General features: G+C 63.3%; 120 protein-coding genes, 2 pseudogenes and 2 riboswitches (2 of these 124 only partly in view). Of the genes and pseudogenes, 49 read left to right on the top strand and 73 right to left on the bottom strand.

Translation table 11 applies throughout. The features are described 5' to 3' along the window. The 4 genes from IB262_RS03140 to hemN all read right to left on the bottom strand — a co-directional run. Positions 1-264, bottom strand: partial view of a beta-ketoacyl-ACP synthase gene (locus IB262_RS03140; protein ID WP_060520622.1) — the start only. The gene continues 939 nt to the left of window position 1, outside the view; only the first 264 of its 1,203 coding nucleotides appear in the window; its start codon is at positions 262-264; its stop codon lies beyond the left edge, outside the window. A gap of 1 nt (position 265) precedes the next feature. Beyond that, a complete protein-coding gene (locus tag IB262_RS03135; protein ID WP_034788315.1) occupies positions 266-751 on the bottom strand; it encodes a 3-hydroxyacyl-ACP dehydratase FabZ family protein in 486 nt (161 codons plus the stop codon). 115 nt (positions 752-866) lie between these two features. Further along, the gene (locus IB262_RS03130) at positions 867-1,151 is read right to left on the bottom strand and encodes an acyl carrier protein (RefSeq protein ID WP_089044188.1); all 285 of its coding nucleotides are present in this window, start codon (positions 1,149-1,151) and stop codon (positions 867-869) included. Positions 1,152-1,269: 118 nt separating this feature from the next. After that, positions 1,270-2,619: an oxygen-independent coproporphyrinogen III oxidase gene (hemN, locus tag IB262_RS03125; RefSeq protein ID WP_192493386.1), complete on the bottom strand. Its 1,350-nt coding sequence runs from the start codon at positions 2,617-2,619 to the stop codon at positions 1,270-1,272. A gap of 216 nt (positions 2,620-2,835) precedes the next feature. On the opposite strand from hemN, the gene IB262_RS03120 reads away from it, so the two are divergent. Next, entirely contained in the window at positions 2,836-3,573 is a 738-nt protein-coding gene (locus IB262_RS03120) for a Crp/Fnr family transcriptional regulator (RefSeq protein WP_051659129.1), read from the top strand. Between the two features lie 231 nt (positions 3,574-3,804). Here the strand turns inward: IB262_RS03120 and IB262_RS03115 are convergent, their stop codons facing one another. From IB262_RS03115 to IB262_RS03085, 7 genes are all read right to left on the bottom strand, one after another. After that, positions 3,805-4,233, bottom strand: coding sequence for a L,D-transpeptidase (locus tag IB262_RS03115; protein ID WP_034788308.1), 429 nt, complete (start codon positions 4,231-4,233; stop codon positions 3,805-3,807). A 129-nt stretch (positions 4,234-4,362) separates the two neighbouring features. Continuing rightward, complete coding sequence (gene cbiB / locus IB262_RS03110; protein WP_112976539.1) at positions 4,363-5,334, bottom strand: adenosylcobinamide-phosphate synthase CbiB; 972 nt, start codon at positions 5,332-5,334, stop codon at positions 4,363-4,365. Position 5,335: 1 nt separating this feature from the next. Continuing rightward, positions 5,336-6,337: a threonine-phosphate decarboxylase CobD gene (gene cobD, locus IB262_RS03105; RefSeq protein WP_112976538.1), complete on the bottom strand. Its 1,002-nt coding sequence runs from the start codon at positions 6,335-6,337 to the stop codon at positions 5,336-5,338. After that, complete coding sequence (locus tag IB262_RS03100; protein WP_112976537.1) at positions 6,334-7,638, bottom strand: cobyrinate a,c-diamide synthase; 1,305 nt, start codon at positions 7,636-7,638, stop codon at positions 6,334-6,336. The genes cobD and IB262_RS03100 overlap by 4 nt, the downstream gene beginning before the upstream one ends. Next, positions 7,635-8,474 (bottom strand): uroporphyrinogen-III C-methyltransferase, encoded by an 840-nt coding sequence (cobA, locus tag IB262_RS03095; protein ID WP_176960267.1) that lies wholly within the window; start codon positions 8,472-8,474, stop codon positions 7,635-7,637. The genes IB262_RS03100 and cobA overlap by 4 nt, the downstream gene beginning before the upstream one ends. 130 nt (positions 8,475-8,604) lie before the next feature. Continuing rightward, positions 8,605-9,069: a cobalamin biosynthesis protein gene (locus IB262_RS03090; protein ID WP_112976536.1), complete on the bottom strand. Its 465-nt coding sequence runs from the start codon at positions 9,067-9,069 to the stop codon at positions 8,605-8,607. Between the two features lie 122 nt (positions 9,070-9,191). Next, a complete protein-coding gene (locus IB262_RS03085; protein ID WP_192357179.1) occupies positions 9,192-9,548 on the bottom strand; it encodes a hypothetical protein in 357 nt (118 codons plus the stop codon). On the opposite strand from IB262_RS03085, the gene IB262_RS03080 reads away from it, so the two are divergent. Further along, positions 9,528-10,313, top strand: a complete 786-nt coding sequence (locus tag IB262_RS03080; RefSeq protein ID WP_060584895.1) for a TSUP family transporter — start codon at positions 9,528-9,530, stop codon at positions 10,311-10,313. The two genes, IB262_RS03085 and IB262_RS03080, sit on opposite strands and share 21 nt — an antisense overlap. 180 nt (positions 10,314-10,493) lie before the next feature. Here the strand turns inward: IB262_RS03080 and IB262_RS03075 are convergent, their stop codons facing one another. After that, the gene (locus tag IB262_RS03075) at positions 10,494-11,021 is read right to left on the bottom strand and encodes an HD domain-containing protein (protein ID WP_112976534.1); all 528 of its coding nucleotides are present in this window, start codon (positions 11,019-11,021) and stop codon (positions 10,494-10,496) included. Between the two features lie 116 nt (positions 11,022-11,137). Beyond that, positions 11,138-11,470, bottom strand: coding sequence for a hypothetical protein (locus IB262_RS03070; protein WP_162727427.1), 333 nt, complete (start codon positions 11,468-11,470; stop codon positions 11,138-11,140). A 312-nt stretch (positions 11,471-11,782) separates the two neighbouring features. On the opposite strand from IB262_RS03070, the gene IB262_RS03065 reads away from it, so the two are divergent. After that, positions 11,783-12,376: an isoprenylcysteine carboxylmethyltransferase family protein gene (locus IB262_RS03065; protein WP_060520613.1), complete on the top strand. Its 594-nt coding sequence runs from the start codon at positions 11,783-11,785 to the stop codon at positions 12,374-12,376. A 198-nt stretch (positions 12,377-12,574) separates the two neighbouring features. Here the strand turns inward: IB262_RS03065 and IB262_RS03060 are convergent, their stop codons facing one another. From IB262_RS03060 to cobU, 5 genes are all read right to left on the bottom strand, one after another. Continuing rightward, positions 12,575-13,000, bottom strand: coding sequence for an EamA family transporter (locus IB262_RS03060; RefSeq protein WP_060520612.1), 426 nt, complete (start codon positions 12,998-13,000; stop codon positions 12,575-12,577). Beyond that, positions 13,000-13,644: a cob(I)yrinic acid a,c-diamide adenosyltransferase gene (gene cobO, locus IB262_RS03055; RefSeq protein ID WP_043617391.1), complete on the bottom strand. Its 645-nt coding sequence runs from the start codon at positions 13,642-13,644 to the stop codon at positions 13,000-13,002. The genes IB262_RS03060 and cobO overlap by 1 nt, the downstream gene beginning before the upstream one ends. Before the next feature lie 146 nt (positions 13,645-13,790). Next, positions 13,791-17,621 (bottom strand): cobaltochelatase subunit CobN, encoded by a 3,831-nt coding sequence (cobN, locus tag IB262_RS03050; protein ID WP_112976532.1) that lies wholly within the window; start codon positions 17,619-17,621, stop codon positions 13,791-13,793. 103 nt (positions 17,622-17,724) lie between these two features. Further along, on the bottom strand, positions 17,725-18,789 hold the full coding sequence (gene cobW / locus IB262_RS03045; RefSeq protein ID WP_060520610.1) for a cobalamin biosynthesis protein CobW: 1,065 nt from the start codon (positions 18,787-18,789) through the stop codon (positions 17,725-17,727). Positions 18,790-18,792: 3 nt separating this feature from the next. Then, complete coding sequence (cobU, locus tag IB262_RS03040; protein WP_034788264.1) at positions 18,793-19,317, bottom strand: bifunctional adenosylcobinamide kinase/adenosylcobinamide-phosphate guanylyltransferase; 525 nt, start codon at positions 19,315-19,317, stop codon at positions 18,793-18,795. A gap of 134 nt (positions 19,318-19,451) precedes the next feature. Further along, positions 19,452-19,910, bottom strand: a riboswitch (cobalamin riboswitch). A gap of 202 nt (positions 19,911-20,112) precedes the next feature. Between cobU and IB262_RS03035 the strand changes: the two genes are divergently transcribed. Beyond that, on the top strand, positions 20,113-20,718 hold the full coding sequence (locus IB262_RS03035) for a cation diffusion facilitator family transporter (RefSeq protein ID WP_112976531.1): 606 nt from the start codon (positions 20,113-20,115) through the stop codon (positions 20,716-20,718). A 14-nt stretch (positions 20,719-20,732) separates the two neighbouring features. Here the strand turns inward: IB262_RS03035 and IB262_RS03030 are convergent, their stop codons facing one another. Then, entirely contained in the window at positions 20,733-22,190 is a 1,458-nt protein-coding gene (locus tag IB262_RS03030; protein WP_112976569.1) for a cobyric acid synthase, read from the bottom strand. Between the two features lie 250 nt (positions 22,191-22,440). On the opposite strand from IB262_RS03030, the gene IB262_RS03025 reads away from it, so the two are divergent. The 4 genes from IB262_RS03025 to IB262_RS03010 all read left to right on the top strand — a co-directional run bounded on the left by IB262_RS03025 (position 22,441) and on the right by IB262_RS03010 (position 26,609). Beyond that, positions 22,441-22,584, top strand: coding sequence for a hypothetical protein (locus tag IB262_RS03025; protein ID WP_089044242.1), 144 nt, complete (start codon positions 22,441-22,443; stop codon positions 22,582-22,584). Positions 22,585-23,367: 783 nt separating this feature from the next. Beyond that, on the top strand, positions 23,368-24,366 hold the full coding sequence (locus tag IB262_RS03020) for an ABC transporter substrate-binding protein (RefSeq protein ID WP_034788254.1): 999 nt from the start codon (positions 23,368-23,370) through the stop codon (positions 24,364-24,366). Between the two features lie 292 nt (positions 24,367-24,658). Beyond that, the gene (locus IB262_RS03015; protein WP_034788251.1) at positions 24,659-25,570 is read left to right on the top strand and encodes a proline/glycine betaine ABC transporter permease; all 912 of its coding nucleotides are present in this window, start codon (positions 24,659-24,661) and stop codon (positions 25,568-25,570) included. Further along, positions 25,563-26,609 (top strand): glycine betaine/L-proline ABC transporter ATP-binding protein, encoded by a 1,047-nt coding sequence (locus IB262_RS03010; protein WP_060520608.1) that lies wholly within the window; start codon positions 25,563-25,565, stop codon positions 26,607-26,609. The genes IB262_RS03015 and IB262_RS03010 overlap by 8 nt, the downstream gene beginning before the upstream one ends. 282 nt (positions 26,610-26,891) lie before the next feature. On the opposite strand, the gene IB262_RS03005 is transcribed toward IB262_RS03010, so the two are convergent. Further along, entirely contained in the window at positions 26,892-27,758 is an 867-nt protein-coding gene (locus IB262_RS03005; RefSeq protein WP_060601026.1) for a D-alanyl-D-alanine carboxypeptidase family protein, read from the bottom strand. A 365-nt stretch (positions 27,759-28,123) separates the two neighbouring features. Between IB262_RS03005 and IB262_RS03000 the strand changes: the two genes are divergently transcribed. After that, positions 28,124-29,482, top strand: a complete 1,359-nt coding sequence (locus tag IB262_RS03000) for an O-antigen ligase (protein ID WP_112976530.1) — start codon at positions 28,124-28,126, stop codon at positions 29,480-29,482. A 65-nt stretch (positions 29,483-29,547) separates the two neighbouring features. Then, positions 29,548-30,564: a betaine--homocysteine S-methyltransferase gene (bmt, locus tag IB262_RS02995; RefSeq protein ID WP_112976529.1), complete on the top strand. Its 1,017-nt coding sequence runs from the start codon at positions 29,548-29,550 to the stop codon at positions 30,562-30,564. Between the two features lie 89 nt (positions 30,565-30,653). Here bmt and IB262_RS02990 read toward each other — a convergent pair whose 3' ends face one another. The 3 genes from IB262_RS02990 to IB262_RS02980 all read right to left on the bottom strand — a co-directional run bounded on the left by IB262_RS02990 (position 30,654) and on the right by IB262_RS02980 (position 34,660). Continuing rightward, positions 30,654-32,621, bottom strand: a complete 1,968-nt coding sequence (locus IB262_RS02990) for an acyltransferase family protein (protein ID WP_192357175.1) — start codon at positions 32,619-32,621, stop codon at positions 30,654-30,656. A gap of 168 nt (positions 32,622-32,789) precedes the next feature. After that, a complete protein-coding gene (locus tag IB262_RS02985; RefSeq protein ID WP_112770937.1) occupies positions 32,790-33,920 on the bottom strand; it encodes a pyridoxal phosphate-dependent aminotransferase in 1,131 nt (376 codons plus the stop codon). Positions 33,921-34,024: 104 nt separating this feature from the next. Then, complete coding sequence (locus tag IB262_RS02980) at positions 34,025-34,660, bottom strand: PAS domain-containing protein (protein WP_112976528.1); 636 nt, start codon at positions 34,658-34,660, stop codon at positions 34,025-34,027. Between the two features lie 206 nt (positions 34,661-34,866). Here IB262_RS02980 and IB262_RS02975 point away from each other — a divergent pair, with 206 nt between their 5' ends. Then, positions 34,867-35,214 carry a hypothetical protein gene (locus IB262_RS02975; RefSeq protein WP_034788228.1) on the top strand — a complete coding sequence of 116 codons (348 nt, stop codon included), beginning with the start codon at positions 34,867-34,869 and terminating at the stop codon, positions 35,212-35,214. A 263-nt stretch (positions 35,215-35,477) separates the two neighbouring features. Here IB262_RS02975 and IB262_RS02970 read toward each other — a convergent pair whose 3' ends face one another. The 6 genes from IB262_RS02970 to IB262_RS02945 form a co-directional block, all read right to left on the bottom strand. Further along, a complete protein-coding gene (locus tag IB262_RS02970) occupies positions 35,478-37,526 on the bottom strand; it encodes a VWA domain-containing protein (protein ID WP_162728833.1) in 2,049 nt (682 codons plus the stop codon). Continuing rightward, a complete protein-coding gene (locus IB262_RS02965; RefSeq protein ID WP_112976526.1) occupies positions 37,523-38,050 on the bottom strand; it encodes an RNA polymerase sigma factor in 528 nt (175 codons plus the stop codon). The genes IB262_RS02970 and IB262_RS02965 overlap by 4 nt, the downstream gene beginning before the upstream one ends. 134 nt (positions 38,051-38,184) lie before the next feature. After that, positions 38,185-38,934, bottom strand: a complete 750-nt coding sequence (locus IB262_RS02960; protein ID WP_112976525.1) for a phosphodiester glycosidase family protein — start codon at positions 38,932-38,934, stop codon at positions 38,185-38,187. Positions 38,935-39,024: 90 nt separating this feature from the next. Further along, on the bottom strand, positions 39,025-39,576 hold the full coding sequence (locus IB262_RS02955) for a hypothetical protein (protein ID WP_134886575.1): 552 nt from the start codon (positions 39,574-39,576) through the stop codon (positions 39,025-39,027). Positions 39,577-39,705: 129 nt separating this feature from the next. Next, positions 39,706-40,410, bottom strand: coding sequence for a 4Fe-4S dicluster domain-containing protein (locus IB262_RS02950; protein WP_112976524.1), 705 nt, complete (start codon positions 40,408-40,410; stop codon positions 39,706-39,708). 107 nt (positions 40,411-40,517) lie between these two features. Next, positions 40,518-42,092, bottom strand: coding sequence for a trimethylamine methyltransferase family protein (locus IB262_RS02945; protein ID WP_034788211.1), 1,575 nt, complete (start codon positions 42,090-42,092; stop codon positions 40,518-40,520). A 334-nt stretch (positions 42,093-42,426) separates the two neighbouring features. Here IB262_RS02945 and IB262_RS02940 point away from each other — a divergent pair, with 334 nt between their 5' ends. After that, a complete protein-coding gene (locus tag IB262_RS02940) occupies positions 42,427-43,122 on the top strand; it encodes a B12-binding domain-containing protein (RefSeq protein WP_034788208.1) in 696 nt (231 codons plus the stop codon). 96 nt (positions 43,123-43,218) lie between these two features. On the opposite strand, the gene IB262_RS02935 is transcribed toward IB262_RS02940, so the two are convergent. Continuing rightward, entirely contained in the window at positions 43,219-43,377 is a 159-nt protein-coding gene (locus IB262_RS02935) for a hypothetical protein (protein ID WP_034788206.1), read from the bottom strand. Positions 43,378-43,416: 39 nt separating this feature from the next. Between IB262_RS02935 and IB262_RS02930 the strand changes: the two genes are divergently transcribed. The 5 genes from IB262_RS02930 to IB262_RS02910 all read left to right on the top strand — a co-directional run bounded on the left by IB262_RS02930 (position 43,417) and on the right by IB262_RS02910 (position 46,455). Then, positions 43,417-44,037 carry a DUF1638 domain-containing protein gene (locus IB262_RS02930; RefSeq protein ID WP_090294026.1) on the top strand — a complete coding sequence of 207 codons (621 nt, stop codon included), beginning with the start codon at positions 43,417-43,419 and terminating at the stop codon, positions 44,035-44,037. 99 nt (positions 44,038-44,136) lie between these two features. Continuing rightward, positions 44,137-45,114 (top strand): CDF family Co(II)/Ni(II) efflux transporter DmeF, encoded by a 978-nt coding sequence (dmeF, locus tag IB262_RS02925; RefSeq protein WP_112976522.1) that lies wholly within the window; start codon positions 44,137-44,139, stop codon positions 45,112-45,114. Between the two features lie 27 nt (positions 45,115-45,141). Then, a complete protein-coding gene (locus IB262_RS02920; protein WP_034788200.1) occupies positions 45,142-45,417 on the top strand; it encodes a metal/formaldehyde-sensitive transcriptional repressor in 276 nt (91 codons plus the stop codon). Between the two features lie 385 nt (positions 45,418-45,802). After that, entirely contained in the window at positions 45,803-46,036 is a 234-nt protein-coding gene (locus IB262_RS02915; protein ID WP_112976521.1) for a hypothetical protein, read from the top strand. Positions 46,037-46,152: 116 nt separating this feature from the next. Further along, the gene (locus tag IB262_RS02910; RefSeq protein WP_112976520.1) at positions 46,153-46,455 is read left to right on the top strand and encodes a hypothetical protein; all 303 of its coding nucleotides are present in this window, start codon (positions 46,153-46,155) and stop codon (positions 46,453-46,455) included. Between the two features lie 30 nt (positions 46,456-46,485). Here IB262_RS02910 and IB262_RS02905 read toward each other — a convergent pair whose 3' ends face one another. From IB262_RS02905 to IB262_RS02895, 3 genes are read right to left on the bottom strand one after another with little or no spacing between them, the layout of a single operon-like run. Next, positions 46,486-46,701 carry a hypothetical protein gene (locus IB262_RS02905; protein WP_034788194.1) on the bottom strand — a complete coding sequence of 72 codons (216 nt, stop codon included), beginning with the start codon at positions 46,699-46,701 and terminating at the stop codon, positions 46,486-46,488. Beyond that, positions 46,701-46,859: a hypothetical protein gene (locus tag IB262_RS02900; protein ID WP_156400735.1), complete on the bottom strand. Its 159-nt coding sequence runs from the start codon at positions 46,857-46,859 to the stop codon at positions 46,701-46,703. The genes IB262_RS02905 and IB262_RS02900 overlap by 1 nt, the downstream gene beginning before the upstream one ends. 44 nt (positions 46,860-46,903) lie before the next feature. Continuing rightward, a complete protein-coding gene (locus tag IB262_RS02895) occupies positions 46,904-47,077 on the bottom strand; it encodes a hypothetical protein (RefSeq protein WP_156552966.1) in 174 nt (57 codons plus the stop codon). Positions 47,078-47,491: 414 nt separating this feature from the next. Here IB262_RS02895 and IB262_RS02890 point away from each other — a divergent pair, with 414 nt between their 5' ends. From IB262_RS02890 to IB262_RS02825, 15 genes are all read left to right on the top strand, one after another. Then, positions 47,492-47,797: a hypothetical protein gene (locus IB262_RS02890; RefSeq protein WP_060520594.1), complete on the top strand. Its 306-nt coding sequence runs from the start codon at positions 47,492-47,494 to the stop codon at positions 47,795-47,797. A gap of 42 nt (positions 47,798-47,839) precedes the next feature. Then, complete coding sequence (locus IB262_RS36440; RefSeq protein WP_034788190.1) at positions 47,840-47,962, top strand: hypothetical protein; 123 nt, start codon at positions 47,840-47,842, stop codon at positions 47,960-47,962. Positions 47,963-48,009: 47 nt separating this feature from the next. Beyond that, on the top strand, positions 48,010-48,273 hold the full coding sequence (locus IB262_RS02885; protein WP_034788542.1) for a DUF1488 domain-containing protein: 264 nt from the start codon (positions 48,010-48,012) through the stop codon (positions 48,271-48,273). A gap of 274 nt (positions 48,274-48,547) precedes the next feature. Next, positions 48,548-49,321: a pyrroline-5-carboxylate reductase gene (locus tag IB262_RS02880; RefSeq protein ID WP_112976519.1), complete on the top strand. Its 774-nt coding sequence runs from the start codon at positions 48,548-48,550 to the stop codon at positions 49,319-49,321. A 363-nt stretch (positions 49,322-49,684) separates the two neighbouring features. Next, positions 49,685-49,864 carry a hypothetical protein gene (locus IB262_RS02875; RefSeq protein WP_060601062.1) on the top strand — a complete coding sequence of 60 codons (180 nt, stop codon included), beginning with the start codon at positions 49,685-49,687 and terminating at the stop codon, positions 49,862-49,864. 45 nt (positions 49,865-49,909) lie between these two features. Continuing rightward, positions 49,910-50,713, top strand: coding sequence for a formyl transferase (locus IB262_RS02870; RefSeq protein WP_089044214.1), 804 nt, complete (start codon positions 49,910-49,912; stop codon positions 50,711-50,713). Positions 50,714-50,950: 237 nt separating this feature from the next. Then, positions 50,951-51,253 carry a virulence factor gene (locus IB262_RS02865; RefSeq protein WP_112976518.1) on the top strand — a complete coding sequence of 101 codons (303 nt, stop codon included), beginning with the start codon at positions 50,951-50,953 and terminating at the stop codon, positions 51,251-51,253. Beyond that, the gene (locus tag IB262_RS02860) at positions 51,246-51,848 is read left to right on the top strand and encodes a methylenetetrahydrofolate reductase C-terminal domain-containing protein (protein WP_034788176.1); all 603 of its coding nucleotides are present in this window, start codon (positions 51,246-51,248) and stop codon (positions 51,846-51,848) included. Before IB262_RS02865 ends, IB262_RS02860 begins: the two co-directional genes overlap by 8 nt. After that, positions 51,845-52,936 carry a methylenetetrahydrofolate reductase gene (locus IB262_RS02855; protein ID WP_034788174.1) on the top strand — a complete coding sequence of 364 codons (1,092 nt, stop codon included), beginning with the start codon at positions 51,845-51,847 and terminating at the stop codon, positions 52,934-52,936. Before IB262_RS02860 ends, IB262_RS02855 begins: the two co-directional genes overlap by 4 nt. A gap of 89 nt (positions 52,937-53,025) precedes the next feature. Next, positions 53,026-53,991: a methyltetrahydrofolate cobalamin methyltransferase gene (locus IB262_RS02850; RefSeq protein ID WP_034788171.1), complete on the top strand. Its 966-nt coding sequence runs from the start codon at positions 53,026-53,028 to the stop codon at positions 53,989-53,991. Positions 53,992-54,030: 39 nt separating this feature from the next. Next, positions 54,031-54,333 carry a hypothetical protein gene (locus tag IB262_RS02845; RefSeq protein WP_192493385.1) on the top strand — a complete coding sequence of 101 codons (303 nt, stop codon included), beginning with the start codon at positions 54,031-54,033 and terminating at the stop codon, positions 54,331-54,333. A gap of 47 nt (positions 54,334-54,380) precedes the next feature. Next, on the top strand, positions 54,381-54,713 hold the full coding sequence (locus tag IB262_RS02840) for a hypothetical protein (RefSeq protein ID WP_112976566.1): 333 nt from the start codon (positions 54,381-54,383) through the stop codon (positions 54,711-54,713). Positions 54,714-54,870: 157 nt separating this feature from the next. Then, positions 54,871-56,943, top strand: coding sequence for an ASKHA domain-containing protein (locus IB262_RS02835; RefSeq protein ID WP_112976516.1), 2,073 nt, complete (start codon positions 54,871-54,873; stop codon positions 56,941-56,943). A gap of 136 nt (positions 56,944-57,079) precedes the next feature. Beyond that, the gene (locus IB262_RS02830) at positions 57,080-57,283 is read left to right on the top strand and encodes a hypothetical protein (RefSeq protein WP_060601072.1); all 204 of its coding nucleotides are present in this window, start codon (positions 57,080-57,082) and stop codon (positions 57,281-57,283) included. A 199-nt stretch (positions 57,284-57,482) separates the two neighbouring features. After that, positions 57,483-57,800 (top strand): hypothetical protein, encoded by a 318-nt coding sequence (locus IB262_RS02825; RefSeq protein ID WP_034788160.1) that lies wholly within the window; start codon positions 57,483-57,485, stop codon positions 57,798-57,800. A 74-nt stretch (positions 57,801-57,874) separates the two neighbouring features. On the opposite strand, the gene IB262_RS36435 is transcribed toward IB262_RS02825, so the two are convergent. Both IB262_RS36435 and IB262_RS36430 read right to left on the bottom strand, forming a co-directional pair. Continuing rightward, on the bottom strand, positions 57,875-58,000 hold the full coding sequence (locus IB262_RS36435; RefSeq protein ID WP_255380900.1) for a hypothetical protein: 126 nt from the start codon (positions 57,998-58,000) through the stop codon (positions 57,875-57,877). Continuing rightward, positions 57,990-58,118 carry a hypothetical protein gene (locus IB262_RS36430; protein WP_281435712.1) on the bottom strand — a complete coding sequence of 43 codons (129 nt, stop codon included), beginning with the start codon at positions 58,116-58,118 and terminating at the stop codon, positions 57,990-57,992. Before IB262_RS36430 ends, IB262_RS36435 begins: the two co-directional genes overlap by 11 nt. A gap of 127 nt (positions 58,119-58,245) precedes the next feature. Here IB262_RS36430 and IB262_RS02820 point away from each other — a divergent pair, with 127 nt between their 5' ends. After that, entirely contained in the window at positions 58,246-58,500 is a 255-nt protein-coding gene (locus tag IB262_RS02820; RefSeq protein ID WP_034788158.1) for an acyl carrier protein, read from the top strand. 336 nt (positions 58,501-58,836) lie between these two features. On the opposite strand, the gene IB262_RS02815 is transcribed toward IB262_RS02820, so the two are convergent. The 5 genes from IB262_RS02815 to IB262_RS02795 all read right to left on the bottom strand — a co-directional run bounded on the left by IB262_RS02815 (position 58,837) and on the right by IB262_RS02795 (position 63,437). Further along, positions 58,837-59,694 (bottom strand): transporter substrate-binding domain-containing protein, encoded by an 858-nt coding sequence (locus IB262_RS02815; RefSeq protein WP_112976514.1) that lies wholly within the window; start codon positions 59,692-59,694, stop codon positions 58,837-58,839. Between the two features lie 64 nt (positions 59,695-59,758). Next, positions 59,759-60,535 carry an ATP-binding cassette domain-containing protein gene (locus IB262_RS02810; protein WP_034788153.1) on the bottom strand — a complete coding sequence of 259 codons (777 nt, stop codon included), beginning with the start codon at positions 60,533-60,535 and terminating at the stop codon, positions 59,759-59,761. Between the two features lie 2 nt (positions 60,536-60,537). After that, the gene (locus tag IB262_RS02805; RefSeq protein WP_060520588.1) at positions 60,538-61,260 is read right to left on the bottom strand and encodes an ABC transporter permease; all 723 of its coding nucleotides are present in this window, start codon (positions 61,258-61,260) and stop codon (positions 60,538-60,540) included. Further along, positions 61,260-61,979 (bottom strand): ABC transporter permease subunit, encoded by a 720-nt coding sequence (locus IB262_RS02800; protein WP_192493384.1) that lies wholly within the window; start codon positions 61,977-61,979, stop codon positions 61,260-61,262. Before IB262_RS02800 ends, IB262_RS02805 begins: the two co-directional genes overlap by 1 nt. Positions 61,980-62,012: 33 nt before the next feature. Then, positions 62,013-63,437 carry a M20 family metallopeptidase gene (locus IB262_RS02795; protein WP_112976513.1) on the bottom strand — a complete coding sequence of 475 codons (1,425 nt, stop codon included), beginning with the start codon at positions 63,435-63,437 and terminating at the stop codon, positions 62,013-62,015. 292 nt (positions 63,438-63,729) lie between these two features. Between IB262_RS02795 and IB262_RS02790 the strand changes: the two genes are divergently transcribed. Next, positions 63,730-64,386 (top strand): GntR family transcriptional regulator, encoded by a 657-nt coding sequence (locus IB262_RS02790; RefSeq protein WP_034788143.1) that lies wholly within the window; start codon positions 63,730-63,732, stop codon positions 64,384-64,386. A 28-nt stretch (positions 64,387-64,414) separates the two neighbouring features. Here IB262_RS02790 and IB262_RS02785 read toward each other — a convergent pair whose 3' ends face one another. Together IB262_RS02785 and IB262_RS02780 are read right to left on the bottom strand one after the other, a co-directional pair. Continuing rightward, entirely contained in the window at positions 64,415-65,059 is a 645-nt protein-coding gene (locus IB262_RS02785) for a VIT1/CCC1 transporter family protein (RefSeq protein WP_060520584.1), read from the bottom strand. Positions 65,060-65,142: 83 nt separating this feature from the next. Next, positions 65,143-66,033, bottom strand: coding sequence for a LysR substrate-binding domain-containing protein (locus IB262_RS02780; RefSeq protein ID WP_034788138.1), 891 nt, complete (start codon positions 66,031-66,033; stop codon positions 65,143-65,145). A 112-nt stretch (positions 66,034-66,145) separates the two neighbouring features. Here IB262_RS02780 and IB262_RS02775 point away from each other — a divergent pair, with 112 nt between their 5' ends. From IB262_RS02775 to IB262_RS02760, 4 genes are all read left to right on the top strand, one after another. Then, positions 66,146-66,424 (top strand): hypothetical protein, encoded by a 279-nt coding sequence (locus IB262_RS02775; protein WP_051659126.1) that lies wholly within the window; start codon positions 66,146-66,148, stop codon positions 66,422-66,424. A 99-nt stretch (positions 66,425-66,523) separates the two neighbouring features. Further along, the gene (locus tag IB262_RS02770) at positions 66,524-66,727 is read left to right on the top strand and encodes a DUF1127 domain-containing protein (protein ID WP_034788135.1); all 204 of its coding nucleotides are present in this window, start codon (positions 66,524-66,526) and stop codon (positions 66,725-66,727) included. 794 nt (positions 66,728-67,521) lie between these two features. Continuing rightward, on the top strand, positions 67,522-68,526 hold the full coding sequence (locus IB262_RS02765; RefSeq protein ID WP_034788530.1) for a GlxA family transcriptional regulator: 1,005 nt from the start codon (positions 67,522-67,524) through the stop codon (positions 68,524-68,526). A gap of 150 nt (positions 68,527-68,676) precedes the next feature. Continuing rightward, the gene (locus tag IB262_RS02760; protein ID WP_090294043.1) at positions 68,677-69,276 is read left to right on the top strand and encodes a YdeI/OmpD-associated family protein; all 600 of its coding nucleotides are present in this window, start codon (positions 68,677-68,679) and stop codon (positions 69,274-69,276) included. A gap of 276 nt (positions 69,277-69,552) precedes the next feature. Here the strand turns inward: IB262_RS02760 and IB262_RS02755 are convergent, their stop codons facing one another. The 6 genes from IB262_RS02755 to IB262_RS02730 form a co-directional block, all read right to left on the bottom strand. Then, on the bottom strand, positions 69,553-70,026 hold the full coding sequence (locus IB262_RS02755; protein ID WP_162728831.1) for a DUF805 domain-containing protein: 474 nt from the start codon (positions 70,024-70,026) through the stop codon (positions 69,553-69,555). A 172-nt stretch (positions 70,027-70,198) separates the two neighbouring features. Continuing rightward, on the bottom strand, positions 70,199-70,675 hold the full coding sequence (locus IB262_RS02750; RefSeq protein ID WP_112976565.1) for a VOC family protein: 477 nt from the start codon (positions 70,673-70,675) through the stop codon (positions 70,199-70,201). Between the two features lie 123 nt (positions 70,676-70,798). Further along, positions 70,799-72,091 carry a diguanylate cyclase gene (locus tag IB262_RS02745; protein WP_226020692.1) on the bottom strand — a complete coding sequence of 431 codons (1,293 nt, stop codon included), beginning with the start codon at positions 72,089-72,091 and terminating at the stop codon, positions 70,799-70,801. 292 nt (positions 72,092-72,383) lie between these two features. After that, positions 72,384-73,217 (bottom strand): response regulator, encoded by an 834-nt coding sequence (locus tag IB262_RS02740; RefSeq protein ID WP_034788121.1) that lies wholly within the window; start codon positions 73,215-73,217, stop codon positions 72,384-72,386. Between the two features lie 185 nt (positions 73,218-73,402). Then, complete coding sequence (locus tag IB262_RS02735) at positions 73,403-74,476, bottom strand: cyclic nucleotide-gated ion channel (protein ID WP_112976510.1); 1,074 nt, start codon at positions 74,474-74,476, stop codon at positions 73,403-73,405. A 130-nt stretch (positions 74,477-74,606) separates the two neighbouring features. Next, positions 74,607-75,017: a GFA family protein gene (locus IB262_RS02730; RefSeq protein WP_112976509.1), complete on the bottom strand. Its 411-nt coding sequence runs from the start codon at positions 75,015-75,017 to the stop codon at positions 74,607-74,609. A gap of 179 nt (positions 75,018-75,196) precedes the next feature. On the opposite strand from IB262_RS02730, the gene IB262_RS02725 reads away from it, so the two are divergent. Both IB262_RS02725 and IB262_RS02720 read left to right on the top strand, forming a co-directional pair. After that, positions 75,197-75,613: a nuclear transport factor 2 family protein gene (locus IB262_RS02725; protein ID WP_112976508.1), complete on the top strand. Its 417-nt coding sequence runs from the start codon at positions 75,197-75,199 to the stop codon at positions 75,611-75,613. A 120-nt stretch (positions 75,614-75,733) separates the two neighbouring features. Then, positions 75,734-77,143 carry an adenylate/guanylate cyclase domain-containing protein gene (locus IB262_RS02720; RefSeq protein WP_112976507.1) on the top strand — a complete coding sequence of 470 codons (1,410 nt, stop codon included), beginning with the start codon at positions 75,734-75,736 and terminating at the stop codon, positions 77,141-77,143. Between the two features lie 41 nt (positions 77,144-77,184). Here the strand turns inward: IB262_RS02720 and IB262_RS02715 are convergent, their stop codons facing one another. The 11 genes from IB262_RS02715 to IB262_RS02665 form a co-directional block, all read right to left on the bottom strand. Continuing rightward, positions 77,185-78,942, bottom strand: coding sequence for an adenylate/guanylate cyclase domain-containing protein (locus IB262_RS02715; RefSeq protein WP_112976506.1), 1,758 nt, complete (start codon positions 78,940-78,942; stop codon positions 77,185-77,187). 170 nt (positions 78,943-79,112) lie between these two features. Then, positions 79,113-79,874, bottom strand: coding sequence for an MBL fold metallo-hydrolase (locus tag IB262_RS02710; RefSeq protein WP_034788518.1), 762 nt, complete (start codon positions 79,872-79,874; stop codon positions 79,113-79,115). Between the two features lie 156 nt (positions 79,875-80,030). After that, positions 80,031-81,587 carry a caspase domain-containing protein gene (locus tag IB262_RS02705; RefSeq protein WP_112976505.1) on the bottom strand — a complete coding sequence of 519 codons (1,557 nt, stop codon included), beginning with the start codon at positions 81,585-81,587 and terminating at the stop codon, positions 80,031-80,033. Between the two features lie 314 nt (positions 81,588-81,901). Next, positions 81,902-82,180 carry a hypothetical protein gene (locus IB262_RS02700; protein ID WP_034788099.1) on the bottom strand — a complete coding sequence of 93 codons (279 nt, stop codon included), beginning with the start codon at positions 82,178-82,180 and terminating at the stop codon, positions 81,902-81,904. 168 nt (positions 82,181-82,348) lie between these two features. Then, positions 82,349-85,156, bottom strand: a complete 2,808-nt coding sequence (locus tag IB262_RS02695; RefSeq protein ID WP_162728830.1) for a mechanosensitive ion channel family protein — start codon at positions 85,154-85,156, stop codon at positions 82,349-82,351. A 126-nt stretch (positions 85,157-85,282) separates the two neighbouring features. Beyond that, positions 85,283-85,843 carry a DUF924 family protein gene (locus IB262_RS02690; protein WP_112976504.1) on the bottom strand — a complete coding sequence of 187 codons (561 nt, stop codon included), beginning with the start codon at positions 85,841-85,843 and terminating at the stop codon, positions 85,283-85,285. Positions 85,844-85,934: 91 nt separating this feature from the next. Further along, entirely contained in the window at positions 85,935-86,918 is a 984-nt protein-coding gene (locus tag IB262_RS02685; RefSeq protein WP_060520775.1) for an iron ABC transporter permease, read from the bottom strand. A gap of 87 nt (positions 86,919-87,005) precedes the next feature. Further along, positions 87,006-87,959 (bottom strand): ABC transporter substrate-binding protein, encoded by a 954-nt coding sequence (locus tag IB262_RS02680; RefSeq protein ID WP_034788092.1) that lies wholly within the window; start codon positions 87,957-87,959, stop codon positions 87,006-87,008. Then, on the bottom strand, positions 87,956-88,759 hold the full coding sequence (locus IB262_RS02675; protein ID WP_034788088.1) for an ABC transporter ATP-binding protein: 804 nt from the start codon (positions 88,757-88,759) through the stop codon (positions 87,956-87,958). The genes IB262_RS02680 and IB262_RS02675 overlap by 4 nt, the downstream gene beginning before the upstream one ends. A 22-nt stretch (positions 88,760-88,781) precedes the next feature. Continuing rightward, positions 88,782-89,195: a DUF1636 domain-containing protein gene (locus tag IB262_RS02670; protein WP_034788085.1), complete on the bottom strand. Its 414-nt coding sequence runs from the start codon at positions 89,193-89,195 to the stop codon at positions 88,782-88,784. 104 nt (positions 89,196-89,299) lie between these two features. Further along, positions 89,300-89,516: riboswitch (cobalamin riboswitch) on the bottom strand. A gap of 177 nt (positions 89,517-89,693) precedes the next feature. Beyond that, positions 89,694-90,170 (bottom strand): RidA family protein, encoded by a 477-nt coding sequence (locus IB262_RS02665; protein ID WP_200949942.1) that lies wholly within the window; start codon positions 90,168-90,170, stop codon positions 89,694-89,696. A gap of 481 nt (positions 90,171-90,651) precedes the next feature. Between IB262_RS02665 and aspT the strand changes: the two genes are divergently transcribed. The 3 genes from aspT (at position 90,652) to IB262_RS02650 (ending at position 95,910) form a co-directional block, all read left to right on the top strand. Then, entirely contained in the window at positions 90,652-92,340 is a 1,689-nt protein-coding gene (gene aspT / locus IB262_RS02660; protein ID WP_348646585.1) for an aspartate-alanine antiporter, read from the top strand. A 58-nt stretch (positions 92,341-92,398) separates the two neighbouring features. After that, positions 92,399-94,051, top strand: coding sequence for a bifunctional aspartate transaminase/aspartate 4-decarboxylase (locus IB262_RS02655; RefSeq protein ID WP_051659121.1), 1,653 nt, complete (start codon positions 92,399-92,401; stop codon positions 94,049-94,051). 179 nt (positions 94,052-94,230) lie between these two features. Continuing rightward, a complete protein-coding gene (locus IB262_RS02650) occupies positions 94,231-95,910 on the top strand; it encodes a TrkA C-terminal domain-containing protein (RefSeq protein WP_051659120.1) in 1,680 nt (559 codons plus the stop codon). A 178-nt stretch (positions 95,911-96,088) separates the two neighbouring features. Here the strand turns inward: IB262_RS02650 and IB262_RS02645 are convergent, their stop codons facing one another. The 3 genes from IB262_RS02645 to IB262_RS02635 all read right to left on the bottom strand — a co-directional run bounded on the left by IB262_RS02645 (position 96,089) and on the right by IB262_RS02635 (position 98,836). Then, positions 96,089-96,568 carry an SRPBCC family protein gene (locus tag IB262_RS02645; RefSeq protein ID WP_060584836.1) on the bottom strand — a complete coding sequence of 160 codons (480 nt, stop codon included), beginning with the start codon at positions 96,566-96,568 and terminating at the stop codon, positions 96,089-96,091. Between the two features lie 128 nt (positions 96,569-96,696). Then, on the bottom strand, positions 96,697-98,472 hold the full coding sequence (locus IB262_RS02640) for an SLC13 family permease (protein ID WP_034788081.1): 1,776 nt from the start codon (positions 98,470-98,472) through the stop codon (positions 96,697-96,699). A gap of 208 nt (positions 98,473-98,680) precedes the next feature. Beyond that, positions 98,681-98,836 carry a hypothetical protein gene (locus IB262_RS02635; RefSeq protein WP_192493383.1) on the bottom strand — a complete coding sequence of 52 codons (156 nt, stop codon included), beginning with the start codon at positions 98,834-98,836 and terminating at the stop codon, positions 98,681-98,683. Here IB262_RS02635 and IB262_RS36425 point away from each other — a divergent pair. The 3 genes from IB262_RS36425 (at position 98,793) to IB262_RS02620 (ending at position 100,014) form a co-directional block, all read left to right on the top strand. Then, the gene (locus tag IB262_RS36425) at positions 98,793-99,242 is read left to right on the top strand and encodes a DUF4339 domain-containing protein (RefSeq protein WP_281435714.1); all 450 of its coding nucleotides are present in this window, start codon (positions 98,793-98,795) and stop codon (positions 99,240-99,242) included. The genes IB262_RS02635 and IB262_RS36425 overlap by 44 nt on opposite strands. Continuing rightward, the gene (locus IB262_RS02625) at positions 99,242-99,541 is read left to right on the top strand and encodes a hypothetical protein (protein ID WP_192493382.1); all 300 of its coding nucleotides are present in this window, start codon (positions 99,242-99,244) and stop codon (positions 99,539-99,541) included. The genes IB262_RS36425 and IB262_RS02625 overlap by 1 nt, the downstream gene beginning before the upstream one ends. A 173-nt stretch (positions 99,542-99,714) precedes the next feature. Next, positions 99,715-100,014, top strand: coding sequence for a hypothetical protein (locus IB262_RS02620; protein WP_034788071.1), 300 nt, complete (start codon positions 99,715-99,717; stop codon positions 100,012-100,014). Between the two features lie 18 nt (positions 100,015-100,032). Here IB262_RS02620 and IB262_RS02615 read toward each other — a convergent pair whose 3' ends face one another. Beyond that, positions 100,033-100,926: a LysR substrate-binding domain-containing protein gene (locus IB262_RS02615; protein ID WP_060520570.1), complete on the bottom strand. Its 894-nt coding sequence runs from the start codon at positions 100,924-100,926 to the stop codon at positions 100,033-100,035. A 142-nt stretch (positions 100,927-101,068) separates the two neighbouring features. On the opposite strand from IB262_RS02615, the gene IB262_RS02610 reads away from it, so the two are divergent. Next, positions 101,069-101,461, top strand: coding sequence for a RidA family protein (locus tag IB262_RS02610; RefSeq protein ID WP_060584830.1), 393 nt, complete (start codon positions 101,069-101,071; stop codon positions 101,459-101,461). A gap of 1 nt (position 101,462) precedes the next feature. Beyond that, a complete protein-coding gene (locus IB262_RS02605) occupies positions 101,463-102,575 on the top strand; it encodes an NADH:flavin oxidoreductase (RefSeq protein WP_192493381.1) in 1,113 nt (370 codons plus the stop codon). A 72-nt stretch (positions 102,576-102,647) separates the two neighbouring features. On the opposite strand, the gene IB262_RS02600 is transcribed toward IB262_RS02605, so the two are convergent. Together IB262_RS02600 and IB262_RS02595 are read right to left on the bottom strand one after the other, a co-directional pair. After that, positions 102,648-103,613: an MBL fold metallo-hydrolase gene (locus IB262_RS02600; RefSeq protein ID WP_112977456.1), complete on the bottom strand. Its 966-nt coding sequence runs from the start codon at positions 103,611-103,613 to the stop codon at positions 102,648-102,650. A 74-nt stretch (positions 103,614-103,687) separates the two neighbouring features. Continuing rightward, positions 103,688-104,704 carry an alpha/beta hydrolase gene (locus IB262_RS02595; protein ID WP_192357131.1) on the bottom strand — a complete coding sequence of 339 codons (1,017 nt, stop codon included), beginning with the start codon at positions 104,702-104,704 and terminating at the stop codon, positions 103,688-103,690. Positions 104,705-104,823: 119 nt separating this feature from the next. Here IB262_RS02595 and IB262_RS02590 point away from each other — a divergent pair, with 119 nt between their 5' ends. Beyond that, positions 104,824-105,852 carry a helix-turn-helix domain-containing protein gene (locus IB262_RS02590; RefSeq protein WP_348646579.1) on the top strand — a complete coding sequence of 343 codons (1,029 nt, stop codon included), beginning with the start codon at positions 104,824-104,826 and terminating at the stop codon, positions 105,850-105,852. Positions 105,853-105,959: 107 nt separating this feature from the next. Here IB262_RS02590 and IB262_RS02585 read toward each other — a convergent pair whose 3' ends face one another. The 8 genes and pseudogenes from IB262_RS02585 to IB262_RS02555 all read right to left on the bottom strand — a co-directional run. After that, positions 105,960-106,334 (bottom strand): DUF1515 family protein, encoded by a 375-nt coding sequence (locus IB262_RS02585; RefSeq protein WP_112977120.1) that lies wholly within the window; start codon positions 106,332-106,334, stop codon positions 105,960-105,962. Next, positions 106,321-106,578 (bottom strand): hypothetical protein, encoded by a 258-nt coding sequence (locus IB262_RS35860; RefSeq protein WP_082566485.1) that lies wholly within the window; start codon positions 106,576-106,578, stop codon positions 106,321-106,323. The genes IB262_RS02585 and IB262_RS35860 overlap by 14 nt, the downstream gene beginning before the upstream one ends. Before the next feature lie 120 nt (positions 106,579-106,698). After that, positions 106,699-106,902 (bottom strand): hypothetical protein, encoded by a 204-nt coding sequence (locus IB262_RS02580; protein ID WP_034793500.1) that lies wholly within the window; start codon positions 106,900-106,902, stop codon positions 106,699-106,701. Further along, complete coding sequence (locus tag IB262_RS02575; RefSeq protein ID WP_192493380.1) at positions 106,899-107,507, bottom strand: hypothetical protein; 609 nt, start codon at positions 107,505-107,507, stop codon at positions 106,899-106,901. Before IB262_RS02575 ends, IB262_RS02580 begins: the two co-directional genes overlap by 4 nt. Positions 107,508-107,608: 101 nt before the next feature. Continuing rightward, positions 107,609-108,991 carry a hypothetical protein gene (locus IB262_RS02570; RefSeq protein ID WP_192493379.1) on the bottom strand — a complete coding sequence of 461 codons (1,383 nt, stop codon included), beginning with the start codon at positions 108,989-108,991 and terminating at the stop codon, positions 107,609-107,611. A 76-nt stretch (positions 108,992-109,067) separates the two neighbouring features. Further along, positions 109,068-109,580 (bottom strand): annotated as a pseudogene (locus IB262_RS02565) (tail fiber domain-containing protein); the annotation flags it as partial. A gap of 5 nt (positions 109,581-109,585) precedes the next feature. Further along, positions 109,586-110,035, bottom strand: coding sequence for a GNAT family protein (locus IB262_RS02560; protein WP_192493377.1), 450 nt, complete (start codon positions 110,033-110,035; stop codon positions 109,586-109,588). Beyond that, a pseudogene (locus IB262_RS02555) lies at positions 110,032-110,450 on the bottom strand (hypothetical protein); its annotated part runs 442 nt beyond the window's last position; the annotation flags it as partial. The pseudogene IB262_RS02555 and the gene IB262_RS02560, both read right to left, overlap by 4 nt.

The raw sequence follows: 110,450 nt of genomic DNA, 5'->3' as shown, positions 1-110,450 counted from the left end.
GTCATCGAGCGCCAGGCCCGCGGAAAAAACGCCGAGACGCTGCCAGTTTTCCATCTGCCGCTGGTCGCCACGCTTGGCGATCTGCTGCGACCAGTCGATCTCCGGCAGCGGGTGCACCGGATAGGGGCTGAACTTTTCGGTCTCGACGCGCACGGCCGGCGACGTGCCGGCGGTAAGCAGCGCCAGATGCGGCTCGACGCCGACGCCCTGGCTGGTGACGATACCGACGCCGGTAATGACAACGTCGTTTGCAGATTTGCTCATCTTACTTCTCCGAACCGGCTGCCGCCGAAAGCGCCGCCATCAGACCCACTTCTCCAGCCCGCTTGCGCACGATATCGCCGAGCGGAACCTGATCGAACGGCATCGTTCTCAGTTTCAGCTGGGCATCGCAGACCTTCTTGCCGCCAGAGGTGATCTTCGCCTTGGTGACGGCAAAGCCCGAACCTTCATGCTCGAGGAAAGCCTCGATCTCGAGTTCGGCCGAGGGCTCGACGAAGGTCCGCATCTTGGCGCCGTCGACCGACATCAGGAAGGGCATGGCGGCGAAATTGGTGGCGGCGAGCACCAGGAAACCGGAGGCCTGCGCCATGGTCTCGATCAGAAGCACGCCGGGCACCAGCGGGTAGCCTGGGAAATGGCCTTCGAACACCGGGCTCTTCTCCGGCACGACGGACCGCGCCGTCAGCCGGCCAGCCGAAAGATCGACCGTTTCGACACGGTCGATCATCTGGAAGTATTCAAGGAGCATTGAGGCTCACCCTGTTGGTTTCGGGCTCAAGTAAAAACGCCAATGCCGCCTGTCAAGCGCGGGGCGCGACGGGCGGCATTGGAAATCGAGTGGCAAGGCTCGGGCGAAAGCCCGATCAGCCCTTGGCAGCCCGCAGTTCGTCGATCTTTGCGCAGAGGTTCTTCAGAACGAAGTATTCTTCGGTCGAAACCTTGCCTTCGTTGACTTCCTGCGTCCACTGCTCGAGCGGAATCTTGATGCCGAATTCCTTGTCGATCGCAAACACGATGTCGAGGAAGTCCAGGCTGTCGATGCCGAGATCGTCGATCGTGTGGCTTTCCGGCGTAATCGTCTCGCGATCGATCTCGCTCGTTTCCGCGATGATGTCGGCAACCTTGTCGAATGTAGCTGTCACGCGCATACCTCTAATATTTTAAGTCGAGTCTCGGCGATCCTATAGGTAAATGCGCCGCAAAAGCCAATGGCCTTGATGGCAAAGGCTTTCGAATTGGAAAACGGTGTTGCGACAGAGCATGGTGTCAGACGGCCACCGAATGCCGGCCCCGACCGTTGCCGAGATAGGCGTCGAAGGTGGCTGCAACCGAGCGGGCAAAGGGCCTGCCGCGTTCAGTCAGGCGGAAAACCCCGTTTTCGATCGTCGTCAGCCCATCCACGTCGCGCGCCCGAAACAGCCGTGCCTCCTCGATCACAGCGCCTGCCAGCCCGGGAAACGCTTCCTCAACCTCAGCAAGGGAGAAGGCAAAACGGCACATGACGTCGGCAATCACTTTTGCTCTCAAAGTGTCGTCCGGTGTGAAGCGATAACCGCGGACCGCAGCGAGCCCCGTGTTTTCCACATGGCGCAGATACTCACCGGTCGCCGGCATGTTCTGGACATAACCTTGACGAAACTGGCCGATCGCGGAGGCGCCAAGCCCGACGAGCGTTTCGGCGGCATCGTCGGTATAGCCCTGGAAATTGCGACGGAGACGCCCTTCCCGGCTGGCCCGCGCCAGGCTGTCGTCGGGCTTCGCAAAATGATCGATACCGATGGCCTCGTAGCCGGCGGCAGCCAGCATTTCGGCCGCGCGGCTCATCTGCGCGAAGCGCTCGACGATGCCGGGCAGGCTTTCGTCCGGGATCATCTTCTGATGCGTCTTCATCCACGGCACATGGGCGTAGCCGAAGAGTGCGACGCGATCGGGGTCGAGCGAAAGCACTGCCTCCATGGTGCGCTCAAGCGACAGGAGGCTCTGATAGGGCAAACCATAGAGCACGTCGCAATTGACCGAATGCACGCCCCTTACCCGTGATGCCTCGATCGCGTCACGCGTCTGCTCGAAGGTCTGGATGCGGTTGATCGCCTTCTGCACGACGGGGTCGAAATCCTGGATGCCGAAGCTCGCCCGCGTCATACCGATCCCCGCCAGCGCATCATGGCGCGCTTCGTCGAGATCGTTCGGATCCATCTCGACGCTGATCTCGCAATCAGCCGCGAAGGTGAAGTGATCGGTAAAGGCGCGTTTCAGCGCGATCAGGTCGTCGGGCCTGACGAGCGTCGGCGAGCCGCCGCCGAAATGCAGGGCCGTTACCTTGGCTTCGCGGCTCACCCGCCCGCCGATCTCTGCAATCTCCCGATGCAGGCCCGTGAGGTAGGTTGCCACCGGATCATACCGCAGCGTCTGCTTGGTATGGCAAGCACAGAACCAACAGAGCCGGTCGCAATAGGGCACGTGAGCATAGAGCGAGATCGCCTCATCCGGACCGATCGCCCCGAGCCAGCTTTGATAGTCAACCGGCCCCACCGCTTCGGAAAAATGCGGCGCGGTCGGGTAGCTGGTGTAGCGTGGCACGGGATTCGCATGCTTGAGGATTAGCGCGTCGTCCATCAGTCTCTCCGCTGTCATGAAAACGGCTTAGGACGGATCGGCAATGAGGCCTTTGATTTTGATCAAGTCGGCGAATTAACACGTTAAAATTGACAATGCTCAAGCCAGCATGAGACATTGTTTCGCGCTTTCGGAATTAGCACCTGTCAACTCTTGATTTAACGACCCGCATCCTCTTTGGTCATCCAGGGAGCAATGGAATGCAGGTAGAAAGAATTGCAGATCGTGAACGAACATCGCCGCAAGGATATCCATAATTCGGACGTTCCAGCCGTCTGCTCCGCCTGCGAGGCGCGCCATGGCGGCGTTTGCGGTACGCTCTCTCCGGATCAGCTTCTCGACCTCAGCCGTCACTCCACCCGCCGCAGCATCGAGCCCGGCCGCGAGGTCATCGGCCAGGGAGAAACCACCGACAGCTACGCAAATATCATCTCCGGCGTCGTCAAGCTCAGCAAGGTGCTGGCCGATGGCCGTCAGCAGATCGTCGGCCTGCAGTTCGCCCCTGATTTCATGGGCCGGCCCTTCACCCGCGAAAGCGCGCTGACGGCGGAAGCGGCTGTCGACACCGACATCTGTTGCTTCCCGCGCAACGTCATCGAGCGGCTGGTCTCCGAGGCTCCCGGGCTGGAACACCGGCTGCACGAGCAGGCGCTGAAGGAACTGGACGAAGCGCGCGACTGGATGCTCACCCTTGGCCGCAAGACCGCGCAGGAGAAGGTCGCAAGCTTCCTCTACATCATCGCGACTCACATCGACCCGGAAAACGGCACCTCGAACGTGTTCGACCTGCCGCTGTCGCGCGCCGACATCGCCGACTATCTCGGCCTCACCATCGAGACCGTCAGCCGCCAGATCACCAAGCTCCGCAAGGAGAACGTCATCCGCATCGAAAACAGCCGCCACGTCACCGTGCCGAGCCTCGACCGGCTGATGCATGTGGCAGGCATCGACTGACGGTCGCCAGCGGCTCTTAGGTGCCTCATCAAGTGCCCGACAGAATTGGCTTTCCTCGGGTTTAACCCGAGGAAAGCCAAGCAATCACGTTGAAGATGGGGACGCGCATTCTACCGTTCACTTCTTACGAAACGCTCGACGATGAAGCGGAAATAGTGCCTCGGATCCCTTCTCCCCTTCAAAACAGAGAGAAGGTCCCGGCAGGGGGATGAGGGGCTGGCTAGGCAGGCGTCACCGCGTAATTACGATCCGCGTGTTCTTCAGCCCATGTTCCCGCGTCAGCGCAAAAAACTCCGCCGCGTTGTTCGGATGGAGCCGCACGCAGCCGTGCGATGCCGGGCGGCCGAGGCGTTTGATGTCGTAGGTGGCGTGGATGGCGTAGCCGCCGTTGAAGAACACGGCATATGGCATCGGCGCGTCGTCGTATTTGCGTGAACGGTGATTGCGAGAGAGCCATTTGGCGCTCCAGCTGCCGCGTGGCGTCACATAGCCCTTGCGCGCCGTCGACACCTTCCAGCGATACATGACGACGCCGTATTGCCGCACGGTCATCGTCTGCGACGACAGGCTGATATCGGCAATGAGATTGGCGGCGTTCGCGGGTTGAACGGCAAACTGCAGCAGAGCGGCAATCAGCGCAGTCAGAAAGCTTTTGCGCATGCTTCTCTCTCCGGGAAGACGAACACGTACCGGTGGAACCAAACGTTCCAGGAGAATAACTGATCGAATATGATACGATCTTAATACATATGGAAAGCAGAGTCTTAATGCGAAGGTCAACTTCCGCGATCAAATCATTGCGATTGCAAGAACAAACCCGGCCATGACCGTACAGGCGCCATAAAATACAGCAATACCGGCGTCGATGTCTTCGCTTGTTGCAACCGCTCGGCCCGGACCGTTGATCATCGGTTCGCTGACCTTGACGCCGCCATAGATCCGCGGACCGGCAAGCTGCAGATCGAGCGCGCCGGCCATGGCCGCTTCCGGCCAGCCGGAGTTCGGCGAGCGGTGCAGGCCATGGTCGCGAAGGGCCACGGTCAGCGCATCCTTGGCGGCGCTGGCGCCACGATGGATCAGCGCACCGGCTGAGATCAAAAGGATCGAGAGCCTCGCTGCCGGCAGGTTGGCGAGATCGTCGAGTCGGGCCGAGGCCCAGCCGAAGTGCAGATATTTCGGCGACTTGTGGCCGATCATCGAATCGGCGGTGTTCAGCATCTTGTAGGCAAGAAGCCCCGGCAGGCCGGCAACCGCGTACCAGAAGGCCGGCGCCACGACGCCGTCGGAGAAATTCTCGGCAAGGCTTTCGATCGCGGCGCGGCAGACCGCCGGCTCGTCGAGCGTCTTTGGATCGCGACCAACGATCATCGACACGGCGGCACGCCCGCCTTCCAGCCCGCCCTGTCGCAAGCCCCCGGCCACGCGACGCACGTGATCGGCGAGGCTCTTCTGTGCCAGGAAGACCGCGACCACAACCGCCTCGAGCAGAAAGCCGAGCGGTCCGAGGACGGCGAACAGGCGATGCAGCAGATGGCCGAACCAGGCGCTGATGCCAAGCAACAAAAGGATCGCGACGACGCCACGAAATTTGCGCGCGCTATCCTCGAGGTCCTCCCGGTTCAGCCGGGCGTCGAAAAAGCCGATGGCCTTGCCGAAAAACACGACCGGATGCGGCACGCGCGCCCAGAGCCAGTCCGGATCGCCGACAACGCGGTCGATCACCAGCGCCAGCGCGAGAATGAGCAGGATCGTCTCCGACACCTCAGAGCTCCATGCGGGCAAGCGCGTCCGCCAGCCGTCGGTCACCGGCCGCGTCAGGCGCAAGACCGACCCTGAGCCAGGTCGGGGCATAGTCGAACTTGCGCGTGAGAATATGGGCCTCGCAGAGCCGCTCCTGCAGCAGAGCCGCCCTGGGATGCTCGACCAGCACGAATAGCCCCGTGCCGCCGATACGGTTGAGCCCTGCCCCATCGAGAGCCGCATCGAGGCCGCCGCGACGCTCGAGGATGCCCGCCGCGATCGCCTTCGTATCGCCCTGCATCAGCGCTTTCGAGATCGTCAACGCCGGGCCGGAGACAGCCCAGGGACCGAGCCAATCGGCAAAGGACGCAAGCACTGGCTCGGTCGCAACGACGAAGCCGAGGCGCAGGCCCGCAAGGCCGAAGAACTTGCCGAAGGAGCGGAAGACGATGAGGTTGCCTTGCCCTGACGCGTGACCAGCGACACTCAGTTGCGGCTCAAGATCGCCGAAGGCCTCATCGACCAGCAGCAGTCCGCCGCTCGCCTTCTGCCTTGCGGCGATCGCCAGAATCTCCGCCGGCGCCAAGGCGCGGCCGGTCGGGTTGTTGGGGTTGACGACGATGACAAGCCCATGTTCGGCCGTGAGCGCGTCGGCATCCGCGACGCGATCGACAGCAAAGCCGGCCGCTTCAAGCACGCGGGCATACTCGCCATAGGTCGGCCCGAAGATCGCGACTTGCCTGTTGGCCGGAGCAAGACGTGGCAGGAGCTGGATCACCGACTGGGTGCCCGGCACCGGCAAAGGCAGCACGCCGTTGGTGCGGTAGTAGTCGGCAGCGGCGCTCCGCGCATCATCCACCGTCTGCCGATCCGGGAGCCGGTGCCAGGCGCGCTCAGGGACCGCGGGCAAGGCGACAGGGCATGGATTGATGCCGGTCGACAGATCGAGCCAGTCTTCGGGCCGGCCGCCATAGCGCGCTGCGGCCTCGGTGATGCCGCCACCATGAACGATCGGTGCGCTCATGCAGCACCTGCGACGTCGATCAGATGCATGAAGGAACCGGCGACAGGGCCGCTCCGGAGGCCCGCCTGGCCGAGATCCTCGCCGGCGGCGTCGCTGACCGCAAACAGCCGATCGGCCGCCCCTTCGGCGACGATAGTCGCATAGTGGAATTCGTGCGCCGTCATGGGTCCATCGAAGAAGGCGTTGTCGACAGGCACGACGCGGCGATAGCCGAGGTGCCGCCTGCGCTCGGCAAAACTGGTTACGAGCGGCAGCAGGCCGAGCATGTCGTAGCGTGTGCCATCGGCAGCGACAAGCCCTTCACCGAGCACCATATAGCCGCCGCATTCGCCGAAGATGCGGGCGCCGCGTTCCGCCGCGAAATGCATGCCGGAACGGAATCGGGCGGCGGCGCTCAGCTGCCCCGCATGCAGCTCCGGATAGCCCCCCGGAAGATAGACGGCATCGGCTGCCGCATCCGGCCCCTCGTCGGCGAGCGGCGAGAAGAAGGAAATCTCCGCGCCGCCTTGCCGCCAGCCGTAAAGCAGGTGCTCGTAGCAGAAGGCAAAGGCGATATCGCGCGCGACCGCGATGCGCTGACCGAGCGGCCGCAAACGCTCGGCATCGGCCGCCGCGGGCACCTGCGGGAAAACCGTCGCCATCAGGCGGATGGCATCGAGATCGCAGGCAGCCTCGACCCGCGCGGCCGCCGCCTCGATGAAGCCCTCAAGCGCTGAGTGTTCGCCCGCCTGCACGAGCCCGAGATGGCGCTCCGGCAGTTGCAATGCGCTGTCCTGCCGGAGCACGCCGAAGACAGGCATGCGCACCTTGCCGAGCGCATCGCGCAACATCATTTCATGCCGGTCGCTGCCGACCTTGTTGAGGATGACGCCGACCACCCGGATATCGTCGCGATGATCCGCATAGCCGCGCACGAGGGCGGCAACCGACTGGGACATGCGGGCGCAATCGACCACCAGAATGACCGCAAGGTTCAGCGTCGCGGCGAGGTCCGCTGGCGTTCCCGAGCCGTCGGCAGCACCGTCATGCAGTCCCATCATCGCCTCGACGATCAATGTGCGCCCGCCGGAGGCGGCATGCGACGCATTGGCAAGCAGCAGTTCCGGGCGCATCGCCCAGGGGTCGTAGTTGAAGCAGGGCTCGCCGGTCGCTGCCGCGTGGAAAGCGGGATCGATATAGTCCGGCCCCGCCTTGCCGGGCGCGATCGCCACGCCGCGCCTCTTCAGGGCGCGCATCAGCCCGAGCGTCACCGTCGTCTTGCCGGAGCCGGACGCGGGTGCGGCAATCAGCAATCCGCTCATGCCGGGTTCCTGAGAATGCGATTGGCGAACGGGTCGGCGGCAAGCTTGCGCCCGTCCAGCGCGCCGATCCAGTCGAGCGCTGCGCGCAGCCTCACCACCTCGCCGACGACGACGATCGCCGGCGGCTCCAGCCCTGCCGCCGCAACATCGGCCTCTGCACGCGCAAGCGTCGTTTCCAGCACCGCCTGCTGCGGCGTCGCGGCGTTGCAGACGAAGGCGACCGGTTCGTCCGGCGAGCGGCCGCCGGCAATGAGGTTGGCGGTGATCGCGCCGATATGTTTCATCGCCATGTACATGACGATGACAGGCGAGCCGCTGGCGATGCCCTGCCAGTTGATGCGATCCGGCACCAGGCCGGAGGAATCATGGCCAGTCAGGAAAGTGACCGCGTGGTTGACCTCGCGATGGGTCACGGGAATGCCGGCATAGGCAAGCCCGCCGATACCGGCGGTGATGCCGGGCACGATTCGGAACGGCACCTGGTGCTCGACCAGCGTCAGCGCCTCCTCGCCACCGCGACCGAAGACGAAGGGATCGCCGCCTTTGAGGCGCAGCACCCGGTTGCCGGCGCGCGCGAGTTCGACGAGGCGAAGCGAGATGTCGCGCTGCTTCGGCGACGGCTTGCCGCCACGCTTGCCCGCAAACTCCAGCACGGCACCCGGCCGCGCGAGCTTCAGGCAATCCTCGTTGACCAGCGCATCATGCACGATCACATCCGCCTGGCGCAGCGCATTGGCCGCATGCAGCGTCAACAGGCCGGGATCGCCGGGGCCGGCGCCGACCAGCCAGACCGAACCTTTTTCGAGCGCCGGCAATCCGGCAAAGAGGTCGTCGATCATGCGTGCTGTCCCACCTGTATTTCGGCGCCACCCAAAGGCACGCCTGACGCGCTCTCTAAAGAACCGGATTCCACTTGAGAGAAACCCCGGGCAAAATATTGATTCAATTCAACAACATAACAACGCATCAGACAGCCTCCGCCGCCTGGATGCGCTTTTCGGCGCGCAAGGTCGCCGGCCCGGCAAGTGCGGCCGTCGCATGGGCGGAGACGATCTTCTGCACAATCAGCACGGCTTCGCGACCGGCGCCGACCAGCGCTGCGCCCTCAGCAACGCCATGACAACCCGTGTAGGCAAAGACGATCTCGGAGGGGTTGGCGAGCCGGGAAGCTTCGGCTTCGAGCGTGGCGGCATCGTAGAACGCGGCCGGAACCGAGAAATGCTGAGCGGCCGCCAGGATCGCCGGCTCCTCGGCGCGAGCATCGAGCGAGGCGACCAGCCGCAGATCGCCGGGCGCAGCACCGGCATCGGCAAGCGCACGCTCGGCAAGGGCGATCACCTCTTCGGCCGGCGTGCGACGCTCGCAGCCGAGCCCGAGCACCAGCCCGGCTCCTGCTTTCGTCGTCTGTGCAGAGTGTTTGCCCGATGGCATCGGCGGCCGGCTCCCTTCGTTGTTCTCCTTAACGAAGCGCCGGCTGGGACGATCCGTCCCGGCCGATCTGGACAGCACCGGCTGATGGCCCCCTGACTGGGTCGGCCGCACCGGACGCTCTTTCAGTCCGCCAAAGCGGACGCCGTCGCATATCCTTCATTTTTACCGGAGCGCGGAAGGCCGGTCAAACCGGATTGCGCCATCGCCATGTCGCGTTTGAGGAAGATCGTCATCCGCCTGCCGTATCGCAAGGACAGCCCTTCTTCGGCACCATGCGGGCGAGAGCGCCTCCATCCAGAAAGACAGCGAGCCGGAACAAGGCTTTGAATCTTTGTCGGTTTTTCAATTTCGACACCTGCATGGACAGCAACACCGCGACAGAAGGCTTTGCAAATCGCGCCGGGCTCTGACACAAGGCGGAAAATCCCGCCTGACAGCTCTCCTCTCGAGTCCCCGCCGTGCAAGATCTCGCCTTCCACCTGCTCGCCTTCCTGTTCGTCGCCGCCTTCATCGCAGGCTTCATCGATTCGATCGCCGGCGGCGGTGGCATGATCACCATTCCGGCCATGCTCATTGCGGGGATCCCGCCCTTGCAGACGCTCGGCACCAACAAGCTGCAGGGATTGTTCGGCTCCGGCTCGGCCACGCTGTCCTATGCCCGGCGCGGCCACGTGAACCTGAAAGAGCAGCTGCCGATGGCGCTGATGTCGGCCGCCGGCGCCGTGCTCGGCGCCCTGCTCGCAACCATCGTTCCCGGCGACGTGCTGAAGGCGATCCTGCCCTTTCTGCTGATCGCCATTGCGCTTTATTTCGGCCTGAAGCCGAACATGGGCGACGTCGACCAGCACAGCCGCGTCACCCCCTTCGTCTTCACGCTGACGCTGGTGCCGCTAATCGGCTTTTATGACGGCGTCTTCGGCCCCGGCACCGGCTCGTTCTTCATGCTCGGCTTCGTTACCCTCGCCGGCTTCGGCGTGTTGAAGGCGACGGCGCACACGAAGTTCCTCAACTTTGGCTCCAACGTCGGCGCCTTCGGCGTCTTCCTCTTCTTCGGCGCCATCCTCTGGAAGGTCGGCCTGTTGATGGGCCTCGGCCAGTTCCTCGGCGCCCAGGTCGGCTCGCGCTATGCCATGGCCAAGGGCGCCAAGATCATCAAGCCGCTGCTCGTCATCGTCTCGATCGCGCTCGCGATCCGGCTGCTCGCAGATCCGACGCATCCCTTGAGGATCTGGCTGGGGCATTGAGGCGCGGCGCGCTCGGCAAATTCTGCGCTGTCCTAACGGCCGCAACCGCGCAGCCTGTGAGGCGTGGCTGGGCCACACCGGCGGGCAAAACCGCACATGCATGTCCGTTCTGCGATCGTGGATGAGCGGTTGACCGGGTCGACATGGCGCAGACATGCTTGCCGATAGACGGCAGCACTCTCATTCCGGCGCCAATGCACGGGCCTTTGCGAGAAGGGTCTCGTCGCCGTCGCCCAAGACCTCCAGCAAGCGTTTCATCTCGGCGCCGAACACTTTCCAGAAATTCGGATCGCCGGCTTTGATCGCTATCGCATTGTCGATCAGGTCGGCGAGCTTGACGGTTTTCGCCGCGGCGGGCGCCGATGCGAGGTGCTGGCGATCCAGTTCCTTGCGCACCTCTCGGTTGCCGTGGAACGGAGTGGATATGTCGGTAAGCCACGCAACCAGTGTTGCGACCTTGGGGCCGAACGCTTCCTTGAGCTCCAGCAGCGTCACGTCGGTATCTTCGACCGTATCGTGAAGCAGCGCTGCGGCGATCATTTCGGGCGTATGGGGCACGCTTCGAACAATCTCCGCCACCGCAATCGGATGAACGATATAGGGCCGACCGTCATACTTACGCTTCTGTTCGCCGTGTGCTCGGGTTGCAAACTGGAGCGCGCTGTTCTCGAGATCGGTCATTATTTTGCGTTCAACGCCGGCTTCCATCACCTAAACCCAATCCCAAGCTTTCAGAACGAACCAGGCGACCCGTGATTTCTATCGCCGTCAGGCGTCGCTTCGAGCGACGCACGCTTGCCTGCCCGCGCGAAGGTCGCGGGCGGTCAACGCCTGACAGTTATGCCAAGATCAGGCGCACCGGATTTCGACCAGCACGAGCACTGCTCTCCGACCGGACCTGCGCCATAGCTGCATTCGTTCTCCCGCGTCTTGCAAATCCGTGGACGGCGCGCTTCGGCGAGCGCCTTGGCCTTGGCTTCATCCGCAGCCCTTTGCTTGCGCGTCGTTTTAGTTTTCGGTTTCGCCTTCTGGCTGGTCGTCGTTTCTTGAGCTCGTGACGCCCCGCTCTTCACGGTTTGCGCCTGCCCCGCCACACCTGATGACAAGAACAGCAAGACCGATGCGACACCAACCGCAGCTCTGAGAGTATTCTTCAAGGTTCACCCGTATTTAGCCTGTCGACGGTCTAACATGGGTGCGGCCTCCTGCCTATGCAATCGCTCGGCGGAAGGAGCAGCCGTCAAGACTCGAATTTTGCCGACCTTCCGACACGGCGGGGGCGACGATGACAGCCTCCAACGCTTGGCAATAAGATCCGGTAACCACGACGAAAGTCGGACAGCTCCGGCGCTTGAACCTCTAGTTACTAGAGATTGCAAGGTGATCAGAATGCTTCGCCGGGTAGACGCTCAAATGGGCCGCCTACCCGTCGTGCGCTCCTGTCTTGTCAGCTCGCTCCAGAGGTTTCCATGTCCACCACCCTTCCCGCCATCCTGATGCTCGTCGTGGGATTGTCCACGCTCGCGCTGGCGATCCTCCGCCGTGTGCAATCCGGCCGCTCGCCGGTCGTGCTGACCTATGGCGACGATGCGGAAGGGTTTGCGGGCAGGCTTTTCCGCCTGATCGTCGCAGCGCTGGTGATCCACCTGCTGGCGGTCGCCATGCTCCCGGCCTCCGTCGATGCTGCCCTCGGCCGGATCCCGGCGCTCGACACCCCCATCCTTCACGCCGTCGGCCTGGCGCTGATGACGCTCGGCGGCGGGCTGACGATGCTGTCGCAATGGGCGATGCGTCATTCCTGGAAGATCGGCATCCCTGAAAAGCAGGACGCGCCGCTTGTGACCTCAGGCCTCTATGCCTTCTCGCGCAACCCGATCTATGTCGGCATGGTGACCGCGCTGATCGGCACGGTGCTGGCGGTGCCCAACGTCATCTCGGTGGCGCTGGCGCTCTCCGCCTGGATCTCGATTTCCTACCAGATCCGCATGGAGGAAACTCACCTCGCCAAGGTCTTCGGCGACGCCTACGGTGCCTATTGCAGGCGTGTCCGCCGGTGGGTCTGAAGCAGGGTTCACCCTCAGGCTGCGACGCTTCCAGCGTCTGCCGAACTGCGCGACTTGGCCCGACGGATCAGGAAGGCGCTCGCTCCAATTGCCGTCAACCTCCATCCCGTCCTCCCGCTCGTCACAACCACTGCATGTGTCGGGATTACGGATTGATTGAGGCGAGCATTCAGTGAACAGGCACCAGAGCAGGCGCGCTCAAAACACCGCCAGCAACAGCGCCCCGGCGGCAATGAAGGCGACGCCGAGCCAGTTCATCAGGTTGAGCTTTTCACCGAGGAAGAGCACGCCGAAGATTGCGACCATGACGATCGAGAGCTTGTCGATCGGCGCCACGCGGGCGGCGTCGCCGAGCTTGAGCGCGCGGAAATACGCAAGCCAGGAGGCGCCGGTGGCAAGACCGGACAGCGCGAGAAACAGCCAGGTGCGTCCGGAGATTTCCGATGGCTTTTGCCACTGCCCTGTCGCCGCCACGATGGCGGCGATCACGCAGAGGATGACGACGGTGCGGATCAGCGTTGCGAAGTCGGAGTTGATCTGCGCAACCCCGACCTTGGCAAACACCGCCGTGAGCGCAGCGAAGGCGGCCGAAAGCAGCGCCCAGAACTGCCAGCTCTGGCTCATCAAAACTCCACGCCCTGCTGCGCCTTGATGCCGGAACGGAACGGATGCTTGATCAGCTCCATCTCAGTGACGAGATCGGCGATTTCGATCAGGTCTTCTTTCGCGTTGCGGCCGGTGAGCACCACATGCGTCATGTGCGGCTTTTCTTCCTTCAGGAAGCGAACCACTTCGGCGACGTCGATGTAGTCGTAGCGCAGAGCAATGTTGATCTCGTCGAGCAGCACCATCGAGTTGCGCTCGTCACGGATCAGTTCCTTCGCCTTCTCCCAGGCCTTTTCAGCCATCGCAACATCGCGGGCGCGATCCTGCGTTTCCCAGGTGAAGCCCTCGCCGAGCGTATAGAACTGGCAGACATCGCCGAAATGCTTCTCGATCAACTCGCGCTCGCCGGTTGCCATCGCACCCTTGATGAACTGCACGACGGCGCAGGGCATGCCGTGGGCGATATGGCGGAAGATCATGCCGAAGCCGGCGGTCGACTTGCCCTTGCCCTTGCCGGTGTTGACGATGATCAGACCCTTCTCGTCGGTCTTCGTCGCCATGATCTTTTCGCGCGCTGCCTTCTTCTTCGCCATCTTCATGGCGTGGCGGGCATCGTCCTTCTCGGCCGGGGCTTCGCCGCCTACTGTCGTCTCGTCGCTCATGATCACTCCCTCAGTTCTCAAGTTCGGGATGGGCAGACGCCCTCGTCCCGCTTCGGTTCCTTTTCGCACTTCACTGAGCAGCGAAACGGAACCAGGTCCTTGTTTGCAAGCAATTCCGGACGGATTACCGCCAGCCCGGAACCGCTCTATTCATTGCCGGCACGAAGCCGGGTTGCTGCCGTGCCGATGCCGGCAAGTTCAAACCGCGCCGAATTCGAGCGCGGCGTCCAGAGATTGCGGTCGATTGCTTCAAGCAGGCGTTCGGCAAGCTCGGCAAAGGCGGCCTGGTTCTTGTCGCGCATGAAGTCAGCCACGCGCTCGTCGACAATGAACGCCTGATAGGCGGCCTCGAAATGATGGTCGCGCACCGCACCCGTGGTCGCGGCAAAGGCGAACATGTAGTCGACCGTGGCAGCGATCTCGAAGGCGCCCTTGTATCCGTGGCGCATGACGCCATCGATCCACTTGGGATTGACGACGCGGGCCCGGACCACGCGGCCGATCTCTTCTTCGAGCGACCGGATCACAGGCTTTTCCGGACGGGAATGGTCGTTGTGGTAGATCGCCGGACGGTGACCGCCGAGCTGTTCGGCGGCAGCGCTCATGCCACCTTCGAACTGGTAGTAGTCGTCGCTGTCGAGCAGATCGTGCTCGCGGTTGTCCTGGTTCTGCACCACCGCCTCTATCGTGCGCAGGCGTTCCTCGAAAAGATCGCGCTCGGCCTTGCCCTCCTCGCCGGCGCCATAGGCATAGGCGCCCCAGGTAAGATAGGCCTCGGCGAGATCAGCTTTGGTTTCCCAACCCTTCTCGTCGATCAGCGCCTGCAGGCCGGCGCCATAGGCACCGGGCTTTGCGCCGAAGACGCGGTAGGAGGCTCGACGCGCGGCCTCAGCAGCCTCGACACCTTCCGCTTCCAACCGTCGGCTTTCCGCCCGCATGCGTGCGGCGATCATGTTGTCGGCATCGTCTTCCTCCAGCGCGCCGACGGCGCGGATCGCCTTGTCGAAGAGCGCGATCTGGTCCGGGAAGGCATCGCGGAAGAAGCCGGAAATGCGCAAGGTCACGTCGACGCGTGGGCGGCCGAGGACTGCGAGCGGCACGATCTCGTAGCCCATCACCCGGCGAGAGACCATGTCCCAGGTGGGCTTGGCGCCGATCAGCGCCAGGGCCTGGGCGATGTCGTCGCCGCCGGTGCGCATGTTCGCCGTACCCCAGGCGGTCAGGCCAAAGGAGGACGGCCATTCGCCGTGGTCCTGCAGGTAGCGGCGGATCAGAAGCTCGGCCGATTTCTTGCCGAGCTCATAGGCAGCCGGCGTCGGCACCGCGCGGCTATCCACGGAGTAGAAATTGCGCCCCGTCGGCAACACATCCGGCCGGCCGCGCGTCGGCGCACCCGATGGACCGGGGGCGACGAAGCGGCCGCTGAGACCGGTGAGGAAGCCGGTCATCTCGGCGGCACCCGAGTTTGAAATCGACGGCTTCAGGCGCGTTTCGATTTCGCCGAGCACGGCGCGGGTGTTGGCCCAGTGGTCCGGGCAAGCCAGTTCACCCGACACGAGATTTGCGGCAAGCAACTCGATGCGCTCAACCGTATCGCCGGCGGTGCGCCAGGGGGTGTCCAAGAGGTCAGCGAGGATGGACGGTTTCGGGCCTGACCAGGTGTCGGACATGACGCAGTCGAGCGGGTCGAAGGGTTGGGCGTCGCGTGCGGGGTTGCCCCCCGCCGAGGTGGGAATAGCAAACCCACGCAGCCCCGCATCCGCTGCGATCGCCCGCTGCAGGCTCTGGTCGCCGCCCTCGCCGAGACCGCGGGGCACGCGCGCCAGCGCTACGGTGAGGTCCGTCAACAACCGCCCTTCCGGCGCGACGCCGAAGATGTGCAGGCCGTCGCGGATCTGCATTTCCTTGAGGTCGCAGAGATAGGCGTCGAGCTTTTCCAGCGCCTTGTCGTCGCTGTCGCCCCTGTCGATGCCTGCGTCGCTGTCGAGGCCGATGTCGCGCACGAGATCGAGGATCTGGCGGCTGAGCAGCCTGAGGCGTCGCGGATCACCGCCGGCGGCATCGTAATACTCGTCGACGAGCGCCTCCAGATCCTTGAGCGGTCCGTAGGATTCGGCGCGCGTCAAGGGCGGGGTCAGGTGGTCGATGATGACGGCGCTGGTGCGGCGCTTGGCCTGTGTACCTTCGCCCGGATCGTTGACGATGAAGGGATAGATGTGCGGCAGCGGCCCGAAGATCGCTTCGGGATAGCAGGTTTCCGACAGCGCCAGCGCCTTGCCCGGCAGCCATTCGAGGTTGCCATGCTTGCCCATGTGGACGATCGCCTGCGCTCCGAACTGCTGGCGCAGGAAGGCGTAGAAGGCGAGATAGCCATGCGGCGGCACGAGGTCCGGCGAATGGTAGCTTTCCTTCGGATCGATGTTGTAGCCGCGCGCCGGTTGGATGCCGACGATCACCTCGCCGAAGCGGGCCAGCGGCAGCGCGAAGGCGCCATCGAGGAAGAAGGGATCGGCCTCCGGCACGCCCCAGCGACCGGTAACTTCATCCTTTATCTGTTTCGGAAGCGAATCGAAGAACGTTTTGTAATCGTTCAGCGAAATACGCTCGCGGATTTCGCGGTCATGGCTCGCCGCATTGGTCGGCCCGGCCATCAGATAGCGGATCAGCGCGTCGCCATCGGCGGGAACCTCACCGACCGCATAGCCTTCCCGCGCCATGGCGCTAAGCACCTCGACGGTACCGGCCGGCGTGTCGAGCCCGACACCGTTGCCGAGGCGACCGTCGCGGTTCGGATAGTTGGCCATGACGATGGCAATGCGGCGCTCGGCGGGCTCTGCCCGGCGCAGCTTCGCCCAGTTGACGGCAAGATCAGCGGCAAAGCGCACCCGGTCTTCGAGCGGCTCATGGCCGACGATATTGGCCTCCACCTTGGCGTCATAGATCGACGCCGCCTTGAAGGAGACGGCGCGCGCAAGGATGCGGCCATCGACTTCGGGTAGTGCCACGTTCATGGCGAGGTCGCGCGCCATCAGCCCCTGCGGCGACGTTTCCCATTGCGCCCGCGACGAGCCGGAGAAGATCACCTGCAGCACCGGCGCACCGGTCGATTCCAGCACCGTCGGCTGACGGTCGGCACCGGGCGACGAGACCGCAAAGCCAGTGGCGTTCATCACCACGTCGGGTGCGGCCTCCGAAAAAATCGCCTGCAGCGTGCCGACGGAAACGGCATCCTTGAGGCTTGAGACGAACACCGGCAGTGCCCGCACACCTTCAGCCTCCAGCGCATCGATCAGCGCCTCCACCGGCCGTGTCTCGCCACTCTGCACGAGCGCGCGGTAAAAGCAGATCCCAACCGTCGGGGGTTCGAATCCCTCCCCCGCTACCATCCGTCCCTGAACACGAGACTGCCATTCGCTGACGCCGATCACGCCAGCACCCGGCCACCAGATGCCGGCCTTCAACAGGGGCTTTGCCGGCTGCGGCTTCTCGGCACCCGTGACCAGTGCGGCCGCATAGTCGAGAAACAGCCCGGCATTGTCCGAGCCGCCTTCGGTGAAGTAAGCCCAAAGGCGCTGGCGGTCGTCGGCTGCGACGGTGGAGAAAGGCTCCAGCCCCGGATCCGGCTTGTCGTCACCCGGCAGAACCGCGATCTCGAAACGATGGGTGACGGCAGCCGCATGCAGGGCTTCCAGCAGATAACGGAAATAGCTGGCGCCACCGAGCGGCCGGACGACGATCAGCTTGGCGTGACGCGCCGTGCGCTCGACGTAAGTGTCGACCGACATCGGGTGCATCAGGCTCATCAGGCTGGCGATACGCAGGCTCAAGCCTCCGTCGCGTCGGCCGTGAGCCGCGGCGATCGAGGAGAGCTCGGTGTCGGCGGCCGATAGGAAAAGGATATCGGCCGGCGTTTGCCCAAGGTCGATCGCCTCGTTGCCGTCGGCGATCGTTCCTTTCTGGGCGAGAAGCAGATGCATTCGTCTTGTCCGTTGGGGCAATTCCGAACGAAAACGCCAAAAGCGTTTTCCATCCGGAACTGCATCATTTCAATGTGTTAGATCATTTCATTCAAAGAACGATCTACACGAGCGCGGTGATCGCAGCGCGCACCGCCGCCTCGTCCATGTCGTGCAGGCCGATGACGACGAGGCGCGTACCGCGCTTTTCGCCGGCGCCCCAGGCGCGGTCGTAATACTGGTCGATGCGGGCGCCGACCGCCTGGATCAGGAGGCGCATCGGCTTGCCGGGCACGTCGGCAAAGCCCTTGAGGCGCAGAACGTCGTGCTCCGCGATCACGCCCTTCAGGCGATCGATGAACGCCGAGGGATCGGCGATCGAACCGAGCTCGACGACGAAGCTGTCGAACTCGTCGTGATCGTGCTCCTCACCTGCCTCGTGCTCCATCTCGTGATGCGACTTGCGGTTGGCGATATCGCTTTCCGTGCCGACACCGAGGCCAAGCAGGATGGCAGCGGCGACTTCGCCGTTCTTCGCCTCGATCATCGTCGGCTTGCGGCTGGTGCGCGAAGACACCTCGTCGCGTACGGCCTTGAGGCCGGAGGCATCGATCAGATCGGTCTTGTTGAGAACGATGAGATCGGCAGCCGTCAGTTGGTCCTCGAACAGCTCCTCGATCGGGCTTTCGTGATCGAGATTGTCGTCCTCGACGCGCAGCGCATCGACCTTGTCGTGGTCGTCGGCAAAGCGGCCAGCGGCAACGGCGGCGCTGTCGACCACGGTGACGACGCCATCGACGGTCACTTCGCTGCGGATATCCGGCCAGTTGAAAGCGGCGATCAGCGGCTGCGGCAGGGCAAGGCCCGAGGTTTCGATGATGATGTGGTCAGGGCGGTTTTCACGCTCGAGCAGCTTCGTCATGGTCGGGATGAAATCGTCAGCCACGGTGCAGCAGATGCAGCCATTGGTGAGCTCGATGATGTCGTCCTCGGTGCAGGCCTCGGCACCGCAGCCCTTCAAGACATCGCCGTCGACGCCGAGATCGCCGAACTCGTTGATGATCAGCGCGATGCGCTTGCCGTCGGCGTTCTGCAGCAGGTTGCGGATCATCGTCGTCTTGCCGGCGCCGAGGAAGCCGGTGATGACGGTCGCCGGGATCTTGCCCTGGTTGGCTCTCGCAGTGGTCATGGATCAACCCTTCATTTTCAGCGGCAAACCGGCCGCGACAAAGTAAACTTCAGCGGATTTCTCCGCAACGATCTGGTGAAGCCGGCCGGCATGGTCGCGAAACTCGCGGGCCATGCGGTTCTCGGGCACGATGCCGAGGCCGACCTCATTGGAAACAAAGACGAGGCGCGCCCGCGCCTCAGGCAGATACGCAACAAGGGCGGCGAACTCCGCCGTCATGTCGCGCTCTTCCAGCATGAGATTGGTTACCCATAGCGTCAGGCAGTCGATCAGGACCACATGGCTGGGATCATCGATGCGTCTGAGGATGCCGACGAGATCGAGCGGCTCCTCATGCGTCGTCCAGCCCTCGCCGCGGCGCGTCCGGTGATGGTCGATGCGCTCGCGCATTTCGTCGTCCCAGGCGCGGCCCGTGGCGACGTAATGCATGGTGAAGCCGGACGCTTCGACGAGCCTCTCGGAAAAGCTGGACTTGCCGGAACGGGCGCCGCCAAGGACCAGCACGGGCCCGGCGCTGAGACTGCTCATCGTGGCTGCCTCAACATTCCCAAATCAGCCGTCGGTGGCAAAAGCCATCGGACGCGCCACGGGCGCGTTCTTGAAAACATCTGCGAGCCAAAACAACCTCCGTGATGGCGTTGGAGACAAAAGTCCCCTCGGGCGGAATGCCCATACCGGATGGCAGGTCTCCTGGCTCACGGCGTCACGGGCCGAACATCGCCTCGCCCTTAAAGGGCAAGGTTCCGATGTCAGGGCCCGAGCGGCCCGCCTCACCTTCCCGGCGTCTTTCCGGTGCCACAGCGAACCTTTGCGCGTCGTCTCCGACGCATGGGCGCTGTGAGGGACATCGTGAAAGGCGGACGATTCGTAGAAGAAGAGGCGTCCAAACCCGGCTGATCACGATGCCACGCCAGTGGCTTTTCCGGCTTGATCCCCGACCTGCCCCGATTGCCCATGCAACCGGCCGACAGCCCGGCACCAAACCCGATGGCGAACCCTGACCGTTCTACAGTCGCGGGGTCGGCTGCGATAAGGATGCCCGATTTGGGTCCACCCGTCACATTCCCAATTATTCCCCCAGATCGCCACGACAAGGGGGAACCATCCAACACCTGATGATTAGGAAGCGGGCAGCCCAAAGTCAATCGACGCATGCGACGCCTCCCCGGCCGAGTTGCGCCACGCGACGATTTGTCGGGCGTCAGGCACGACGGCAGTGTGAACGGAACCGATGTCGAAACCTAGTGCTATGGATAGCAAACTGCTGCTAACACCTGTGTCAAAGTGCCGAGGGCGAATTTCGCCAGAAAAGGAACCTTTCGAGTGGATACCGACCTGCGCCGCGTCGTCCTCATCGTCTCCCTGTTGAACCTTGGCTATTTCGGGGTCGAACTCCTTGTCGCGCTTTCGATCGGCTCGGTGTCCCTCATGGCCGACAGCGTCGACTTCCTCGAAGACGCCTCCGTCAACATGCTGATTTTCTTTGCTCTGGCCTGGACGGCGCGAACCCGCGCGCGGGTCGGCATGGCGATGGCGTTCATTCTACTGGTACCGGCGCTGGCCTTCCTTTGGACGGCCTGGGCGAAGTTCATGGATCCGGTCCCGCCAGAGCCCTTTGCCCTGTCCCTGACCGGACTTGGGGCGCTGGTGGTCAACCTCTTCTGCGCCTATCTGCTCGTCGCCTACCGTCACACGAGCGGCAGCCTCACGCGGGCAGCATTTCTCTCGGCCCGCAACGATGCCTTCGCCAATGTGGCCATCATCGCCGCGGGTCTGGCGACAGCCTATCTGTGGCAGTCGGCCTGGCCGGACCTGATCGTCGGCCTGGGGATTGCCCTGATGAACCTGGATGCCGCGCGGGAAGTCTGGGAAGCCGCAAGCGAGGAGGACGATGTCGCAGCGCAGTTCCCCCGGGGACCTGCTGGCTGACCGTTGCCGCGTCCCTAGTGCCTGAGCAACTCGTCCAGCCAGCGACGATCGAGCACAGCCTCCAGTTCGTTCGCGACATCGTCGAGCGCCGCATCGACCGATTGGCGGTAGTTGTTGGCGCCGCCTTCGATGCCGAAACTCTTGAGCAGCGCGCCGCGATAGGCGTCGCTGGTGAAGAGCCCATGCAGGTAGGTGCCCATCACGCGGCCATCGGCCGAAAGCGCGCCGTCGGCGCGATTGTCGATGCGCACCGACGGCCGGCCACAGTCCGCACCTTGCGTCTTGCCAAGATGGATTTCGTAGCCTTCGAGCGCCACATCATGCTCCAGCGACCAGGCGCGGCTGTTGCGCACCGTCTTTTCCGGCGCCATCTCGGTCTCGACGTCGAGCAGCCCGAGGCCCTCGACCGCACGTTCGCCGCCCTCGATGCCGAGCGGATCGGTGACGCGCCGGCCGAGCATCTGGTAGCCGCCGCAGATGCCGATGACCCGGCCGCCCCGGCGCACATGACGTTCGAGGTCACGGTCCCACCCTTGCGCACGGAAATCGATGAGGTCGCCGATGGTCGACTTCGACCCGGGAATGATGACGAGGGCAGCGTCGGCCGGAATGGGACTGCCAGGCCGCACGAAGACGAGATCAATCTCCGGTTCGGCGGCGAGCGGATCAAGGTCGTCGAAATTGGCGATGCGCGACAGTACCGGGACGGCAACCTTCAGCGCCCGCCCCTCGCCGCGCGTCAGCTTCTCCAGCACGACGGAATCTTCCGCCGGCAGGCGTGCCGCCGCCTTCAGCCACGGCACGACGCCGAAGCAGGGCCAGCCGGTGTAGCCGCCGATGGCGGCAATGCCGTCGTCGAACAGCGTGACGTCGCCGCGGAACTTGTTGATGAGATAACCGGTCACCATGCGCCGGTCTTCCTCGGGCAGGATCGCATGCGTGCCGACCAGCGAGGCGATCACCCCGCCGCGGTCGATGTCGCCGACCAGCACGACCGGCACGTCGGCCCGTGTCGCAAAGCCCATATTGGCGATGTCGCCGGGCCTGAGGTTGATTTCGGCCGGCGAGCCGGCGCCTTCGACCACCACGAGATCGGCACCGGCCGATATTTGTTCGAAACTCTCCATGACGGCGCCCAGCAGCTTGGGCTTGAGCGCCTGATATTCCCGCCCCCTGGCCTGCCCGGCGACCTTGCCCTGAACGACGATCTGGCTGCCCACGTCCGACTGCGGCTTCAGGAGCACCGGGTTCATGTGCACCGACGACGGCACGCGCGCGGCCAGCGCCTGCAGCCATTGCGCGCGGCCGATCTCGCCGCCGTCGTCGGAAACGGCGGCGTTGTTCGACATGTTCTGCGGCTTGAACGGCCGGACCTTCAGGCCCTGATTGGCGGCAAGCCGGCAGAGCCCCGCCACCAATACCGATTTTCCGACATCCGAGCCGGTTCCCTGCAACATGATCCTGCGTGTCATGCGGCCATCGGTAACACTGAAACGGGCAGCGGCAAAGGTCTGTTTCGACACGATTTCGCCGCAATTGACAAAGCCCTTTCACGCATTGTTTCGCGCTTTCGCAAGGCTTGTCGAAAATGTCGCGGCCGATAGCCAGAATGCGACATGGCGTGGCGAGTTTGGCATTCATTTTTTTGCAGCGCACACCTATATCAGCGGCATAGCAACACGCCCCGGAGGATAGGCCTCCGGCCTCTCAAGGTTCATGTCCATGCTGTATATTTTCAGCAAGCCCAATTTCGTTCAGATCGCCTGGAACTCGAAGGTTCCGTCCAGCCAGTCGCGCGTGCGCAACCTCGTCGTCGACGCGCCCTTCGGCCCGCTCGGCGTCATCCGCACGTCGAACGTCGGCTAAGGCCAGCGATCGGGGCGGAAGCCCCTTCGAGCTCTCCTCCCAGAGCCTCCTCCACCGCCCCTCCGGGGCGGTTTTTTTATGTCCGGCATTGGCCCTGAAATGCGAAGGCCGCATCAACCTCTTCAGGAGGGATGCGGCCGCCAAAAAACGCCTGGTCACTTCGGAAAAACACACCGAAGGTTCGCTCAAAGTCCGGGACGCACAAACCTGATCCGGACCGGCGGCAGTCCCCCGCCGCGAGAAGAACAATTAGCTGGACATCGTTACCGGATGGTTAGTGAGGATTTAACCAAAGATGAATTCCGGACTTTTTTGTAAATTTTTCGCGACATGCGCGCCATTTGGCGTGACGCAATCACGACAGGAAACGTCAGGATCTCGACAGGGTTCTGAGGTCCGTGGCGCCCAGCGCCATTTTTTGCGGCAAGAATTGTCGCTATTGCTTAAATTCGGGGTCTCTCACGCACAAAATACGCGCTTCGGCGATGTCGCAGACAGAACGCACGAGACCCCGTCCTTCCCGGTCAACCGATTGAAGAGGTTGATTTCTCAGCGAGAAACCTTAGGCTTGGTTTGCGGTATAAGAGGAGATTGGCTGGCGACAGGGTTCCGCGGCCAGGGCTGAATACGAACTCCCGCACCGTCCGCAGCAAGGGTGAACCTTGGCTTGTTTGATGCCGAACCCCCGGCTGCATCGTTGTTTCGGGTGACGGAGGATGTCGCGTCCGCCGTGGATTCCCGTTTGGATCTTGGCTGCAAAATAAGACTGGGAGGTCTTGCAACATGAAGAAACTCCTCGCTTCCACCATTCTCGCCGCTGGCCTCTATGCCATGGCGGGTTCCGCGCAGGCCGCGGAATGCGGTGAAGTCAGCATTGCCGAAATGAACTGGGCTTCTGCCGGCGTCGCCGCCCAGGTGGACAAGTTCATTCTGGAGAACGGCTACGGCTGCACGGTGACGCTGGTCACCGGCGACACCATGCCGACCTTCGCTTCCATGAATGAAAAGGCGCAGCCCGACATGGCGCCGGAACTCTGGGTCAACGCCGTGCGCACGCCGCTCGACGCTGCGATCAAGGAAGGCCGTCTCATCGAAGCCGCCAAGATCCTGAGCGAAGGCGGCGTCGAAGGATGGTGGATCCCGAAATTCCTCGCCGACGCGCACCCGGACATCAAGACGGTGCAGGACGCGCTGAAGCACCCGGAACTCTTCCCGGCACCGGAAGACTCGTCGAAGGCCGCCGTTCACAATTGCCCGTCCGGCTGGAACTGCCAGGTCTCGACCGCCAATCTCTATCGCGCGCTGAACGCGGAGAAGGACGGCTTCCTGCTGGTTGATACCGGCTCGGCTGCCGGCCTCGACGGCTCGATCGCCAACGCGTTCGAAAAGAAGACCGGCTGGCTCGGCTACTACTGGGCACCGACCGCCATCCTCGGCAAATACGAGATGACCCGCCTCTCCTTCGGCGTCGATCACGACAAGGCCGATTGGGACGCCTGCACCGCCGTGCCGGATTGCCCGAGCCCGAAAGTCAATTCCTACCCGGTTTCCGACGTTTACACCGTCGTGACCAAGTCCTTCGCCGACAAGGCGAGCGTCGCCATGGACTACGTCAAGGCGCGCAAGTGGGACAATGGCACCGTCAACAAGGTTCTCGCCTGGATGGACCAGAACCAGGGCACCAACGAGGACGGCGCCAAGCACTTCCTCGCCGAGTTCCCGGATATGTGGACACAGTGGGTGAGCCCGGAAGTGGCCGAAAAGGTCAAGGCAGCGCTCTGACCGAAAATGACGGCAGGCGGACCGTGGAATCGGCCGCCTGCCCGTTCCGGTTTTGATGCCGGGACAGGGAACGATGGGGCGTCCTTGCGGGTTTCGTTTGAACGTTCATCGTCTCAGAGGCGGCGAACCGGGAGCCTTCGCGTCGCTATCAGGTAAGCGGGCGACACATTTCGCTGCCACAGTTTAAGTGCCGGGACCCAAAGAGGTCACCCAAGTGTGCGCCGTCATCGACCCGTTCGATGCCGAGACGCGGCCGGCTTAAAAAAAACTTCCGGCCAAGAAGGGGAAACAAATGGCCTCCATCTGCAGTGTCTTGCCAGCGTTGCTCTGCAAGTTCCCTGCCATTGACGAGAGCACGATCCGGCTCGCCCGCAAGGCTGTCGATGATAGCTTCAAGGGCTTCGTGCGATCCTATGGTAACGCCATCGACACGGTGGTCCAGCCGCTTCAATGGTTCCTGAACTACCTCGAAAGCCTGTTCGTCGGCTCCCCCTGGATTGTGATCCTGGCGGCGATGACCGCGATCGTCTATTTCGGCAGCCGCAACATCAACGTCACCATCGGCACCGCGCTGTCGATGATCGCCATCGGTCTTGTCGGGCTTTGGAATGACACCATGGTCACGCTCGCCATGGTCACCGTCTGCACACTGATCTCCATCCTGATCGGCATTCCGATCGGTATCCTGATGGCGCGCTCGGACCGGGTGCAGTCCTTCGTCAATCCGATCCTCGACGTCATGCAGACGATGCCGAGCTTCGTCTACCTGATCCCGGTCGTCATGATCTTCGGCATCGGCAAGGTGCCGGGGCTGATCGCCGTCGTCATCTACGCGGTGCCGCCGATGATCAGGCTCACCAATCTCGGCATCCGCCTCGTCGACAAGGAAGTGCTGGAAGCGGCCGACGCCTTCGGCTCCTCGACCTGGCAGAAGCTGAAGAACGTGCAGATGCCGCTGGCGTTGCCGACCATCATGGCCGGCATCAACCAGACGATCATGATGTCGCTGGCGATGGTCGTCGTCGCATCGATGATCGGCGTCGGCGGCCTCGGCAAGAACGTGCTGCAGGCGATCGCCAACCAGTTCTTCACCGTCGGCTTCCTCAACGGCTTTGCCCTTGTCGGTATCGCCATCATTTTCGACCGTACCAGCCAGGCCTTCGGCAAGCGGCTGCAAAAGCACTCGGAGGTTATCCATGGCTAGTCACGCGATCGAGGTGAAGAACCTCTACAAGATCTTCGGTCCCCGCGGCGTCGACTTCGTCGATGCAGTCAAGAAAGGCATGGGCAAGGCCGAGCTCAACGAGCAGCACGGCCACGTGCTCGGCCTGCAGGACATCAACATTTCCATGCCCGCCGGCAGCGTCATGGTGGTCATGGGTCTCTCGGGCTCCGGCAAGTCGACTCTGATCCGCCACATCAACCGGCTGATCGACCCGACCGCCGGCGAAGTGCTCTATGACGGCGTCGACGTCTGCAAGATGAACGACAACGATCTGCGCGAATTCCGCCGCCACAAGACGGCGATGGTGTTCCAGAAGTTCGCGCTGCTGCCGCACCGCACCGTGCTCGACAACACGGTCTATGGTCTCGAAATCCAGGGTGTGGAACGCAAGGAGAGCGAGAAGCGCGCCCGCGGCTGGATCGAGCGCGTCGGCCTCAAGGGCTTCGAGAACCATTACCCGAACCAGCTGTCGGGCGGCATGCAGCAGCGCGTCGGTCTCGCCCGCGCGCTGACCAACGATGCCGACATTCTCTTGATGGACGAAGCCTATTCGGCGCTCGACCCGCTGATCCGCGTCGACATGCAGACGGTGCTTCTCGACCTGCAGAAGGAACTGAAGAAGACCGTCGTCTTCATCACCCACGACCTCGACGAGGCGCTGCGCCTCGGCGACAAGATCGCGATCCTGCGCGACGGCCGCGTGGTGCAGCAGGGTACCGGCCAGGAAATCGTGCTGTCGCCGGCCGACGACTACATCACCGCCTTCGTCAAGGAAGTGAACCGCGGCCGGGTCATCAATGTCGAGACCATCATGCGGCCGATCTCCGGCAATGCCGAAGGCGTGCCGCTTGCAACCGGCACTGTACTGGAATCGGCGGCGCGCACGATGACCGCCGCCCGTGTGGGAACCGCCCACGTGGTCGATGAAAACGGCCGCCCGATCGGCGCCCTCGACCTTTCGACGGTCATCGCCGCGATGGTCACGCCGGTCAGCCACGAGGATCGCGCTGCGGCTTGAGACAAGCGATGATTGGGGCAGCGACCGACGCGGCCCCTCATCCGCCTGCCGGCACCTTCTCCCCGCCCGCGGGGAGAAGGGATTTGCGGCGATGCAGCGCTCCCAATCTCTGACAGACTGCCCGGCGGTCAGTGCCCGACGACATCCTATCGTTTTCCCGACCTCATCATGGCCGCCTCTGGCGGCGGCCAAGCAACGGACGGCGAACGTCAGCCCTCGTCCCCTCGCCCCGCCCGCGGGGAGAGGGTTAGAGTGAAGGGCAAATCTCAGTGGTCTGAGAGATCAGTTCGTGGTGGTCGTCGCCGCTGCAGCAGCCGGTTCAGTGACGCTGGCAGCGCTTGCGTCTTCCTTCGGCGGCAGGAACTTGTCGAGCAGCGCGATCATGTCGTCGTCGCGCGACTGCGCCGTCTTGCCACCCATGACGACGGCGACGAGGCGGGTGTCGCCGCGCTTGGCCGAGGTCACGAGATTGTAGCCGGAGGCGTCGGTGTAGCCGGTCTTGATGCCGTCGACGCCTTCGTAGCGCTTCATCACGCCGTTGTGACCGCGCAGCTTCATGCCACGAAACTCGATTGTCTTGTTGGCGAAGAGCTGGAATTCCTGCGGAAAGTCGCGCATCAGCGCGAGGCCGAGCGTCGCCATGTCGCGCGCCGTGGTTACCTGGGCCGGGTCCGGCAGACCGTTGGCGTTCTTGAACACGGTGCTGGTCATGCCGAGTGTCCTCGCCTTGCGGGTCATCATCTGGCCGAAGGCGGTCTCGTTGCCGGCGAGCGTCTCACCGATAACGACGGCTGCGTCATTGGCCGAAAGCACGACCATGCCCATGACCGCTTCGCGCACGGTGATCTGGCGACCGGCGCCGACGGCAAGCTTGAACGGCTCCAGGCTGTTTGCGTGCTCGGAAACCGTCAGCTTCTGGTCCCATTGCAGGGTCCCGCTGCGCAGCGCTTCGAAGGCGAGATAGATCGTCATCATCTTCGTCAGCGACGCCGGGAAGTTCAGCTCGTCGGCATTGTCGGCCTCGAGGATCGAGCCGGTGTCGGCGTTGACGACAAAATGGGCCTGCCCGGCTGCGGCAAAGGATGCGCTGCCAAGCAGCAGGCTTACGGAGACCGCCGCGGACGCGACCATACGGATAAGGGACTGCATATCGTGTTTTCTCGTTTCGACGCTATCGAACGACCTCGGAACGAAAATCGAGATCGAATTATGGAAGACGGACCGCGAAATACGGCAAGGGCCGCGTTTTCCACACGGCCAATATACCGTAGCCTTTTAAGGGCATGGCGTCCGGGCGGCAAGCACCTGCGGCAATCGGCGCGTAAATATCGGGACCGGTAATGCCGCGACTGCCATTCCCGCCCGGGCGGCCCGTCCACCGTTTCACCGAGGTTTAACCTGATTGCGCCAAGGTGCGGATCTCCCAAGGCCGGCCCTGTCCGAACGGCAGGACGGCCCGGGGTCATGATCACCGATGCCGAACCGCGTCCCAGTCATTCGTTTTTTAAGCCGCCATGCACCCGAACACAGCCACGGCAGACACCTCCACCGCGCGCCAGCGCGTGCCGGAGGCGTTCGATGCCGGGCTGGCGGAACTCGTCAACGGCGTTGCCGCGCTGCTTTCGGGCCTTGGTCTGTTCCTCATCGTCTTCACGCTGATCCCGTTTCAGGGCGCGGTGACGACGGATCCGAACGCGGCGAACGAAGGCAACATCATCAACCAGGTCGGCTACCTGGTGCTCGGCGCGGTCTATCTCTTCGCCATGCTGCTCACCGTCGACCGACGGGTGCTCGCCCGCCTCGTCTCGCCGGCCTGGATCGCGATCTTCGCCATCGCCTACCTCTCCTGCCTGCAGTCCTATGACCCGGCCGCCTCCGCCCGCGGCCTGACGCTGAGCCTCGTCGCCATGATCATGGTGGCGGGCGTGCTGGTGCTGCCGAAGAGCGAGCGCGATTTCGTCAACGCCGGCGCCAATGCGATCCTGCTTCTGATCCTGATCGACTACGCCGCTCTCTTCGTGGCACCCGACCGCGCCATCCATTCGGCCTTCGGCGACGAGCCCTGGCATGCCGGTTTCTGGCGCGGCCACCTCCTGCACAAGAACGTCTCGGCGCCGGTCTTTTCCATCCTCTGCATGTTCGGCATTTATTGCCTGCGCGCCGGCGCGCCGCTTCGCGGCTGGGCGATCACGCTGCTGGCGGCCAATTTCGTGCTGCACACGGGATCGAAGACGACGATCGGATTCCTGCCGATCGCGATCGGCCTCGTCTTTGCCGGCCGTGCGGTGCGCAGCCCCGGGCTGATGATCCTTGCCCATCTCGCCATGTCAGTGCTGGTCTTCGGCCTGACGCTCGGTACCATCTATTCCGACACGCTGCTTTCGATCACCAAGGGGCTGATCGACGATGCGACCTTCACCGGCCGCGACGACATCTGGAAATTCGCGAGCGCCAGCATCGCCGAGCGCCCCTGGCTCGGCCAGGGCTATGCGAGTTTCTGGCTGTCGCCCGTGATCATGGGCATGGAGGCGAATTTCGAGGCGAGCTGGGACGTGCGCGGCATCGTCACCGGCCACAACAGCTATCTCGACGCGGTGCTGATGTTCGGCCTGCCCGGCGGCATCCTCATGACCACCCTGCTTTTCGTCAAACCGCTCTTCGACTACGCACGAGCCTATCGCCGACCGCAGGGCCGCATCTTCGCCGATTTCTGCGTCATGGTGGTGATCTTCATGACCTACAACGCCATGCTCGAAAGCTTCTTCCTCAATCGCGCCGATCCGATGTGGCTGCTGACGGCACTTGCCGTCTTCGGCCTTGGGCTCGCCGGCCGCATGAGCATGCGCGCCGAACCGGAAGCCTCCCGTCGCTGAACGCTTGCCAAGACATAAAGATATCTTTATATCTTGTTGCAATCTATTCTAGCCGGGAAAAACCGATGACCGCAGCCTCCAATGCCCTCTCCGCTCTCATCGCTGAAAAAGGCGTTCTTCTCGCCGACGGCGCCACCGGCACATCGCTCTTCGCCATGGGCCTCGAAGCAGGCGAAGCGCCGGAACTCTGGAACGAAACGAAGCCGGAGAACATCACCAAGCTGCACCAGGATTTCGTCGACGCCGGCGCCGACATCATCCTCACCAACACCTTTGGCGGCACCCGTCACCGGCTGAAACTGCACCAGGCCGACGACCGCGTGCATGCGCTGAACAAGCGCGCCGCCGAGATCGCCCGTGCGGTTGCCGACAAGGCATCGCGCAAGGTCATCACCGCCGGCTCCGTCGGCCCGACCGGCGAACTCTTGATCCCGCTCGGCGCGCTTTCCTATGAAGATGCGGTTGCCGCCTTCGTCGAGCAGATCGAAGGCCTGAAGGCTGGCGGCGCGGAAGTCGCCTGGATCGAGACCATGTCCTCGCCGGACGAGATCCGTGCGGCCGCCGAAGCGGCAGCCAAGGTCGGCCTTCCCTACGTCTATACCGGCTCGTTCGATACCGCCGGCAAGACGATGATGGGGCTGCACCCGAAAGACATCCATGGCGTTGCCACCGAGTTCGGCGACGGCCCGGTCGCCGTTGGCGCCAATTGCGGCGTCGGTGCTTCCGACATTCTCTCCTCGCTGCTCGACATGACGGAGGCAGCACCCGAGGCAACGGTGATCGTCAAGGGCAATTGCGGCATCCCGGAATTCCGCGGCTCCGAGATCCACTATTCCGGCACGCCGCCGCTGATGGCCGAATATGTGCGCCTTGCGGCCGATGCCGGTGCCAAGATCATCGGCGGCTGCTGCGGCACCACCTGCGACCACCTCGCCGCCATGCGCGTCGCACTCGACGAACATGTGCGCCGCGAACGCCCGACGCTCGACCTGATCATCGAAAAGATCGGCCCGCTGCGCAACAAGACCGCCAACGAAACGGCGGCCGCGCCTGCCCGCGAGCGCCGCAGCCGCCGCGCCTGATCAAGCCAGGCAAGGCAAATCGACAAGCAAACGCCCCGGCATCGAAAGATCCGGGGCGTTTTCGTTTATGCGTCGATGTGGCGGCTGTCTTAAAGCGCGGCGTTGTCGAAGGCCTTGGCGTCCGTCGCCCGCTCAGCCACGGGCCTGCCCTTCGCCGCCTCGATGAAAGCTCGGTAGAAATCGAAGGCGCGTCCCATCTGGCGGGACCCTTCCTTGGAGAAGTGCCCGAAGTCCTCGAAGAGCGCGACGCCCTTGTCCTCGATCTTGCACGTGTCGCCGTCGCAGAGATAGTCCATGAAGCTGACGACGGGATACTCGTCGGCGATATCCGCAACCACGTTCAGGACATCGCGGTCATATTCGCGAACGGTCTTTTGCACCGGCTCGCAGTGCCGGTCCGACAGGCCGAGCAGACGGGCTCTTGCAACGCAGAGCCCGGTATCGCGGCCGTCATGCGGCGTCGGCGCGACGAAGACGGGTTCGAAGCCGTTCGAGCGCAGCCAGGCAAAGGTTGCCCGCAGGCCGTCGATGAGAAGCTTCGTCTCGGTCGTCACCTCGCTGCGGCCATCGACCAGCACCTTCTCCTCCTTCAGGTACTGGCTGAGCTGCGAGGACAGAACGACGTAGCGGATCGACCGGTTGGCAAGCAGGAAACGGCGGACCTCTTCGTTGTAGCGGGCGCAATCGTCGGACCAGTCGCGACCGAGCCGCGGCATGATCGGCGACAGGTTCAAAAACGGCCCGCAATTATTCTTGGCAAGCTGCACTAGTCGCACGTCCGGCTTCGACGCGATAATGCCGTCGACGAGGTGCCGGGCGAAGGAATCCCCCCAGACCGCGACCTCGGGTTTCGGGTTAGAGGCGCAGTGCAGGTCGGCGACGGCATCGCATTTCTTGCCGAGGCCGACGCTCGGCTCCGAAAGCTGCGCAAGTTCGCGGTTCCGGGCGGCGAGACCGTCGGAACCGTCGAGCGTGAAGCCGAAGGCGATCGCCGCCGATCCGGCAGCAAGCGTGGCGCCAAACACCGCGCGACGGCTGAAGCGGCCCGGCTTGCGGAAGGGCTGCTCGACGAGACGCCAGCTGAGATAGGCAAGTACGAAGCAGAGCGCGATCAGGAGCGCGTAGCCTTCGGCCGGAATGTCCTCGATCGACCGCAAGCGCGCGAAGGCAAAGACCGGCTGATGCCAGAGGTAGAGGCTGTAGCTGATGAGCCCGATCGCGACCAGCGGCTTCAGCGACAGCAGCCGGCCGACGACGGTATCGCTGCGACCGAAGGCGAGCACCAGCGCCGTGCCCAGCACCACCGGCACGGTCGTCCAGCCGGGATAGAAGGCCGATTCCACCACGAACAAATAACTCGCGACGATCGCCAGCAGACCGAGGGCTGACAGAAGCTCGCGGTTGCCTTTCGAAAGATCGAGCTTTTCAACGCCGACGAGCGCAAGCAGCGCACCGACGCCGAGTTCCCAGAACCGGCTTGGCAGCAGGTAGAAATTCGCGGCCGGGTCCAGGTTCGCAAAGACCTGCGTCGCCGCAAAACTCAGGAGCACGAGCGCCGCCACCACCTTCAACAGCGTTGCCCGCGAGAAGCGGTGAAGCAGCAAAAGCAGCAGCGGGAAGACCAGATAGAACTGTTCTTCGACCGCCAGCGACCAGGTGTGCAGCAGCGGCAGCAGCGCCGTGCTCGGCGCGAAATAGCCGGTCTGGTCCCAGAAGAAGAAATTCGAGGCGAACAGGTTCACCGCATAGAGGCTCTTGCCGAAGCTGTTGAGTTCCTCCGGCAGCATCCACATCAGCGCGAAGGGAATGCAGACGGCGCAGACCAGGAGCAGCGCCGGTGCGAGCCGACGGGCACGCCGCTCGTAGAAGCGCACGATGCTGAAGTTCCCGTCGCTGATCTCGCGGTGGATGATCGCGGTGATGAGATAGCCGCTGATGACGAAGAAGACATCGACGCCGGCAAAGCCGCCAGAGACAAGGCCGAAACCGGCATGGAACAGGAGGACCGGGACGACGGCAAGCGCGCGCAGTCCATCGATTTCGGGTCTGTATTGCATCAGCAGAGGAAACACTCGGTGGCGGGGGCCGCTCGTTAACACAATCTTGACAATGGAACCATTGTCGCGCGGTCCGTATCCACATGCGTGCGTTCCAAGGCTCCCGGGGCATACGCCCGGGAGCGGGACCTGCGGGTAACTAGCAGGCCGAAGATGGCGACACTGGGGCTATCGCCGAATATGCCGGCGCCAGGCATCGAGCCCGACCTCGATATCCTTGCGGCCGAAACCGACGCGGAAGCGATCGGCGGCGACCGGCAGCAGATCGGATACGAAGAGGCTCGACGGCAAGAGCAGCACGCCAGCCTCCTCCACCAGCCCCCGGCAATGGCTCTCGACGCCATCGGCGCCGAGATAGCGGGCAAAGCCGACGCAGCCCCCGTCAGGTGCCCGCCACTCATAGAGATCCGGGAATTCCGCAAAGAAGGCGCCGAGCCTCTCGAGATTGGCGGCAACGAGCGCCCGGTTGCGATCGAGGATAACGGCACGCCCCTTGAGCGCGATTGTCGCCAGCACTTCCGACGGCCGCGAATTGCAGATCGACAGATAGTGCTTCATCTTCTCCATGCGTTCGAGAAGCGCATGGTCGCGGCAGGCGATCCAGCCGATTCTCAGGCCCGGCAGGCCATAGGCCTTGGACATGACATTCAGCGAGATTCCACGGTCAAAAAGTTCGGCCGCCTGCGGCAGGCGCAGCGAGGCGTCACGCTCCAGCCCGCGATAGACCTCGTCGCTGAAGAGATGAATGCCGCGCTCCGCGCAGAGCTTGGCGAGCGCCGCGAAGGTTTCCTGGTCGGCAATGGCACCGGTCGGATTGTTGGGGAAATTCACACAGATCAGCTTCGTGTTGGGTTTCAACGCCGCGCGCACGTCGGCGATATCGAGCCGCCAATTGTTCTCTGGGCGAAGCGGCACGCCGGTCACCGCGCCGGCGATCGTCACCGGAAGGGTCTCCATCGACTGGTAGTTCGGCACCGTCACGATCGCGTGGTCGTCCGGCCCGAGCAGCGCCAGCATGGCGCAATAAAGCCCCTCCTCCGCGCCGGCAAAGCAGAGGATATCGGCAGCCGTCAGCCCTTCATAGGTCGCAGCGATCGCTGCCCTCAGCGCCGGTGCGCCATAGGTCTCGGTATAGCCGAGCGTGATGTTGTCCCAGGCGGCGCGGTCCTCCGCGTCGGCAAGCGCCAGAAGATCGCTCATGCTGGTCGTCTGGCTGTCGCTTGCGGTCATATGGTGGCGGGCGCTGAACTCCCAGCGGGAGAAATGGGTTTCGAGCCGGAAATCGGGCAAGGTCGTCATGGATATTTCCTCCTCTCGCGGCTGAGGCGCACGCGAACGGTTATGGGTCAGGCAAGTCCGAAGAGCCGCGAAGCGGTCTCTGTCCGAAATATTGCGCGCAGCAATCAGGGCGCCTCGCCGCGGGCCGCAGCGAGATAGTTGTAGATCGACGCGCGCGAGGCGCCGATGAGGCTGGCAAGGTGATCGACCGCGTTGCGCGTCTGGAAGAGGCCGCGTTCGTCGAGCGCTGCCACCAGCGCCACGCGATCGCCGCGCTTGAGCGCCGAGAGCGCCAGCCCCCGCTCCTTCAGCCAGCCATGCAGGGTCGCGTTAATCTCCTCGCGCCAGTCGCGCGAAAACAGCGCCTGCGGCTTCGGCTGCTCGGCGCCGGCGAAAGCCGAGAGCAGCTTCACCGCCTGATCGATCATCGACATGTCGAGATTGATGCAAAGCAGGCCGACCGCGTCGCCCGTCCCGTCGCGCAGAACGGCTGAGATCGACTTGAAGCGCCGGCCATCCCCGCCGGTCTTCTCATAGGGACCAAGCACTGCGTCAGTGCTGCCGAGGGCTGAAAATTCCTCTTCGATCAGCGAATCTTCGCCGACCGCGCGACCGGAGAAACAGTTCCAGATCCCCGCGATCGTACCGGTTCGAAGATCGTGCAGCACAACCTCCCCATGCGGATAAAGAAGCGCGCTGATCGCAGCCGCCGTCGGCGCGTGCGTTGCAAGGATCGAGGTGAAGGCGGGTGCTATGGTCATGGCTCGCATATGCCCATACCTGGACTATTTGTCAATATTAGACTATATGTTCAAAATCTGCATATTCGCCACCGCTTGCGCACCCGTGACCGCTGGCCTATCCCCGATGAAAGAGAGATTCGCTGCTTTGCAGCGGTTCAACGTGCCACACCGCGCCTTTGCGTCCCGCAGAACGCACCGCGCGGCCGCAGACGGGAGACAGTGACATGAACGCCGGCCCAGCCTCCTTTCCCGACCGGGACACGGTCGCCGAAAAATTCGGGAGTTTCAGCGAAGCCGACCAGTCCTTCCTGCGCCTGCTGATGGAAAACCCCGAGCAGGACGAGCGCCTGATGGACGGCCTCTACCGCCACCTCGACATCGCCTCGGAGGCGAAGTTCCTGAATTCGCTGAAACTCGAAAAGCTCGGCCAGTGGCTCGGCAGCCATGCACCGGCGCGGCTGCAGATGCGCCTGATGGAAGCCGGCCGCTCCAGCCAGCATGCAGCCTACCAGGCGTTCAAGGCGGGCCTGTCGAAGGCCGGTGGGCTGGAACGCGCCTTTCCGAAGGCGTGAGGCGACAGGGGATCGACGCTCGCGCGTGACGGGTGCCACTCACTGTCCTGCCGGACATCTCTCCCCGCAGGCGGGGAGAGAGCCGCTAGGCGCACCCTCCGGTGCCAGGCCTCAACGTCAGCGACAATCTCAGCCTTCACGATGGGCGAAACGGTTGCCACTTGTTCCCCTCTCCCCGTCATAACGGAGAGAAGGTGCCGGCAGGCGGATGAGGGGCAAACCCTGACCACGCGGTTAGGGGCTGATCCCCGCCCCACGCGACATCACTTGCCGGAACCGCCGAGGCCCTTGGAGAGCCGCACCAGATTGACGAATTCGCTGCGATAGCCGAACGGATCGGCGCCCTTGGCGGCTGCGGCGAGATCGATGACTGCGTCATAGGAATAGTCAGCGAGCGCCGTCACGCCTGCAAGCTTCTGCCCGAAGGCCGCCACTGCCACCGAGAAGCGCACGTCATTGGAGGCCTCGGCGAGCGACGGCACCGCATTCGCCTCGGTCACCGGCGTGGTGATCAGCTCGCTCTTGTCTCCATCCGGCTTCTTGTAGCGGATCTTCAGGAAGGCGAGTTCGCCGCTGCTTGCGCTCACCTCTGCCGCCGGCTTTTCCGCCTCTGCATAGCGCAGGTCGTCGTTGAGCACCGCCGGGCTGCCCTTCGGCGTCACCTCGTAGATCGCCGTCACGCTGTGACCGGAACCGATGTCGCCGGCGTCCACCTTGTCGTTGTTGAAGTCCTCGCGCTTCAAGGCGCGTGTCTCGTAGCCGATCAGCCGGTATTCGGCGATCGCGGCCGGATTGAACTCCACCTGCAGCTTGACGTCCTTGGCGATCGGGAAGAGCGAGGACCCCGCCTCCTCCACCAGCGTCTTCTGCGCCTCGGCCAGAGTATCGATATAGGCGGCCGTGCCGTTGCCGTTCTGGGCGATCGTCTGCATCAGCGCGTCGTTATAATTGCCGCGGCCGAAGCCGAGCACGGAGAGGAAGATGCCGCTTTTGCGCTTCTCCTCGATCAGCCGCTTCAGGTCCTCGTCGCTCGACGGGCCGACATTGAAGTCACCATCCGTCGCCAGCATGATGCGGTTGACCCCGCCCTTGACGAAGGCCTTCTCGGCAAGCCCGTAGGCCGCGTCGATGCCTTCCGCACCGGCGGTCGAGCCGCCGGGCTGCAAGGTATCGATCGCAGCGAGGATCTTTGCCTTGTCCTTGACCGCCGTCGGCTCCAGCACGGTTCCGGCGTTGCCTGCGTAGGTGACGATCGAGACCGTATCCTCGGGCTTCAGCTTCTCGACCAGCAGCCGGAAAGCGCCTTTCAAGAGCGGCAGCTTGTCGGGCTCGTCCATCGAGCCCGATACGTCGATCAGGAAGACGAGGTTCGCCTTCGGCGCTTCCGCCGGCACGACGTCGTAACCCTTGATCGCCACATGCATCAGCCGCGTGCCACCATTCCACGGCGTCGGCGTCAGCGTCACCGTCGCCTTGAAGGGTTCGGCAGCGCTTGCCGGCCGCGGCCAGTCATAGGGAAAGTAGTTGACCATCTCCTCGACCCGCACGGCGTCGCGCTCGGGCATCTGCCCTTCCATCAACGATCGGCGCACGAAGGCGTAGGATGCCGTGTCGACGTCGACCGAGAAGGTCGAAACCGGATCGGTCGCAACGCTTTTCACCGGATTGCTGTCGGCCTTGCCGAAGCGCACGCGGTTTTCCACGGGTGCCGGCTGCATCTCATCCTGAACCGTGGGCGCCGGCAGGTATGTCATCTGCGGCTGCGCACCGCCGACGGCCGAGAGCGGAGCGACGCTGTCGCGCGCAACACTGTTGGCCATCGCATCGGCCTGCGCGGCAGGAGCCGCAGCCTCGCTCTCGGCCTCTACGGTCGCGGGCACCTCCACGGTTTTCGCTTCCTGCTGGCGCGCGCGTTCGTCGGCGGCCGCCTTCCTGGCGGCGACCTGGGGCTCCGGCTTTTGCCGCGCCTCTTCCTTGGTGAGTTCACCCTTCAGAGCGATCTCCTGCGCAGGCTCGCCGAAGGGCGCACCGTCGCGCGTGAGTTCAAACGTCAGGAAAGCGGCGGCGGGCACGACGAGAAGGGTTGCCAGTGCCGATGCTGCAAGCAGTTTCCGGTTCATGATGGGGCTCCATATCCGGTTGAAGATGGAGCTTTGACGAACCGGCCGAACCGATCCTTGGGTGGCATTCGAATTTTCTTGCGGCTCGTCGAAGGCCTGCATGGCCAAGGCGAGCGCACGGGCGCGCGCTTCCGCAGAAGCCTTCGGCGGGTTCATCCGGCCAAGCTTTTCGAAATCGTCGCTCATGGTCACACTGCCTCCTTGCCGAGCAATGTCTTCAGGCGCTTGCGCGCTTCATGCACATGCCAGGATATGGTTGCCTCCGAACAGCCAAGCACGTCGGCGGCGGCCGCATGGCTCAAGCCTTCGGCATAAACGAGCAGCACCGCATCGCACTGCTTTTCCGGCAGTTCCCGGACCGCGGCCCAGAGCGCCTCGCGCTGCTCTTCGTCAGGATCCTGAGGGGGCGCTGCCGTCGCCTGCTCGCTGGCATAGGCCTGCATGCGGCTGTTATCGCGCACCTGCCGCCGCCTATGGTCGCGCGCGGCGTTCAGCGTCAGCGTATAGAGCCAGGTGCGAAACCGGCTGGTGCCGCGAAAGCCGCGAATGGCGGCACCCAGCCGCAGGCAGACATCCTGGGCGATGTCCTCTGCGTCAGAGACGTTGCCGGACCATCGCCAGGCGACCGCATGGACAAAATCATAGTGTCGCTCGACCAGTTGGCCGAAAGCCCGCCGGTCTCCACCTACCGCCTTTTCGACGAGTTCAACGTCCAAATCCGTGCCCGCCCTCACCTCTTTTGAACCTTAGACGTTGCAGGCTGCCCGTTCCTTGGGTGGGCGGCACATTTTTTTTCGCGGGAGGAGGAAAAGTGTGCGGTTTTCCGCCCTCATCCCGCGCCCAAGGAAAGTCAGCGTGGAAATTTTCCGACGACGGCGATGATCGGCCCCATCGGAAACAGCCGATCGTGGCGGTTGATATCAGGCGCATAGACGCTCGAAATCGTGCCGTCGAGGAAGAGCGCATTGGGGCAATCCAATGTATCGCGAAACAGCGTCGCGAAATCGTGGAACCGCACCGGGCGCTTCGAGACGACGAAAACCACCTCGCCCTCGGCCGTCACGCCGACGCCGTTGCGGGTCTTGTAACTGGTGCTGTCGGGCAGAAAGCGCGGATGCAGCTTGCCGTCGATGACCAGCATCGGCCCGGATTGCGTCGCAAATCGCGGCGTGAGCCTGGCGTCGCGATAGGCGTCCGCCGCAATTACCCCCGCTTTGCCGTCGTCGACATAAAACACCCCGTTCGGCAAAAGGTGGAAATTGCCCCAGCCGGAATTGGTGTTGAGCGGCGCCTGCTCGCGCCCCTCCTCGATATGCAGGCCGACCGGCGACAGATCGTCGTGATACATGCCGCCGTTCATGGCGAAGCTCATATATTCTTCGCGATGGCGCAGTTCGAGCGACAGCGCCCGGAAGGAGCGGAAGGGCACGCCCGCCTGATCCTTGTTGTAGAGGCGGATATCGGTTGTCGCCGGATCGAAGCTGCAGGCGACATAGTCCTGGCCAAGATGGCTGACATCGCGGCAGGCGCCGAGCGCAGGCCCGGCAAGACCGGCCGAAAGAACGGCACCGACGAGAAAGGGTTTTGGAAAAAGCGGCATGGCGAAAGGTCCAATCGAATCAGCCGCCAAGCATGCCTGAGATTGCGGCTTATTCTGGCGCGGGCACAGGCGAAATCATACGCTTGGCGACTAGCCGCCGACGATCGCCGCCATGGTGGTGACGAGACCGGCGATGCCGGCGAGACTTGCAAGGCCGAAGATCGCGCAAAGGCAGGCAAAGCCGCCGACGCCCGCAAGCAGATAGGATTTGGGATCGCGGTTCAGCACATCCTGCGACAGCGACAAAAGCAGCCGCTTCTCTCTGAGCGTCGTTGCCACCTTCACCGCATGGCGCCTCGCTTCTTTCTGGACCTCGCCGTAATTGTTGCCGATCGCCCAGAACGTGAGGAACAGGCCGAGCGCGCTGACGGTCAGCGCAAATTTCCTGAGGATGTCGATGGCATCGGGCAGAAGATCGCCGGTGAGAACCGAGCGGTCCACCAGCGCATCGAAGCCTGCAATGCAGGCGGTGATGACGGCCGCATGGCCGGCGCCGATCGCCAGCAGGCGCTTGAAAGCGTCCCCCAAAACCTGGCTGTTGGCCGCGTGAATACTGTCAAGCCGAGATATCTGCGCTTGCACGTCCTCGCGCGACAGGTGCGGAGGATAATTGCTCACGGATACGACTGGGCTACCTCTCATACGATGGACTCCAACGCCACGCCGTCCAGATCGTTATAAATTCGATAATATTACCTTTCCACGACACCTCCAATTTTAGTCATTTTGGAGATTTGCACCATCTTTGCGCGCCAGAGTGGAGACCGGCGCTCACACTTCAAGCGCAGACATATGGAAGCGCAACTGCTCGGGCGGGTAGCGATATTGGCTCCCGACGGGACAGGCAGCGCGCGACAGACAGCCATTCGCAAGGCAGCCCGCCCTGCCCGCGTCCGTGCGCAGGTGGCCGCGACAACGCCCGACATCGAAGCGTTCCCCTGCAAGCGCCGACGCCGGACAGCCCGAGATGCACGGCTTTTCGAGACAGTGGTCGCAAGGGTGGCTGGCGCTCGCTTCACCTGTCTCGCCAAGCGGGATACCGAAAGCAAGTGCGCCGCGGTAACCGTGCCACAGGCCGAAACGCGAATGGATGAGAATGCCCAGCGGCGACGGTTTCAGGCCTTCGGCCCTCATCGCCCACTGCTGGAACGGCTGCCACGGGGGATCCGACGGAAAGAAGGCGGTCGCCCCCTGCTCGCCGGCGACCGGATTGATGACGGCCTTCGACCAATTGTCGAGCGGATCGGCGCCGCCTCCATCCGGCCGGGCTTGCCGCCACGCGCTGAACGGCTGCCACAGCGAACCGCCGATATTGCCAATCAGCACCACGCTTGCCGCCAGGCGGCCATCGACGAGCAGCGGTGCGACCTCACCGGAGGCGAAATTCACGGTTCCGCGCAAAAAAAGACCGTGCGGCGCCAGCGCCGCACGGATCGTTTCGATTGTCTTGTCCGCTGTCGCGGAGGGCGCCGTCATTTCGGTTTCGGCCCCTGGTGTTCGTAATGCGGGCGCCAGACCTCCTTCTGGATCATGTCGGCCACCTGCGCCGCGCCGCCTTGCTCCCTGGCTCGCTCGGGACCCTTTCAGGTGAAAGCGTCCGGCATCGAGTCCTTGCGGCTGGCGATGAACGCCTTCAGCTTTTCGTCGATCTCGGGATCGAGGTAAGGCGCCTCGTAATGCTCCAGCCAACTGCGGCAGAGGGCATTGGCGCGTTGCTCGATGCGCTTTTCGCCTTCCACTTCCCACTGTTCGAAGGAATTGTTGTCGGCGAGCGGCGAACGGTAGAACGCCGTCTGGAAGTTGGCCTGGGTATGCGCGCAGCCGAGATAGTGGCTGCCCGGACCGACTTCGCGGATCGCGTCCAGCGCCTGGGCGTTTTCCGAGAGATCCACGCCTTCGGCCATCTTCTGCATCATGCCGAGCTGGTCCTGGTCGATCATGAACTTCTCGTAGGACGAGATCAGACCGCCTTCGAGCCAGCCGGCAGCGTGCAGCACGAAGTTGGTGCCGGCAAGAAGCGTCATGTTCAGCGTGTTGGCCGATTCGTGCGCTGCCTGCGCGTCCGGAACCTTGGAGCCGCAGAGCGAACCACCGGTACGGAACGGAAGCTTCAGGCGACGCGCGAGCTGGGCTGCGCCATAGGAGACGAGCGACGGCTCCGGCGTGCCGAAGGTCGGCGCGCCCGACTGCATCGAGATCGAGGCGGCAAACGTGCCGAAGAGCACCGGCGCGCCCTTGCGGATGAGCTGGGTGAAGGAGGCACCAGCGAGAACTTCTGCAAGGATCTGCGTCAGCGTGCCGGCAACCGTCACCGGGCTCATGGCGCCCGACAGGATGAACGGCGACAGCACGCAGGCCTGGTTATGGCGGGCGTAAACCTTGAGCGCGCCCACCATGGTCTCGTCGAAGACCATCGGCGAGTTGGCGTTGATGAGGTTCAGCGTAACGCAGTTGTTTTCGACGAAGTCGTCGCCGAAGACGATCTTCGCCATGGCGATCGTGTCTTCCGCCCGCTCCGGCGCCGTCACCGAGCCCATGAAGGGTTTGTCGGAATATTTGATATGGCTGTAGACCATATCGAGGTGGCGCTTGTTGACGGGGATGTCGACCGGCTCGCAGACCGTGCCGCCGGACGAGTGCATCGACGGCGCCATATAGGCGAGCTTCACGAAGTTGCGGAAATCCTCGATCGTCGCATAGCGGCGATTGCCTTCCAGATCGCGCACGAAGGGCGGGCCGTAGACCGGCGCGAAGATCGTCGCCTTGCCGCCGACCTGGGCGCTGCGCTCCGGGTTGCGGGCATGCCAGGTGAATTCGGAGGGTGCCGTTTTCAAAAGCTCGCGGCAGAGACCCTTGGGGAAATGCACGCGCTGGCCGCGCACGTCGGCGCCGGCCTGCTTCCAGAGTTCGAGCGCCTCGGCGTCGTCACGGAACTCGATGCCGATTTCCTCGAGGATCGTATCGGCATTGCGCTCGATCAGCTGCAGGCCTTCCTCGTCGAGCACCTCGTATTCGCGAATCTTGCGCTGGATATAGGGCAAAGACGGCCCCGGGCCGCCGCCGGTGCGCGATGCGCGCCTTGCTGCTGCTCCCCGTCCCTCGCCGCGTGCGCGGCGACCGCCGCCTTCAACCGCGCCCTGATCTGTCACGTCGCTCATTCGCTTTTCCTCTCCCGCGCATCACTTTTTGCGCCTTCAAGCATCATTTGACCTTAATGCTACCAAGCATCGGGGGCCTTGCGGGTCTCAATGCGCCAAGGCGTGGCGCAACTCGAACACTGCCGAGCGGCGACAAGGGGGCGCAAAAACCGCGTGGCGCGAATATATTGTTTTTGTTAAGAATATACAGGCGGCAAAAGAAGCCGCCCTCCCGTCGCTTTTTGTCATATGCGACGTCGCTTTCGAAAACAGATTTTTAGACATCGACCGCTATGGATTGATGGACGCGTCCGAAAATTTCGCGCGACCGTGCCAGGAACCGAGGAACCCCAATATGGCAGACGATGAAATCATTCTCGAGGACCTTTCCGACGAAGAACTCGTGCAGCAGATGCACGACGACCTCTATGACGGCCTGAAAGAGGAAATCGAGGACGGGACCAACATCCTGCTCAAGCGCGGTTGGACGCCTTACGACGTCCTGACCCAGGCGCTGGTCGAAGGCATGCGCATCGTCGGCATCGACTTCCGCGATGGCATCCTGTTCGTGCCGGAAGTGCTGCTCTCGGCCAACGCCATGAAGGCCGGCATGACCATCCTGCGCCCGCTTCTCGCCGAAACCGGCGCGCCGAAGCTCGGCAAGATGGTGATTGGCACCGTCAAGGGCGACATTCACGACATCGGCAAGAACCTCGTCGGCATGATGATGGAAGGTGCGGGCTTCGACGTCGTCGACCTCGGCATCAACAACCCGGTCGAAAACTATCTCGAAGCGATCGAGCGCGAGCAGCCGGATATTCTCGGCATGTCCGCGCTTCTGACCACCACCATGCCCTACATGAAGGTCGTCATCGACACGCTCAAGGAAAAGGGCCTGCGCGACGACTACGTCGTTCTCGTCGGCGGTGCGCCGCTGAACGAGGAATTCGGCAAGGCCGTCGGTGCCGATGCCTATTGCCGCGATGCGGCGATTGCGGTCGAAACCGCCAAGGACTTCATGAAGCGCAAGCACAACCGCCTGGCCGGCTGAGCTTCGGACAATCCGAAATGACAAAGCCGGCCGCGTGGGTGAAATCCGCGGCCGGCTTTCCTATGTCTGGCGAGCGTGCCTGGCAGGTTTGCCGGGTTAGTTGACGGAGTTTGCCACCTTCTTGCCGGCCGACTGTGTCGCGTTGACCGTGTTTGCGGTATCCTGTCCGATGCCGCGGATGGTGTTGCCGCAAGCGGTAAGCGTCGAAAGGGCGACGAGAACGGCGCCGACGGTTGCAAGGGTCTTTACTGTCATGGTCAGGGTCCTTCCCGCTGATAGCCACATGGAATCAAGATGGAAAAAGTATCGCCCGCAATAGAACGTGCACAACCGGAAAAAGTTCACGTGATCGGTTGCGGCGCCATCGCCCGCGAAATCCTGGCGATCTGCGAGGCTAACGGGCTTGGCCATATCGACCTCAACTGTCTGCCCGCCATCTGGCACAACACGCCCGACAAGATCACCCCGGGCATTCGCGACGCCATTGCCAAGGCCCGCGCCGAAGGCTTCGAGCGCATCTTCGTCGCCTATGCCGACTGCGGCACCGGCGGCCAGCTCGACCGACTTCTGGAGGAGGAAAAGGTCGAGCGTATCCCCGGTCCGCACTGTTACTCCTTCTTTGCCGGCAACGATGATTTCGCCCGCCGTTGGGACGACGACCTCACCGCCTTCTTCCTCACCGACTTTCTCGCCCGCCAGTTCGAGGCCTTCGTCATCGAACCGCTCGGCCTCAACCGGCACCCGGAGCTCCGGGACATGTATTTCGGCCACTACCGCAAGCTCGTCTATCTCTCGCAGCAGGAGGATGCAGGCTTGCAGGAGAAGGCGAGGAAGGCCGCCGAGCGGCTCGGGCTCGAATACGAATATCGGTTTACCGGTTACGGCGATCTGACGACGTCGCTGCTGACGGCGTGAATTAGCGACATCATCAAGCTGAAATCGCAGACCCGAACCAGAGACTTTATGTCGAAACCAATATAGGGTACCCCCCTATATAATATTGGAGGCATCGACATGGGCAATCACGACCGCGACCATCATCACCACCACGGACACCACGGGCATTCGCATGACGACGCGCGTGTGCTCGCGGCCAGCCATGATCACGTCTTCCTCGGCGGCAATCACGAGCGCAACGAGCGGCGGACCTGGATTGTCATCGCGGTGACCGCAACGATGATGGTGATCGAGATCGCGGCAGGTCAGATCTTCGGCTCGATGGCGCTGGTTGCCGATGGCTGGCACATGTCGACCCATGCGGCCGCGATGCTGATCGCAGCGCTTGCCTATCTCTATGCACGCAAGCATTCGAACAATCGCCGCTTTACCTTCGGCACGGGAAAGCTCGGGGACCTCGCCGGTTTTTCGAGTGCCATCGTGCTGGCCCTGATCGCGCTTCTGATCGGCTGGGAGTGCCTGCGCCGCCTCAACGCTCCGGTGACGATCGATTTCAGCGAGGCGATCCTCGTCGCTGTTGCCGGCCTCATCGTCAATCTCGTCTGCGCCTGGCTCTTGAAGGACGATCACGACGATCATCACGGCCACCACCATGGGCACCATGGTGGGCAGGATCGCAACCTGCGCGCCGCCTATCTGCACGTCCTTGCCGACGCGCTGACCTCGGTGCTCGCCATCGTCGCCCTTGGTCTCGGCGCAATCTATGGCTGGCTGTGGCTCGATCCCGCCATGGGCATCGTCGGCGCACTTGTCATTGCGCGCTGGTCCTTCGCCCTCATTCGCGATACCGGCGCGACATTGCTCGACTATATCCCCGATGGCGAAGACCTGCCGGACGAGATCGGCGAGATCGTCGCCAGGGAAGACGCCGAGATCGTCGATCTGCACGTCTGGCAACTCGGGCCCGGCCACCACGGTGCAATCGTCTCGCTCGTCGCCGACAACCCGCGGGCACCGTCCTATTATCGCGAAAAGCTTGCCGCCATTCACGATTTGTCGCATGTGACCGTGGAGGTGGAACCACGGGCCGCATAGCGGCGGCGCCCGAAACCGGAGTTTGCGATGACCCATACCATCCGCGAGAAGCAGAAGCTCATCAACAGGGTCCGGCGCCTGCGCGGCCAGATGGAGGCGGTCGAGCGGATGCTGGAGGAGGAGAAGGGCTGCGCCGAGGTCATGCAGGTGATCGCCGGCATACGCGGCGCGGTCAACGGGCTGATGGCGGAAGTGGTCGAAGACCATATCCACATGCATGTCGCCGCAGCCGAGCTGTCGCAGAAGGACCGGGAGGAAGCGGCGGCCGAACTGGTGGATGTGGTGCGCGCCTACCTGAAATAGCGTCGCTGCCGCGCACTTTGCTTAAGGTCACCGTTGCCGCCGAGAACCGTGCTGTGCTCGGCGATGGCGACCGGTCATGCTGACTGCCAGCTCACAGATTAACCGCGAAGTCCTGCCGGCCGCACGCTTCCGGCCGCAACAGCACGTCGTCCGCCTGATCGCCGGTGATCGCGTTCCGTCAGAGGCCGACGATCCGGCTTCCGCCCGGGCCCCCTCATTGCCAGGCCCCTTGCCAGGTCCCCTCCTTGGCCGTCTGAACTCTTAATTTGAAACCATGTTCGCGCCAGCCCGTTTAGCTGGCGTAACTCATCCCTGACGCTTCCTCAGCCACCTGACAATTGGCCGTCTTTGCGCCAAGCACCGAGCCAGAACGCGGGAGCGTCCCATGACCAAGAATTTCACGAACGACAAGAAGAGACTGCTTCACGGCGGGGATGCGGTCTACGATCTCGAAGAGTTCATTCTAGCCTATCACTTGGCACCGCTGGCAGCGCGCGACATCTTCGCAAAAGTCGGCCCGCGCAGGCTCGATCTGGCGAATGCGATGGATGCGCGCAGCACAGCGACGGGCGACGAAGCGAAACGCGCGCTCGGCCAAAACATACCTCCCGGTGCTTGAGTGAAGTTCGTTGCGCTGGCGCGACAACGCGTGCAGGGTGCTTCATCGACGGCGATTGAAGCGGGCGCCGTCGCCTACGGGCCTTCGTGCCTGGGCCCCAACCAAAGGAGGACGCAATGTCTTCCAGCAATCCAGAACATTATCTTCACTCCGACGACCTCAGCCTTCTGGTCGAGGTACTCGCCGCTGCCGGCTACTACGGAACGACCGCGACGGCAGACCCGGGCGGACGGCTTGCTGCCACGCGCTTCCTGATTGCGGCACTTGAAAGCGGCGTCGACAGCCACGCCACTCCGGAGGCGGCGCTGGCCGAGCCGGGCACTGCCGCGGAGTTTCCGAGGTCCCCTTCCCGTCCGGCGCCTTATGAGGAATTCAGACAGGCTGCAGTTGATCGAAAGACTGGCAGCGTGGCCCGCTGAGCCACCATCGTGGGTTTCCAGCCCACCCATCTAACCCCTATCTTCCGGCGGTCGGGGCGGAAGCTGGATCGTGCCCCTGCGTATGCGGTCTTTGAGATTGAGAATATCGAGAAGATCATCCGCTTCGTCGCGCGGCAAGTTGGACATCAGATAACCGTCAACAACAACCGGTTGCCCGGTGAAGACATCGACAACCGCCCAGACATTGTTGGCTTCGACCTTGAGACCGTACCTTAGTGTTGTCATCAGCCCAGTCCGTAATCGGGGTTTACCGCCTGCCCTTGCTCAGCCACATGCGGCATGGCGGGGCGATCGCTCGCATTGCCCTGAGGTGGCCTGAAGGCCCAGACAAGAAAAACCGACAGGGCGACCAGAAACAGTGAGAAGACCAAACGGGAGGACATCGCGCCTCTCCTTCATCGAATGAGGCCATCGCGGCTGGGGGGTGTCACGCGGCTGGGGAAAGAAAGCGCGCAATAACCTTCTGCAGGGTCTCGGCAGCCGCTCGGTTCAGGGCGACCTCGATCTGGCCGTCGTCGCATTCCAGGCAGAGAGTGCCGATCAGCGGCGCCTTGTGCAGGGTGATGATTTCGCTCTGGTAGAGTTTGTTCGGCTCGGACATGACAGTCTCCAGTTCCAAGCGACGAGCTTAACACATCCTCGATCGGCACGTGGCTTTTATCACGCGAGCAGCGAGAAACTCGGGAGAAACACCGGCGTCGCGCCAAAAACACTTTAAATCTGCGCCGGCCGACACACGCGCCTCAATTGAAACTCAATCGACGCGCAATAGTATATCCAAGTAAATTTGGCCGATGTGGCTTTCGCGGTATCAGAATTTCTAACCGCACCTATTCTCCTAAATTTTCGAACGACACGCAAGCTTCGGATCCAGTGCTTGGTCCATGCTTCGCCTCGAAGCACATCGCGCATTGTAACGTCTGTTCGTTCCCCGAACCTTGGTTGATCGGTCGATAACCGGCTCATCGCAGCCGACCGACCGTGCCTGCCCACACCTAAAAGGACTGAGACCACTATGAACGCTTTATCTTTTACGAAACGCATCATCCGCGGCCCCCGCGACCAGTCGCCGGTTCACCGATTCCAGGTCGGCCAGCTTGTTCGCTCGAAGGGAGCGCTGACCAGAGAGTCGATCATCGGGGACACCTACCGCATAACCGCCACGCTCCCCATCCGCGACAATGCGCTCCAGTACCGCATACGCAGCAGCGACGAATGCCATGAGCGCGTGACCGATGAAGGCAATCTCGAACTGATTCGTCCCGCCGATGAGCGAATGGCCCTGGCCGAACGGGCCTTCAAGTCCAGACACGCCCTTTAGATCCAAACCATCTTCCTAACAGATCAGCTGCAGGAGGCGATCATGAAGTACCACATACCGGCTCAGATCTATCTATTCGACTACCGCGGCCTGCTTGCTTGGATCGCCCTTTCGCTGGCGGTCGCCGTCGTCGTGACCACGATCCTTTTCGGGCGGATCCTGTGACGGCCCGTCTCTGGCCGGCCTGGCTTGTCGCCAAAAGGATTACGACCATGCCGCTGACCTTTCCGAACCCATGCCGAAGCTTCGATGAAGCGCGCAAGGCCGTACGTTTCCTTGGCCACGATGGCATGTTCGAAGTGCCCTTCTATGTTGAGGCGGCCGCCCTCTCCCGTGGCGCGCCCACCCGGACGACCGAAGCAGCCTGCTTGCTGGCCTTCGATGCCGCGCGCAACGCGATCCACGAGGCCGCGACGGCAGCCTATGCCAAGGGGCGCCGGACGATCTATGTCCTCACCGCCGATGACTTTCGCTAGGTCCCGGGCCAAAACGCAGCACCCGTTCGACTAACACCCCTTGGCCTAGCAGGGGTCTCCGCCTTATGCGCAACGCCCCGCAGCGGCCGAAAGGGCGTGGCAATCTCAACCGCACTGTTGAAATGCGTCCTGCTCTCCTGTGGGCGACGCCATGGCGAGCGCTTGTCGCCGGCGCCTTTGCTATTATTATTCCGCCAATTCCAAACCCGTACCCGTGCATGCCACACCCGGCAGTTTCACGGACCTTCTGAAATCACCAGGCGACAGAACTTTCATGAAACTTGGATTCATCGGCACCGGCGCACTCTCCTCGGCGATCGTCACCGGCCTCAAGACGCTTCCCGGCGAGATCACCACCGTCGTCCTTTCGCCGCGCAACGAAGAGATCGCTGCGGGCCTTGCCGCCCGCTTTCCTGACGTGACTGTCGCTGCCGACAATCAGGCGGTGCTCGACGCCTCAGACACGGTCATGCTCGGCGTCCGCCCGCAGATCGCCCGCGGCGTGCTGCCGACCCTGCGCTTTCGCCCGGATCACCACGTCGTCAGCCTGATTGCGACCTTCTCCTGCGCCGAGATCGCCGCCATGGTCGGCCAAGTGAAGCGCGTGACCAAGGCCTTGCCGATGCCGATGATCGCGCTCCGCCAGGGCCCGACGATCATCTTCCCGCCGGATCCGGATATGGCGGCGTTTTTCGGCCGGCTCGGCACGGCGATCGAAGTAACAAGCGAGAGCGAGTTCGATGCGCTAAGTGTGGCGACCGCCACCTATGCCAGCTACTTCAAGTACCTGGAAACGATCCATAGCTGGCTAAAGGACAACGACGTCGACGAAGCGAAGGGCCGCGCCTATATCGCCAGCCTGTTTGGCGCGCTCGGCCAGGCGCCGGAAACGACGCCGGACGCGAGCTTCGCGCATCTGGCGCAGGACTACGCGACACGCGGCGGCATCAATGAGCAGGTGCTGCGGGAGTTGACGGAGCACGGCACCTTCGAAAAATTCAGGGAAAGTCTCGGCGGTATCCACCGGCGGATTACCGCAGCGTCGTGAGAAAAGCCCCTCATCCGGCCTGCCGGCCACCTTCTCCCCGCAAGCGGGGCGGAGGAAATTCGCGGCACCCACTCCGCCAACAATAAACACCACGATTTCCGCCTCGCTGCGGCTCCGCTCGGCGAAACTAAGATCGGGCCACGTCCCCTCTCCCCGCCTGCGTGGAGAGGGTTAGGGTGAGGGGCAATCCGGTTTGCAAGGACTCCGGCTAGCCTCGTCCACCGATGCGGACCGAAGCGCAGCGGCTTACGTGAGCGCTCGCTCCTGCAACGAAAAATAAGCTCTTCCTAATCCCTATATCTGCGCTACCCTGCGTTACATCTCAGTGCGCGACGGCTGCGTCTTGGGACGGGAGGCACACCAGTGAAATTCCTCGAATACCTGCCCTACGCCATCGGCTGCGCCGCCGGGCTGCTGCTGTCGCTGGTCGTCGGCGCGGTCTGCAGCCTCTCGGATGACGTGAAGATGGTCGAATCCGTCGCCCTCGTCGTGCTCGGTGGCGGTGTCGCCGAATGGTACTGGAACCAGTTAAGCCGGCGGTAACGGGCAAGCCTTCATAACTCGGCCCTGTTCATCCGCGGGGCCGCCATGACCGACATCGCCAGCCAAAATCAAGCCGCAGGCGGACGCCCCGGCCGCGTCGTCGTGGTGACCGCGGGCGGCGAGAACCCCTGGATCATGATCAACGCGTTCTCCGCGCATTTCGCCGACGTTGCAGTCGTCGAGGAGCAGCCGGAATCGAAGGGCCTGTTCCTGCGCCGCCGCGCACGCAAGCTCGGCTGGCTGACGGCGCTGGGGCAGCTTGCGACCATGATCGCCTCGCGCTTCGGCAAGCGTTTTACCCGCAAGCGCGCGGACGAGATCTTCGCGACCTACAAAGTCTCGGGAAAACCCGATCCGTCGATCCCGGTAAAGTCCATCGCCTCCATCAACGACACGGACGCCATCGCCCAAGTGCGCGCGCTCAAACCCGATGTCGTCTTCCTCATCAGCTGCCGCATGCTGAAGGCCGAAACGCTGGCCGCCATCCCCTGCCCGGCCCTCAACTTCCACGCCGGCATCAACCCGGCCTATCGCGGCCTGATGGGCGGTTACTGGGCGCGGGCCAACAACGACCTCGAAAACTTCGGAGCGACCGTGCATCTGGTCGATGCGGGCGTCGATACCGGCGGCGTGCTCTACCAGTCGCGCCAGAAGCCTGCCCCTCACGATACGATGCACACCTATCCGCTGCTGCAGACGGCGGCTTCCACGGATATTGCGATTGCCGCCGTCGGCGATGCGCTCGCCGGAAAGCTGCAGGTCATCGATGTCGCAGGCCCGTCACGGCAATGGTATCATCCGCCGATCTGGACCTGGATATGGAACGGCCTGAAGCGCGGCATCTGGTAGGCTGACAAGCCGCCCTTACCTCCTTCCGACATCGGCTAAAAGCCTGAAACTGCGGGTAATCCTTGCCGATGGTTCCTGGCTGCAAGAAGCGCCTCAACTGCGACTTGCGCATCACCGCCAAGACGTCTGATATGGCATCCGCGCCAGCGTCGTTTTTGGACATATCCGACGTCGTGGCGAGATGAGCCCGGACGCCGGTACATGCGCATTGTCGCAGAACGAGGAGAACAACACCCCATGGCAGATCGCATTATCGTCTACTGGCGCGACATTCCGGCCCAGGTCATCGTCAAGAAGGGCCGCACGACGGCGAAGCGCGAGCTGTCTCTGCGCTTCACCGAAGCGATCGACATGTGCGCCATGCGCACCGGTGCGGCTGAAACCGACGACTACCTCGCCGAATGGCGCAAGGCCGATCCGGTGCCGGTCTCCGACGATCTGGAAACGGAAGCCGACCAGGCCGCCGCCGAGCTCGAAGCCGCCTATGACCGCGAACGCCTGGTCGCCCTCGTCAAAGCCGGAGGCCGCGACAATGGCTGACGCCAAACCGCCGAGCGAGCCGAAGGTCATGAAGGGCAACGCCGCCCCGGCCGCCAAGGCCGCAACCGGCGCGTTTACGCCGTCTGGCGTTTCGCCGAGCCGCCGCTCGCGCCACAAATATACGGTCCGCCTCTGGGCGGTCCGCAACTCCCGCTTCCTCGAATGGTTCTACCACCGCTTCGCCGATCTGTTCCTGCTGCTTCACCCGCTGTGGAACGCCATCGGTTATGGCCGGGTCGAGCGTCCGGTGACCTTCGTCGAGCGCCACGTGAAAGGCTTCCTCTTCGACTGTCGCATGTGCGGCCAGTGCGCGCTGTCCTCGACCGGCATGTCCTGCCCGATGAACTGTCCGAAGCAGCTGCGCAACGGCCCCTGCGGCGGCGTGCGCGCCAACGGCAATTGCGAGGTCGAGCCGGACATGCCCTGCGTCTGGGTGCAGGCCTGGAAGGGCTCGCAGAACATGGAGAAGGGCAACGCCATCATGAACGTGCAGAAGCCGGTCAACCAGTCGCTGCGCGAAACCTCGTCCTGGCTGCGCGTGACGGCGGAAGCCGCAGCGCGCCGTGAAGCGGCATCCAAGGAAGGCCAGGCATGAGCCCCGACATCAATCCCTTCGATCCCGGCGCACCGCTCGAGCCCCTGCCCGGCCATTCCTCCCGCGGCCGTCTTGAGCGGGTTTTGCGCCGCGGCGAGTTCGCCGTCACCGCCGAACTCAACCCGCCTGACAGTGCAAACCCGCAGGACGTCTACGAGCGCGCCGCGATCTTCGACGGCTGGGTCGACGGCATCAACGCGGTCGATGCCTCCGGCGCCAACTGCCACATGTCCTCGGTCGGCATCTGCGCGCTTTTGACCCGCATGGGCTACGCCCCGATTATGCAGATCGCCTGCCGCGACAAGAACCGCATCGCCATCCAGGGCGACGTGCTCGGCGCCTCTGCCATGGGCGTTCAGAACATCATGTGCCTGACCGGCGACGGCGTGCAGGCCGGCGACCAGCCAGGCGCCAAGCCCGTCTTCGACCTCGACTGCATGTCGCTGCTCGAAACCGTCCGCATCATGCGCGACAACTCGAAGTTCCTCTCGGGCCGCAAGCTGACGACACCACCGCAGGTATTCCTCGGCGCTGCGATCAACCCCTTTGCGCCGCCCTATGATTTCCGCCCCTATCGTCTCGCCAAGAAGATCGAGGCCGGCGCCCAGTTCGTGCAGAGCCAGTACTGCTTCGACGTGCCGATGTTCCGCGAATACATGAAGAAGGTGCGCGACCTCGGTCTGCACGAGAAGTGCTATATCCTTGTCGGCGTCGGGCCGATGGCATCGGCCAAGACCGCCCGCTGGATCCGCTCCAACGTGCCGGGCATCCATATTCCGGACAGCGTGATTACCCGCCTTGAGGGCGCGCAGGACCAGAAGAAGGAAGGCAAGCAGCTCTGCATCGACATCATCAACGAGGTGAAGGAGATCGAAGGCGTCTCCGGCATTCACGTCATGGCCTACCGCCAGGAAGAATATGTCGCAGAAATCGTGCATGAATCGGGCGTCCTGAAGGGCCGCCGCCCCTGGAAGCACGAGACGCTGCCGGAGGATGCGATGGTTGCCGAGCGCCTGGAGCACATTCGCGAGGGCAAGGAAGAAAACCAGCAACAGATGGCCGAAGCCGCGGCCCATCACCCGCACTGACCGCAGACAAAACTGGCGCCGGCCACAAGGCGCCTATCATCGACTTCACGGGCGTGATTACATAGACGCCAAATGACAAAGGACCCTGCATGACCCGGACCATCGTCGCTTCCGCCACCCGCGAGATCATCATCGGCTTCGACCAGCCGTTCTGCGTCATCGGCGAACGCATCAACCCGACCGGCCGCAAGAAGCTGGCCGCCGAAATGATCGAGGGCAACTTCGATACCGTCATCAAGGACGCGCTGGAGCAGGTTGCCGCCGGGGCGACGATGCTCGACGTCAACGCTGGCGTGACCGCCGTCAACCCGAACGAGACCGAGCCGCCGCTCTTGGTCAAGACACTCGAAATCGTCCAGGGCCTCGTCGACGTGCCGCTGTCGATCGACAGTTCGGTGACGGCCGCGATCGAGGCGGCACTGCGCGTCGCCAAGGGCCGCCCGCTGGTCAACTCCGTGACCGGCGAAGAGGAAAAGCTCGAAGCGATCCTGCCGCTCTGCAAGAAGTATGACGTTCCGGTCGTTGCCATCTCCAACGACGAAACCGGCATTTCCGAAGATCCGGATGTGCGTTTTGCCGTCGCCAAGAAGATCGTCGAGCGCGCCGCCGACTTCGGCATCAAGCCGCACGACATCGTCGTCGACCCGCTGGTCATGCCGATCGGCGCCATGGGCACCGCCGGCCAGCAGGTCTTCGCACTTCTGCGGCGTCTGCGCGAAGAGTTGAAGGTCAACACCACCTGCGGCCTGTCCAACATCTCCTTCGGCCTGCCGCACCGCCACGGCATCAATGCCGGCTTCATTCCGATGGTCATCGGCGCCGGCATGACGTCGGCAATCATGAACCCCTGCCGCCCGCAGGAAATGGAAGCCGTGCGTGCGGCAAACGTGCTAAACGGCACCGACCCGAACTGCACCCACTGGATCAAGACCTACCGCGACCACAAGCCGGCCGAAGGTGGCCACGTGGTTGCGGCAGCACCAGTGGCAGCCGCCGGTGGCGGACGTCGCGGTGGCCGCGCGGCCCGCACGGGTGGTGCGGCTGCCAGCGAGTAGTTCCTGGATCGGCGCTGATGCGCTCGAGGGAGAAGGACGATGAGAAGCCAGTTGCGCCTCCTTGCCGTCGTTCTCCCTCTGGTCGTTATCGCCAGGTACACACTGTTTGACGATGCGGCCGAGTTTCAGCGGTTCTACGCCGCGCTCCGCAGCTATGGTGCACCCGTGATCATCGTGACGGCTGCCGTACTTGGAACAATAATGATCGCCACCATCACCAGGAAGGTCTATCTCGGTCCGCAGGAGCAGGTGATCAAGGCTTGCCTCTGGGGCAGTTCGGCCGTGCTGGCCGCGACTCTTGCCTATACATTCGCAGTCGTAAAACTTGCCGGGGCGCCGTAGCAACGCACGTCGGTTCATCCATCCGCCAACGCAAAGTGGAGATCACCATGACACGCAGCCTACGCCTGGATGCCGCCACCCTCTGGTTCGAGGCCCCCTTCGTCATCGCCGTCCGACTGCAGGAGATGCAGATGGCGGCGCTCACCGGCAAGACCCAGGACGTGACCGAGCTTCATCGCATGGTCTCCGAGAAGATCGCCGCCACGACCGAAAGCGTCATGGCCGTGAACATGGCCATCTGGAAGGCCGCCTTCGACAACACCTTGCGCCTGATGACCGGCGGCACGGCGTCTGGCCACGGAACGGCGATTGCGTCCGCAGCCCTCAGGCCCTATGGCAAGCGCGTGCGCAGCAACGCCCGGCGGCTGTCGCGCAAGTAAGCCTGAAGCGCCGCCGTGCCCCACACCTAACTGTTTGAAACAGAAGCTTCCATGTCGGGATTGGACAACTATCGGGCGCCGTTCCGGTGCAGTCTGAAACCGTTTACCCGTGCTTCGCTTGACCCATTGAAGCGGACCTGACGAAAGACCACAGAGCATGCGCATTGAAGGTACCTCCGAGATCGAGACCAACATGACCGAAGCCGCGCAAAAGGACCCTCTCGTGCTGTTCATGCCTTCGGGCAAGCGCGGCCGCTTCCCGGTCGGCACGCCGGTTCTCGATGCGGCGCGCAAGCTCGGCGTCTATGTCGAAAGCGTGTGCGGCGGGCGCGCCACCTGCGGACGCTGTCAGATCGTGGTGCAGGAAGGCAACTTCGCCAAGCACAAGATCGTCTCGTCCAACGACCACATTTCTGAAAAGGGCGCCAAGGAAGATCGCTACGAGAAGATCCGCGGCCTGCCCGACGGCCGCCGCCTCTCCTGTTCCGCCCAGATCCTCGGCGATCTCGTCATCGACGTGCCGCAGGATACCGTCATCAACGCCCAGGTCGTGCGCAAGGCCGCAACCGACCGGGTGATCGAGCGCAACGCCGCCGTTCAGCTCTGCTATGTCGAGGTGGACGAGCCCGACATGCACAAGCCGCTCGGCGATCTCGACCGGTTGAAGGTGATGCTGGAGAAGGACTGGGGCTGGAAGGATCTGCTGATTGCGCCGCACCTGATCCCGCAGGTTCAAGGCATTCTGCGCAAAGGCAACTGGGCCGTCACCGCCGCCATCCACCGCGACATGGATAGTTCGCGCCCCTTCATCGTCGGCCTGTGGCCGGGCCTCAAGAACGAGGCCTATGGCGTTGCCTGCGACATCGGCTCGACGACGATCGCCATGCATCTCGTGTCGCTGCTCTCGGGTCGCATCGCCGCCTCGTCCGGCGCCTCCAACCCGCAGATCCGCTTCGGCGAGGACCTGATGAGCCGCGTCTCCTATGTGATGATGAATCCTGATGGCCGCGAGGCGATGACCAAGGCCGTGCGCGAGGCGGTCAATGGTCTCATCGGCAAGGTCTGCGCCGAGGGTGAAGTCGACCGCCACGACATTCTCGACATGGTCTTCGTCGCGAACCCGATCATGCACCACCTCTTCCTCGGCATCGACCCGACGGAACTCGGCCAAGCGCCGTTCGCGCTCGCCGTGTCAGGCGCGCTGCAATATTGGGCGCATGAGATCGATATCGACGTCAACCGCGGCGCGCGCCTCTACATGCTGCCCTGCATCGCCGGACATGTGGGCGCCGATGCAGCGGGAGCAACCCTCGCCGAAGGGCCCTATCGCCAGGACAAGATGATGCTGCTCGTCGATGTCGGCACCAATGCTGAAATCGTGCTCGGCAACAAGGACCGCGTCGTCGCCGCTTCCTCGCCCACGGGCCCGGCCTTCGAAGGTGCGGAAATTTCGTCGGGCCAGCGCGCCGCCCCCGGCGCGATCGAGCGCGTGCGCATCGATCCCGTAACGCTGGAGCCGCGCTTCCGCGTCATCGGCGTCGAAAAGTGGTCGGACGAGGAGGGCTTTGCCGAGGCGGCCGCATCAGTCGGCGTCACCGGCATCTGCGGCTCGGCGATCATCGAGATCGTCGCCGAGATGTATCTTTCCGGCATCATCTCCGAGGACGGTGTCGTCGATGGTGCCATGGCGGCAAAAAGCCCGCGCATCATCCCGAACGGCCGCACCTTCTCCTACCTCCTGCACGAGGGTGAGCAGCGCATCACCGTGACGCAGAACGACATCCGCGCCATCCAGCTCGCCAAGGCAGCGCTCTATGCCGGCATCAAGCTGCTCATGGAAAAGCAGGGCGTCGACCACGTCGACACCATCCGCTTTGCCGGCGCCTTCGGCTCCTTCATCGATCCCAAGTATGCGATGGTGCTGGGCCTCATCCCGGACTGCGATCTCGGCGACGTAAAGGCCGTCGGCAACGCCGCCGGTACCGGCGCGCTGATGGCGCTCTTGAACCGCGGCCACCGCCGCGAGATCGAGCAAACTGTCAGCAAAATCGAGAAGATAGAGACGGCGCTTGAATCAAAATTTCAGGAGCATTTCGTCAACGCCATGGCGATGCCGAACAAGGTCGACAGCTTCCCGAAGCTTTCGACCGTGGTCACCTTGCCGGAGCGCAAGGTGAGTAGCGATGACGGTGAAGGCGGCGGAAGGCGGCGGAGGAGGAGCCGGGAGTAGTCCGGTAACCATTCCGAGTTTTCGCAAGTCTCTGCCGTGTCGAAATACGACAACCGCCGTATGTCTTCGTTCTCACAGCAGGTCTACGCCGAGGTTGGCGCGCTTTTGCGCGTGCTTTTGAACCAAGGAGAGACCAATGAAAATCATCATCGCAGTCGCGGCATCGCTTGCATTTGCCGGCTCCGCCTTCGCAGCGAGTTCGCTGGGGGCCTCTGAAAATCAGCCGGCTGCCAAAGCCATTGAAGCAATCGAGTTGGCGGGCGGTAGCGGGAAACCCAACACGACGCCGGGCACGGGCAGGTCCAACCTCACGCGCGGCAAAACATCGTACTTTGGTTGACGCAAACGAAGGGCGGCACCAGCCGCCCTCTCGCCATGAACGTGGCGGCCGACCGCACAAGCGAAAGTCCTCGTTTGGTCGCGCATCGGGCTATTATGCTGTTTGGTGAATGTGGACACTGGAGATTTCAGCTTGCCTTAATTCCGGCGGCGGGCGACGGTCTGATGAAACCTATTCCTTAAACTGGCATCCAGAACCCATGAACGACAAAATTCTCGATACCCTGACCGGCATGTACTTCACAGTCGACGATCCCGATGGCACCTATGGCACCGGTCAGATCATCCGGCTTGCCGCCGAGGGGATCTACTTCATTCGCTACGACGGCAACGAGGTGGAATTGCCGATGGAGCTCGTTTCGATCGGCGAAATGCTGCAGACCACCGAAGAAGACTACAAGCTCTGGCGGTTCTTCGACACGACCGAGGAACGGGACAAGTGGATCGAGTGGCTGGACGCCCCCTCGAAGCCGCGCGTCGTCTCGCTGGTGCGGCCGACGCCTGCTCCGACGAAATAGGGCATCGTTGGAAGGTGACCGGGGCGGCTTTGCCGCGCCGGATTGGGCTTGGCGCGGTGGCTGCCGCGCCTCCCTCAAGGCTGGATCGAGGAAGGCTTTTCCTTAAGCCGTTCCATGAACCGACCATAGTCCGGCCGGAACAGGGCATAGGCGGTGGCTGCGGCATCGAACCAGTTTCTGGTCCCGACTTCAGCGGCCACCGGAAGCCTCCTTCTCGATCTTCAGGGTTTCATATCGCTCGGCGGCACCCTGATCGACGCGTTCGCCGATATATCGCAGGAGTTCGCCGAGGTGCCGAGGTCTGGCACTGGCAAACACCCAGGGGCTCTCCCTCACCGAAATGGCCTAACCCATTTGGATCATGACGAAATCAGCGAATGATCCTATAGGCCTAGACGGCCGTTCACCGCCCTTTGTGTTATGCTTTAAGGGAGGGAGTAGATCCATGGCACCCACACGATCCGATGTTTCCGAACGCGTAAAGGCGATCCTCGTCGAGCTGCTCGGCGTGAAGGCTTCCGAAGTGAAAGACGATGCCGAGATCGAAGAGGATCTGGGCGCCGACTCGCTCGAAGTGTCTCAATTGGCGATGTTGGTGGAGGAAGAGTTCGAGATCTATCTGACCGACGACTCTGTCGAAAAGCTCGTCACGGTCGGCGACCTGATCGACTTTGTGCTCGCGTCGAAAACGCTGAAGTGATCATCCGGCAATAAAAAAGGCCGGGGCGAAACCGCACCGACCTTCCTCATCATCGCTCTTACACCAGTGCCAGTACATCCGTGGTCAAAAGTCTAAAGCGACGCGACAGTTGCGAGCGGCGAACACATTCAGCGCTCATAAGCAAATGTCGACAGATGGGCTTATACGAAGCGATTGTGTTCGAAAGATGTCCACACGCGCTGCGCGTCGCTATTAAATAAACAGCCCTGGCGCCTTGCAAGCGCGCGAGGAAGCGCCGGGCATTCCAGACACAGAAAACACCGCGCGTTCGACGGAACGTGCGGTGCTTTGGTTGAGAGGGCGAACCGACCCGGATTACTGCGGCGTCAGGTCGAAGCCGAACCACTTCTCCGACAGGCGCTTGATGGTACCATCGGCCTTGGCAGCGGCAATTGCGTCGTCGAACAGCGCCTTCAATTCGGGGTCGCTCTTGCGCAGGCCAACGGAGCTGCCGGCGCCGAGGAAGCCGCCCTGGAAGCGGGGGCCAGTGATGACCATGTCGCTGTTGGCGGGCTTTTCGACGGTCGTCTTCAGGTAGCCCATGGACGCCATGACGAAATCGACGCGGCCGGCGACGAGATCGAGATCGTGCTGCTCGGTCGTCTTGTATTCGCGCACCTCGACGACGTCCTTCAGATATTCGTCGATGAAGCGCGCCGCGATCGAGGCGGTCTGGACGCCGATGGTCTTGCCTTCGATCAGCGGCTTCAGCTCGTCGACCGCCTTGCGCGCGCCGGCCTCGTTGGAGGCAAGCGAGAAGAGCTCGCCCTTCATCGGCAGGGTTTCGAGATCACCGCCCTTCAGCGTCGCGAAGGCCTGGCCGGTGCTGCCGTAGGACATCGAGAAGTCGATGACCTCCTTGCGCTTCTCGGTGGCCGACATGCCGGCCATGATCGCGTCGAACTTGCCGGCGTTGAGCGCTGGGATCATGCCGTCGAAGGACTGCGCGATGACGGTGCATTCGACCTTCATGTGGTCGCAGAGGATCTTGCTGAGCTCGATCTCGTAGCCGTCGAGCGTGCCGTCCGCCTTGGTCAGGTTATAGGGCGGAAAGGCACCTTCGGTGGCGATCGTCACCTTCGTCCACTTCTTGTCTTCGGCCTGCGCCGGCGTGGACATCAGCCCCGCGGTAACGGCAAGCGCCGATGCCATGATTGCGGTGGTCTTTTTCATTGCAGCATTCCCCTTTTGTGGATGTTGATTGCTTTGTTTTTCGGCCCGCCGATCACGACAGGCTTCAACTCTTGATGAACTGGCGGAAGCGTTCGGACTTCGAATGGGTGAAGACCTCGTGCGGCGGCCCCTCCTCCTCGATCGTGCCCTTGTGTACGAAGACGACGCGGCTCGAGACGTCGCGGGCAAAGCCCATCTCGTGGGTGACGACCAGCATGGTGCGCCCCTCCTCCGCCAGACCGCGCATGACGCGCAGCACCTCGCCGACCAGTTCCGGGTCGAGCGCCGAGGTCGGTTCGTCGAAGAGCATCGCCTTCGGGCGCATGGCAAGCGCACGGGCGATCGCGGCGCGCTGCTGCTGGCCGCCGGAGAGATGCGAGGGATAATGGTTGCGCTTGTCGGCGATGCCGACCTTGGCAAGCAGGGCTTCGGCCTCCTCGATCGCCTCGACGCGCGGGCGCTTCAGCACATGCACCGGCGCCTCGATGACGTTTTCAAGCACGGTCTTGTGGGACCAGAGATTGAAGCTCTGAAACACCATGCCGAGTTCGGAGCGGATGCGGTCCACCTGTTTCTGGTCGGCCGGGCGGCTGCGCCCATCGTTCGATGTCTTCAGCCGGATCGCCTCGCCGGCGACCTCGATCGTGCCCGAATTCGGAACCTCCAGCATGTTGATGCAGCGAAGCAGCGTCGACTTGCCGGAGCCGGAGGATCCGAGGATGGAAATCACCTCACCCTCGCGCGCGTCGAGCGACACGCCTTTCAGCACCTCGACCGGGCCGAAACTCTTGTGAAGGTCGTGCACGCGGATCGCGACCGGTGCGGTGACGGCGGCGGACATGTTCAATGGGCTTCTCCCTTGAGTTCGGCGGAGATCGGCAATGGCGCGCGCAGCTGCGGGTTAAACCGGTGTTCGGCAAACGCAACGAGCCGGGTCAGCGCGAAGTTGATGGCGAGATAGATGAGACCGGCGACGACGAAGACCTCGATCACCCGGTAGCTCTCCGAGATCAGCTTGGCGGCGACGCCGGTGATTTCCATCAGCGTGATGATCGAGGCGAGCGAGGTCGCCTTGACCATGGAGATCATCTCGTTGCCATAACCGGGTAGCGCCTGGCGCAGCGCCTGCGGCATGACGATGCGGCGAAAGATCATGACGCGCCCCATGCCGCAGGCCCGCGCTGCCTCGACCTGGCCGTGCGGAACCGAAAGGAGGCCGCCGCGGATGATTTCGCTCGCATAGGCGGCCGTGTTCAGCATCAGCGCCAGCACGGCGCACCAGTAGGGTTCGCGCAGAAGCGGCCAGAAGATGCTGTGGCGGACGGCGGGAAACTGGCTGAGGCCGTAATAGATCAGGAAGATCTGCACGAGCAGCGGCGTTCCGCGAAACAGGAACACGTAAGTGCGGGCAAAGAGATCGAGCGCAAGAATGCCCGACAGACGGGAGAGCGCCAGCCCAAGAGCCAGCACCGAACCAAGCGCGATCGATGTCGCGGCAAGCTCCAGCGTCAGCGGCAGCGCCGCCGCCAAGCTCCAGAAGGTTTCGAGGGCAAATTTGATATCCATCAGCCCCTCCTGACGCCGCGCGAGAACCGGCGCTCGGTAACCTGAAGAACCAGGCCCGACACGGTCGAAATCGCGAGATAGATCATGGCTGCGATGAAGAAGAAGTCGAAGGGACGGCTGGTCGATCCGGCGCCGATCTGCGCCTGATGCAAGAGTTCGACGACACCCGTGACCGACACCAGTGCGGACTCCTTCAACACCACCTGCCAGACATTGCCGAGACCGGGCAGCGCATAACGCAGCGTCAAGGGTGCAATGATGCGGCGAAACTTGAGGAGCCGGCCCATGCCGCAGGCGGTTGCCGCCTCCAACTCGCCCGGATGCACGGCGCGGAAGGCGCCGCGATAGACCTCGGTCTGCTGGGCGCCTGAGGTGATGCCGACCGCAAGTGCACCGGCGATGAAACCGGGGAAGCTGACGAAACCCTCCGCACCGAACAATTGGCCGACGGCCGTCACCACGGCGCTGCCGCCGAAATAAAAGAGATAGATGACCAGGAGGTCGGGAATGCCGCGAAGGACCGTCGTGTAGGCCTCGGCGCATCCACGGACGACCGGGCCGCCGGAGATCTTCGCCCAGGCGCCGAAGGTGCCGATGAGGCCGCCGATCGCAAAACCGGCAATCGCGATCAGGATCGTCATCCAGGCGCCGGCGGCAAGCGCCGGCCCCCAGCCGTCCGGCCCGAAGCTGATGATGTCGAGGAAACCGGGCTCAGTCATCGCAGCGCCTCCCTTCGCTTGTCGATCGATGACTTAACCATGGCTCACCCCGGGGATCGGCGGGTCGACATCGTCAGGAATGGGATTGACGAAGGGCGTGCCCTCGAGCCTTGCGGCATGGTCGGCCTTGGCGGCGGCAATGAGCGCGGGATCGAGGATGAGCTCCACCGCCGTGCTCGCCATCACCTTGGCCGCGTGCTCCATGCCCTTGTGCGCGGCCGGCAGCTTGCCTTGCGCCACCAGCTGCCAGGAATGGCCGGGCGTGCCGATCGCGTAGGTCGCGCCGCGCATCTGCACGGTCGGCACCACCCAGCTCACCGTTCCGACATCGGTGGAGCCGACAAGCGTGCCGGCGCCGTTTTCCGGCGGAAAGATCGTGTCGCAGAGCGAAACGCCCCGTCGCAGCTTGAGCCCGAAACGCTCGAAGGCAGAGGCGATATCCTCGCCGGTAAAGGTCTCCTGGAACTTTGCCGCCGTCCGCCGATCGTCCTCGTCGAACTGCGGCGGTCCCAGATGCTCAAGCTGCCGGTGCATCAGCGCTTCGAGCGGGGTGTTTCCGACGAGGTTGGCGTCGCCGCTGACGATCTCGTCCGTGACCGTGGTGCCCGTCATCAGCGCCGCACCCTTCGCAACGCTGCGGACACGTTCCACGAGATCGAGCAGTTCCGGCAGGCTGCGGGCGCGCACGAGATAGCGCGCCTTGGCGCGGGCCTGCACCACGTTCGGCGCGTTGCCGCCGGTGTCAGTCACCGCATAGTGGATGCGCGCCGACGATGGCATGTGTTCGCGAAGATAGTTGACGCCGACATTCATCAGTTCGAGCGCATCGAGCGCGCTGCGGCCGAGATGGGGGGCAGCCGATGCATGCGACGCCCGGCCGCTGAAGCGGAAGTCGAGCTCGTTGCAGGCAAGCGAAATGGGGTTGTTGACGCCGGCAAAGGGTGCGGGGTGCCAGGAAATCGCGATATCTACATCGTCGAACACGCCAGCGCGCACCATGAAGCCCTTGGACGAGCCGCCCTCTTCCGCCGGGCACCCGTAATAGCGCACCCGCCCCTTGATGCCGCTCGCCGCGAGGTAATCCTTGACGGCGGTCGCCGCCATCATCGCGCCGGCGCCGAGCAGATTGTGGCCGCAGCCATGGCCATTGCCGCCGTCGACCAGAGGCCGCTCCTCTGCGACACCGGCCTCCTGGCTGAGGCCCGGCAGCGCATCGAACTCGCCGAGAATGGCAATGACCGGTCCGCCCTCGCCCGCCTCGCCCATGACCGCCGTCGGCATGCCGGCGATGCCGCGCGACACACGGAAACCTTCGGCCTCCAGCAGCGCGGCGTGTTCGGCCGACGAGGAAAACTCCTCGTAGTTGGTTTCCGGCGTATCCCAGACCCGGTCGCTGAGCACGAAGAACCGTTCGCGCTTGGCTTCGAGGAGGTCCCAGACGGCATCGGCATTTTTCATCGTTTCTTGACTTCCGCAACAATAGTAACCAGAATTGGCGCCAATTTATGATAACATTTTTGGATACACAAGAGGGTCCTGAAACATTTCGAGCGATGTGCACAACGGCGAGAGGCAGGCAGGGAACGCCGCTCTCCCGCATTGAATTGTTCAGGACGGCATCATAGTTTCTCCAAAAATGGAGCCAATTCCGCTGCGGCGGGCGACGCGAGGCACGGCCGGGGACCTGGGACATGCACCAGCAACGTGCGTCAGAGGCCGGTGACAGGCGGAAAGAGAGTGTAAGGCAGGAATGAGCGACGATCTGACGGAAATGCTGGCGCCCGAGGAAAAGCCCGAGGACAAGAAGGACGTTACCGACCTCCTGCTGCACGACATCCTGACCGGGACCCTGCCGGCCGGCGCCTGGCTGAAGCAGATCGACCTGGAGCGCCGCTACGACTGCACGCGGCCGGAGGTGCGCCGGGCGCTCGACCGGCTGTCGCAGCGCAGGCTGGTGCAGCACAATCCCAACCGCGGCTACCAGGTCTATGAACTCGACGACCAGCGCACGCAGGAAATCAGCGATATCCGCGTGATTCTCGAAACCGGCGTCGCCGACCGCATGGTTGCCAATGCAACGCCCGCCACCATCGCCGAACTGCGGCAACTCGCCCGGCAGTTCGACGAGATGTCGTTTCGCGGCTCCATCATGGAGCACTACGACGCCAACCTCGCCTTCCACCGCGCCCTTCTCATGCTCTCGGGCAATTCCGAACTCGTCGACGTCGTTGCCGAAATCCGCCAGCGCACCGTATCGGCCCCGGTATCGCAATGGCGCACCCGCGCCCGCATCGAGCAATCGGCCCGCGAGCACCACCTGATGGTCGACGCGCTGGAAGCCCGGGATCTGCCCGAACTGAAACGGCTGATCGAAATCCACATCCGCCAGGCACCGATCAAGGTGTGAGCGAACCCTTGTCGCTCAAGGGCGAACGTTATCCGCCAAAGAGGATCGTCACCGCCACCAGAACCGCGCCGATCGCAGCCATCGCAAAGGCCATCGGCCAGGGGCTTCGGCCCATGTAGCGGCCGAGGCGCGCGCCGATGACGAAGAGCATGACGAGCGCAATGGCGTTGGAGGCGCGCATGGCGAGCGCGACATTGTCCGTCAGCAGGAAGGGAATGCTTGGCGGCAACGTCGAGGCGACGACCAGCAGGAAGATCGCGACGGCTGCCTTAAGGTCGTGTGCGGTCACAACCCGGTGCCGGGGGTCGGCGGAGAGCGCCCTCACCCGGACAAGCAGCGCTTCCGTTTCCTTGGGCGAAGAGACGCGGCGCACATCGTCCGGCAGGCTTTCGAGAAACAGTTCGCGGGCGCGATCGAGCCGCTCAGACCTGAGCCTGTCGAGAAAACCGCGCCGTCGCACGCGCTCCACCACCGTCGTCAGCACATACATGACGCCGTCGACGATGCCCCAGGCGATGTTGCAGCCGAGGGCGGCGACGAGCACGGCATTGACACCGCCCTCGCCGGCCGTGACCGTGCTCATGGTTCCCGTGAAGGACAGCGCCATCAAGAGGCCGAAGATGATCTCCGACAGGCGGTCGATCGGATCGAGGACGCGCGACCGTTCACTCATGGCCGGGCACCCGACGAAAGTGGCCAGGACGACAGGAAAGCGGCGGGCAGCGACCGGGAAGAGCGCAACCGCGATATCTCCCCTTACTGGACCTGCAGATCGGCGAAGGCGTCGCGCACATGGTCGGCGACCGCCAGTACAGGCGCCGGCGCATCGCTGATCACCTGCAGGCCGATATTGTAGTGGCCGAGATCCGGCAGGCCGTCGCGCTCGCCGAGTTGCACCATTTCCCCCTGGACGAGGTAACGCGGCAGCGGCGCGATCGCGAGACCGGCAAGCACGGCGGCGCGCTGCCCGGTGGTATAGGCGCTGAGGAACGCAATGCGGAACTTGCGGCCGGCGCGCGCGAGTTTTTCTACCGCATCCGCCCGCCAGACGCAGCCGTCCTCCCACATCGACACCGGCAGCGGATCCTTCAGATGCGCGCTGCCGCACTTTGCGCCGGCCCAGACCAGCTTTTCCTGCATCAGAATTTCGCCATTGCGGGGCGTTCCCTCGGTCAGGCTGTTGAAGATGGCGATATCGAGCCGGTGCTCGTCCACCTTCTTGCGCATGGCGTTGCTCATGCCGATCGACACATCGACCGTGACGTTCGGATAGGATTCGGCGAAACGCTTCAGCACCTCGGGCAGGATGCGCTCGCCAACGTCCTCAGGCGCGCCGACGCGCACGACGCCGTTCATATCCGGCAAGAGAAAGCGGGAAACCGTTTCGTTGTTGAGCGACAGCAGGCGGCGGGCAAAGCCGAGCAGCAACTCGCCCTTCGGCGTCAAGGTGACCGAGCGCGCGTCACGCAGGAACAGCGTACAGCCGAGCATCTCCTCGAGCTTCTTGATCTGCATCGAGACAGCCGACGGCGTGCGGTAGACGGTTTCGGCGGCGGTGGTGAAGTTGCCGGTCTCGGCAATCGCGATGAAAGTCTTCAGCACGTCCATTTCGAGAAGCGGAAGCGCATGGCGCATCAGCATGTTCATGGCGTCAACCTCATTCAAAAAAACTGAAAGATAGCTTCACTTCATTTCGTTTGATTGAACATCAGCAATGGCCGATAGTCAAGCTCAAGGACGACGCAGGAAGGAGAAACGCATGTCCACCGCAGCCCTTGTTATCGCCGCTTCGAAGAGTTCCCTCCGTAACAGCCGCCTGCCGCAGGCAGTGGTAAAAAAAGAGCATAGCAGGAGCAACGACATGGTCCTCAACGCCCTCAATCAAATGATCGCCGTCCTCGACGGTGTTGCAAGGCAACGACGCGAAAAACAGATCGCGCGGAATCGGGTGGAAGCCCGGCGCGAACTCGCCAAACTGCCACAGAGAGTCCGTGACGACGTGATGTTTGCGGACCCGCTAATCAATCACCATGTTTGATGAAAGGCATCAAACATATTCGTTGGAATGATAAGTCAGGTTAGGCCATAAATACCATCATGGTCGCGACCGGCTGAGACACTCAGAAGGAGCCATGAAATGTCCAACACTCAGTTTTCATCGGCCTCGGAACGGGCATCCTCCCACTCGTCCCTTCCGGGTCTCTTCAATCTGCAGGTTCGTGCCTGGGCAGTATGGAAGCGTTATCGCCAGGAACGGGCCCTCGAAAACCTGTCCTATGACACGCTGAAGGACATCGGCTTCCCGTCGGTGGACGATGCGGTGCATAAGACCGAACAATGAATGACGGCGTGATCTGTCCCTTCTGAGGGCGTCACGAACCGGATCAATCGAAGGGCATCGCCGACAACGCGGTGCCCTTTTCCTTTGCGTTCGAACGTGTCGTCGCGCAATCGGAAACGCAATGCGGCCTAGGTCAGCAACTCTGCGAGACGCGACGGCCGACTGAGGAAACAGCCGGCGACAAGCCCCACGAACCCGAGCGCCAACGACCCCACGATGCCGTGGCCCAACCATCCGGCGTGGGCACCGATGGCGGTTGTCGCGACGATGACCGAAACAGTCCACAGGGCCTTCAGCAGCGAAACGGCGCGCCTCAAAGCTGTTGGCTGATTCTGCCCCACGCAACGTACCCTTCCAAAGAGACCGTCGCATCGCAGGTAGTGTCGAAAGCACGAGCCGCCAATGGTGTGTGATCATCGGCCGATTTGGCTCGCACCTCTACTCGCGGTGCCGTTAATCAGGCTAGCGAGCGATCGCACGAGGTTCACTTGTCTTTTACCGACACCCGCGCCAGCCGTGTGAAGCGTCGCAATCGGCAAACACAACCCTGGAGAGCGCTTTGCGAATATTGCGTATCTCTGGCAGTTCTTGTCCGATAGCGTCAACAGCGCTGTAAAAACTGTCGCTTTCCTTACAAAAGCCTGAAAGCGGGGCCGAGCCGCCTTTCACCGCGCGATGTCGCAATGCGAAATCTCTTTGCGGTCGCTGCTATCCATGCGAATGTCGCAAACAGACAAGCCGAAGAGTATCTTCCAAGCGACGAATATACCGCATCGCCAAGCATGGGAAGCCTCATGAACAAGCCACTGACCAAAAAGCGTTCTCTCGTCTTCTTCCTGGTGCCGAACTTTTCCATGCTGCCCTTTTCGGCGGCGATCGAAACGCTCCGCATCGCCAACCGCATGCTCGGCTACGAGGCCTATTCCTGGCGCCTCGCATCGTCCGACGGCGAAAAGGTCCTGTCGTCGAGCGGTATCGCGCTCGAGGTCAACTCGTCGCTTGCAGACGAGCGCAAGTTTCTCGGCGGCGAAAACCGCCCCTCGATGGTGCTGGTCTGTTCCGGCATCTATGTCGAGGACTTCAACAACAAGTCGGTCAATGCCTGGCTGCGCGAGGTCTACAATCGCGGCGTCGCCGTCGGCAGCCTCTGTACCGGCGCCCATGTGCTGGCGTCGGCCGGTCTTCTGACCGGCAAGCGCTGCGCCATCCACTGGGAAAACCTGCCGGGCTTTTCCGAAAGCTTCCCGCAGGTCGACGTCTATGCCGACCTCTACGAGATCGACAGCAACATCTACACCTGCGCCGGCGGCACCGCCTCGCTCGACATGATGCTGAACCTGATCGACCAGGATTTCGGCGAGAGCCTCGTCAACCGCGTCTGCGAACAGGCGCTGACCGATCGCGTGCGCGGGCCCCATGACCGCCAGCGCCTGCCGCTGCGCGCCCGTCTCGGCGTGCAGAACGCCAAGGTGCTGTCCATCATCGAACTGATGGAGGCAAACCTCGCCGAGCCGCTTTCGCTGCTCGAAATCGCCGAGGGCGCCGATCTCTCCCGCCGCCAGATCGAGCGCCTCTTCCGCCAGGAAATGGGCCGCTCGCCTGCGCGCTACTATCTCGAAATCCGCCTCGACCGCGCAAGGCACCTCTTGATCCAGTCGTCGATGCCGGTGGTCGAAGTGGCCGTAGCCTGCGGCTTCGTCTCCGCCTCGCACTTCTCCAAGTGTTATCGCGAACTCTACAACCGCTCGCCGCAGCAGGAGCGCGCCGACCGCAAGCTGACGCTGCAGATGGCGCGATAAGCGGCAGATCATATGGATCAGACAAGGGCGGAGCTTCTCCGCCCTTTTTCGTTGGTGACACTTTCCGCTTGTGCCGTCATGACGCTTGCACGCGCCGCTGTTTTGGATTGAATGGTCGGCGTTTCAGCGGAGCGAGGAGCACAACGAACGATGGCCCCCGTGGAGATCGATCCCGCCAAGGTTCACGAATTCAAGGACTTCCAGAGCTTCTACGACTGGCTCGCCGCTCACCACCAGAGCGAAACCGAAGTGTGGATCAAGACCCACAAGGTCAGCTCCGGCCTCGCCTCGGTCACGCCCAAGGAGGCGATCGACGCGGTGCTCTGCTGGGGTTGGATCGACGGCGTGCGCAAGGGGCACGACGACAGGAGTTTCCTCCAGCGCTATTCGCCGCGCGGCAAGAAGAGCATCTGGAGCCAGATCAATGTCGACAATGTCGCGCGCCTGATTGCCGAGGGCCGTATGACCGAGCACGGGCTCAAACAGGTCGATGCCGCCAAGGCCGACGGCCGCTGGGACCGCGCCTATGCCAGCGGCAAGGACATGCAGATCCCCGACGACCTGCAGGCGGCGATCGACGCTGAGCCCGAAGCCCGCGAAATGCTTGGCAAGCTCAGCGCACAGAACCGCTTCGCGCTCGCCTTCCGCACCCACAACATGAAGACCGAAGCCGGGCGCAAAAAGAAGATCGAGACCTTCGTCGAGATGCTGAAGCGCGGCGAAACGATCTATCCGCAGAAGAGCAAGTAAAGCGATTGCGGGGGCACGACCGAAAGGTCGGCCTTCGTCCTGGCGGACCGGCATAGCCCGAGACCGATCCGGCACCGGCAAGGCTCGACGCCCGACGGTCGGGGGCCCAAAGCTGTTTGCACGCTCAATCTTGGCAATATCCGGCTTGATCATGCCCGGCATCGCCACCGTCACGCGCTTGGCACGTGCAGGCGCGAAAAATGAACGCCGAGGGCGACACGCGTTCTGTCGGACGCACACAAACGTCGCCTTAGCCCTTTGACTTACAGCCCGGCGTCACTGACCGGCGCGGCCGAAGCGCGTGGCACCGCCTCCGACGAAGCGTAGGACCGGCGGACCAAAGCGGTTGTCACCCTCCTCGCCCGCGAGGAAGCCCAACATGACGAGGCCCAAGAGCGGCCCGACGACCGGGACGCACAGCGCAAGGTTCCACCACCCGGAACGGCCATGGTCGTGCCAGCGCTTGGTGTTGACCGTGAAGCCGAAATAGAAACTCGCGGTGATGATGAAGATGACAAGCATATGCATAAGGCTGAAGCCCGCGGCATAATTGTCCACGTCCGAAAGCGCCAACAACGCCCCGCCGGCGAACATCGCGGCTATCGCCGCAATGCAGATAACGATCTGCGCCAACCACCAGGCCTGACGTCCGATACGGCCATCAACACTCGTAAACATCTGTAAATTCACGTCGTCTCCCCCAACAGCCAGTGCGCTTCCAAGTGCCCCTGCGCCGGCCAGCCTTGTCATCCTGTAAAAGGTTCCCTCATAAACGGGTAGATGTCTTCGCGACAAAAAGCGCCCCATGGTTGCGCAGGCAGGCGGCCTTGTGCCTGGCATCTCGAGCGTCGCTGGAGGCGGGGCATGGCCCGCCTGCCGCTTCCATAACTTGCGGGTCCTGCACCCACGAGACAACCGGCTTCTAGCCGTGAAACGCCCGCTCCAGTTCGGCGATATCGAGCTTGATCATACCGAGCATCGCCTCCGTGACGCGCTTGGCGCGCGCACGGTCGGAATGGGCGACCATGTCGCCGAGCACCCTTGGCACGATCTGCCAGCACAACCCCCAGCGGTCGCGGATCCAGCCGCATTGTTCGATCTGTCCACCGTTTTCGCTGATCGCGTTCCAAATCCGGTCGATCTCCTCCTGGGTATCGCACTGGATCATGATCGAGAAGGAATGGTTGAACGGATCGAGGGGCCCGGCTTCGAGCGCCAGGAATTCCTGGTTGCCGAGCGTGAACTCGATGGTCGTCACGCTGCCGGGCGGTCCGCTCGGGCTTTCCGCCGGCAAGGTGGTGACGCGGATGATTCCCGAGTTGGGAACGAGCGAAACATAGAAGTCGACGGCCTGGCGTGCCTCCTTCGCAAACCAGAGATTTGAAACGACATTGGTCATGATTTGGTCCTCCTCGTGCCGCCTGCTCATGTGCGGTAACCGAAGGACGATCGACTTCGTTCCAAGCCGACAGGTGACGGATCATTATTTCCGAGGGTGGGCCTGCCGGTCTGGCCCGGCAGTTTAGGAGGCCAGCGCGTCGAGCAGCGCCAACTCGGAAATCACCCGGTTCCGGCCGGCATGCTTGGCCATGTAGAGAAACTGGTCGGCGGCATGCAGGTAGTTCTCGAAGGCCTCCGAGGTCTCGATCGTGGCAAGCCCGATCGAGACGGTAATCGTCAGCTCCTCGTCGTCGGCGACGATGCGGGATTTTGCGAGTTCCAGGCGTAGCGCGTCGCAAAAGGCGAAGGCGCGCCGCACGTCGCAGCCGTTGAAGAGGATGCCGAACTCCTCGCCGCCGAGGCGGGCGAGCAGATGGTCCTCGCCAACGAGCACGGAGAGGCGCTTGGCCACATGCTTCAGCACGATGTCGCCGATCTCGTGGCCATAGGTGTCGTTGAGGCGCTTGAAATGATCGATATCAAGCACGGCGATCGCCGTCGGCTCGCCGCGCCTGAGGCACTGCTCGACCAGCCGCGGCCCCGCCACGAAGAAGTGACGGCGGTTGTAGAGGTCGGTGAGGTAGTCGCTGGCCGCCTGCCGCTGCAGCGTCTGCAGCCGCTTCTGCACACCGGCCGCCTGCGCAATGCGCCCATTGAACTCCGCTTCGAGGAAGGGCTTCTGAATGAAATCCGTACCGCCCGCTTCGAGGAAGCGGGCACCGGCACGCCGGTCGCCGCTGTCGGAGAGACCGATGACCGGCACCGCGCCGTCGCCCCGCCGCCGTTCCACCTCGGCAAGCAACGCTGCGCCGGACATGTCGGAGAGATCAAGGTCGGTGACGACGAGATCGACGGCCTCGCCGCTGTCGAGCACCTGCAGCGCATCGGCGGCAGATGCGACCTCGCAGACGGAAATCCGCTTGCGCCTCAAGATGCCGGCCAGTTCGCTGCGCGAGGCGGCATCGGAATCAGCAAGCAACACCGTCGTTTTGCCGTTGGTCAGCGCCCGATCAACGGCGCCAATCAAGAGATTGATCGATTCCGGCTGGTGCTTGATGACACAATCGAGCGCGCCGCGCCTGAGGATTTCCTCGCGCGTATGGTCGTTGAAGGCCGCGGTGAAGACGACGGCCGGCACCTGGTTGTCGAGGATGAATTCGAGCGCCTCGCAATTGGGCGCATCCGGCAGGTTGAGATCGAGAACGGCGAGCGAGAAGCTCTCCGGCGCCTGCTCCAGCGCTTCCTTCAGCGCCGCCAGCGAGTTGCAATGGGTAACGCGAATGCCGTGGACGGACTCAAGCCCGTACTTCAGCGCCGTCGCAAACATCCGGGAATCTTCGACAAGCAGCATGCGCTTGTCACTGTGCTTCTGCACAGAATTCACCCGGCCTGGCGTGCGGCGCAATCTCACGTCCCTGCAACCCCTCTCGAGCCACAGGCGTGCTTCCCTCAAGGGGTGACGCTGGCTCCCGAAATCTTCAACCCGGCCACTTGCCGCGCCTGGCCTTTCGGCCGGCGTGATCCGTGTGACCGGGTTCCCCGCTCCTGCTGCGGCGGATTGAAGACCGTTCGGATTGCAATTTCGTTAATACGGCAACCTGTGCGCGGCGTTTTTGATGCACTCACCCAATAATTCTTAGGGGTTTTTACCCATCCTGCTTTGATGGTTAAGCAGGAACCCTAACTTTTTCACTGAGTGTGCGGATCTTGGTCAGCGTATCCAGGTTCTGGTTGACGCGGCAGTAGAATTCCTCGTTGACGAAGGGACGAACGACGAAGTCGTTGCCGCCGGCCTTGAGGAAGCGCGCCGACAGAAGCCGGTTGGTCGACGACGAAACACCGATGATGCGCAGCTGGTGCGGCCCGTAGGAACTGCGAATGCGCCGCGTCAGCTCGAAGCCGTCGATATCGGGCATGTTGTAGTCGGTGATGACGAGGCCGATATCCGGATTGTTCTTGAGGAGCTCCAGCGCCATCGCGCCGTTTTCGGCCGAGCTGGTGCGGAAGTTGTAGCGCTTGAGCTGCGTCGTCAGCAGCGCGCGTGCGGTCGGGCTGTCGTCGACGATCAGCACATGGTGCTTGTGGTTGGTGAGGAACCGGCAGACCGATTCCGCCAGCATGTCGACGGCAAAGACGCTGTCCTTGATGACGTAGTCGACGATCTCCTTGGCCAGGATCTTCTCGCGCGTCGATTCCTGGAACGAGCCGGTGAAGACGACGGTCGGCACGCTCATCTCGATCAGGTAGTTGAGCGCCTCGCCGTTTTCCGCCCCCGGCAGGTTGATGTTGGAGATGGCGAGCGAGGCCGGGAATGTCGCGTTTTCGACGGCGAACTGCAGATCGTCATAGTCGCGGCAGACGATGACATCGATGTCGAACAGCTCTTTCAGCCGCTTCGAGACCATCGAGGAAAAGAGGTTGGAGTCCTCGGCAAGCACGATGCGGTGCTCGGCAAGGGATTCGCCGGAATAATACATTCCGGAAACGCCAAAAAATGACATTGAACGCCTATGTGAAAGAGTGTCCCCCTACAGCTCCGCGCGTTCTTCATGCCCGCCTAGTCGCTGTAACTTGCAGGCGCCATGCTAGAGGAGAAAGGCTTTCTTCGGTGTTAATAAGCGGCCGGCGAATTAACGAGACCGGCGTGCCGGCTTGAGACGTCCGGCCGCCGTGACGCCGGCTTTTCTCATGCCTCCGGGGGTCGGCCACGCCGCGTCTCGGCGGTCCGGCGGATGACCTCGGCGATCTCCGGATTGCTGCTCGACAGCATCTGGAAATCCTCCGAATAGAGCGACAGCAAAGAGACCTCTGTGGCAGCCGTGACGGTCGCAGAGCGCGGCTCACCCGATATCAGCGCCATCTCGCCGAAGAAACTGCCGGGGCCGAGCTCGACCGGCGTCGGTGACGGCGTTGCAATCGTCACGCGCCCCTCGACGATGAAGTACATCTGGTCGCCCGGCTCGCCCTTGCGGCAGATGATGCTACCTGCCGGCACCGCCCGCGGCCGCAATGCCCTGACGATCTCGACGAAGGCGGCCGAGCCGAGCTTTTCGAACAGCGGCACCGCCGCGACCAGCTGCCAGTTGCGCACGAAATCCTGGCGGCGCACTTCTTCGAAAAACCCGGTGGCGAGAATGCCCGCCCAGAGCGCAAAGATGCCGATACCGCTCATCATCACCAGACCGGCAAGCACCCGGCCGGCCAGTGTCTGCGGGATCTCGTCGCCATAGCCGGTGGTCGACAGCGTCACCACCGCCCACCACATGGCCTGCGGAATGCTGCCGAACTTGTCCGGCTGGATGTCGCGCTCGATCAGATAGGCGACCAACGATGCGCCGAAGAGCACGATGCCGAAGAGCGAGGTGACGCCGACGAGATTGGGCGCGGCGCGCGCCACCACCCGGCCGAGCAGCCGGAAGAAGGTGGAATGGCGCAAGGGCTTCAAGAGCCAGACTCCGCAATAAAGGCTCTGGTCGCGCGGATCGGCGAACAGGAAGGCGGCCAGCGGAACGACGACGGCCACCATATCGATCACGAGATGCGGCATCAGCGCGCGACGATCCGCCGTGGGCCAGGCGGCGAGCGTATCGGCCAGCTGCAGCACATAGAAAAGCCAGAGGCCGCCAAGCACCACCTCCAGCGACAACCGCGCCGTCGCGCCGATATTGCGCGTGGTCAGCGCCGCGACGGCGGCAAGGCCGAGCGCTGCCAGCAGTCCGTTGAGCGGCGTGGAAATTCGTAAGGAAGGCCGTGCCGACATTCACTCCCCCAGCGTCCGCTCGCCGACGACGCCTCGGCCGGACGGGGGCGGCAACGCTTTGATCTAAAGCACAATTCACTGCATGAATCGATGCTCATTTAAGGGGATTCGAATTTGTAGCGAAAGAGGCCTAGTAGCGGGTGTCGGACGGCTCCTCGTCGCCGGTGCGTTCGCGATCTTCCTGGTACTGCGCGGCACCCTCCACTGGCCGCAGCCAAGGCTCCCGGCGCTTGACCCAGAGCTCGTAGCTCGGCTTCAGCGGCGTCGGCGCCGGGGACAGGATGCCGAGCTTGACCTCCGCCTCGCGCGCGTCGACCGAAAAGACACGCGAGCCGCAATGCGAACAGAAGCACCGGCCCTGGAAATCCGAAATTTCGCCGGAATATTCAAACTGTTCCGCGGGCCAGATGCCATAGAAGGTGAAGGCGGATCCGCTCTCCTTGCGGCAGTCCATGCAATGGCAGATGCCGACCCGGATCGGTTCGCCGCGCACCGAGAGCGCGACCCGACCGCAAAGGCATTTTCCCGATAGCACCGTCATGTTCCTACCCCCTGTCCCAACCCTGATGCCAGCCCAGGGAAACAACGTGGTCGGTTGTTCGGTTCCACCCTTGTTGCCGGCATCAAGATGCGCTCTGAGATCGCCTGAACCCGACTGTCTCGGCGGAACCTTTCGCGGTTTGACGTCTTCTGCCGGTATGCCAAACGGAGGTACGAACCATGGCACATGCCGACGAACAGGAGATTATCGACCTCGAACAGGAATTCTGGCGAACCATTCTGGAGAAGGACACCGAGGCATCCGTGGCCATGCTGCCCGAACGCTCGATCGTCGTCGGCGCGCAAGGCGCAGCGGTGCTCACGCCGGACGACTATCGCAGAATGGCAGAACAGGCCGAGCGTTCCTGGAGGCTCAAGTCGTTCCGCCTCGACGACGTCAGCGTGGTCTTTCCGCGCGAGGACGTCGCCGTCATCGCCTATACGGTGACGGAAGAGATGGATGTGGACGGGCAGCCTTTGACACTGAAAGCCGCCGACGCCACCACCTGGATACGCGAGAACAGCGGTTGGCAGGCCTGTCTGCACACGGAGTCCGTGCTTGGCGATCCCTTCGGTCGCGACCGCAAGGTAGCCTGAGGAGTGCTGGCGAGGTAGAGCGTAGCGAATGACGGGAAGGCGGTCGGCCGCTTTCCCCTCGACCAATCCTCACCGATAAACCGTCTGCCCCGGCGCCCGTTTTCGGTGTAGGATGCCGGCATGAGTGAAGCCCAGCCTCTGTTCGATATGCTGCGCCAGACCGTGCAGCCTGAAATCGCCGGCGTATTGGAGCGATTTGTCCGGGAAGCGCCGGACCGCAAACTCGGCCGCATCAACGCACTCGCCTTTGCCGCCGAGCACGGGCTCGACGAGGAGAAGGCGATCGCCGCCTTCCTGCATGCTTCCCGCCTCGGCCTTTTCGAGCTTTCCTGGAATGTGCTTTGCCCCGGCTGCGGCGGCGTGCTCGATGCCAACACCTCGCTGAAGACCGTGCAGAGCGACACCTATACCTGCTCGCTCTGCGCCGCCGGCTATGAGCCGACGCTGGACGAGATGGTGGAGGTGACCTTCACCGTGAACCCGCGCATACGCCACATCGAGGCCCACAGCCCGCACGAACTGACGCCGCTCGAATATTTCCGGCAGATCTACTGGGGCTCCGGCATCGAGTTGCCCGAGGAGGGCTACGAGGCCCAGGTCGACGATTTCATGATCGAGGCGCTGGAATTGCCGCCCGGCGAAAAGGCGGTGATCTCGCTGCAGATGCCGGCGGAATTCATCATCATCTTCGAGCCGGTCACCCATGCCGCGCAGTTCATCGACGTCAAGGGCGAGCCGACCAAGGAGCGGCGCACGCTGTCGCTCGTCTTCGATCGCGGCCATCGCCACGACGAAGCGCTGACCATGCAGCCCGGTCCCTTGCGCATCCAGGTGGAAAACCACACGGATGTCCGCACCCTGCCCTCGGTCTGCATCGCCAACGACGCGCTGCACGATATCCTCGGCCGCCGCCGGCCGTTCCTGACCGCCAAGCGGCTGCTCTCCAACCAGACCTTCCGCGACATCCACCGCACCGACACGATCGACGTAGACCAGCGGCTGAAGATCACCAGCCTCACCTTTCTCTTCTCCGACCTGCGCGGCTCGACCGAGCTCTACGAGCGGGTCGGCGACCTCGCCGCCTTCGATCTGGTGAAGACCCATTTTAGCGTCGTCAACGAGATCGTCGCGGCGGAGGCCGGCGCGGTGGTCAAGACGATCGGCGACGCCGTCATGGCCACCTTCCCGACGCCGGACCGGGCGGTTGCGGCCGCCATGCGCATGCGAGACGCCATGCGACAGCTGAACGAGGACCGCGGCTCGGAAGACCTGCTGCTGAAAATCGGCATTCACGAGGGACCGTGCATCGCCGTCAGCCTCAACGAGCGGCAGGACTATTTCGGCCAGACGGTCAACATCGCCTCTCGGGTCCAGCACCTCGCCAGCTCGCGCGAAATCTTTGCGACCGGTTCGGTGCTCGACGATCCGCGCGCCTCGAGCCTGCTCAGCGATCGCGGCCTCAACCCGCAATCGCACAATGTCGCGCTCAGAGGCATCACGAACGAGATCAGCATTTTCTCGATCCCGTGAGGCTGGCCGGGAACGGAACGCCCATATCCCTCGAGCGGCGATCAGCGTTCGGGCAAGCCGGCTTGCCGTAGCGCCTCGGCCATCTGATGCTGCCACTGCGGTATCCTCTGAAACCAGGGCAGTGCCCGATACCGCTCGATCGTGAACCCCGGCTCTGCTGCCAGCAGCTTCTGCGCCGCCCATCGGGCGGTCTCCATGTCCCCCGTCATCGCCGACCAGGCCGCGAGGTGGCGATAGGACCAGGTCACGTCAGGATAGTTGTTGACGACGTCCTGGGCGATCGCGATGGCTTCGGAGAGAGCCCCTTGCATGGCCATGGAAAAAGCCATCCCCAGTTTCATGTTGAATGCGAGCGGGTCTCTCGGGCTCAGCGTCATCCCACGCCGGAACCGCTCCGTTGCGCGTGCGGGATCGTCCGTGAAGATCGCGATCCAGCCGAGCCGAGCCCATGCCCAGGCATTGTTCGGATCAAGCGCCAGAGCCTTTTCGATAAAGGTGGCGGCGCGCTCCTGATCGCCGCAGATGCTCATTGCCGCGCCAGCCGCAGTCAAAGCGGTCGGATCGTCCCTGATCGAGCCTGCACCTTCGATCGCTGCACGCGCCTGATCCAGTTCCTGCTCCGGCCGGTCGGTCCATAGGTAGGAGGCGCTCGAGGCATGGCACCACGCCAGAAGCGCATGCGCGCGGCCGTAGCCGGGATCGACCAGGATCGCCTGCCGAAGCAGTTCGATCGCCTGGTTGTTGCTATCCCTGCGGCGCCCCCAGAGATTGGGGAAGGCGCGCATGACGAAATCATAGGCGCGCAGACTGGCCGGCGGCTTGCGCTTGGCAAGCTCGACCTCGGCATCGCGGATGGCGGGGTGAATGGCGCCTGCCACCTGCGCGGCGATCCGATCCTGGAACTCGAAAATATCCTCGATTGCGCCCTCGTAGCGATCCGACCAGGATTGGGTCCGCGTCTCGGCGTCGACCAGTTGCACGGAAATGCGCAGCCGGTCGCCACCGCGGCGCACGGTGCCTTCAACCACATAGGTGACACCGAACTCCCGGCCGACGTCACGCACGTCGACGAAGCGCCCCTTGTAGGTGAAGGCGGACTGGCGCGCGATGACGAAGAAATCCCGGACGCGCGAGAGCGCTGCAGTGATCTCCTCCACGACACCGTCGACGAAGTACTCGTCGCCTGGACCGCTCAGATTGTCGAAGGGCATGACGACGAGCGACGGCTGGTCCTTGCTGCGACCGGCCAGCGGCGCCCCGTCGAGGACGCCACCTCCGACGGCGATCTCGTCTTGCCAGTCGACCCGGAAAACCAGAATGGGCCGGGGGATGTTCTTCAAGGTCCGCTCGCCGAGGCTGGTCAGCGCGAAGGGCACCTTGCCGTCGAGATGTTCGCGCACCGCCCCGGAAATACAGATGCCCGACGGGACGGCGATCTCCTGCAGGCGCGCGGCGATATTGACTCCGTCGCCAAGCAGATCGTCTCCCGACACGACGATGTCGCCGAGATTGACACCAATGCGAAACTGCAGGTGGCGTTCGGGGGGCAGATCCTGCGCATCGAGAAGACCGCGCTGGATTTCCACCGCGCAGCGGACGGCCTGAACAGCGCTTGGAAACTCGGCGACGAGACCATCGCCGGCACTGCCGAAGATGCGGCCGCCATGGTCATCCACCAATTCGGCAATCCGCCCCCGGCAAAGGTCGAGCGCGCGAAGCGTGTTCTCTTCGTCGAGCGCTGCGAGGCGACTGAAGCCGGCGACATCGGCCGCAAGGATGGCTGCGAGCTTTCGATCCACAACGGTGACCGCTCCTGCGGCGGAGGATTTCGTTGTGTTTAATATGCGCGAATTTTCGAATATTCACAGATACCTGTGGCAAGCGAGAGCGGATCAAGACCGCAGCCGGTCAAGAAGGGCCCCCGGCAGCCGTGCCGCGTACAGCTTGTCTGCTGCGACCTGTCGGCCGCCTAGACCACGGGCGGTATCAAGGTCAACACGTCGCCATCATCCGGAATGAGCAGCCTGGGCAAAGCGATGCCGTGGGCGCTGGCGGCGGCGCGGAGATCACCTCGGCTGACCGTCGCATGGTCGAGCGCCTCCATGTGCGTTGCAACCACGATGCTCTTCTTGGAGGCCTCGCAGACCGCGATCGTCTGCGCCGCATCCATCACGATCAGGGCGCCGTCCCAGCGTGCGCCGCAGGAATGGGTGACGATCACATCCGGCTTCGTATCGTGGATGGTCTTTTCGATGGCCGGATAGAGCACCGTGTCGCCGGCCCAGTAAACCGTCGGCTCGCCCTTGGCCTCAAGGCTGAAACCCATGACCGGCCCCATGTCCTGAACGACAGGACCAAGGCCGTGGCTGCCGTCACGTCGGGTGAGCTTCAGGCCCTGCCACTGCGCCTTGCCGAGAAGGGGCGTGACGTCGCGAAAACCAGCGCCACGGATCGCCTCCTCGTCGCCCGGCTGGCAGAAGATCGGCAGCCCCTTCGGCAAGCGATGCTTGGCGGTGTCGTCGAAGTGGTCCTCGTGCAGATGCGAGATAATGACGAGTTCGACCCCGGCAAGAATGGTATCGGTGTCGAACGGCAGCCCGACCAGCGGATTGGGCGCCCGCCCCGCAAAGGACGGCAGGCTGTCCTTCGGCCCGAGAAAGGGATCGATCAGCACCGTGTGACCGGCATAGTCGAGCTTGAGTGTCGCGTTGCGGATAAGCTGGAGCTTCATGGGGTGTCCTCCCTTGCCGGAACCGGCCTTGACCATCGCGGCGATCCTTGCGCATGCGGCAGCGAAATCAAGCCCTGAAATGACGCGCGAGGGTTGAGAAACGCCGCCGCCCTTCACGCCAACCCCGTTCGATGGCGCCAGCATGCGCTGTCCGCTTTACCGCCAGCCGCAATCCCACGGCTGGCCCCTTGCGGTGCGATGACAGGCAAAGGCCCGGCCGCAGGAATGGGTGGCGGAAATCGTCATGCGGCCCCGGCCCGAGCCGCGGGCAAACATCTGCCGGAACGCGACATCGGCATTTGCGGGGCAATTGGCAAAGCTCTTTTTCTGCAGTTCGGCCGGTGGGCTGATCGCACGGGTGCCGGTGTTTTTCTGCGGTGCCTTGATCGTGCCTTGCGTCTCGCCTGGTTGCGGCAGCTTCGCCTCGCGCCGGATCGTGACGCAGCGCCCATCCTTCGCCTCTTCGTTACGGCCGCAAGCAAGCGGGCAGATCCGCACCTTCTCCGACTTCAGGCGACCGAGCACGTCGCTGGAGGGTTCGAGCGTCGCAAGGTCGACCTTTGCGAACTTGCCAAAAGCTTCGAGCGCCTTGCGACTGCCGGCACCCCAGACGCCATCCTCGCTGCCGGCGCGACAGCCCAGCCGGTTGAGCTCAACCTGTACGGAACGGGCCAATGTCGTGTCGTCGGCATTGGGCGCGGCCAGCGCCGGATCGATGGCCGCCACGGCCTGGCCACCCGATCCGCCGGGCACGCCTTCGGATGTAGGCACTGAAGCCCGCTCGATGATCTTGATCTTTGCCTTGGCGAGCGATGCGAACGCACCGTCGGGATATTGCTGCAGATAGGCGTCGAAGAGGTCGCGGTCGGTCGCATCCTTGATCGTTTCCCAATAGGCAAGCTCGGCGGCCTGACCCGTCGCAGGCGCCTCGGCCGGCGCCGGCTTGCCGTCAACGGCGGGCTTCAGCACCACTTCGCCGGTCAGCGAGGAATTGTCCCAGGGCACCTGCTTGCCGCCGGTTGCCGCCAGCACGTCGCGGCGCACGTCGATCAGTTCGCGGGTAATGTCGCGCCCCGGCTGGCCGAGATGTTTCAAGAGCGCCGATGTGAACGGCGAATTGCGCCCCGATCCGTCGAGGGCAACATTGCCGGGCTGGGTGGAGAAAGCGATCAGCGTGCCGATGCCGGTGCCGACCTTGGCAAGGCCGCGGCCGACCGAGGCGGAGCGCGTGCCCATCGAGCGGGCGAGATTGACCGCTAGCGGATTGTCGCGGCAGGCGTCGAGCAGGATGATATTGACCCGTGTACTGCGCTCCATCGCCGACAGGATCAGGTTCATCGGCACCGCCTCGAATTCGAGATCGACAGAGGAAGCGAGCGTGGCATCGACGGGGGCGAGATAGTTTTCGCCGTTCACCTGCAGGCCGTGGCCGGCATAGAAGAACAACGCGAGGTCGGCGCCGTCGAGCCGGCCGACGAAGTCCCGCACCGCACGGCGCACACCCGAGAGGTCGAGATCAGCGCCGGTCACCACCTCGAAGCCCAGCCCTTCGAGCTTTGCCGCCATGTCGCGCGCGTCATTGCCGGGATTGGGCAAGGTGGCCACATGCTGATAGGCGGAATTGCCGATGACCAGCGCCACACGCTTTTCGGCCAGCGCCTCCGATGCGAAAAGCACCAGCAGAACGGACAAGGCGATGCGAAGGAATGGCATGGCTCCCCCCGGCAATGCGCGGATGATCGCGACCACGCGCGTCACCCCAACGCCCAAGCGTGCTACCGGCAATGCAGCCTGTCAATGCAAGGAGAGTGTCCGGCAGGCCCGACGCGGGCTTGCCCGCCCGAACGAATGAGAGCTTCGGCGCCCTCGCCCATCCCTTGGGATTAGGCTTCGAGCGAAGAAAGCACCGCGACCGTTACTAAAGGGGCTGCCGGCGCCATCAGCGACGGCACCTGCCGACCTATCGAACGAATGGAGTGCCACCCGACAGCGGCGCGCCTGCCGCACCGCTGTCGCGGAATGAAAGGTTACTTGACGACAACGTTGCCGTTGACGATCTCGACGTTCTCGTCGCCCTGCAGGCCGATGCGGTCACCGCTCGGCGCGGTGACGAAACAGCCGCTCGGGCAGATCATTTCGGTCGCTCCGGATGCGATCGCCACTTCCACACGGCTTTCACCCTCGACGACGATCAGAACGGCGGTCTCGCTGTCCTTGTTCGTGACAGTCGCGGCACTGGCAGCACCGGCCATCGGCGCGCCGGCCATCAGCAAACCGGAAAGCAAAGCAATCACAAATTTCTTCATCGCCCATCGACGCCAGACGCGCCGCCCTCTTGCCGAGCCGGCCGCCCCGTCGGTTACGCGACGCTGCGCCGGCCACCTCTTCAGCCGATGACCAGCGTAGTCGGTCACCAGAAGAATTGCATGCTTTTTATGGCAGGCCGGCTGAATAGTGGCTGAACGGTCCGTTTATCAGCGGTTTGGGTTTGCCCGGCGGCTGGCGCTCCGGCGGCTGCTTGCCCCCTCCACTTCGCGCTCCTCGTCGAGCGGCGCCGCAGCGGCAGTTTTCTTGTCCGAAGCGGTAGACTTGGCTGCGGCCCTTTCCTCGGCGGAGGTGGCGCCCTTCGGCTCGCCGACCTCTTCCGGGTGGTGGCTTTCGATGCCGGTCTGGTCCTCGACCGGCACGTCCTCGATCTTGACCGGGAACGGCGCACCGATGCCCTCGTCGCGGAAGCGTTCGTAGATCGAGACACGCAGGTCGTTGCGCACGCCGCCGCCGGTCAGGACGTCGGCCACGTAGATGCGCAATTCGAAGGTCATGCGGTCATCGCCAAAGGCGGTGAAGCCGACGCTCGGCGACGGGTTCTTCAAGACCATGGGATGGGCGGCCGCGATCTCGGCGAGCAGCTCCATGATCCGGCGCGGCTCGCTGGCATAGGTGACGGTGATGGCGATTTCGGAGCGGCCGAGCTTGTTGCGGTGCGTCCAGTTGCCGACCGAGGCGTTGATGAGCAGCGAGTTCGGCATCATGATCGACTGGTGCTGGAAGGTCTCGATCTCGGTCGCGCGAACAGAGATGCGCTTGACGAAACCTTCCGTCGTACCGCTGACGATCCAGTCCCCCACCTTGAACGGGCGCTCGACGAGCAGGATGAGCCCCGAAACGAAGTTCGAGACGATGTTCTGCAGGCCGAAGCCGACACCGAGCGAGAGGGCACCGGCAACGAGCGCGAGGTTGGAGAGGTCGATGCCGGCCGCCGACAGGCCGATCAGCCCCGCAAGCCCGACGCCGGTATAGCCGATGCCGGTGCGGATCGAGTTGCGCACGCCCGCATCGACCCGGCTGCGTGCCATGATGTTGCCGTCGATCCAGCGCTGCACGAAACGGGTGACGGCGTAGCCGAGCGCGAAGAACAGGATGCCGGCGAGGATGCCAACCAGCGAAATCGTGATCGAGCCGATCTTGATCTCGGTCACCATCCGGTAGGCCCAGGACTCGATGTCGGCGACCTGGAAGCCCCACTGCAAGAGGATCAGCGGGATGAAGAACATCACGACCAGCGCGTAGATGCTGAGGCCCGCGGCAAGGCCGATCTGGTCGAGCGCCACCTGTTCGAGATTATAGCGCCGCTCGAGATAACGCCCGGCGGCGGTCTCCGCAAAGGCGCCCTGCTTGGCAACCGCCCGGCCGGTGAGGATGCCGATATACATCGTGACGAGGATCGCGCCCGTAATGATGATCTGCGTGGCGATGAAGCGGGCAAGACCGACATAGCCCGACACAGCGGCAATGATGAGCAAGGCGCCGGTCGCGAGCAGCGCGAAAGACACCACCCGCGGCCAGGCGCGGCCATGGGCATCGAAGGATTCATCCTTCCTGAGCGTCGGCTTGATCCAGGCCGAAGCCATGATGATGAGGCCGATGACGATGGAGGCAATGTAGCTCTTGACGACGGTCAGGACGACAGGCGAACCGAGCGCCTCGCTGACGCCGCCGAAGAGGTAGTCGAGGCCGTTGACCAGCGCCATGGCGAAGATCGCGATCATCAGCATCCGCGCGCCGCGATCAGAAACCCGGACGAGCCGCCAGCGCGAATCGCGCGGCGACAACACGGCCTGAGCGAGCCTCGTCACGAAGAAGACGACGACGGCGACCCCGAGCGTGATTGCAATGATCGGTGCGATATCTGAACGCAGCACGTTGAAGCCGCGCAGGAACAGGAAGCTCGAGACCGCGAAGGCGGCCGACGCGATGGTCGGGATCAGTGTCGACCAGAATGCGACGGAGAGCCGCCGGAAGTAGCTCGGCTCCTCATCGGTAATGTCATGCTCGATCAGCGGGCGAAAGAGCCTGCGGCTGCCGGAAAGGAACACGAGCGCCGCCAGCAGCGACAGGAACAGCGCCGTCAGGAGCGGCACGCGCTTGTAGTTCCAGGCAAAGCTCAGCCAGCTCCCGACGCTGCGCGACAGTACCCGGGTCTCGTCCGCCGTCGCCGTCAGCGCGTCGTCGAACATTCCGGTCGACACTTCGGTGTTCTTCAGGAGCGTATTGGAAAACAGCGCGCGCCTTGTCGCGGTAATGGCGTTGGACAGCTTCGTCGCCTGCACCGACAGGCCTTCCGCCTCGCCGGTCAGCGCATTGATGGCACCACGTTCGGCCATCAGCCGCTTGCGCTCGGCTGTCACGATGTCGGCTTCGGGCGGTTGCCCCTCGGCCGGCGGATCGCCAAGTTCGGTCAACCGCGCCTTGATTTCGTCGAGGCGCGGGCGGGTCGAAACCGAAACGCCGATGATCTGTTTGGCGAGCGCGTCGACCTGAACCTTGAGGTCGGCAAGCACGATGTCGTCGTCCTTGGCTTTCTCGACCCGTTCGGTCAGTCCCTTCAGTTCCTCGTCGGCCTTGGTCAGCTGCTCGGCCGCCTGGCTCTGGGCCGGCGGCGTGGCATCCGCCGGCAAGGCATCGGCCGCCGGCTGGGCATTCTGGGCAGGCTGCGTGGTTGTCGCCGCAGGTTCGGTGGCACCGGGGGTCGCCCCGTTCTCCGCTGGCTGCGCCTCCTGCGCCGGCTTGCCGGCAGCAGGCTGGGCGGCGGTCTGGGACGATTGTGCCCCTTGCGGCGATTGCGCCGGCTGCGCCGATTTCTGGCCCGCCTGCCCGTTTGCCTGTGCGGTTTGTTGCGCTGTCGGCTGCGCCGCCTTCTGGGCCATGACCGGGCCGCCCACGGCAAGCGCCAGCAGGCAGACGAGAATGGCGGGCAGTTTTCCGACAGAACGCAATTTCATGATCCTTGCAGATTGAGACCGTGGTCCGGAATCGCTCCGGCCGTCTTCACGTTTCGATGTGAATACGAAAGACGGCGGAAAGATGCAAAGAACGGCGATAAATCCCCGTCAGCGCCCGCTTTCCCGTTAAAAACCGGCGCCGGGCTGCGCCAGATAGGCAAGTTCGGCCTCCGTCGAGGGCCGCGCCAGGAAGGCGTTGCGATGCGGGAAACGACCGAACTGCTCGATCACCTCGCGGTGCCGGATGGCATAGTCGAGATAATCGGCATCGCCGAGCTCGGTAAAGAGCTTCACCGACATGGTCTGGTCGGTAAGGTTTTCCGAATGCTCGAAGGGCAGATAGACGAAGGCGCGCCATTCCGGCTTGATCGCCATGTCGGCACCGGCGCCAAGGGCGAGCTTGGCCTCGTGCAGTGCCAGGCAATCGGTGGCAAAGGCGAGCGGCGTGCCGCGAAACATGTTGCGCGGCATCTGGTCCAAAAGCACGATCGCCGCCAGCCGGTTTTCCGGGCTCGCGCGCCAGATCTCGTCGACACCACGGGCCAGCGCCAGGTGCGACGCCTGGAAGCGGCTGATACAGGCCTGGTCGAGTTCGTGGCTCGTCCCGAACCAGTCGTCATAGGTGAGTTCGCCAAACCAGAAATTCAGAACGTCCTGCGGCGTGCAGATGTCAGCTTCGTTCGCCATATGCTCCTCATGCGGGCCAATCGCCGATCCCTCGGCTGCGCTAACACATAGGCCGGAACCGGCCCTTGTCCATAACGTGTTCCTACCCGCCTTACGCGCGTCGCTTCAGGATGGCAATGAAGGCGATGCCGCCGACGAGCCCGGTGACGACGCCGATCGGCATGTCCTCCGGCGCCATGATGACGCGGGCCGCCAGATCCGCAAGGATGAGCGTCAGCGCCCCGAAGAAGGCCGAGAGCGGAATGACCCGCACGTTGTCGCTGCCGGCCAGAAGCCGCACGAAATGCGGCACCATCAGCCCGACGAAACCGATCGCGCCGGAAAAGGCGACCATCACCCCGGTCAGAAGTGCGGTGACGACGAACAGCGTCAGCCGGAAGCGGCGCACGGGAATGCCGAGCGTCATCGCGGTTTCGTCGCCCATGGCGAGCGCATTGATTTCGCGCGCCCGGATCATCAGCCAGCCGAGGGAGGCGAAAAGCACCACGCCGGGATAGACGAGCTGCGACCATTGCGCCAGGCCAAGACCGCCGAGCATCCAGAAGATGACCGTATGGGTCGCCCTCGGGTCCCCAAGGAAAATCATGAGGTTGCCGACGGATGTCAAGACGAAGGCGACCGCGACGCCGGCCAGCACGAGACGGTCGGCGCTGCTCCCGAGCACGCGGGAGACGAAGGCGACGAGCACGGTTGCGAGCAGCGCGCCGGCAAAGGCAAAGAGCGGCACCGTGGCAAGACCGAGGATCATGCCGGTGTGCAGCAGCGCCACGATCGCGCCGAGCGCGCCGCCGGAGGAAACGCCGAGCAGATGCGGATCGGCAAGTGGATTGCGCGTGACCGCCTGCAGCACGGCGCCAGTCAGCCCCAGCCCGGCGCCGACGAGGCCCGCCAGCATGACGCGCGGCAGGCGCACGTCCCAGACGATGCTCTCGCGCCCCGCCGACCAGAAAGCCTCGACGCTGCCCGGAGAAATCTTGCTGGCGATGATCGACCAGACGGTCGCAACCGGGATCGGCGCCGAGCCGAGCGATACGCCGGCCGTGACGGTCAAGGCCAGCAGCAAAAGCGCCGTCATGAGACCGGCACCCGCCTTCAGCGCCCGTGCCGGCGCTAGGCGTGAAACGGCGACGGGACCAGGCGACGCATCCTCAGCCAGCATCGCTTACAGGCCCTCGCCCTGAAAGGCCTTGGCAAGCCTGGCAATGGCGTCGATGTTGCGCGGGCCTGGCGTCGCTTCGACATAATCGAGCACGACGAAGCGATCGTTCTTGACGGCATCGACATTCTTGAAGGCCGCATTGTTCTTCATGAAGGCGATCTTGTCCTCGGCCTTCACCTCGCCGTAGTTGACGATGACCACCACTTCCGGGTTGCGCTCGATCACCGGTTCCCAAGAGATTTCCACCCAGCTCTTTTCCACGTCGTCCATGATGTTGGCGCCGCCGGCGGCCTCGATCATCGCCGTCGGAATGCCGAAGCGGCCGGAAGTAAACGGCTTCTCTTCGCCGGAATCATAGACGAAGACCCGCGTCGGGTTAGCCTTGCCGGCGTTCGCCTTGGTGATCTCGGCAAGCTGGCGACGATAGCCGTCAACCAGCGTCTCGGCGCGATCCTCGACGCCGAAGATGCGGCCGAGATTGAGAAGATCGACGAACATGTCGTTCATATCAGGCTTCTGCTTGGCCATCACGTGGATGCAGGATTCGGTCAGCTCGTAGACGCCGATCTTGAAGGGCGCCAATGTCTCGGGCGTGACCTCGCCGCCGACCTTCATGCCGTAGTTCCAGCCGGCAAAGAGGAAGTCGGCATCGGCGTTGAGCAGCACTTCCTTGGTCGGATATTTCTCCGAAAGCTCCGGCAGTTCCTTGACGCCTTCGCGCAGCTTCTCGTCCAGCGTCTTCCAGCCGGAAACGCCGGTATAGCCGACCATGCGGTCCTGGAGCCTCAGCGCCAGCATCATCTCCACCAGGTTGACGTCGTTGGCGATCGCCCGCTTCGGCGCCGCGTCGAAGGTCACCTCGCGGTTGCAGCTCTTGACGGTGACCGGATAGGCAAGCGCCGGCGTGGCGGCGGCAAGCACGAAAAGAAGGGAAAATGGGGCAATATTGATCTTCATGAAATCGATCCCTGTCGAGGAAGTGAAAAGGAAAAGCGGGCGCCGCCGGCAGCGGCATTGTGAACGGTGGCGGTGACGCCGAAGGCGGCCGAAAGCTCGCTGGGGCTGAGCACCTCTTCGGGCGGGCCGAAGGCCGTCAGCCGCCCGGCGGTCAAGATCGCGACATCTGTCGCAAACTCGGCGGCGAGGTTGATGTCGTGCAGCGTCGAGACGATCGTCAGCTTCAGCGTTTGCAAGAGCTCGAGGATTTCGAGCTGGTGGCGGATGTCGAGATGGTTCGTCGGCTCGTCGAGGATGATGATGCGCGGTTCCTGTGCCAGCGCGCGGGCGATCAGCACCCGCTGCTTCTCACCGCCCGAAAGCGTCGAGAACTGGCGACCGGCAAGATGGGCGAGATCGAGATGCGCGAGCGCATGCTGCACCCGCTCGCGGTCGAAATCGTTCCAGCCGCTCAGGCCCTCCCGCCGCGGAATGCGTCCCATCATCACGACGTCGCGCACGCTGAAGGGAAAATCGCCGGGCATCTCTTGCAAGACGACGGCGATTGTCCTTGCCGCCTCGCGCGCCGAGATCGACCAGAGATCGACGCCATCGACCGAAACACGGCCGGCGTTCGGCTGCACCGCCCGGTAGAGGCAGCGCAGAAGCGAGGTCTTGCCGGCGCCATTCGGCCCGAGGATCGCAAGCCGGCTGCCGGCCGCGATCGCAAAGCCGATGTCGTTGACCAGCGTCAGGCCCGAACGCGGCCCCCAGCGAAGGCCCTCGACCGTGAGGGCTGCACCCGTTGCGTTGCAGCTCATGGGTTCGTTCCTCTGCGCGACCTCATTGGAAGTGCCCGCCGAGATCTTCGGAGACGAGCATCGCCGCGGGAATGCGGGCAAGCGTCTTGCCTTTCAGCCCGCGCGGCCTTTCCGCGGCCCGCGTCATGCCATCGCCACGCTCGGCATAGGTTGTGGCAAAGCGCACGAGATCGTCGATGTCCTCTTCCGGCGAGACGTCGCCGAAGAGATAGGTCGCCTTCCCCGTCGCCTGGAAGGCGATGGTGCAGGGCCGCGTGCAGGCCGCCATGCAGACCGTTCCGGCGATCGAGAAGTCGCGATCGAGCGGTGCGCCGAGCGCTGCGATGCTCAGGTTGAGCCGCTTGATCAGCTCGGCACCGGGCACGCATGGGCCGCCGGTGAAGCGGCAATCGGTGCAGACCGTTATCTTGTGCTGTCGGAAATTCGGCTCAGCCATTCCTGCCCTCCGCCGGACTGACGGCAAGAGATGGCGAAACGGCAAGAGGACGGAAAACCGTCGTATGAAAGCCAGTTCTTTTCCATCGGAACACCCCGTCCGTTGTGGTTGATCGGTTCGATGGCAGGTCTCCTGGCTCGCGGGTCGTGGCGCATCCACGTCTTCCCGGTCTTCGACCAGTGACATGGTGTGAATGCGCTTTCCGCTCACAGTTGCGGGGGCAGCCACGGTCTCGGCCCCATCAGGGTCGTCCGTTCCGTGTTCCCTTTTCAGCCGCTTCCGCATTGTCGCGGACGCAGCACCATCAACGCCTTCCTCGCATGAATCGGCGGATGAGACAACCGCACGACACAGGCGGGAGGGATCTATCAACATGCGGCGTTTCGTCATGCGAGGCATGTTATAAAATAACATTACGTAGCGCAAGTCGAAAATTGGGCGCCGGACACAATCCGACGCCCGCGATAGCGACCACGCTAAAAGACGTGCCGTGCTACCTCAGAACTCCGGCGGCAAGAGTTCGGCCGTCAGCGTCACCGCGACAGAGGCGTTGCCCGGCAGGTTGCGCACGCCGCAGACGGAGCGAACATGGCCAGCCCTTTCGCCAAAGGCGGCCGCCAGAAGCTCGGAAGCACCGTCGAGTACCTTCGGGTGCTCCAGGAAATCCTCAGTGCAGGCGACATGTCCCTCCAGCCGGACGATCTGGCGAATACGCTCGAAACGGCCGAGATGCTCATGGATCTGCGCCAGCGCGTTGAGCACTGCCAACTCTGCGGCCTTGCGCCCCTCGTCGATGGTCACATCGCGCCCGAGCAGCCCCGTATGCACGAAGCGCCCGTCCAGCAATGGCCCCTGCATCGAAACATGAAGCATCTCACCCGCCTCGATCACCGCGCGGTAGGCGCCGAGCGGCCTCGGCGGCGTCGGGAGCTGAACGCCAAGTGCGCCGAGCCTTCGGATAACCTCGTCCATCATTGCTTCCCCTCCTCGTCACCTTACGAACCGGCCGCCTTGCGGAGACGACACCGCTTTTTTCTCAAGCCCTCGAAGTTCTGACGCCCCTATCGCAAGCAGCAAGACGCGCCGTTCCGTGCCCAGCAACTTTTCCAAGCATAACCAAGAGAAAACGCCTCATGCCTCACGTTGGGAGATAACGTTACGAATTACAACACCAGAGTTGAAGTGCCATCGCGATCCGGGCCAGTGCCGCGGTCTTGCGATCGAATGCGACCGACACATCGCGGCGGCCTCGATCCCCAACCCCAAGTAAAAACGCTGAAATGTAACATACGTTACGCTCACGTAACCCTATGCCCGTTGAGAATTTCGACGACCGAAGCGACAATTGCCGGGATTAAGATTGGGCATCGACAAGCCTCGGAAACAAGCTCAACTTAGCCGCGCAGATCCCGAAATGAAGTGACGGCAACTCAACTTTCAGAGGGGAATAGCATCAGTGAATCCCATTGATTTCTTCGTCGACACGCTTCGGACCTATCCGCCTGTCGCCGTCTTCCTCGCCCTCGGCATCGGCTTCCTCATCGGTCCGATCAAGGTCGCGGGGTTCAACCTTGGAAATGTCACCGCCACGCTGCTTGCGGGCGTTCTCATCGGACAGCTGGGTATCCAGGTTTCCGGCGACCTGAAATCCACCCTGTTTTTGATTTTCCTCTTCGCCGTCGGCTACGGCGTCGGGCCGCAATTCGTGCGGGGCTTGAGCACCGATGGACCGAAACAGATCGCCTTTGCGCTCTCCGTGCTGGTGCTGTGCCTCGTCGTTCCCTATCTCTGCGCGCTGATTGCCGGGCTGCCGCTCGGCTATGGCGCCGGCATGTATGCCGGCTCGCAGACGATCTCGGCTGCAATCGGGGTTGCGACCGACCAGATCAATTCGCTCGGGCTGACGCCGGAGCAGGCCAAGACCTTTGCCGACCAGATCCCGATCGCCTATGCGGTGACCTATATCTGGGGCACGATCGGCTCGGCGATCATCCTCGCCCAGCTCGGTCCCAAGCTTCTTGGCATCGACCTTCCGGCGGCCTGCCGCGAATACGAAGCCAAGCTCGGCGGCGGCAGCGAGGCGAGCGAACCGGGCATCACCCGCGCCTATCACGACTTCGGCCTCCGGGCCTATCGCGTCGACGCGGCAAGCGGGCTCACCGGGAAACCGGTCAAGGACATCCTTCCCGGGATCCGCGTCTTCGTCGAGCGCCTGCGGCGCGGCGACCAGATCATCGAGGCCGATGGCAACACCGTGCTGCAGCCGGGCGACGTCGTCGCCTTTTCGGGCCGGCGTTCGCTGCTCGTCGAAAACCTCGACAACAAGCTGCTGGAGGTCGAGGACAAGGAGCTGCTCAACGCGGAAGCCGAAGTCCTCGATGTCTACGTGACCAGCAAGGCGCTCGCCGGCAAGACGCTGGCGGAAGTCAGCACCATGGATTGGGCGCGCGGCGTCTATGCCCGCAAGATCATCCGCTCGCTGGTCGAGATCCCGGTGCTGCCCGGGACGACGGTCGAGCGCGGTGACATCGTCACCATCGGTGGCGCGAAACGCCATGTCGAAGCGGCGATCAAGGCGCTCGGCTTTGCCGACCGGCCTGTCGAGACGACCGACATCGCCTTTCTCGGCTGGGGGCTTTTCATCGGCGCGATGATCGGTGCGCTGACGATCACGATCGGCGGTATCCCGATCGGCCTTTCGACCTCCGGCGGCGCGCTTCTGGCCGGCCTCGTGCTCGGCTGGCTGCGCACCACCTACCCCGCCTTCGGCCGCATCCCGTCACCGGCGCTGTGGCTGATGAACACGCTCGGCCTCAACATCTTCATCGCCGTCGTCGGGATCGGCGCCGGCCCGGGCTTTGTCGCGGGCCTGCAGGAGGTCGGCATTTCGCTGTTCATCTGGGGCGTGGTCGCCACGTCGATCCCGATGATCGCCTCGGTGCTCCTCGGCCACTATGTCTTCAAGTTCCACCCGGCGATCCTGTTTGGCGCCTGCGCCGGTGTGCGAACGACGACGGCAGCGCTCGGCATGATCCAGGAGGCGGCCAAGAGCAAGGTGCCGGCGCTCGGCTACGGCATGCCCTACGCCATCGGTAACACGCTGCTGACCATCTTCGGACTCGTCATCGTCATCATGCTCGCCTGAGGCGAACGGGCGAAGCCAACCATCGTTCAAAATGCATAGATCACAGGGAGTGTGGACCATGTTGGACAGAAATTTCTACGACAGCCTTTCCGATCTCAGCCCGTTCGAAATCAAGGACGAACTGATCAAGCTCGCCAAGTCGAGCTCACAGAAATCCGCCAAGGCTTTCCTCAATGCCGGCCGCGGCAACCCGAACTGGACGGCGACACGCGCTCGCGAAGCCTTCTTCCTGCTCGGCCAGTTTGCGCTGACGGAAGCCAAGCGCGCCTATTACGACCCGAAGGCCGGTGTGGCCGGCATGCCGCCGAAGGACGGCGCCCACGCGCGGTTCGAAAAGTGGACGAAGAAGCTGCTGCAAAACACGGCTGACTGGGACGAAGAGGATGAAGGCATCCCGCCGGCAAAGACGCTTTCCGACGCCGTCAACTACGCCATCACCACCTTCCGCTTCGATGCGGACGCCTTCGTGCACGAGCTCACGGACTCGATCATCGGCGACAACTATCCGGTTCCCGATCGGGCGCTGCACCACAACGAGATCATCACCCACGAATACCTGATGTGGGCGATGTGCGCCGGCCACCGACCGAAGGCAAAGTTCGACCTTTACCCGGTCGAAGGCGGCACCGCCGCCATGTGCTACATCTTCAAAGCACTGAAGAACGCCCGCCTGCTTAACGCCGGCGACACGATCGCGCTCGGAACGCCGATCTTCACGCCCTATCTCGAAATGCCGGAGCTGGAGGACTACGATCTCAAGACCATCAACGTCAGCGCCGAGCAGGAGGACCGGTTCCAGTTCACCGACGAAGACATCAAGGCGCTGGAGAACCCCAAGGTGAAGGCGTTGTTCCTGGTCAACCCCGGCAACCCGTCCGCCGTGGCGATGGATCCGGATTCGATCAAGCGCCTTGTCGACCTCGTCAACAAGAAGCGCCCCGACCTGATCGTGCTGACGGACGACGTCTACGGCACCTTCGTTCCGGGCTTCCAGTCGCTGCTTGGGCATCTGCCGCGCAACACGATCGGCGTCTACTCCTATTCGAAGTACTTCGGCTGCACCGGCTGGCGCCTCGGCGTCATTGCCGTCGCCGAGGACAACATCTTCGACGAGAAGATCAAGGCCCATGGCGAACCGATCCAGAAGCTCCTTGAAAAACGCTACAAGGCGATGACGCCGAAGCCGCGCGAGGTGAAGTTCATCGACCGCATCGTCGCCGACAGCCGCGACGTGGCGCTGAACCACACCGCCGGCCTGTCGCTGCCCCAGCAGGTGATGATGACGCTCTTCGGGCTGGTCGAGCTGATGGACGTCGAGAAGGCTTACCAGAAGGCCTGCATCGCCATCTGCACCAAGCGCTTCTGGAACCTGATCGAGGGCATGGGGGTCGAGTCCAATCCGGGCATCTATTTCGACCACTATTACGGCATCATCGACTTCGAGTTCTGGCTGCGCAAATATGTCGGCGAGGATGTCGTCACCTGGGTGAAGGACAACATCCACCCGCTCGACATTCCCTTCCGGCTTGCCGAGGACCACGGCATCGTGCTGCTCAACGGCTCGGGTTTCGATGCGCCGAGCTGGTCGGCACGCGTCTCCTTCGCCAACCTCAATGACGAAGCCTATTCGCAGATCGGCCGCGCCGTGCGCTCGGTGGCGCGCGGTTACGTCCAGACCTACCAGGCCGCCAAAGGCCTGAAGATCAGCTAGCCGATCGGGCGGCCGGCAGCCATGCCGGCCGCCCTTCCCCAACGCCTGGCCAGTGTTTCCCTCGGCCGACAAGCATCCCCGCATCTCCGGCTGGCGACTTTCTTTCCGCCGGCTCAGCGACCAGCGCATCATCCAGCTGAAGCGGCTTTCTTCGGCTTGGCACCGGGAGGAACTGCCGCGTGATCGACCACCTGTTCAGCATCCTGCGGGCGCATCCGGAGCTTGCCCTGTTCCTCGCGCTCGGCATCGGCTACGCGGTCGGCAAGATCACCATCTTCGGCGTCACCATCGGCGCCGTAACCGGCTGCCTGCTGGCGGGCGTGCTGATCGGCCAGACGGGCGCCGTGCTCTCCAACGACGTCAAGCAGGCGTTCTTCCTGCTCTTCCTCTTTGCTATCGGCTACCGCACCGGCCCGCAATTCTTCCAGAGCCTCAACGCCGACGCGCTGCCGCAGATCGCCGTCACCGTCACGCTCTGCGTCGTCGCGCTTGCCGTTGCGATCGTGCTCTCGATGCTCTTCGGCTTCGATCTTGGAACGGCAGCCGGCGTGCTCGCCGGCGGCGCGACGGAATCGGCGACCGTCGGCGTGGCGATCGACACCTTCCGCAAGACGGCACCGACGCCGGAAGCGGCGAGCCAGTTCGAATCCGCCGTGGCGACCGGCTTTGCCGTCGCCTATCTCGTCGGTGTCGTGACCGCCATCCTCGTCCAGTCGCAACTGGCGCCGCGGATGTTTGGCCGCAGCCTCAAGGAGGCCTGCGCCGAGCTAGAAGCCGAACTGAAGATCGCGCCGCAGACGAGCGGCGACACCGCACGGCGCGAAATCGAGGCGCGCGCCTTCGTCATCGCCGACGCCCTCGTGGGGCTGACGGTCGCGGAAGCCGAAGCGCGCGTTCCCGAAAACCAGAAGGCCTATATCGAGCAGATCCGCCGGGGCGAGGAGATCATCACCCCAACGCCCAAGGAGCGCCTGCAGGCTGGAGACATCATCGCCGTTGCCGGTCTTCGCGGCTTCCTCGTCGAATATTCCAGCCGGATCGGCACCGAGATCGACGACCGCACGCTGCTCGATATCCCGGTTGAAGTGCTCGATATCGTGGTGACGAACAAGGAGGTTGCGGGAAAACGCCTGTGGCAGCTGAGGCAGCAGCCGGAAGCGCGCTCGGTGTTCCTGCGCGGCATCCTGCGCGCCGGCCAGCCGATCCCGATCTTCCCTGGCCTCACCGTCCGCCGTGGCGACGTGATGTCGATTGCCGGCGCCAGACGCCATGTCGAGGAGGTGGCGAAGCTACTCGGCTATGCCGACCGTGAGACCACCGCAACCGACATGGTCTTTGTCGGCGTCTTCATCTTCCTCGGCGGCCTCATCGGCATCCCTGCCCTGAAACTCGGCGCGCTCGAAATCGGCCTCGGCGTCGCCGTCGGCGTGCTGATCGCGGGCCTTTGCGCCGGCTGGCTGCGCTCGGTCCGGCGCACCTTCGGTTTCGTGCCGGAGGCAACCCTCTGGTTCTTCGACAGCGTCGGGCTGTGCGCCTTCATCGCCTGCGTCGGAATCTCGGCCGGCCCGAGCTTTGTCGCCGGCCTCGTCCAGTCCGGCCCGGCGCTGGTCATCGCCAGCCTGCTGATCTGCCTGATCTCGCATCTGGCCGCACTTGCGCTCGGCCGCTGGGTCTTCGGCATGAACGAAGGCGTGCTCGCCGGCACCTGCTGTGGCGCCGGAACCTCAGCCCCGGCGCTTGCCGCCGTGCAGGAAGCGGCCGGAAGCAAGGTCCCGACACTCGGCTACGGTCTCGGTTACGCGATCGGCAACGTGCTGCTGGCGCTCTGGGGCGCGGTTCTCGTCACCGTTCTGGCGTAGCGCAGCGAGGCACCGCTCGGTGTCGAACTGCGAGAAGGTGCGGTTGCGAGGGGGCCAGCCGACCCCGGCAACGCCGCCGCGGCGCGCCCTCTCGTTACGACACAAGAACGCGCGGCCCACAGCGGCAGCGCCCGCAAATTGTGTCGAACGCGCCCGTCCGACTGACGAGCTCCAGGGGCTAGACGCCTTCCAGAAAGTGCGCTTTCTGCGCTGGATAATAGTCTGAAAATGACGGCAAAGCCTTGCCGGCGCGCGCGGCGACCAGCATATCAAGGTAATATTCCCAGCCCGGCCCGACGTCGCCTGCGAGTTTCGGGTCGCTCAAATGTTGAACCAGGCGCAGCTCCGTCGTGCCCCCCGTCTGCGTAAACGTCAACGCGATGCGCCACTCGCCGGCGTCATCCTTCATCACCACGACCAGGCGGTGCGGCGCGGCGCACTCCTCGATCAGGACATCCGTCCATGGCTGGCTTTTCTCATGGAGCAGTTGCAGCCGCACGGTCTTGCCGGGCCCCGCTTCGCCTTCCCAGCGGCCGAACCAGAGCGCGGTGCTCTCGGACTTTGTCACGCTCGTCCAAACGTCGGCGATGGGTGCATGAAACGTGCGCGTCAGGATCAGGTCATTGCCACTGACGTGGCCGGTGGGCTTGGGGCTCATGCCATCTTCTCCCTGTTGTCGCTCACGGATAGGCAAATCTGCGGCGGGCGCTACCGCGCGTCTACCTGTACACGGTAGCGACTATTTATGCGAGCATCCCTGTCGGCGAGGTGCCAGTCGCACCACACCTAACGCAGCGGCCACACCAGCATCAGTGTCGGGATGCTGACGATCACGATCACCACCGACAGCGGAAGGCCGAGGCGCGGATAGTCGCTGAACTTGTAGCCGCCCGGCCCCATGACCAGCGTGTTGCACTGGTGGCCGATGGGGGTGAGGAAATCGCAGCCGGCGCCGATGGCAACTGCCATCAGGAAGGCTTCCGGCTTGTAGCCGAGCGCGCCGGCGAAGCTCGCGGCGATCGGCGCCATAACGAGCACGGTGGCGGCATTGTTGAGGAACGGCGTCACCGCCATGGCGGCAAGCAGGATGATCGTCAGCGCGCCGGCCGGCGGCAGGCCTGCGGCAACCGTGCCGAGCCAGGCCGCAATGACATCGGTGCCCCCGGTCGTGCGCAAGGAATCGCTCACCGGGATCAGCGCCGCCAGCATCACCAGGATCGGCCCATCGACCGAGCGATAAAAATCGCGCAAGGGGATGATGCGGAAGACGACCATGGCGAGGGCTGCCGCGAAAAAGGCGATCGGCACCGGCACAAGTCCAACTGCCGTTGAGCCCATCGCGGCCGCCAGAACCAGAAGCGGCAGCGGTGCCTTTCGCGTCGTGCCAAGCAGGATCTCGCGCTGCGCCAGCGGCAGGCAGCCGAACTCCTGCAGGAAGAGCGTCAGTTCGCGCCGCGCGCCCTGCAGCACGATGATGTCACCTGCCCTCAAGCGGATACTGCCGAGCCGCTGCTTCAGCCTCTCGCCCTGGCGGCTGACGGCGAGCAGGTTGATGTTGTGGGTGTTGAACAGCGCCAGGCGCTGTGCCGACATGCCCTCGAGCGGGGAACCGCTGCCGACGACAGCTTCGATCGCCTCGATCTCGTCCCCGGCCTTTTCCCGCCCATGCGGCGCGCGGTCGCCGGCAATCTTCAGCTTGCCTTGCGAGACGATGCGATCGAGCGCTCCCGGACCGCCTTCAAAAATCAGGATGTCCTCGGCTTCGAGGGTAACGTCGGGAAGCGGCGCCAGATGCAGGCCGCGGCGAAAGATGGCGATGACGACAGCGCCGCCGTCGCCCAGTTTCACCAGATTGCTGAGCGCCTTGCCGATCGCCGGCGAACCGGCGGCAACAACCGCCTCGGACGTATAATCGGTGATCTCGATCGCCGAATGGACGGAGACCTGGCTGCTGGAGCGCTGCGGCACCAGCTTGTAGGCAAAGAGCAGGAAGATGCAGCCGACCAGCGCCAGCGTCGCGCCGACGGGCGTGAAGTCGAACATCGTGAAGCTCTCGCCGGTCAGCTCCTGGCGCACCCGTGAGACGACGATGTTCGGCGACGTGCCGACCTGGGTCATCAGCCCACCGATCAGCGAGCCGAAGGCCATCGGCATCAGGAAGACCGAAGGCTGGACATTCGACCGCCGGGCAAACTGGAAGGCGACCGGCAGCATGATCGCCAGCGCCCCGATGTTCTTGATGAAGGCGGAAAGCACTGTCACCGTGATGACCAGCAGTGCGAGCTGGGCCCGGACCGATGAGATGTTCGGCAGGAACCGCTGGATGGCGGCGTCGACGATCCCCGAGCGCGCCACCCCGGCGCTGACGATCAGGGCGCTGCCGACGATGATGACGATGTCGTCGCTGAAACCATCGAAGGCATGATCGTAAGGCACGATGCCGACGGCGACCGCCAGCATCAGCGCCGAACAGGCGATCACGTCGTATCGAAACCGCCCCCAGATAAAGAAGACCATCATGGCGCCGATGACGAGAAACGCGAGAGACTGTTCGGCGGTCATGCAATATCCGGGTTCAGCAAAGAGACTGGGCGGGACGGGACGTGCGGCCGACACAAGCCGAAACGCGCAATCCGCGCAGAAGTTCACACAAGACGTAACCCATGTTTCGGCAAATCGGAATTCATCTCAGCGACAAATCTGGGCATGAGTGCGAAGCGCATGGACCGCCGGCCGCGCCCGGCGGCGAGGCGACAGCCCCTGCCGCCCGCTACTCGATGGTCCCGAATACGGCCGTCTCCAGCGTATCGATCGCCTCGCCCCGCTTCTTGCCCTTCATCAGAAATCTAACCATCCGCCAGGCGTCTCGCCCGCGCAGCGCAATGGTTATCTCGGCGGTGGCGTCCGGTTCCTTGAGCGACTTCATCGCCAGGCGCCCCTTGGCCGTTGATCATAACCGGCGTCCAGTCCGCGCTCGCCTCGTATCCCGCCCTCGCCTGCAGTTCGGCGAGCACAGCGTGGCACTATGTGATCGGGTCGAGCGACACGGGCCCGTGAGCGACAACATTTTGCTGGTGATGATCGCGCGGGACGAGCTTTCACCGGATGTGCTGGTTTGGCGGCAGGGACACGGGGAGTGGATCCCGGCCTGCGACATGGCCGAAATCAAAGCGGCCGTCCGCCGCGCGACGCCAGGACCTGGGCCGTCCGCCGACGCGCCGCCGCCATCGCCCGAATATCCGCTTGCCCGGCCATGGCCCCGTTTTCTGGCGCGCATTTTCGAAATGCTGCTGCTTTACATACCGGCTGCCTTGGTGGCCCGCCGCCCCTGATGCAGACCTTCGTCAATCCGGTGACCAGCAGGCAGACGACGTTCGAGGCCGCCTGGCTCGTCGAGGATCTCTCGCGGGGCAACATGCTCTTTGCGATCAGCTCGGACCAGGCAAGCGGCGGCGTCTATTTCGGGCACGAGCAGGTCCCGGCAACAATGAGCGAACGGCAATATGCGGAGGTGCCATTTCGCCCCCAAAGGCGCGTCCAAAAAAGCTCGGAACGCACCCGAACGCTAGGTTGCGCGCAAGCCCGCCGCAACTGTCGCGATCGGGCATTCCACAACTGGGACAAGCCGTGAACATTTGCAAGCATTGCTTGCCGGAATCCGCATGACAGAACTTGGAAATTTCCGTTTAAGCGCTACACTTTAGAAGAGAGTGCTGGACCGCACCGGCAACGATCGTCCAAGGCGTTTCCGCCTGACGCTTGACGCCGTGTGGGCCAGGCTCAGCCATTCTGAGGATCGCCGACATGAAACACGCTTTTGCCGCCCTCTCCGTCGTGCTGCTTCTCAGTGGCTGCACGGCGACCACCGGCCCCGACATCAGCTACGGTTACTCGCCGAACATGCAACCGATTCCTGGCAGCATCACCTATGGCGGGCAACCGCGCACCAAGCTGAAGAAGGCACCCGTCGGCAGCATCGTCCCGCACCAGTTCATCGATTCCTACGGCCGCAAGGTCTACGAGACCTATATCATCGAGCCTGACCGTTCGTTGCGCCTCACCAGTCGCCGTTGGGCGCCGGACTTCCTCGGCTTCGACGACTGAACGAGATCACCTCACGGATCAGGCATCGCCGCTGAACTGCGCGTGCACCCAATCGCGAAGCACGCGGGTCGCTGGCCGGTCCGCCATGCGCGGACTGTAGACCAGGTCGTATCGGTCGCTTTCCAGCGTCAGGTCGAACGGCTGGACGAGAATGCCGGAGGCAAGCTCCTCGGCGACCAGCGTGAGGCTCAAGAGGGCAATGCCCTGACCGGCGATGGCCGACTGCACGGCATGGATCTCGTCGGTAAAGGAAAGCCCCGCGCCCGCCTCGACATCGGTGGCGCCAGCCCGTTCCAGCCATTGCCGCCAGACCGGCGCGCGCGCATCGTGGCGGCGCAGCGTGCCCCAATCGTAGTGGATGAGCGTCGCGTGCTTGAGGTCCGCGGCACTGGCCGGCGCCAGTCGCGGCACGCAAACCGGGGCGAAACGATCGGCGAACAGCGGTTCGGTGACGAGGCCCGGATAATCACCGCCGCCAAGGCGGATCGCAGCATCCGCATCCACCTCCAGATCGACCATCCGGTGGGAGGCGTCCAGCCTCAGCGTCCACTCGGGATAGGCTTCGCGGAAGGAACCGGCAAGCGGCGCCAGGCGCTTGGCGACGAAGGCGACGGTGGACGTCAGCCGCGCCACCTTGCTTGCCTCCTGCCGGCGCATGTCGGCGATCGCCTGCTCGAAACGGTCGAGGCCATCACGCAGCACCGGAAACAGCACCTTTCCCGCAGTGGTCAGCCGGACCTGCCGCGTCCCTCGTTCGAAGAGCTTGGTCTCCAGCATCTCCTCCAGCTGGCGGATCTGGTGGCTGACGGCAGTGGCCGAGACGTTCAGTTCCTCGGCCGCCAGCTTGAAGCTCATCCGCCGGGCGGCCGCTTCAAAGACCCTGAGTGCGCCGAGCGGCGGCAACTTCCTCATGATTTCCTCAATGGATGAACTCAGATCATCTGTCGGCTGAGAAATCACTCTTTGTCAGCCGCAGAATGCCCCAGCATATTAGGATCAACAGCCAAGGCAACAGCGCCAAGCTGAGAAAATCTCAAGCATGAAAGGACATCTTATGTCTCTCGAACAGGTCGTCACCCAGCCGGATCCCTACGCGCCCTTCCTGCTTTCCCAGGCGATCAAGGCCAATGGCTTCGTCTTCGTCTCCGGTCAGGCGGCAATCGGCGACGACGGCAAGCTCGTCGGCGTCGGCGACTTCGACCGCCAGGCCGAACAGGCGTTCCGCAATCTCGACCGGGCGCTCAAGGCGGCGGACTCTGGGTTAGACAAGATCGTCAAGGTCACGATCTTCCTGCGCTCCATGGAGAATTTCGCCAAGATCATCGAGCTGCGCCGCACGTGGTTTTCCGCCCCCTATCCCGCCGACAGCATCATCGAGGTCTCCTCGCTCTATTCGCCGGACGCGCTGATCGAGATCGAAGCGATCGCGCTCGATGGAGGCAAGTGACATGAACGCACCGTTTGGCATCGCGTCCCCCGCCTTCACCGGCACCCGTCTCAAGGGGCTTGATTTCGCCAATCGCCTGTCCGTGGCGCCGATGACCCGCATCAGCGCCACGGCGGCCGGCGCGCCCAGCGAGCGCATGCAGCACTATTACCAGCGCTTCGCCCGCGGCGGCTTCAGCCTGATCACGACCGAGGGCATCTACACCGACAAGGCCTATTCCCAAACCTACAAGGACCAGCCGGGCCTGACCGACCGGGAACAGGCTCTCGCCTGGCGACCGATCGTCGAGGCCGTTCATGCGGAAGGCGGGCGAATCTTCGCACAACTGATGCACGGCGGCGCGCTGGCGCAGGGCAACCCGCACAGGCCCGAGACGGTAGGCCCCTCCGCCGTCCGGCCGAAGGGCAGCCAGTTGACCGGTTATCACGGCGACGGCCCCTATGCCCTGCCGCGCGAGATCAGCGATGCCGAAATCGCCGAGGCGATCGAAGGCTTCGCCAGAGCCGCCCGGTTTGCAATCGAGGTTGCCGGTTTCGACGGCATCGAGATCCACGGCGCCAACGGCTATCTGCTCGATCAGTTCTTCACGGACTTTTCGAACCGGCGGGCGGATCGCTGGGGTGGAGATATCGTTGAGCGGCTCGGCCTGTCGCTCGAAGTGCTGAAGGCAGTGCGCGTGGCGATCGGCCCCGACGCCCCGCTGGGGCTGCGGCTCTCCCAGGGTAAGGTCAACGACTTCAGGCACAAATGGGCAGAACGCGAACAAGGTGCAGCCCGCGTGTTCGAGGCGCTCGCCGAAAGCCCGGCAGACTTCGTGCACGTGACCGAGTTCGAAGCCTGGAAGCCGGCCTTCGAGGGCGGCGACGCCTCGCTCGTTTCCCTCGCCCGCCGCCACGCGCCGCGCCTGTTCATCATCGCCAACGGCAGCCTGCACGATCTCGACCGCGCCGAGGAGGTGATGGAAGCCGGTGCCGACATGATCGCGCTTGGCCGCGGCGCGCTCGTCAATCCCGACTGGCCACAGCTCACCGCGAAACGCACCGCTCTGCGTCCGTTCGACCTGCCGTTCCTTGCGCCGATCAGCGATATCAAGGACAGCGAACTGGCTCTCTGAATGCAGAGAAACGGGCGCGCCCCGCAGGAGGCGCGCCCGTCAACTGTCCTAGTGATTGCCGGCTCCAGGCGGTCACCCCGCCGCCACGAAGCGATAGGCCGCCCCGTTGCGCTCCGCCCGCCCGATCCCCGGATAGGCCCAATGATAGCCAAGCAGCGCCAGCCGCTCCGACGCGGCCCGGTCGATCAGGGCCTTGCGGTTCTTCAAGGCCAGCTCCGCATCCGTGTCGAAGCCGAAATGCCAGTCGGGGTGCTCAAAGAAGACGATGTTGCTGGTGACCGCATCGCCCGTGATCACCAAGCCCTCATGTCCGGCGCCGTCACCGCCGGAAAGCTGAAGCGAGATATGACCGGGTGTGTGGCCCCGCGTGTCGAGCACCTGCATGCCGCTGACGATTTCGTCGCCGGGCTTCACCAGGGTCAGCCGGTCCTTGACCGCAAAGAGATCGCGCTGCGCACCCTTGGCAAAGCCATGAAGCACCTGCGGCATGGTCTTTTCGAAGTTGGGATCGGTCCAGAACCGCCATTCCCCCTCCGAAACGAAGTACTGCGCATTCGGAAAGGCGAGCGTGCCGTCGGCGCCAACGGTGCCGCCCGCATGGTCAGGATGGGCATGCGTCAGCACCACCTTCGTCACCGCTCTCGGGTCGATGACGGCCGCAAGCAGATTGGCGTGAAGCTTGCCGGCGCTCTCCTGGAAACGTGTGCCCGAGCCGTCGTCGACCACGATCAGATCGTCGCCAGTGCGAATGACCGGAATATTGGTGTGAAACGGCGCCTTTTCGGGAGTGCCGCCAAGCCGGCGCATGATCTCCGGCCGCTCTTCCGCCGTTGCATCCGGCAGCACGATGCTGACCGGCAGCATGATGAAGCCGTCGCTGACGACGGAAATATCGAAGCCGCCATGCCGGAAACGTTTGATATCTGCGGCATGGGCACCTTTCGGCAGCAGGGCGGAGGCTGCAAGCGCACCGGTGCCTGCAAGGAATTCACGACGGCCGGGGCCGGAGACGTCGGTGGGATTGTGGGAAGAGGTCATGGCTCTGATCCTTGGCTGAAGCGTTTGACATAGGGTGCCGGCGCCACCTGCGAGGCGGCGCCGGCGAACAACCATCAGGCCTTGGCGAAGGCGAGCAGGTCGGCGTTGAGCTGGTCCTTGTGGGTGTCGGTAATGCCGTGCGGTGCGCCGGCATAGACCTTGAGCTCCGCATGCGGCACCAGCGTCTTCGAGGCCCGTGCCGCCGCATCGATCGGCACGATCTGATCGTCGTCGCCATGGATGATCAAGGTCGGCACGTCGAACTTCTTCAGGTCCTCGGTAAAGTCGGTCTGCGAGAAGGCGACGATCGAGTCATAAGTGTTCTTGTGTCCCCCCGTCATGCCCTGCAGCCAGAAACTGTCGATCATGCCCTGAGAGGCGATCGCGCCCGGGCGGTTGAAGCCGAAGAACGGACCGGACGCGATGTCGCGGTAGAGCTTCGAGCGATCCTTCAGGCTTGCCGCCTGCAGGCCGTCGAAGACTTCCTTCGGCAGGCCGCCGGGGTTCTTGTCGGTCTTGACCATCAGCGGCGGCACGGCCGAGATCAAACCGGCCCTGGCGATCCGGCTGGTGCCGTGGCGGCCGATATAGCGGCTGATCTCACCGCCGCCAGTCGAAAACCCGGCAAGGAAGATACCCTTCAGATCGAGCGCGTTGATCAGATCCGCGAGGTCGTCGGCATAGTGGTCCATGTCGTTGCCGTCCCAGGGCTGCGACGAGCGGCCGTGGCCACGGCGGTCATGGGTGACGACGCGGAAGCCGTTGGCGGCAAGGTGGAAGGCCTGCGCCTCCCAGCTGTCGGACGACAGCGGCCAGCCGTGGCTGAGCACGACGACCGGGCCATCCTTCGGCCCCCAGTCCTTGTAATAGATCTCGACGCCATCGCGGGTGATGATGCGGCTGCCCATGGTGTTTGCTCCCTTAGTGCCGGAGGCGCCGGCGGTTGTTGCGGTGGTGGATGCGGCCTTGGCCGGCGTGTTCATGGCATTGACCGCGGCTACCGTCGCGGCAGCGCCAAAGGCGGCCGAGAGAACCGTGCGGCGGGAGATGCCGTTGGAAACGCTTGCGGAAACTGCTTTTGCCTGTGTCATTGTCCTCACCTCTTTGATCTCTGTTGCTCGGGCTTCCATTCGGCGGAAGCGATGGTTGAATTGATAAATCGGTGGGCCTAACCTCTCGACCGGCAAAGCTGACAACGATGGGGGCAGAAGTGACAAAACGACCCGAAAACGAGCCGGCGGAGATCGGCATCGTCGTCTATCCCCGCGCCCTGATATCGGCGATCCATGGGCTGACCGACATGTTCCAGGTGGCGAGCATGCAGTCGGTCGAGCAAAGCGGCAGAGACGCGCCGCAAATCCGCATCAGCCACTGGAAACTTCAGGAAGATGGCTCGGTATCGAAATCACGTGACACTCACGAAGGCCCCTCCTTGGGCCTTGTGGCCCTGATCCTGCCGCCGACGCTCTCCGATCTGCCGGTCGGCGATCGCATCGGTGCCCTGCCCGCCTTCGTGCGCGAACAGCATCAACGCGGCGCGACGATCTGCTCCGTCTGCGGCGGCGCCTATCTGCTGGCAGAGTCCGGCCTCGCCGCCGGTCGCACCATCACCACCCATTGGTCGCATCAGGACCTGATCTCCAACCGCTACAGCGACATCCGCGTCGACACCGACAGGCTGCTGATCGACGAAGGCGACATCATCACCGCCGGCGGCATGATGGCCTGGATCGACCTCGGCCTGAAACTCGTCGACCGGTTCCTCGGAACCGACGTCATGCTGGCAACCGCACGCTACATGATCATCGACCCCGGCGCGCGCGAGCAGAGCTATTACAGCGTCTTCGCCCCGAAGCTCGATCACGGCGACACGATCATCCTGAAGATCCAGCACTGGCTGCACGGCGCCAACACCAAGGGCGTGACGCTGCAGATGATGGCCGACCGCGCCGGTCTCGGCGACCGCACCTTCCTGCGCCGTTTCCAGAAGGCAACCGGCTTCAACCCGACCGAATATTGCCAGCGGCTACGGATCGCCAAATCCCGCGATCTGCTGGAGCGCTCACATCTCTCGATCGAGCAGGTTGCCTGGCAAAGCGGCTATGACGACACCAACGCCTATCGCAAGATCTTCCGCAAGATCCTGGGTCTCTCACCGAAGGAGTATCGCCTTCGCTTCTCGGTTTCGGAGAGCGTCCGCACTTTGGGCGCTCCGGCAAATCCGATACCGGCCGTGTGATCATCGACGGGCGATACCCTTTAGAGCACCAAACGCAAAAAGCGCCGCGCACCCTTTCGGGTGCGCGGCGCTTTGATTAAAAGACGTAGGTCAAGCAGCCCTGAGCGCTAGCCTTTTCCGGCAATCACGAACACGATCCGCCGGATCGCTTCGGCAAAACTGACACCGAGGGCCATCGCAGCAATTCCCGTCACCCCAAGGGCACCAATGCCCATGAGCTTCCACCGCCTGACGTCATCGGTCACCGGCTTCATATCGGAGATTTCGGCACCGATAGCGGAAGCCGACGCTTCCAGTTCGTTGACCCGCTCGGCAAGTTGATCCATGCGCCGGTGAACGCTGGCCTGACTGGCGGCAGATTTATCCTCCGCCCGCCTGGCGCCATCCTCGATCCGATGAATGGACTCCTGCAGGCCGCGCATGCCGGCAACCAGTTCTCCCAACTGGCGATGAACAACGATATCGATTTCAGCCAGCGACATGATGGTCTCCCCCGTGCTTCGCGCATTCGGCCTTCGTCCAGATATCCGCGGCACAAAGGCCGACGACCGTGCGGTCGATCCGGCGCTGATCCGCTGGCGATGCTCCGCGCGCGCCGACAAGATCAGTTCCGACCACGGCGCGCAGCCCGGGAGCACTGGCCGGACGCGAAGTCCCACACCCCGCCAGCATCAAGGCAGGAATCGTAATCAAGGCGCTTCCCACGAGCGCGGCTCTGAGCGTCATTGTTCTGCCTTTCGATGGTATTGGCGTAGGATCGTGCGCCGTCTGCGCGGATTTCATGAATGAGCCAGACGAGACCCGAGACGATGAGGCCGGCGATGAGAAGCTTCGGCCAGGCAAACATCATTTCGCCCAGCCAAGGCGTCGCGCCAGCACGTACCAGCACTCCGAGAGAATGCCCGCACCAAGGCCGATACCCACCTCCATCAGCATCTGCACGTCGGGATCATCGGCAAGCACCAGCCCCGCCTCCGGCGCCAGCAGCCCTTTAGCCACGAGCAGCCCCGCGCCGTAGCGCAGCAGGATACGGATGACGACAGCACTCATTTCGTCCACCGCGCAAGAAACCCGGCAACCGCCTCAATGAGACGGCGCAGGCGATTGAATTTGGCCCCGTGCGAAGCGTTGACGCTTTCCATGTCGGGCGCCCTTTCGACCGAGCCTGGCCTCAGCACGACAACAACGGAGGGATCGGCCGAAGCGCTCTCGCGACCATATCCGGCCGCACGCAGCGCCGCCTCGAAGGCGCGGCCGTAGGCCTCGATCTTCGGCCCGTTCTGCCTGATATCGCCGTTGATAATCGCGCGTGAGGCGGCATAACGATAGCCGGTCGCCGCCGCCGAACGGCTATCGTCCGTGTCGAAATCAGTCAGTCGCTTGCCCGTGAAAAGCCCGTGCACCATGCCGTCGAAAAGAATGCGAATGGCCGTTGCCGGATCACAGGCACGATCCGGCATCTCCACCAGACCAAACTTGCCATAGTTCGCGCGACCGGTAATTTGCGCCAGCCCTCGCCCGCGAAAGACCCACCCGTCGTCGTCTTCGACATTGCCAAGCCGCCCGCCATAGACCCGGTTCGCAAGCTTGCGCGGATTGCCCGCGTAGGGTTCCGCGCTAGCAAGCGTCGGAAACCGCGCCGGCCATACTTGCATGAGCCGCCTTGCCGAGTAGTTCAGATTCTCCTCGACCGGCCGCATTGTACCGCCGGTTTCGTGATGGACCTCGGCGAGAATTGCGGCCAGATGGCAGAGGCCTACCGCACGCCGGCGCCCCTCCAGGACGACCGCGTCCAGGCTTTCGAACTGCTTTGCAGAATAGGACTTGAATACACCCGACGCGGGATCGCGCAAGCGTTGCTGGAACTATCCCAAATACCGACACCAAACCAAGTGGACACTCGGACGTTATGTGTCGCAAAGGTCGCGTTATCCCCACTACCGCCCGTCAATCCATTGTCTGCACCAAATGGAGTAGAGCTACTAGGAAGGAATGATTTTGCAAGAGCGGCACCCGAAAATGTTGCTGTATTAGATGCATCCCACCAGATTAAATCAGGAGCGTTGCTAACGAAACGATCGGCAGAACGTTGAATTTTGAAGTGGCCGTTGTTTAGCCCAAGCATTCGATAACTCTGACCAACAACATTTGTATCCATCCGATATTCAGACGAACCTTGGGAACCGCCGATAAGGAATGTCTGACCGGACCAGATGGCCACACCGTTCTCATAGACCCCGTATTCCTGTTGGAAACCGCCACTCGTGTTGAAGAGCGAGAGACGGAGCGAACCGCTAGAATTCTGGTGGTAGACAAGCCCACGATTAACGTCGGACGGCGTCCGGAACCACAAGACCCGATCGCCGGAGGATCGGGCGATAAACTCGCCGTTGGTGGTAACAACGGCGTTACCCGTGAGAACATTGGAAAATTTGGCATACCCGCCGACAACATCGCCGGTGAAGTAGTGCCCGCCGTTGGCGGTGTAGGTTAGGCCACCGTTGCCTGCGGTCGCATTGCCGCCGTTGGCCAAGATGCGGGCGTCATAATCGGTCCCGGTTCCGGCTGAATGAAAGTCGATGAATGGGGTATTTGCGGTGTTGGGTGGCCCGAGGTCAATGCCTTGGTTGGGTGCGGCTGTTACGAGGCCGCTTGCGGTCACGGTGCCGGTAAAGGTCTTGCCGGACATGATCGTCGGCAACCGCGCGTCAGCGAGCTTGCCAGTCGTCAGGTCCTCCGCCGACCCAGACGAAGCCACGGCTGCGAGCCCGAGCCTCGTTTTCATCGCGGCAGCGGTGGCATCACCAATGAGATCGCGCGAAAACGGAGTTAGCGCCGTCGTTGCATACGCATCGGTCGCCGTCGTGTAGAGGATCTGGTTCGCGACTGTTGTTTGGCCTGCGATAGACTGCAAGGCAGTGTCATAGGCCTGCACATTCGTCCCGATCTCCACACCGAGAGCGGTACGCGCCCCGCTTGCCGAGGTCGCACCGGTACCGCCGGCCGTAACCGGCCGCGGCGCATTGGCGTCGGCAGTGAGGTCGTCGATCAGCGTGTTGTAGGGCACGCTTTGGATGGTCGTATTCGGCACGCCTTTGGTGCCGGCGGGGGGCGAGTAAACGCCGCCAGTTCTGGGCATGGGGTTTCTCCAGGAAAGCGTTCCGCTGAGCACTCAGCGTTTTGTTGGAAAAGTCAGTGGACGACCGGATTCTTCAGCTGACCTCCCCCGCATTGCCGAGTGACGTCTGGATTGCACCGGCGTTCGTAACGGCCCCTTGGACGTTCCCGGAGTTCGGCAGCGTCGTCTGCAATGTCGGACCTGGGCCGTACTGTTGGTACTGCGGCAGGTTGATGGCGTTGGGGTTGCCGGCAGCAGGTGCACCGGAAAGGTCGATCGGGCGCCCCAAGAGATCGTTCAACCGCGCCGACTGGTTGTTGGCGAGCGTCGCCATGTTCTTTTCGGCGGCATCCGTCTGTTCTTTGATCGCCTGTTGTGCCGGCGAAAGTGTCTGCGTCGCCGTCCAGTTCGGCAAGTCGTAGGCCTTGCCGTTCAGCGGATCGGTCCATTTCGTTGAACCGGTCTGGGTGTAGGTAAGGCTTCCGTCCGGCGTTACCTGGTTGATGTTGCCGAGTGTGCCGTTCGCGATTGCGGTTCCGATGTTGGTTGCGGTCTGTGCCGACGCGGTTTCGCGCGGATCCGGCGGCTTCGGAGCTTTGGGTTTTCCCATGGTGCCTACCTCTGCTTGGCGGCGGGATGGGCCCGCCAGTCGTTGTCCGTGAATGTGAAGATGATTTCCGCTTCCGCGCGCCCGCGAAGGCGTGGAATTCGATGGGGCGAAAAACCGAAGCGTTCGGCGATTGCAATCATGACGGCATTGCGCTCTGAGACCCTAAGAACCACCATCTGGCAGCCGATCTCATCGAAAGGGTAGCCGAACATTGCTCGGAGCACCGGGCGCGTCAGCCAGCGTTTGCTGCTCGAGGCCGCCGAAAGCTCGATGACCCCTGTCTCCGGCACATAGTTATGAAACACCACGCCGGCGACGAGCGCATCGTTTGCGAGTACGCCCATGGTGGTGAAATCGGCAAAGCCGCGCTCGCAGCCGGCGATGTGGCTGGCGACGAAATCGGCAATCGCCTGGTTCGCGTCGGGGTTAACGGCGCCACCCCAGGCGATCTTCATGCGCTCGCCTCCCCGGCTTGCACCTGCAATGTGGCAAGGTCCACTTCGAGGTCGAGCCTCACCTCACCGCCCGAAGTGACGGCGCAGCCGACCGCCAGCATGTCGCCTGCCGCGCGCACATTCTGGCGAAAGCTGTAGCGAAGCTGCTGTGTCAGAGCATCCCACACCGCCTTTTCCCATAGGCCGACATCCCATTCCGATGCAGCCGCATCGCCGATCGTGACCTGCTCGGATGGCGGGATCGTCCTGTCGAAATCGGCGCGGGCAAAGAGCCGCACCTTCGGCTTGCTTTTCGCTCGGAAAAACATGTGGGCGAGCGTAGCCCGCGCCCGCTGTCCAAATTGCGTCGCCGGCGTAAACTGCGAGAGATAGGCCGCGGTAAAGGCAAGCCCGTCATCGGTCCCGGTCGTGTCAC

The sequence above is a fragment of the Ensifer sp. ENS02 genome (assembly GCF_014851885.1).
Taxonomy (GTDB): Bacteria; Pseudomonadota; Alphaproteobacteria; order Rhizobiales; family Rhizobiaceae; genus Ensifer; species Ensifer adhaerens.
This window is presented reverse-complemented; position numbering and strand designations above follow the sequence as displayed.

Bases quoted from the DNA above. Each gene is read 5' to 3' on its own strand.
- IB262_RS03135 (WP_034788315.1), bottom strand. From the start codon at position 751: ATGCTCCTTGAATACTTCCAGATGATCGACCGTGTCGAAACGGTCGAT.
- IB262_RS03130 (WP_089044188.1), bottom strand. From the start codon at position 1,151: ATGCGCGTGACAGCTACATTCGACAAGGTTGCCGACATCATCGCGGAA.
- hemN (WP_192493386.1), bottom strand. From the start codon at position 2,619: ATGGACGACGCGCTAATCCTCAAGCATGCGAATCCCGTGCCACGCTAC.
- IB262_RS03115 (WP_034788308.1), bottom strand. From the start codon at position 4,233: ATGCGCAAAAGCTTTCTGACTGCGCTGATTGCCGCTCTGCTGCAGTTT.
- cobD (WP_112976538.1), bottom strand. From the start codon at position 6,337: ATGAGCGCACCGATCGTTCATGGTGGCGGCATCACCGAGGCCGCAGCG.
- IB262_RS03100 (WP_112976537.1), bottom strand. From the start codon at position 7,638: ATGAGCGGATTGCTGATTGCCGCACCCGCGTCCGGCTCCGGCAAGACG.
- IB262_RS03090 (WP_112976536.1), bottom strand. From the start codon at position 9,069: ATGCCATCGGGCAAACACTCTGCACAGACGACGAAAGCAGGAGCCGGG.
- IB262_RS03075 (WP_112976534.1), bottom strand. From the start codon at position 11,021: ATGGAAGCCGGCGTTGAACGCAAAATAATGACCGATCTCGAGAACAGC.
- IB262_RS03065 (WP_060520613.1), top strand. From the start codon at position 11,783: ATGTCCACCACCCTTCCCGCCATCCTGATGCTCGTCGTGGGATTGTCC.
- IB262_RS03060 (WP_060520612.1), bottom strand. From the start codon at position 13,000: ATGAGCCAGAGCTGGCAGTTCTGGGCGCTGCTTTCGGCCGCCTTCGCT.
- cobO (WP_043617391.1), bottom strand. From the start codon at position 13,644: ATGAGCGACGAGACGACAGTAGGCGGCGAAGCCCCGGCCGAGAAGGAC.
- cobN (WP_112976532.1), bottom strand. From the start codon at position 17,621: ATGCATCTGCTTCTCGCCCAGAAAGGAACGATCGCCGACGGCAACGAG.
- cobW (WP_060520610.1), bottom strand. From the start codon at position 18,789: ATGACCACTGCGAGAGCCAACCAGGGCAAGATCCCGGCGACCGTCATC.
- cobU (WP_034788264.1), bottom strand. From the start codon at position 19,317: ATGAGCAGTCTCAGCGCCGGGCCCGTGCTGGTCCTTGGCGGCGCCCGT.
- IB262_RS03030 (WP_112976569.1), bottom strand. From the start codon at position 22,190: ATGACACGCAGGATCATGTTGCAGGGAACCGGCTCGGATGTCGGAAAA.
- IB262_RS03025 (WP_089044242.1), top strand. From the start codon at position 22,441: ATGCTGTATATTTTCAGCAAGCCCAATTTCGTTCAGATCGCCTGGAAC.
- IB262_RS03020 (WP_034788254.1), top strand. From the start codon at position 23,368: ATGAAGAAACTCCTCGCTTCCACCATTCTCGCCGCTGGCCTCTATGCC.
- IB262_RS03015 (WP_034788251.1), top strand. From the start codon at position 24,659: ATGGCCTCCATCTGCAGTGTCTTGCCAGCGTTGCTCTGCAAGTTCCCT.
- IB262_RS03010 (WP_060520608.1), top strand. From the start codon at position 25,563: ATGGCTAGTCACGCGATCGAGGTGAAGAACCTCTACAAGATCTTCGGT.
- IB262_RS03005 (WP_060601026.1), bottom strand. From the start codon at position 27,758: ATGCAGTCCCTTATCCGTATGGTCGCGTCCGCGGCGGTCTCCGTAAGC.
- IB262_RS03000 (WP_112976530.1), top strand. From the start codon at position 28,124: ATGCACCCGAACACAGCCACGGCAGACACCTCCACCGCGCGCCAGCGC.
- bmt (WP_112976529.1), top strand. From the start codon at position 29,548: ATGACCGCAGCCTCCAATGCCCTCTCCGCTCTCATCGCTGAAAAAGGC.
- IB262_RS02990 (WP_192357175.1), bottom strand. From the start codon at position 32,621: ATGCAATACAGACCCGAAATCGATGGACTGCGCGCGCTTGCCGTCGTC.
- IB262_RS02985 (WP_112770937.1), bottom strand. From the start codon at position 33,920: ATGACGACCTTGCCCGATTTCCGGCTCGAAACCCATTTCTCCCGCTGG.
- IB262_RS02980 (WP_112976528.1), bottom strand. From the start codon at position 34,660: ATGACCATAGCACCCGCCTTCACCTCGATCCTTGCAACGCACGCGCCG.
- IB262_RS02975 (WP_034788228.1), top strand. From the start codon at position 34,867: ATGAACGCCGGCCCAGCCTCCTTTCCCGACCGGGACACGGTCGCCGAA.
- IB262_RS02960 (WP_112976525.1), bottom strand. From the start codon at position 38,934: ATGCCGCTTTTTCCAAAACCCTTTCTCGTCGGTGCCGTTCTTTCGGCC.
- IB262_RS02955 (WP_134886575.1), bottom strand. From the start codon at position 39,576: ATGAGAGGTAGCCCAGTCGTATCCGTGAGCAATTATCCTCCGCACCTG.
- IB262_RS02950 (WP_112976524.1), bottom strand. From the start codon at position 40,410: ATGACGGCGCCCTCCGCGACAGCGGACAAGACAATCGAAACGATCCGT.
- IB262_RS02945 (WP_034788211.1), bottom strand. From the start codon at position 42,092: ATGAGCGACGTGACAGATCAGGGCGCGGTTGAAGGCGGCGGTCGCCGC.
- IB262_RS02940 (WP_034788208.1), top strand. From the start codon at position 42,427: ATGGCAGACGATGAAATCATTCTCGAGGACCTTTCCGACGAAGAACTC.
- IB262_RS02935 (WP_034788206.1), bottom strand. From the start codon at position 43,377: ATGACAGTAAAGACCCTTGCAACCGTCGGCGCCGTTCTCGTCGCCCTT.
- IB262_RS02930 (WP_090294026.1), top strand. From the start codon at position 43,417: ATGGAAAAAGTATCGCCCGCAATAGAACGTGCACAACCGGAAAAAGTT.
- dmeF (WP_112976522.1), top strand. From the start codon at position 44,137: ATGGGCAATCACGACCGCGACCATCATCACCACCACGGACACCACGGG.
- IB262_RS02920 (WP_034788200.1), top strand. From the start codon at position 45,142: ATGACCCATACCATCCGCGAGAAGCAGAAGCTCATCAACAGGGTCCGG.
- IB262_RS02915 (WP_112976521.1), top strand. From the start codon at position 45,803: ATGACCAAGAATTTCACGAACGACAAGAAGAGACTGCTTCACGGCGGG.
- IB262_RS02910 (WP_112976520.1), top strand. From the start codon at position 46,153: ATGTCTTCCAGCAATCCAGAACATTATCTTCACTCCGACGACCTCAGC.
- IB262_RS02905 (WP_034788194.1), bottom strand. From the start codon at position 46,701: ATGACAACACTAAGGTACGGTCTCAAGGTCGAAGCCAACAATGTCTGG.
- IB262_RS02900 (WP_156400735.1), bottom strand. From the start codon at position 46,859: ATGTCCTCCCGTTTGGTCTTCTCACTGTTTCTGGTCGCCCTGTCGGTT.
- IB262_RS02895 (WP_156552966.1), bottom strand. From the start codon at position 47,077: ATGTCCGAGCCGAACAAACTCTACCAGAGCGAAATCATCACCCTGCAC.
- IB262_RS02890 (WP_060520594.1), top strand. From the start codon at position 47,492: ATGAACGCTTTATCTTTTACGAAACGCATCATCCGCGGCCCCCGCGAC.
- IB262_RS36440 (WP_034788190.1), top strand. From the start codon at position 47,840: ATGAAGTACCACATACCGGCTCAGATCTATCTATTCGACTACCGCGGC.
- IB262_RS02885 (WP_034788542.1), top strand. From the start codon at position 48,010: ATGCCGCTGACCTTTCCGAACCCATGCCGAAGCTTCGATGAAGCGCGC.
- IB262_RS02880 (WP_112976519.1), top strand. From the start codon at position 48,548: ATGAAACTTGGATTCATCGGCACCGGCGCACTCTCCTCGGCGATCGTC.
- IB262_RS02870 (WP_089044214.1), top strand. From the start codon at position 49,910: ATGACCGACATCGCCAGCCAAAATCAAGCCGCAGGCGGACGCCCCGGC.
- IB262_RS02865 (WP_112976518.1), top strand. From the start codon at position 50,951: ATGGCAGATCGCATTATCGTCTACTGGCGCGACATTCCGGCCCAGGTC.
- IB262_RS02860 (WP_034788176.1), top strand. From the start codon at position 51,246: ATGGCTGACGCCAAACCGCCGAGCGAGCCGAAGGTCATGAAGGGCAAC.
- IB262_RS02855 (WP_034788174.1), top strand. From the start codon at position 51,845: ATGAGCCCCGACATCAATCCCTTCGATCCCGGCGCACCGCTCGAGCCC.
- IB262_RS02850 (WP_034788171.1), top strand. From the start codon at position 53,026: ATGACCCGGACCATCGTCGCTTCCGCCACCCGCGAGATCATCATCGGC.
- IB262_RS02845 (WP_192493385.1), top strand. From the start codon at position 54,031: ATGAGAAGCCAGTTGCGCCTCCTTGCCGTCGTTCTCCCTCTGGTCGTT.
- IB262_RS02840 (WP_112976566.1), top strand. From the start codon at position 54,381: ATGACACGCAGCCTACGCCTGGATGCCGCCACCCTCTGGTTCGAGGCC.
- IB262_RS02835 (WP_112976516.1), top strand. From the start codon at position 54,871: ATGCGCATTGAAGGTACCTCCGAGATCGAGACCAACATGACCGAAGCC.
- IB262_RS02830 (WP_060601072.1), top strand. From the start codon at position 57,080: ATGAAAATCATCATCGCAGTCGCGGCATCGCTTGCATTTGCCGGCTCC.
- IB262_RS02825 (WP_034788160.1), top strand. From the start codon at position 57,483: ATGAACGACAAAATTCTCGATACCCTGACCGGCATGTACTTCACAGTC.
- IB262_RS02820 (WP_034788158.1), top strand. From the start codon at position 58,246: ATGGCACCCACACGATCCGATGTTTCCGAACGCGTAAAGGCGATCCTC.
- IB262_RS02815 (WP_112976514.1), bottom strand. From the start codon at position 59,694: ATGAAAAAGACCACCGCAATCATGGCATCGGCGCTTGCCGTTACCGCG.
- IB262_RS02810 (WP_034788153.1), bottom strand. From the start codon at position 60,535: ATGTCCGCCGCCGTCACCGCACCGGTCGCGATCCGCGTGCACGACCTT.
- IB262_RS02805 (WP_060520588.1), bottom strand. From the start codon at position 61,260: ATGGATATCAAATTTGCCCTCGAAACCTTCTGGAGCTTGGCGGCGGCG.
- IB262_RS02800 (WP_192493384.1), bottom strand. From the start codon at position 61,979: ATGACTGAGCCCGGTTTCCTCGACATCATCAGCTTCGGGCCGGACGGC.
- IB262_RS02795 (WP_112976513.1), bottom strand. From the start codon at position 63,437: ATGAAAAATGCCGATGCCGTCTGGGACCTCCTCGAAGCCAAGCGCGAA.
- IB262_RS02790 (WP_034788143.1), top strand. From the start codon at position 63,730: ATGAGCGACGATCTGACGGAAATGCTGGCGCCCGAGGAAAAGCCCGAG.
- IB262_RS02785 (WP_060520584.1), bottom strand. From the start codon at position 65,059: ATGAGTGAACGGTCGCGCGTCCTCGATCCGATCGACCGCCTGTCGGAG.
- IB262_RS02780 (WP_034788138.1), bottom strand. From the start codon at position 66,033: ATGAACATGCTGATGCGCCATGCGCTTCCGCTTCTCGAAATGGACGTG.
- IB262_RS02775 (WP_051659126.1), top strand. From the start codon at position 66,146: ATGTCCACCGCAGCCCTTGTTATCGCCGCTTCGAAGAGTTCCCTCCGT.
- IB262_RS02770 (WP_034788135.1), top strand. From the start codon at position 66,524: ATGTCCAACACTCAGTTTTCATCGGCCTCGGAACGGGCATCCTCCCAC.
- IB262_RS02765 (WP_034788530.1), top strand. From the start codon at position 67,522: ATGAACAAGCCACTGACCAAAAAGCGTTCTCTCGTCTTCTTCCTGGTG.
- IB262_RS02760 (WP_090294043.1), top strand. From the start codon at position 68,677: ATGGCCCCCGTGGAGATCGATCCCGCCAAGGTTCACGAATTCAAGGAC.
- IB262_RS02755 (WP_162728831.1), bottom strand. From the start codon at position 70,026: ATGACAAGGCTGGCCGGCGCAGGGGCACTTGGAAGCGCACTGGCTGTT.
- IB262_RS02750 (WP_112976565.1), bottom strand. From the start codon at position 70,675: ATGACCAATGTCGTTTCAAATCTCTGGTTTGCGAAGGAGGCACGCCAG.
- IB262_RS02740 (WP_034788121.1), bottom strand. From the start codon at position 73,217: ATGTCATTTTTTGGCGTTTCCGGAATGTATTATTCCGGCGAATCCCTT.
- IB262_RS02735 (WP_112976510.1), bottom strand. From the start codon at position 74,476: ATGTCGGCACGGCCTTCCTTACGAATTTCCACGCCGCTCAACGGACTG.
- IB262_RS02730 (WP_112976509.1), bottom strand. From the start codon at position 75,017: ATGACGGTGCTATCGGGAAAATGCCTTTGCGGTCGGGTCGCGCTCTCG.
- IB262_RS02725 (WP_112976508.1), top strand. From the start codon at position 75,197: ATGGCACATGCCGACGAACAGGAGATTATCGACCTCGAACAGGAATTC.
- IB262_RS02720 (WP_112976507.1), top strand. From the start codon at position 75,734: ATGAGTGAAGCCCAGCCTCTGTTCGATATGCTGCGCCAGACCGTGCAG.
- IB262_RS02710 (WP_034788518.1), bottom strand. From the start codon at position 79,874: ATGAAGCTCCAGCTTATCCGCAACGCGACACTCAAGCTCGACTATGCC.
- IB262_RS02705 (WP_112976505.1), bottom strand. From the start codon at position 81,587: ATGCCATTCCTTCGCATCGCCTTGTCCGTTCTGCTGGTGCTTTTCGCA.
- IB262_RS02700 (WP_034788099.1), bottom strand. From the start codon at position 82,180: ATGAAGAAATTTGTGATTGCTTTGCTTTCCGGTTTGCTGATGGCCGGC.
- IB262_RS02695 (WP_162728830.1), bottom strand. From the start codon at position 85,156: ATGAAATTGCGTTCTGTCGGAAAACTGCCCGCCATTCTCGTCTGCCTG.
- IB262_RS02690 (WP_112976504.1), bottom strand. From the start codon at position 85,843: ATGGCGAACGAAGCTGACATCTGCACGCCGCAGGACGTTCTGAATTTC.
- IB262_RS02685 (WP_060520775.1), bottom strand. From the start codon at position 86,918: ATGACGGCGCTTTTGCTGCTGGCCTTGACCGTCACGGCCGGCGTATCG.
- IB262_RS02680 (WP_034788092.1), bottom strand. From the start codon at position 87,959: ATGAAGATCAATATTGCCCCATTTTCCCTTCTTTTCGTGCTTGCCGCC.
- IB262_RS02675 (WP_034788088.1), bottom strand. From the start codon at position 88,759: ATGAGCTGCAACGCAACGGGTGCAGCCCTCACGGTCGAGGGCCTTCGC.
- IB262_RS02670 (WP_034788085.1), bottom strand. From the start codon at position 89,195: ATGGCTGAGCCGAATTTCCGACAGCACAAGATAACGGTCTGCACCGAT.
- IB262_RS02665 (WP_200949942.1), bottom strand. From the start codon at position 90,170: ATGATGGACGAGGTTATCCGAAGGCTCGGCGCACTTGGCGTTCAGCTC.
- IB262_RS02655 (WP_051659121.1), top strand. From the start codon at position 92,399: ATGTTGGACAGAAATTTCTACGACAGCCTTTCCGATCTCAGCCCGTTC.
- IB262_RS02645 (WP_060584836.1), bottom strand. From the start codon at position 96,568: ATGAGCCCCAAGCCCACCGGCCACGTCAGTGGCAATGACCTGATCCTG.
- IB262_RS02640 (WP_034788081.1), bottom strand. From the start codon at position 98,472: ATGACCGCCGAACAGTCTCTCGCGTTTCTCGTCATCGGCGCCATGATG.
- IB262_RS36425 (WP_281435714.1), top strand. From the start codon at position 98,793: ATGGTTATCTCGGCGGTGGCGTCCGGTTCCTTGAGCGACTTCATCGCC.
- IB262_RS02635 (WP_192493383.1), bottom strand. From the start codon at position 98,836: ATGAAGTCGCTCAAGGAACCGGACGCCACCGCCGAGATAACCATTGCG.
- IB262_RS02625 (WP_192493382.1), top strand. From the start codon at position 99,242: ATGCAGACCTTCGTCAATCCGGTGACCAGCAGGCAGACGACGTTCGAG.
- IB262_RS02620 (WP_034788071.1), top strand. From the start codon at position 99,715: ATGAAACACGCTTTTGCCGCCCTCTCCGTCGTGCTGCTTCTCAGTGGC.
- IB262_RS02615 (WP_060520570.1), bottom strand. From the start codon at position 100,926: ATGAGGAAGTTGCCGCCGCTCGGCGCACTCAGGGTCTTTGAAGCGGCC.
- IB262_RS02610 (WP_060584830.1), top strand. From the start codon at position 101,069: ATGTCTCTCGAACAGGTCGTCACCCAGCCGGATCCCTACGCGCCCTTC.
- IB262_RS02605 (WP_192493381.1), top strand. From the start codon at position 101,463: ATGAACGCACCGTTTGGCATCGCGTCCCCCGCCTTCACCGGCACCCGT.
- IB262_RS02600 (WP_112977456.1), bottom strand. From the start codon at position 103,613: ATGACCTCTTCCCACAATCCCACCGACGTCTCCGGCCCCGGCCGTCGT.
- IB262_RS02595 (WP_192357131.1), bottom strand. From the start codon at position 104,704: ATGACACAGGCAAAAGCAGTTTCCGCAAGCGTTTCCAACGGCATCTCC.
- IB262_RS02585 (WP_112977120.1), bottom strand. From the start codon at position 106,334: ATGTCGCTGGCTGAAATCGATATCGTTGTTCATCGCCAGTTGGGAGAA.
- IB262_RS35860 (WP_082566485.1), bottom strand. From the start codon at position 106,578: ATGACGCTCAGAGCCGCGCTCGTGGGAAGCGCCTTGATTACGATTCCT.
- IB262_RS02580 (WP_034793500.1), bottom strand. From the start codon at position 106,902: ATGAGTGCTGTCGTCATCCGTATCCTGCTGCGCTACGGCGCGGGGCTG.
- IB262_RS02575 (WP_192493380.1), bottom strand. From the start codon at position 107,507: ATGCAAGTATGGCCGGCGCGGTTTCCGACGCTTGCTAGCGCGGAACCC.
- IB262_RS02570 (WP_192493379.1), bottom strand. From the start codon at position 108,991: ATGCCCAGAACTGGCGGCGTTTACTCGCCCCCCGCCGGCACCAAAGGC.
- IB262_RS02560 (WP_192493377.1), bottom strand. From the start codon at position 110,035: ATGAAGATCGCCTGGGGTGGCGCCGTTAACCCCGACGCGAACCAGGCG.